Annotated in this window: 103 protein-coding genes, 1 tRNA gene, 2 pseudogenes and 1 riboswitch (1 of these 107 only partly in view); of the genes and pseudogenes, 57 read left to right on the top strand and 49 right to left on the bottom strand. The window is 72.9% G+C overall.

Features of this window, described 5'->3' with window-relative positions:
- Window positions 1-398: 398 nt before the first annotated feature.
- Window positions 399-674 carry a MoaD/ThiS family protein gene (locus ACZ56V_RS29005; protein ID WP_003974680.1) on the bottom strand — a complete coding sequence of 92 codons (276 nt, stop codon included), beginning with the start codon at window positions 672-674 and terminating at the stop codon, window positions 399-401.
- Complete coding sequence (gene thrC, locus ACZ56V_RS29000; RefSeq protein WP_398914530.1) at window positions 671-1,963, bottom strand: threonine synthase; 1,293 nt, start codon at window positions 1,961-1,963, stop codon at window positions 671-673. Before thrC ends, ACZ56V_RS29005 begins: the two co-directional genes overlap by 4 nt.
- 17 nt (window positions 1,964-1,980) lie before the next feature.
- Window positions 1,981-2,128: riboswitch (SAM riboswitch) on the bottom strand.
- 141 nt (window positions 2,129-2,269) lie between these two features.
- Here thrC and ACZ56V_RS28995 point away from each other — a divergent pair.
- Both ACZ56V_RS28995 and ACZ56V_RS28990 read left to right on the top strand, forming a co-directional pair.
- Entirely contained in the window at window positions 2,270-3,214 is a 945-nt protein-coding gene (locus tag ACZ56V_RS28995; RefSeq protein WP_398914528.1) for a glucosyl-3-phosphoglycerate synthase, read from the top strand.
- Between the two features lie 82 nt (window positions 3,215-3,296).
- A complete protein-coding gene (locus tag ACZ56V_RS28990) occupies window positions 3,297-4,685 on the top strand; it encodes a trehalose-6-phosphate synthase (RefSeq protein ID WP_398914526.1) in 1,389 nt (462 codons plus the stop codon).
- 16 nt (window positions 4,686-4,701) lie between these two features.
- Here ACZ56V_RS28990 and ACZ56V_RS28985 read toward each other — a convergent pair whose 3' ends face one another.
- The 4 genes from ACZ56V_RS28985 to ACZ56V_RS28970 all read right to left on the bottom strand — a co-directional run bounded on the left by ACZ56V_RS28985 (window position 4,702) and on the right by ACZ56V_RS28970 (window position 7,903).
- Complete coding sequence (locus ACZ56V_RS28985; protein WP_468946300.1) at window positions 4,702-5,289, bottom strand: hypothetical protein; 588 nt, start codon at window positions 5,287-5,289, stop codon at window positions 4,702-4,704.
- A 139-nt stretch (window positions 5,290-5,428) separates the two neighbouring features.
- Window positions 5,429-6,298, bottom strand: coding sequence for a trehalose-phosphatase (gene otsB, locus ACZ56V_RS28980; protein WP_468946297.1), 870 nt, complete (start codon window positions 6,296-6,298; stop codon window positions 5,429-5,431).
- Between the two features lie 67 nt (window positions 6,299-6,365).
- On the bottom strand, window positions 6,366-6,599 hold the full coding sequence (locus tag ACZ56V_RS28975; RefSeq protein ID WP_356359570.1) for a DUF3263 domain-containing protein: 234 nt from the start codon (window positions 6,597-6,599) through the stop codon (window positions 6,366-6,368).
- 38 nt (window positions 6,600-6,637) lie between these two features.
- Window positions 6,638-7,903 carry an ABC transporter substrate-binding protein gene (locus tag ACZ56V_RS28970; protein WP_468946293.1) on the bottom strand — a complete coding sequence of 422 codons (1,266 nt, stop codon included), beginning with the start codon at window positions 7,901-7,903 and terminating at the stop codon, window positions 6,638-6,640.
- Between the two features lie 147 nt (window positions 7,904-8,050).
- On the opposite strand from ACZ56V_RS28970, the gene ACZ56V_RS28965 reads away from it, so the two are divergent.
- The 3 genes from ACZ56V_RS28965 (at window position 8,051) to ACZ56V_RS28955 (ending at window position 11,233) form a co-directional block, all read left to right on the top strand.
- Window positions 8,051-9,013, top strand: a complete 963-nt coding sequence (locus ACZ56V_RS28965; RefSeq protein ID WP_468946526.1) for an ROK family protein — start codon at window positions 8,051-8,053, stop codon at window positions 9,011-9,013.
- Window positions 9,013-10,158 carry an N-acetylglucosamine-6-phosphate deacetylase gene (gene nagA, locus ACZ56V_RS28960; protein ID WP_398914520.1) on the top strand — a complete coding sequence of 382 codons (1,146 nt, stop codon included), beginning with the start codon at window positions 9,013-9,015 and terminating at the stop codon, window positions 10,156-10,158. The genes ACZ56V_RS28965 and nagA overlap by 1 nt, the downstream gene beginning before the upstream one ends.
- A gap of 142 nt (window positions 10,159-10,300) precedes the next feature.
- Window positions 10,301-11,233, top strand: a complete 933-nt coding sequence (locus ACZ56V_RS28955) for a 1-phosphofructokinase family hexose kinase (protein ID WP_467379835.1) — start codon at window positions 10,301-10,303, stop codon at window positions 11,231-11,233.
- 25 nt (window positions 11,234-11,258) lie between these two features.
- Here ACZ56V_RS28955 and ACZ56V_RS28950 read toward each other — a convergent pair whose 3' ends face one another.
- Both ACZ56V_RS28950 and cdgB read right to left on the bottom strand, forming a co-directional pair.
- Window positions 11,259-12,245 (bottom strand): carbohydrate-binding protein, encoded by a 987-nt coding sequence (locus ACZ56V_RS28950; protein ID WP_398914518.1) that lies wholly within the window; start codon window positions 12,243-12,245, stop codon window positions 11,259-11,261.
- 121 nt (window positions 12,246-12,366) lie between these two features.
- Window positions 12,367-14,031 (bottom strand): diguanylate cyclase CdgB, encoded by a 1,665-nt coding sequence (cdgB, locus tag ACZ56V_RS28945; protein ID WP_398914516.1) that lies wholly within the window; start codon window positions 14,029-14,031, stop codon window positions 12,367-12,369.
- Between the two features lie 313 nt (window positions 14,032-14,344).
- Here cdgB and ACZ56V_RS28940 point away from each other — a divergent pair, with 313 nt between their 5' ends.
- Window positions 14,345-14,953 carry a flavin reductase family protein gene (locus ACZ56V_RS28940; protein ID WP_398914514.1) on the top strand — a complete coding sequence of 203 codons (609 nt, stop codon included), beginning with the start codon at window positions 14,345-14,347 and terminating at the stop codon, window positions 14,951-14,953.
- A 49-nt stretch (window positions 14,954-15,002) separates the two neighbouring features.
- A pseudogene (locus tag ACZ56V_RS28935) lies at window positions 15,003-15,472 on the top strand (GNAT family N-acetyltransferase).
- Between the two features lie 18 nt (window positions 15,473-15,490).
- On the opposite strand, the gene arfB reads toward ACZ56V_RS28935, so the two are convergent.
- Window positions 15,491-15,928, bottom strand: a complete 438-nt coding sequence (arfB, locus tag ACZ56V_RS28930; RefSeq protein WP_467379833.1) for an alternative ribosome rescue aminoacyl-tRNA hydrolase ArfB — start codon at window positions 15,926-15,928, stop codon at window positions 15,491-15,493.
- 174 nt (window positions 15,929-16,102) lie between these two features.
- On the opposite strand from arfB, the gene ACZ56V_RS28925 reads away from it, so the two are divergent.
- Complete coding sequence (locus ACZ56V_RS28925; RefSeq protein ID WP_007450822.1) at window positions 16,103-16,678, top strand: TerD family protein; 576 nt, start codon at window positions 16,103-16,105, stop codon at window positions 16,676-16,678.
- 67 nt (window positions 16,679-16,745) lie between these two features.
- Here the strand turns inward: ACZ56V_RS28925 and ACZ56V_RS28920 are convergent, their stop codons facing one another.
- A complete protein-coding gene (locus tag ACZ56V_RS28920) occupies window positions 16,746-17,405 on the bottom strand; it encodes a response regulator (RefSeq protein WP_468946288.1) in 660 nt (219 codons plus the stop codon).
- On the bottom strand, window positions 17,402-18,673 hold the full coding sequence (locus ACZ56V_RS28915; RefSeq protein ID WP_468946285.1) for a sensor histidine kinase: 1,272 nt from the start codon (window positions 18,671-18,673) through the stop codon (window positions 17,402-17,404). The genes ACZ56V_RS28920 and ACZ56V_RS28915 overlap by 4 nt, the downstream gene beginning before the upstream one ends.
- A 251-nt stretch (window positions 18,674-18,924) precedes the next feature.
- On the opposite strand from ACZ56V_RS28915, the gene ACZ56V_RS28910 reads away from it, so the two are divergent.
- Complete coding sequence (locus ACZ56V_RS28910) at window positions 18,925-19,494, top strand: GlcG/HbpS family heme-binding protein (RefSeq protein WP_468946282.1); 570 nt, start codon at window positions 18,925-18,927, stop codon at window positions 19,492-19,494.
- Between the two features lie 94 nt (window positions 19,495-19,588).
- Window positions 19,589-21,004 carry a M1 family metallopeptidase gene (locus ACZ56V_RS28905; RefSeq protein ID WP_398914691.1) on the top strand — a complete coding sequence of 472 codons (1,416 nt, stop codon included), beginning with the start codon at window positions 19,589-19,591 and terminating at the stop codon, window positions 21,002-21,004.
- 30 nt (window positions 21,005-21,034) lie between these two features.
- On the opposite strand, the gene ACZ56V_RS28900 is transcribed toward ACZ56V_RS28905, so the two are convergent.
- On the bottom strand, window positions 21,035-21,997 hold the full coding sequence (locus ACZ56V_RS28900) for a bifunctional GNAT family N-acetyltransferase/NUDIX hydrolase (protein WP_468946279.1): 963 nt from the start codon (window positions 21,995-21,997) through the stop codon (window positions 21,035-21,037).
- A gap of 9 nt (window positions 21,998-22,006) precedes the next feature.
- On the bottom strand, window positions 22,007-23,101 hold the full coding sequence (locus ACZ56V_RS28895; RefSeq protein ID WP_468946277.1) for an NAD(P)-dependent alcohol dehydrogenase: 1,095 nt from the start codon (window positions 23,099-23,101) through the stop codon (window positions 22,007-22,009).
- A 108-nt stretch (window positions 23,102-23,209) separates the two neighbouring features.
- Between ACZ56V_RS28895 and ACZ56V_RS28890 the strand changes: the two genes are divergently transcribed.
- Genes ACZ56V_RS28890 through ACZ56V_RS28880 form a run of 3 tightly spaced genes read left to right on the top strand, consistent with a single transcriptional unit; the run spans window position 23,210 to window position 25,109 of the window.
- Window positions 23,210-23,809: a TetR/AcrR family transcriptional regulator gene (locus ACZ56V_RS28890; RefSeq protein WP_356359594.1), complete on the top strand. Its 600-nt coding sequence runs from the start codon at window positions 23,210-23,212 to the stop codon at window positions 23,807-23,809.
- Between the two features lie 60 nt (window positions 23,810-23,869).
- A complete protein-coding gene (locus ACZ56V_RS28885; RefSeq protein WP_104636183.1) occupies window positions 23,870-24,376 on the top strand; it encodes a hypothetical protein in 507 nt (168 codons plus the stop codon).
- A gap of 22 nt (window positions 24,377-24,398) precedes the next feature.
- The gene (locus tag ACZ56V_RS28880; RefSeq protein WP_468946272.1) at window positions 24,399-25,109 is read left to right on the top strand and encodes a hypothetical protein; all 711 of its coding nucleotides are present in this window, start codon (window positions 24,399-24,401) and stop codon (window positions 25,107-25,109) included.
- 15 nt (window positions 25,110-25,124) lie between these two features.
- On the opposite strand, the gene ACZ56V_RS28875 is transcribed toward ACZ56V_RS28880, so the two are convergent.
- Window positions 25,125-25,829: a pentapeptide repeat-containing protein gene (locus ACZ56V_RS28875; RefSeq protein WP_468946270.1), complete on the bottom strand. Its 705-nt coding sequence runs from the start codon at window positions 25,827-25,829 to the stop codon at window positions 25,125-25,127.
- 164 nt (window positions 25,830-25,993) lie between these two features.
- Here ACZ56V_RS28875 and ACZ56V_RS28870 point away from each other — a divergent pair, with 164 nt between their 5' ends.
- From ACZ56V_RS28870 to ACZ56V_RS28855, 4 genes are all read left to right on the top strand, one after another.
- Entirely contained in the window at window positions 25,994-27,154 is a 1,161-nt protein-coding gene (locus ACZ56V_RS28870; RefSeq protein WP_468946267.1) for an NAD(P)-binding protein, read from the top strand.
- Between the two features lie 59 nt (window positions 27,155-27,213).
- Window positions 27,214-28,194 carry a zinc-binding dehydrogenase gene (locus ACZ56V_RS28865; RefSeq protein WP_468946264.1) on the top strand — a complete coding sequence of 327 codons (981 nt, stop codon included), beginning with the start codon at window positions 27,214-27,216 and terminating at the stop codon, window positions 28,192-28,194.
- A gap of 68 nt (window positions 28,195-28,262) precedes the next feature.
- Entirely contained in the window at window positions 28,263-29,765 is a 1,503-nt protein-coding gene (locus ACZ56V_RS28860; protein WP_356359602.1) for an MFS transporter, read from the top strand.
- Between the two features lie 49 nt (window positions 29,766-29,814).
- A complete protein-coding gene (locus ACZ56V_RS28855) occupies window positions 29,815-30,696 on the top strand; it encodes an aminoglycoside phosphotransferase family protein (protein WP_468946262.1) in 882 nt (293 codons plus the stop codon).
- A 25-nt stretch (window positions 30,697-30,721) separates the two neighbouring features.
- Here the strand turns inward: ACZ56V_RS28855 and ACZ56V_RS28850 are convergent, their stop codons facing one another.
- Window positions 30,722-34,114 (bottom strand): helix-turn-helix transcriptional regulator, encoded by a 3,393-nt coding sequence (locus ACZ56V_RS28850; RefSeq protein ID WP_467379504.1) that lies wholly within the window; start codon window positions 34,112-34,114, stop codon window positions 30,722-30,724.
- 342 nt (window positions 34,115-34,456) lie between these two features.
- On the opposite strand from ACZ56V_RS28850, the gene ACZ56V_RS28845 reads away from it, so the two are divergent.
- From ACZ56V_RS28845 to ACZ56V_RS28835, 3 genes are all read left to right on the top strand, one after another.
- Window positions 34,457-35,140, top strand: coding sequence for a helix-turn-helix transcriptional regulator (locus ACZ56V_RS28845; RefSeq protein WP_398914489.1), 684 nt, complete (start codon window positions 34,457-34,459; stop codon window positions 35,138-35,140).
- 194 nt (window positions 35,141-35,334) lie between these two features.
- Window positions 35,335-36,012 carry a Pvc16 family protein gene (locus ACZ56V_RS28840; RefSeq protein ID WP_468946257.1) on the top strand — a complete coding sequence of 226 codons (678 nt, stop codon included), beginning with the start codon at window positions 35,335-35,337 and terminating at the stop codon, window positions 36,010-36,012.
- A gap of 5 nt (window positions 36,013-36,017) precedes the next feature.
- Window positions 36,018-38,111: an ATP-binding protein gene (locus ACZ56V_RS28835; protein WP_398914689.1), complete on the top strand. Its 2,094-nt coding sequence runs from the start codon at window positions 36,018-36,020 to the stop codon at window positions 38,109-38,111.
- 27 nt (window positions 38,112-38,138) lie between these two features.
- On the opposite strand, the gene ACZ56V_RS28830 is transcribed toward ACZ56V_RS28835, so the two are convergent.
- The 5 genes from ACZ56V_RS28830 to ACZ56V_RS28810 all read right to left on the bottom strand — a co-directional run bounded on the left by ACZ56V_RS28830 (window position 38,139) and on the right by ACZ56V_RS28810 (window position 46,397).
- Window positions 38,139-39,593, bottom strand: a complete 1,455-nt coding sequence (locus ACZ56V_RS28830) for an RICIN domain-containing protein (RefSeq protein WP_468946254.1) — start codon at window positions 39,591-39,593, stop codon at window positions 38,139-38,141.
- A gap of 98 nt (window positions 39,594-39,691) precedes the next feature.
- Window positions 39,692-41,128, bottom strand: a complete 1,437-nt coding sequence (locus ACZ56V_RS28825; protein WP_468946252.1) for an RICIN domain-containing protein — start codon at window positions 41,126-41,128, stop codon at window positions 39,692-39,694.
- A gap of 75 nt (window positions 41,129-41,203) precedes the next feature.
- Window positions 41,204-42,640 (bottom strand): hydrolase, encoded by a 1,437-nt coding sequence (locus tag ACZ56V_RS28820; protein WP_468946249.1) that lies wholly within the window; start codon window positions 42,638-42,640, stop codon window positions 41,204-41,206.
- Window positions 42,641-42,730: 90 nt separating this feature from the next.
- Window positions 42,731-43,459 carry an eCIS core domain-containing protein gene (locus ACZ56V_RS28815; protein ID WP_468946246.1) on the bottom strand — a complete coding sequence of 243 codons (729 nt, stop codon included), beginning with the start codon at window positions 43,457-43,459 and terminating at the stop codon, window positions 42,731-42,733.
- A gap of 130 nt (window positions 43,460-43,589) precedes the next feature.
- Window positions 43,590-46,397 (bottom strand): hypothetical protein, encoded by a 2,808-nt coding sequence (locus ACZ56V_RS28810; protein ID WP_468946244.1) that lies wholly within the window; start codon window positions 46,395-46,397, stop codon window positions 43,590-43,592.
- Between the two features lie 455 nt (window positions 46,398-46,852).
- Between ACZ56V_RS28810 and ACZ56V_RS28805 the strand changes: the two genes are divergently transcribed.
- From ACZ56V_RS28805 to ACZ56V_RS28745, 13 genes are all read left to right on the top strand, one after another.
- Window positions 46,853-48,457 carry a phage tail sheath subtilisin-like domain-containing protein gene (locus ACZ56V_RS28805; protein WP_356364963.1) on the top strand — a complete coding sequence of 535 codons (1,605 nt, stop codon included), beginning with the start codon at window positions 46,853-46,855 and terminating at the stop codon, window positions 48,455-48,457.
- 52 nt (window positions 48,458-48,509) lie between these two features.
- Window positions 48,510-48,959 carry a phage tail protein gene (locus tag ACZ56V_RS28800; RefSeq protein ID WP_007450914.1) on the top strand — a complete coding sequence of 150 codons (450 nt, stop codon included), beginning with the start codon at window positions 48,510-48,512 and terminating at the stop codon, window positions 48,957-48,959.
- Window positions 48,959-49,492 carry a hypothetical protein gene (locus tag ACZ56V_RS28795; protein ID WP_398914474.1) on the top strand — a complete coding sequence of 178 codons (534 nt, stop codon included), beginning with the start codon at window positions 48,959-48,961 and terminating at the stop codon, window positions 49,490-49,492. Before ACZ56V_RS28800 ends, ACZ56V_RS28795 begins: the two co-directional genes overlap by 1 nt.
- A complete protein-coding gene (locus ACZ56V_RS28790) occupies window positions 49,489-49,647 on the top strand; it encodes a DUF6760 family protein (RefSeq protein WP_007450918.1) in 159 nt (52 codons plus the stop codon). The genes ACZ56V_RS28795 and ACZ56V_RS28790 overlap by 4 nt, the downstream gene beginning before the upstream one ends.
- A 3-nt stretch (window positions 49,648-49,650) precedes the next feature.
- Complete coding sequence (locus ACZ56V_RS28785) at window positions 49,651-53,679, top strand: hypothetical protein (RefSeq protein WP_468946240.1); 4,029 nt, start codon at window positions 49,651-49,653, stop codon at window positions 53,677-53,679.
- An 89-nt stretch (window positions 53,680-53,768) separates the two neighbouring features.
- Window positions 53,769-54,191, top strand: a complete 423-nt coding sequence (locus ACZ56V_RS28780) for a phage tail protein (RefSeq protein ID WP_052842895.1) — start codon at window positions 53,769-53,771, stop codon at window positions 54,189-54,191.
- Between the two features lie 28 nt (window positions 54,192-54,219).
- A complete protein-coding gene (locus tag ACZ56V_RS28775; protein ID WP_398914470.1) occupies window positions 54,220-54,942 on the top strand; it encodes a CIS tube protein in 723 nt (240 codons plus the stop codon).
- A complete protein-coding gene (locus tag ACZ56V_RS28770) occupies window positions 54,942-56,876 on the top strand; it encodes a VgrG-related protein (protein WP_468946236.1) in 1,935 nt (644 codons plus the stop codon). The genes ACZ56V_RS28775 and ACZ56V_RS28770 overlap by 1 nt, the downstream gene beginning before the upstream one ends.
- Before the next feature lie 31 nt (window positions 56,877-56,907).
- Window positions 56,908-57,360: a GPW/gp25 family protein gene (locus ACZ56V_RS28765; protein WP_003974730.1), complete on the top strand. Its 453-nt coding sequence runs from the start codon at window positions 56,908-56,910 to the stop codon at window positions 57,358-57,360.
- A complete protein-coding gene (locus ACZ56V_RS28760) occupies window positions 57,360-59,318 on the top strand; it encodes a putative baseplate assembly protein (protein WP_398914466.1) in 1,959 nt (652 codons plus the stop codon). The genes ACZ56V_RS28765 and ACZ56V_RS28760 overlap by 1 nt, the downstream gene beginning before the upstream one ends.
- A gap of 59 nt (window positions 59,319-59,377) precedes the next feature.
- Window positions 59,378-59,887, top strand: coding sequence for a phage tail protein (locus ACZ56V_RS28755; protein ID WP_468946521.1), 510 nt, complete (start codon window positions 59,378-59,380; stop codon window positions 59,885-59,887).
- Window positions 59,884-61,281, top strand: a complete 1,398-nt coding sequence (locus tag ACZ56V_RS28750; protein WP_468946231.1) for an NADase-type glycan-binding domain-containing protein — start codon at window positions 59,884-59,886, stop codon at window positions 61,279-61,281. The genes ACZ56V_RS28755 and ACZ56V_RS28750 overlap by 4 nt, the downstream gene beginning before the upstream one ends.
- 106 nt (window positions 61,282-61,387) lie before the next feature.
- On the top strand, window positions 61,388-63,025 hold the full coding sequence (locus ACZ56V_RS28745; protein WP_468946228.1) for an alpha/beta hydrolase: 1,638 nt from the start codon (window positions 61,388-61,390) through the stop codon (window positions 63,023-63,025).
- Window positions 63,026-63,089: 64 nt separating this feature from the next.
- Here ACZ56V_RS28745 and ACZ56V_RS28740 read toward each other — a convergent pair.
- Window positions 63,090-63,163 (bottom strand) — tRNA-Thr (locus ACZ56V_RS28740).
- 218 nt (window positions 63,164-63,381) lie between these two features.
- Between ACZ56V_RS28740 and msiK the strand changes: the two genes are divergently transcribed.
- The 3 genes from msiK (at window position 63,382) to ACZ56V_RS28725 (ending at window position 66,020) form a co-directional block, all read left to right on the top strand.
- Window positions 63,382-64,518: a diacetylchitobiose ABC transporter ATP-binding protein MsiK gene (gene msiK, locus ACZ56V_RS28735; protein ID WP_356364950.1), complete on the top strand. Its 1,137-nt coding sequence runs from the start codon at window positions 63,382-63,384 to the stop codon at window positions 64,516-64,518.
- A gap of 265 nt (window positions 64,519-64,783) precedes the next feature.
- Complete coding sequence (locus tag ACZ56V_RS28730) at window positions 64,784-65,239, top strand: hypothetical protein (protein ID WP_356364983.1); 456 nt, start codon at window positions 64,784-64,786, stop codon at window positions 65,237-65,239.
- Window positions 65,240-65,282: 43 nt separating this feature from the next.
- The gene (locus ACZ56V_RS28725; protein ID WP_356364948.1) at window positions 65,283-66,020 is read left to right on the top strand and encodes a nucleotidyltransferase family protein; all 738 of its coding nucleotides are present in this window, start codon (window positions 65,283-65,285) and stop codon (window positions 66,018-66,020) included.
- A gap of 99 nt (window positions 66,021-66,119) precedes the next feature.
- On the opposite strand, the gene ACZ56V_RS28720 is transcribed toward ACZ56V_RS28725, so the two are convergent.
- The 6 genes from ACZ56V_RS28720 to ACZ56V_RS28695 form a co-directional block, all read right to left on the bottom strand.
- Complete coding sequence (locus ACZ56V_RS28720; protein WP_467379495.1) at window positions 66,120-67,850, bottom strand: DoxX family protein; 1,731 nt, start codon at window positions 67,848-67,850, stop codon at window positions 66,120-66,122.
- A gap of 128 nt (window positions 67,851-67,978) precedes the next feature.
- On the bottom strand, window positions 67,979-68,920 hold the full coding sequence (gene rlmB, locus ACZ56V_RS28715) for a 23S rRNA (guanosine(2251)-2'-O)-methyltransferase RlmB (RefSeq protein ID WP_467379494.1): 942 nt from the start codon (window positions 68,918-68,920) through the stop codon (window positions 67,979-67,981).
- A gap of 121 nt (window positions 68,921-69,041) precedes the next feature.
- Window positions 69,042-70,442, bottom strand: coding sequence for a cysteine--tRNA ligase (cysS, locus tag ACZ56V_RS28710; RefSeq protein ID WP_467379493.1), 1,401 nt, complete (start codon window positions 70,440-70,442; stop codon window positions 69,042-69,044).
- A gap of 190 nt (window positions 70,443-70,632) precedes the next feature.
- Complete coding sequence (ispF, locus tag ACZ56V_RS28705) at window positions 70,633-71,145, bottom strand: 2-C-methyl-D-erythritol 2,4-cyclodiphosphate synthase (protein ID WP_398914454.1); 513 nt, start codon at window positions 71,143-71,145, stop codon at window positions 70,633-70,635.
- Window positions 71,135-71,911 (bottom strand): 2-C-methyl-D-erythritol 4-phosphate cytidylyltransferase, encoded by a 777-nt coding sequence (gene ispD, locus ACZ56V_RS28700; protein WP_398914453.1) that lies wholly within the window; start codon window positions 71,909-71,911, stop codon window positions 71,135-71,137. Before ispD ends, ispF begins: the two co-directional genes overlap by 11 nt.
- Window positions 71,912-72,216: 305 nt before the next feature.
- Window positions 72,217-72,699, bottom strand: coding sequence for a CarD family transcriptional regulator (locus ACZ56V_RS28695; protein WP_003953493.1), 483 nt, complete (start codon window positions 72,697-72,699; stop codon window positions 72,217-72,219).
- A gap of 667 nt (window positions 72,700-73,366) precedes the next feature.
- Here ACZ56V_RS28695 and ACZ56V_RS28690 point away from each other — a divergent pair.
- Window positions 73,367-74,104 carry a copper chaperone PCu(A)C domain-containing protein gene (locus ACZ56V_RS28690; protein WP_468946222.1) on the top strand — a complete coding sequence of 246 codons (738 nt, stop codon included), beginning with the start codon at window positions 73,367-73,369 and terminating at the stop codon, window positions 74,102-74,104.
- A 109-nt stretch (window positions 74,105-74,213) separates the two neighbouring features.
- Here ACZ56V_RS28690 and phoP read toward each other — a convergent pair whose 3' ends face one another.
- Both phoP and phoR read right to left on the bottom strand, forming a co-directional pair.
- Entirely contained in the window at window positions 74,214-74,885 is a 672-nt protein-coding gene (phoP, locus tag ACZ56V_RS28685; RefSeq protein WP_011029519.1) for a two-component system response regulator PhoP, read from the bottom strand.
- Window positions 74,886-74,890: 5 nt separating this feature from the next.
- Window positions 74,891-76,171, bottom strand: coding sequence for a two-component system sensor histidine kinase PhoR (phoR, locus tag ACZ56V_RS28680; RefSeq protein WP_398914449.1), 1,281 nt, complete (start codon window positions 76,169-76,171; stop codon window positions 74,891-74,893).
- Between the two features lie 212 nt (window positions 76,172-76,383).
- On the opposite strand from phoR, the gene phoU reads away from it, so the two are divergent.
- From phoU to ACZ56V_RS28650, 6 genes are all read left to right on the top strand, one after another.
- Window positions 76,384-77,073, top strand: a complete 690-nt coding sequence (gene phoU / locus ACZ56V_RS28675; protein ID WP_398914447.1) for a phosphate signaling complex protein PhoU — start codon at window positions 76,384-76,386, stop codon at window positions 77,071-77,073.
- Window positions 77,074-77,332: 259 nt separating this feature from the next.
- Entirely contained in the window at window positions 77,333-77,488 is a 156-nt protein-coding gene (locus tag ACZ56V_RS28670; RefSeq protein ID WP_164883312.1) for a hypothetical protein, read from the top strand.
- Window positions 77,489-77,592: 104 nt separating this feature from the next.
- Window positions 77,593-77,841, top strand: a complete 249-nt coding sequence (locus ACZ56V_RS28665; protein WP_398914445.1) for an SCO4226 family nickel-binding protein — start codon at window positions 77,593-77,595, stop codon at window positions 77,839-77,841.
- A gap of 155 nt (window positions 77,842-77,996) precedes the next feature.
- Entirely contained in the window at window positions 77,997-78,362 is a 366-nt protein-coding gene (locus ACZ56V_RS28660; RefSeq protein WP_467379490.1) for an SCO4225 family membrane protein, read from the top strand.
- Between the two features lie 48 nt (window positions 78,363-78,410).
- Window positions 78,411-79,676, top strand: coding sequence for a lanthionine synthetase LanC family protein (locus ACZ56V_RS28655; RefSeq protein ID WP_468946216.1), 1,266 nt, complete (start codon window positions 78,411-78,413; stop codon window positions 79,674-79,676).
- Between the two features lie 71 nt (window positions 79,677-79,747).
- Window positions 79,748-80,617: an AraC family transcriptional regulator gene (locus ACZ56V_RS28650; RefSeq protein WP_468946213.1), complete on the top strand. Its 870-nt coding sequence runs from the start codon at window positions 79,748-79,750 to the stop codon at window positions 80,615-80,617.
- Between the two features lie 12 nt (window positions 80,618-80,629).
- On the opposite strand, the gene ACZ56V_RS28645 is transcribed toward ACZ56V_RS28650, so the two are convergent.
- Window positions 80,630-81,010 carry a VOC family protein gene (locus ACZ56V_RS28645; RefSeq protein WP_468946210.1) on the bottom strand — a complete coding sequence of 127 codons (381 nt, stop codon included), beginning with the start codon at window positions 81,008-81,010 and terminating at the stop codon, window positions 80,630-80,632.
- Between the two features lie 107 nt (window positions 81,011-81,117).
- Between ACZ56V_RS28645 and ACZ56V_RS28640 the strand changes: the two genes are divergently transcribed.
- Window positions 81,118-81,525: a cupin domain-containing protein gene (locus ACZ56V_RS28640; protein WP_468946207.1), complete on the top strand. Its 408-nt coding sequence runs from the start codon at window positions 81,118-81,120 to the stop codon at window positions 81,523-81,525.
- Window positions 81,526-81,792: 267 nt separating this feature from the next.
- Here ACZ56V_RS28640 and ACZ56V_RS28635 read toward each other — a convergent pair whose 3' ends face one another.
- Window positions 81,793-82,551, bottom strand: a complete 759-nt coding sequence (locus ACZ56V_RS28635; RefSeq protein WP_468946205.1) for a GntR family transcriptional regulator — start codon at window positions 82,549-82,551, stop codon at window positions 81,793-81,795.
- Between the two features lie 319 nt (window positions 82,552-82,870).
- Here ACZ56V_RS28635 and ACZ56V_RS28630 point away from each other — a divergent pair.
- The 3 genes and pseudogenes from ACZ56V_RS28630 (at window position 82,871) to ACZ56V_RS28620 (ending at window position 85,178) form a co-directional block, all read left to right on the top strand.
- Window positions 82,871-83,315, top strand: a pseudogene (locus tag ACZ56V_RS28630) (ATP-binding protein).
- A 241-nt stretch (window positions 83,316-83,556) separates the two neighbouring features.
- Window positions 83,557-84,315 (top strand): DUF6928 family protein, encoded by a 759-nt coding sequence (locus ACZ56V_RS28625; RefSeq protein ID WP_468946202.1) that lies wholly within the window; start codon window positions 83,557-83,559, stop codon window positions 84,313-84,315.
- Window positions 84,316-84,539: 224 nt separating this feature from the next.
- Window positions 84,540-85,178, top strand: a complete 639-nt coding sequence (locus tag ACZ56V_RS28620; protein WP_468946200.1) for a phosphotransferase — start codon at window positions 84,540-84,542, stop codon at window positions 85,176-85,178.
- Between the two features lie 70 nt (window positions 85,179-85,248).
- On the opposite strand, the gene ACZ56V_RS28615 is transcribed toward ACZ56V_RS28620, so the two are convergent.
- Entirely contained in the window at window positions 85,249-86,010 is a 762-nt protein-coding gene (locus ACZ56V_RS28615; protein ID WP_453830921.1) for a phosphoglyceromutase, read from the bottom strand.
- A 191-nt stretch (window positions 86,011-86,201) separates the two neighbouring features.
- On the opposite strand from ACZ56V_RS28615, the gene ACZ56V_RS28610 reads away from it, so the two are divergent.
- Entirely contained in the window at window positions 86,202-87,479 is a 1,278-nt protein-coding gene (locus tag ACZ56V_RS28610; RefSeq protein WP_467379469.1) for an MDR family MFS transporter, read from the top strand.
- Window positions 87,480-87,492: 13 nt separating this feature from the next.
- On the opposite strand, the gene ACZ56V_RS28605 is transcribed toward ACZ56V_RS28610, so the two are convergent.
- Entirely contained in the window at window positions 87,493-87,951 is a 459-nt protein-coding gene (locus tag ACZ56V_RS28605; RefSeq protein ID WP_467379468.1) for a DUF2000 family protein, read from the bottom strand.
- A 49-nt stretch (window positions 87,952-88,000) separates the two neighbouring features.
- Here ACZ56V_RS28605 and ACZ56V_RS28600 point away from each other — a divergent pair, with 49 nt between their 5' ends.
- Window positions 88,001-88,828, top strand: a complete 828-nt coding sequence (locus ACZ56V_RS28600) for an AraC family transcriptional regulator (RefSeq protein ID WP_468946195.1) — start codon at window positions 88,001-88,003, stop codon at window positions 88,826-88,828.
- 17 nt (window positions 88,829-88,845) lie between these two features.
- Here the strand turns inward: ACZ56V_RS28600 and ACZ56V_RS28595 are convergent, their stop codons facing one another.
- Both ACZ56V_RS28595 and mshA read right to left on the bottom strand, forming a co-directional pair.
- Window positions 88,846-89,358, bottom strand: coding sequence for a type III secretion system chaperone family protein (locus ACZ56V_RS28595; protein WP_356364899.1), 513 nt, complete (start codon window positions 89,356-89,358; stop codon window positions 88,846-88,848).
- The gene (mshA, locus tag ACZ56V_RS28590; RefSeq protein WP_398914409.1) at window positions 89,351-90,724 is read right to left on the bottom strand and encodes a D-inositol-3-phosphate glycosyltransferase; all 1,374 of its coding nucleotides are present in this window, start codon (window positions 90,722-90,724) and stop codon (window positions 89,351-89,353) included. Before mshA ends, ACZ56V_RS28595 begins: the two co-directional genes overlap by 8 nt.
- A 253-nt stretch (window positions 90,725-90,977) precedes the next feature.
- On the opposite strand from mshA, the gene ACZ56V_RS28585 reads away from it, so the two are divergent.
- From ACZ56V_RS28585 to ACZ56V_RS28575, 3 genes are all read left to right on the top strand, one after another.
- Entirely contained in the window at window positions 90,978-91,793 is an 816-nt protein-coding gene (locus ACZ56V_RS28585) for a class I SAM-dependent methyltransferase (protein ID WP_468946190.1), read from the top strand.
- A gap of 228 nt (window positions 91,794-92,021) precedes the next feature.
- Window positions 92,022-93,140: a C40 family peptidase gene (locus tag ACZ56V_RS28580; RefSeq protein ID WP_467379464.1), complete on the top strand. Its 1,119-nt coding sequence runs from the start codon at window positions 92,022-92,024 to the stop codon at window positions 93,138-93,140.
- A gap of 270 nt (window positions 93,141-93,410) precedes the next feature.
- On the top strand, window positions 93,411-94,925 hold the full coding sequence (locus tag ACZ56V_RS28575) for a PP2C family protein-serine/threonine phosphatase (RefSeq protein ID WP_468946188.1): 1,515 nt from the start codon (window positions 93,411-93,413) through the stop codon (window positions 94,923-94,925).
- A 39-nt stretch (window positions 94,926-94,964) separates the two neighbouring features.
- On the opposite strand, the gene ACZ56V_RS28570 is transcribed toward ACZ56V_RS28575, so the two are convergent.
- The 4 genes from ACZ56V_RS28570 to ACZ56V_RS28555 form a co-directional block, all read right to left on the bottom strand.
- Window positions 94,965-95,300: a DUF2516 family protein gene (locus tag ACZ56V_RS28570; protein ID WP_030868443.1), complete on the bottom strand. Its 336-nt coding sequence runs from the start codon at window positions 95,298-95,300 to the stop codon at window positions 94,965-94,967.
- Between the two features lie 113 nt (window positions 95,301-95,413).
- On the bottom strand, window positions 95,414-96,040 hold the full coding sequence (locus ACZ56V_RS28565; protein ID WP_398914401.1) for a hypothetical protein: 627 nt from the start codon (window positions 96,038-96,040) through the stop codon (window positions 95,414-95,416).
- A gap of 22 nt (window positions 96,041-96,062) precedes the next feature.
- Window positions 96,063-96,500 (bottom strand): helix-turn-helix domain-containing protein, encoded by a 438-nt coding sequence (locus ACZ56V_RS28560; RefSeq protein WP_468946184.1) that lies wholly within the window; start codon window positions 96,498-96,500, stop codon window positions 96,063-96,065.
- A 130-nt stretch (window positions 96,501-96,630) separates the two neighbouring features.
- Window positions 96,631-97,230, bottom strand: a complete 600-nt coding sequence (locus ACZ56V_RS28555) for a TetR/AcrR family transcriptional regulator (protein WP_468946181.1) — start codon at window positions 97,228-97,230, stop codon at window positions 96,631-96,633.
- Between the two features lie 61 nt (window positions 97,231-97,291).
- On the opposite strand from ACZ56V_RS28555, the gene ACZ56V_RS28550 reads away from it, so the two are divergent.
- Window positions 97,292-98,122, top strand: a complete 831-nt coding sequence (locus ACZ56V_RS28550; protein WP_398914395.1) for a class I SAM-dependent methyltransferase — start codon at window positions 97,292-97,294, stop codon at window positions 98,120-98,122.
- A gap of 166 nt (window positions 98,123-98,288) precedes the next feature.
- Window positions 98,289-98,744: a DUF6228 family protein gene (locus tag ACZ56V_RS28545; RefSeq protein ID WP_468946179.1), complete on the top strand. Its 456-nt coding sequence runs from the start codon at window positions 98,289-98,291 to the stop codon at window positions 98,742-98,744.
- Between the two features lie 20 nt (window positions 98,745-98,764).
- On the opposite strand, the gene ACZ56V_RS28540 is transcribed toward ACZ56V_RS28545, so the two are convergent.
- Complete coding sequence (locus tag ACZ56V_RS28540) at window positions 98,765-99,232, bottom strand: MarR family winged helix-turn-helix transcriptional regulator (RefSeq protein WP_398914391.1); 468 nt, start codon at window positions 99,230-99,232, stop codon at window positions 98,765-98,767.
- A 101-nt stretch (window positions 99,233-99,333) separates the two neighbouring features.
- On the opposite strand from ACZ56V_RS28540, the gene ACZ56V_RS28535 reads away from it, so the two are divergent.
- Entirely contained in the window at window positions 99,334-100,548 is a 1,215-nt protein-coding gene (locus ACZ56V_RS28535) for an amidohydrolase family protein (protein ID WP_468946176.1), read from the top strand.
- Between the two features lie 59 nt (window positions 100,549-100,607).
- On the opposite strand, the gene ACZ56V_RS28530 is transcribed toward ACZ56V_RS28535, so the two are convergent.
- From ACZ56V_RS28530 to ACZ56V_RS28510, 5 genes are all read right to left on the bottom strand, one after another.
- On the bottom strand, window positions 100,608-102,650 hold the full coding sequence (locus tag ACZ56V_RS28530; RefSeq protein ID WP_468946174.1) for a HelD family protein: 2,043 nt from the start codon (window positions 102,648-102,650) through the stop codon (window positions 100,608-100,610).
- Window positions 102,651-102,924: 274 nt separating this feature from the next.
- Entirely contained in the window at window positions 102,925-103,545 is a 621-nt protein-coding gene (locus ACZ56V_RS28525) for a TetR/AcrR family transcriptional regulator (RefSeq protein WP_398914385.1), read from the bottom strand.
- A gap of 9 nt (window positions 103,546-103,554) precedes the next feature.
- Window positions 103,555-104,664, bottom strand: a complete 1,110-nt coding sequence (locus ACZ56V_RS28520) for a phosphotransferase (RefSeq protein ID WP_398914383.1) — start codon at window positions 104,662-104,664, stop codon at window positions 103,555-103,557.
- Window positions 104,665-104,821: 157 nt separating this feature from the next.
- A complete protein-coding gene (locus ACZ56V_RS28515; protein ID WP_468946170.1) occupies window positions 104,822-105,661 on the bottom strand; it encodes an HAD family hydrolase in 840 nt (279 codons plus the stop codon).
- Entirely contained in the window at window positions 105,610-106,485 is an 876-nt protein-coding gene (locus ACZ56V_RS28510; RefSeq protein WP_467379456.1) for a winged helix-turn-helix domain-containing protein, read from the bottom strand. Before ACZ56V_RS28510 ends, ACZ56V_RS28515 begins: the two co-directional genes overlap by 52 nt.
- 165 nt (window positions 106,486-106,650) lie before the next feature.
- Between ACZ56V_RS28510 and ACZ56V_RS28505 the strand changes: the two genes are divergently transcribed.
- Window positions 106,651-106,839 (top strand): hypothetical protein, encoded by a 189-nt coding sequence (locus ACZ56V_RS28505; RefSeq protein ID WP_087808600.1) that lies wholly within the window; start codon window positions 106,651-106,653, stop codon window positions 106,837-106,839.
- Between the two features lie 9 nt (window positions 106,840-106,848).
- On the opposite strand, the gene ACZ56V_RS28500 is transcribed toward ACZ56V_RS28505, so the two are convergent.
- The gene (locus ACZ56V_RS28500; RefSeq protein ID WP_398914377.1) at window positions 106,849-107,760 is read right to left on the bottom strand and encodes a winged helix-turn-helix domain-containing protein; all 912 of its coding nucleotides are present in this window, start codon (window positions 107,758-107,760) and stop codon (window positions 106,849-106,851) included.
- 153 nt (window positions 107,761-107,913) lie between these two features.
- Here ACZ56V_RS28500 and ACZ56V_RS28495 point away from each other — a divergent pair, with 153 nt between their 5' ends.
- On the top strand, window positions 107,914-108,099 hold the full coding sequence (locus ACZ56V_RS28495; protein ID WP_104635636.1) for a hypothetical protein: 186 nt from the start codon (window positions 107,914-107,916) through the stop codon (window positions 108,097-108,099).
- 150 nt (window positions 108,100-108,249) lie between these two features.
- On the opposite strand, the gene ACZ56V_RS28490 is transcribed toward ACZ56V_RS28495, so the two are convergent.
- The 3 genes from ACZ56V_RS28490 to ACZ56V_RS28480 form a co-directional block, all read right to left on the bottom strand.
- The gene (locus ACZ56V_RS28490; RefSeq protein ID WP_468946164.1) at window positions 108,250-109,506 is read right to left on the bottom strand and encodes a GNAT family N-acetyltransferase; all 1,257 of its coding nucleotides are present in this window, start codon (window positions 109,504-109,506) and stop codon (window positions 108,250-108,252) included.
- A gap of 59 nt (window positions 109,507-109,565) precedes the next feature.
- Window positions 109,566-110,576 carry an asparaginase gene (locus ACZ56V_RS28485; protein ID WP_467379455.1) on the bottom strand — a complete coding sequence of 337 codons (1,011 nt, stop codon included), beginning with the start codon at window positions 110,574-110,576 and terminating at the stop codon, window positions 109,566-109,568.
- 89 nt (window positions 110,577-110,665) lie between these two features.
- Window positions 110,666-110,916: the end of an RsiG family protein gene (locus tag ACZ56V_RS28480; protein WP_356364862.1), read on the bottom strand. 403 nt of this gene lie beyond the right edge of the window; only the last 251 of its 654 coding nucleotides appear in the window; its start codon lies beyond the right edge, outside the window — the gene reads right to left on this strand; it ends in the stop codon at window positions 110,666-110,668.

Raw genomic sequence — 110,916 nt, 5'->3', positions numbered from 1 at the left:
CCCTTGCACAGATCCGCACTTCGCGAACCCGGGTCAGACCTCGCCCCCTCACGACTGGGGGCGTGCGCCGGAACGCGTCGACCGCGGCTGAATGTATCTGTCCAACTGCCGTCTGCAACAGGTCAATCGGACGAGAAATCTGGACGCGCCCGGTCCGGAATGTGGCGAGAATTCGCCTGAATTCGGGTCAAGTCGGGTCACGCAAAGGGAACAAAAGCCGCAGAATACGCTCGCACTTTGGCTGCTTCTTGTCGGGCGGGCGGCAGGAATTAACGGTTCCCGTTGTGCTGATCGGGAGCGCGTTCCCCAACTCTACCGCGCTCAACCACATGGAATTGCCCCCTCCGTTTCTCTTACGGAGAGGGCAATACGCACTACAAGGTGTATCTGCGTCCGCTTCAGCCGCCGGCGACCGCCGGGATGATCGAGACGCCCGCGCCGTCCGGCGTCGCGGTCTGGAGACCCTGCTCGAAGCGGACGTCGTCGTCGTTGACGTAGACGTTGACGAAGCGGCGCAGCTTGCCCTGGTCGTCCAGCACGCGGGCGGCGATGCCGGTGTGGTTCTTCTCCAGGTCGGAGATGACCTCCCCGAGGTTGGCGCCGTCGGCACTCACCTCGGCCTTGCCGCCGGTGTAGGTACGCAGGATGGTCGGGATACGAACGGTCACGCTCATGCGAGGCCAGCCTCTCGGAAGGAGTCCAGGTTGGGACGGATCGTGGCGGTGACGCCGGTGCCGGCCACCGCGTCGAGGGTCTTCAGGCCGTCGCCGGTGTTCAGGACGACCGTGGTGAGCGACGGGTCCAGCACGCCGTCCTCGATCAGCTTCTTCGTGACGCCGACGGTCACGCCGCCCGCCGTCTCCGCGAAGATGCCCTCCGTGCGGGCGAGCAGCTTGATCGCGTCCACGACCTGCTCGTCGGTCACGTCCTCCACGGCGCCGCCGGTGCGGCGGGCGATGTCGAGGACGTAGGGGCCGTCGGCCGGGTTGCCGATGGCCAGCGACTTGGCGATGGTGTTCGGCTTCTGCGGGCGGACCACGTCGTGCCCGGCCTTGTACGCCGTGGAGACCGGCGAGCAGCCCTCGGCCTGCGCGCCGAAGATCTTGTACGGCCTGTCCTCGACCAGGCCGAGCTCGATCAGCTCCTTCAGCCCCTTGTCGATCTTCGTCAGCTGGGAGCCGGACGCGATCGGCACCACGATCTGGTCGGGCAGCCGCCAGCCGAGCTGCTCGCAGATCTCGTACGCGAGGGTTTTGGAACCCTCGGCGTAGTACGGCCGCAGGTTGACGTTGACGAAGCCCCAGCCCTCGCCGGCCGGGTCGCCGATCAGCTCGGAGCAGAAGCGGTTCACGTCGTCGTAGTTGCCCTCGATGCCGACCAGCTCACCGCCGTAGACGGCGGCCATGACGACCTTGCCCTGCTCCAAGTCGTGCGGGATGAACACACAGGAGCGGAAACCGGCCCGCGCGGCGGCGGCGCCGACGGCGCCGGCGAGGTTGCCGGTGGAGGAGCAGGAGAGCGTGGTGAAGCCGAAGGCGCGGGCGGCCTCGATGGCCTGGGCGACGACGCGGTCCTTGAAGGAGTGCGTCGGGTTGCCGGAGTCGTCCTTGACGTACAGCCCGCCGGTGACGCCCAGCTCGCGGGCGAGGTTGTCGGCCTTGACGAGCTTGGTCCAGCCGGGATTGATGTTCGGCTTGGTGGCGACGTCGGCCGGGACGGGCAGCAGGGGGGCGTAGCGCCAGATGTTCGCGGGGCCCGCCTCGATCCGCTTGCGCAGCTCTTCGGTGTCGTAGGCGGAGAAGTCGTAGGCGATCTCGAGGGGGCCGAAACACTCCTCGCAGGCGAAGACCGGTCCGAGCGGGACCCGGTGGCCGCACTCCCGGCAGCTCAGGGCTGCGGCGGGGCCGAGGTCGACCGCGGGGTTCGTGGAGTTCGTGGGGGATTCGGCAGTCTGCACAGCCATGGAGGCGAGGCCCTTTCTCCTCATCTTCCTCACGACGCATCTCGCCGTGAGACGGATTTGGCACCTTCCCTAGCCGGGAGCCTCGCCACGTCTGTGTGACAAGAGCCGGCTGGAGGGTTGCCGGGGCTTCATCGGGCCGTATCCCTCTGCCCCTCTGGATGAGCGGTATGAAGTTGTTCTTCGCTGGTACGCGCGGCCACCCCGGCATGCGGTGGTCCCACGCGTTGTTCAAGACTGTAACCGACGGCCAGGACGGTTGAGACAGTCGTCCGTACCGCGAGATGGATCACAAAGGAGCCCCGGGACGTGCTGGAAGAAGTCGAGCGCTGGCTGGACGCACGCTCCTGGTCGGCCGCGGACCGGCCGCTCCAGCACCTTCTGTCCGCCAAGCACGCCACCGGGCAGTCGGTCAGCGTGGTGCTCCCCGCCCTGGACGAGGAGGCCACGGTCGGCGACATCGTCTCGGTGATCAGGCGGGAGCTGGTGGAGCGGGTCCCGCTCGTCGACGAGGTCGTGGTCGTGGACTCCGGTTCGAGCGACCGTACGGCGGAGGTGGCCGCGGCGGCCGGCGCGCGCGTCGTGCACCGCGACGCGATCCTCCCCCGCATCCCCGCCGTGCCGGGCAAGGGCGAGGTGCTGTGGCGCTCGCTGCTGGTCACCGGCGGGGACATCGTCTGCTTCGTCGACGCCGACCTGCGCGAGTTCTCCGCCGACTTCGTCTCCGGGATCGTGGGCCCGCTGCTCACCGACCCGGACGTGCACCTCGTCAAGGCCATGTACGACCGGCCGCTCGGTGCCGCCCCCGGCCAGGGCGGCCGGGTCACGGAGCTGATGGCCCGCCCGCTGCTCAACATGCACTGGCCGCAGCTGGCCGGTTTCGTCCAGCCGCTCGGCGGCGAGTACGCGGCCCGCCGCTCCCTGCTGGAACGGCTCCCCTTCCCGGTCGGCTACGGCGTCGAGCTGGGCATGCTGGTCGACGCCCTGCACCTGGTGGGCCTGGACGCGCTCGCGCAGGTCGACGTGGGGGTCCGCGTCCACCGCCACCAGGACGGGCGGGCCCTGGGCCGGATGGCCGCCGCGATCTACCGCACCGCCCAGCTCCGGCTGGCCCGCGGCCACCTCGTCCGCCCGGCCCTCACCCAGTTCGAACGCGGCGTCGACGGCTTCGAGCCCCGCACCTACCCCGTGGACACCGAGGAACGGCCCCCGATGAGGGAGATCGCGGAGTACACGACCCGACGGGTGGCCTGACGGCTAGCCGCGTGACCGAATCGGCGTCCGGGTGACAGCGGGGAACGTTTGAGGTTCGAGGGGTCGGGCTAGGTTGAGGCGTATGGCTTCAAGGTTCGGTGCTGCTCAGGTGCTGGTCGCCTCCAACCGGGGGCCCGTCTCGTACGAGGTGCGGGAGGACGGGTCGCTGCACGCCAAACGGGGCGGTGGCGGGCTCGTCTCGGGGCTGTCGGCCATCGGGCCCGACGCCGGTGCGCTGTGGGTGTGCTCGGCGCTGGGCGACGGCGACCGCGAGGCGGTGCGGCGCGGGGTCGGCGAGGACGGCGTACGGATGCTGGACGTACCGGCCGACGTGCACGCTGACGCGTACAACGGGATCGCCAACTCGGTGCTGTGGTTCGTGCACCACATGCTGTACCAGACGCCCCTGGAGCCGGTCTTCGACGCGGAGTTCCGGCGGCAGTGGGCCTCCTACGAGGCGTACAACCGGGCCTTCGCCGAGGCGCTGGCCGAGGAGGCGGCCGAGGGCGCGGTCGCGATCGTGCAGGACTACCACCTGACGCTGGTGCCGGGGATGCTGCGCGAGCTGCGTCCCGACCTCAGGATCGGCCACTTCTCGCACACACCCTGGGCCCCGGTCGACTACTTCCGGCTGCTGCCCGACGACATCGCCGAGCAGGTGCTGCGCGGGATGCTGGGCGCCGACCGGCTCGGGTTCCTCACCCGGCGCTGGGCCGACGCGTTCACCGCCTGCTGCGACGCGGTGGTGGGCGGGCTCGGCGGCACGGAGATCGGCGTGCACGGGCTGGGCGCCGACGGGGACTTCCTGCGCGCGCGGTCGCACGAGGCCGACGTCGAGGAGCGGATGGCGGACCTGCGCAAGGAGATCGGGGAGGGCCGCCGCACGATCGTGCGGGTGGACCGGACCGAGCTGTCCAAGAACATCGTGCGGGGGCTGCTGGCCTACCGGGAACTGCTGGCGGGCCGGCCCGAGTGGCGCGAACGGGTCGTGCACGTCGCGTTCGCCTACCCCTCGCGGCAGGACCTCGCCGTGTACCGCGACTACACGGCCGAGGTGCGGCGGGTCGCGGAGGCGGTGAACGAGGAGTTCGGCACGCCGGGGTGGACGCCGGTCGTGCTGAACCTGAAGGACGACTTCGCACGGTCGCTGGCGGCGTACCGGCTCGCGGACGTGGCGCTCGTCAACCCCGTCCGGGACGGGATGAACCTGGTCGCGAAGGAGGTGCCGGTCGTCTCCGACAGGGGGTGCGCGCTGGTGCTGTCGCGGGAGGCCGGGGCGTACGAGGAGCTGGGCGAGGACGCGGTGGTGGTGAACCCGTACGACGTCGTCGGGACGGCGGACGCCTTGCACGAGGCGCTCTCCCTGCCCGCCGGGGAGCGGGCCGAGCGGTCGAAGCGGCTCGCTGCCGCCGGCACCGCGCTGCCCCCGGCGCGGTGGTTCCTGGAGCAGCTGGACGCGCTGCGGGGCTGAGGGACCGGGGCGGGGGCTACTTGTCCTGGACCGGCGGGCAGGTGCCGGTCTCCTCGCCGATGGAGTTGATCTCGGCGTTCGACCGCGGGTCACCCGCGTAGTTCACCTGGTCCGTGCACTTCACCCCGTCCTCCTTCGGGGTGCCGGACTGCGTGCCGCCCGACTGGACCGGCGGGCAGGTGCCGGTGTCCGCGCCGATGGAGTTGATCTCGGCGTTCGACCTGGGGTCACCGGCGTAGTCCTGCTGGTCCGTGCACTTCACCCCGTCCTCCTTCGGGGTGCCGGACTGCGTGCCGCCCGACTGGACCGGCGGGCAGGTGCCGGTGTCCGCGCCGATCGAGTTGATCTCGGCGTTCGACCGCGGGTCACCGGCGTAGTCCTGCTGGTCCGTGCACTTCTCCCCCGTCCCCTGGCCGGGCTTCGCGCCCTTCGGGGTGTCCGAGGACGTGCCGGTGGCGGTGGGGGACTGTGCGGCGCTCGTCGCGGTGGCGGCGGAGGTGGCGGGGGCCGCGTCGTCGCTGCTGCCGCCGTTGCCGCAGGCGGTCAGCGTCAGGCCGAGGGCCAGGGCGGCGAGGGCGAGGATCGGAGTCTTCCGAGCGGACATGACGTGTACCTCCACGGTTCTGAGCCTCACTGAGCAGGCGTTACGCCTCCCAAGACCGTGCGGGCGGAAGATCGGGTTCCCCCGCCCTCGGCGTCAGGACACGCCTGTGACATGCGGGAGAACCGTCCGTGACGTTGTCTCAGGCCAGCCTGCGCGCGAGGGCCGCCAGCAGGGCCACCACTCCGGCCGGGCCGGCCACCTCGACGTCCGCGCGCTCGCGCAGTTCCGTCACCTCGTCGCTGCCGCTGCAGACCAGGAGGCCCGGAGTGCCCTCGGCGCGGAGGGCGTCGACGGCCGCGTAGGCCGGGAGGTCGCCGAGGTCGTCTCCGGCGAAGAGGACGGAGGCGGCGTCGAGGGAGTGGACGTACGACCGCAGGGCCGCGCCCTTGTCCATACCGGGCGGGCGCAGCTCCAGGACCATGCGGCCGGGTTCGACGATCAGGCCGTGCCGGGCGGCCAGGCCGGTGAGGGGGGCGCGCAGGGCGTCGAAGGCGGCCTGCGGGTCGGGGGCGCGGCGGGTGTGGACGGCGACCGCGTGCCCCTTGTCCTCCGTCCAGGTGCCCTCCGCGGCCCCGGACCGCTCCAGCAGCCCCGGCAGCTCGGTGCGGACGGCGGTGACGCCGGGGTGCGGTTCGGGCGTGGTGAGGGTGCCGGTGGCGGCGTCCCAGCGCTCGGCGCCGTAGTGGCCGAGGACGACGAGGCGGTCGAGGCCGGGGACGTCCGCGAAGCCGCCGTGGTGCACGGCGACCTCGGCGGGGCGGCCGGTGATCACGGCGATGGAGGCGACCTTCGGGGCCAGGGCCGCGAGCGCCGGTACGGCCTCGGGGTGGGCGCGGGCCCGGTCGGGGTCGGGCACGATCGGGGCGAGCGTGCCGTCGAAGTCGAGCGCGACCACCGCGCGGCCGGGGTGCGCGAGGATCGCGTCGAGCCCCTCGCGTCCGGCCGCCGTCGCGGGCGTCGGCAGGGGGTGTGGGGAGTCGTCTCGGGTGGAGTCCAGGTGGCTGCCCATACCGCGAACCTATCCCGCCGGCGCCGGGCCCACTCCCCCACACCCGGCCCGCCGGGCGCGGGGGCCCTCAGCGTTCCGTGCGGCGGGACTCGCGTACTCGGCGGAGGCGGTTGACCGTCACCGGGTCGGTGGCCAGGGCCCGGGGGTCGTCGAGGAGGGCGTTGAGGAGCTGGTAGTAGCGGACGGGGGCCAGGCCCAGCTCCTCGCGGATGGCGCGCTCCTTGGCGCCGGGGCCGGAGAAGCCACGGCGTTCCAGCGCGAGGATGCTCCGCTCCCGCTCGGCCAGCTCTCCCGGGTCCATGTACCGCACCGTAGCGCCCGCCACCGACAACGCGGCCGCTACTCCGCGCTGCCCGCCCGCATCGCCGTCGCCTGGATCTCGCCGAGGACCTCCTCGGGGCTGCGGCCGGGGACCACCGCCTCGCCGATGTGCTTCTTGACGTCCGCGCTGACCGAGGCCCAGGAGGTCTTGCCGACCGGGTACAGCTCGGAGAGCAGCAGCTCGTCCAGGAACGGCTTGAGGTTCTTGTCCTCGGCCGCGGTGCTCATGGTCCGGGAGGCCGAGGTGGTGACCGGCAGCAGGTCGTACTCGCGGGAGAAGCCGAGGACGTTCTCCTCGCTGTAGACGAAGTCGAGGAAGTCGCCGACCTCCTTCTGGTGGCCGTTCTTCTTGAAGGCCGTCATCCAGTCGGAGACGCCGAGGGTGTTCTTGCTCTCGCCGTCGATGCCCGGGGTGGTCACCATGCCGTACTTCACGCCCTTGTCGGACGCCATCTTCATCAGCGAGGGGTGGCCGTTGAGCATGCCCACGTCCCCGTTGGCGAACGCGGCGAAGGCGTCGGCGCGGTCGAGCTTGCCGGGGGCGGCCGGGCCGGTGAGGCCCTTGGCGACCAGTTCGTCCCGCAGCCAGGTGAAGGTGGTGACGTTCTGCGGGGAGTCGACGGAGTAGGTGCCGACGTCGTCGGTGTAGCCGCCCCCGCCGCTGAGCATCCACTGCATCGTCTCGGCCTGCGCCTCCTCGGACCCCAGCGGCAGGGCGTACGGGTACTTCACGCCCTTCTCCTTGAGCGCCTCGGCGGCCTCGGCGAGGTCGTCCCAGGACTTGGGCGGCTGGACCCCGGCCTTGTCGAAGAGGGTCTTGTTGTAGAAGAGCACCCGGGTGGAGGCCGCGAAGGGCAGGCCGTACTGCACGCCGTTGACCTGGCCCGCGCCGGCCAGCTGGGAGACGAAGTCGGCCTGGACCGGGATGGAGAGCACGTCGTCGGCGCGGTAGAGCAGGTCCTTGTCCGCGTAGTCGGAGTAGGCGCCGATCTGCGCCATGTCGGGCGCCTTGCCCGCCTCGACCAGCTCGCGGACCTTGCGGTCGACGTCGTTCCAGGAGTAGACGGTGACGTCCACCTGCACGTCGGGGTTCTTGGCCTCGTAGGACTCGACCAGTTGGTCCCAGTACTTCTGGGAGCTGTTGTCCTTGCTGTCTCCGTAGTCGGCGGCGACGAGCTTCAGGGTCACCCCGTCGGAGTCGCCGGTGAGACCGCAGCCGCCGAGGACCGCCGTCATGCCCAGTGCGGACACCACCGCGATCGTTCCTGTCCTACGCCGCTGCACCCTGTTCCCCAACCCTGACTGCTCGTTCGCGCGTTCGCTTACCGAATTAAGGTCTACACCACCACAGTGGACTAGACCTCTCCCGGGTGTACGGGCCACACTGTCCCCGTGAGACATGTCATCGCCCTCGATGTGGGCGGCACCGGGATGAAGGCCGCCCTGGCGGGGCCTGGGGGCGAACTGCTGCACCAGGCGCGCCGGGCCACCGGCCGCGAGCGGGGGCCCGAGGCGGTCGTCGCGGGCATCCTGGACTTCGCCGCCGAGCTGCGGGCCTACGGCGCCGACCGGTTCGGCGAACCGGCCCGCGCCGCCGGTGTCGCCGTCCCCGGCATCGTCGACGCCGAGCAGGGCGTGGCCGTGTACGCGGCCAACCTCGGCTGGCGCGACGTACCGCTGCGGACGCTGCTCGGCGAGCGGCTCGGCGGCATCCCGGTCGCCCTCGGCCACGACGTGCGCACCGGCGGGCTCGCCGAGGGCCGGATCGGTGCCGGTCAGGGCGCCGACCGGTTCCTGTTCGTGCCGCTGGGCACCGGCATCGCGGGCGCCATCGGCATCGACGGCCGGGTCGAGGCGGGCGCCCACGGCTTCGCGGGCGAGATCGGCCATGTCGTCGTGCGCCCCGGCGGCATCCCCTGTCCGTGCGGCCAGCGCGGCTGCCTGGAGCGGTTCGCGTCCGCCTCGGCGGTCAGCCAGGTGTGGGCCGAGGCCTCGGGCGACCCGGCGGCGGACGCCGCCGACTGCGCCAAGGCCGTCGAGTCCGGGGACGCCCGCGCGCTCGCCGTGTGGCGGGACGCCGTGGACGCGCTCGCCGACGGGCTGGTCACCGCGCTCACCCTGCTGGACCCACGCGTCCTGATCATCGGTGGCGGCCTCGCCGAGGCGGGGGAAACCTTGTTCACACCGCTGCGGGACGCCGTCCGGCGGCGCGTCACCTTCCAGAGACTGCCCGAGATCGTCCCCGCCGCACTCGGGGACACCGCCGGCTGCCTGGGTGCCGGGCTGATGGCCTGGGACCTGCTCGACACCGCCGCTTCGACCGCTACCGCTTCCCCGGCCCCTACAGCTTCCCCGGCCGCCACGGCCGCGACTCCCCCGGAGGTAACCACCTGATGGCCCCAAGCAAGGTTCTCGCCGGTGCCCGGGTGGTACTGCCCACCGGGACCGTGGACGACGGCCGCGTGATCGTCGACGGCACGCGGATCGCGGACACGGCTCCCCCGCAGGCCGAGGTCGTCGACGTGTCGGGCCACTGGGTGGTCCCCGGCTTCGTCGACATCCACAACCACGGCGGCGGCGGGGCCTCCTTCGCCGGCGGCACCGCCGAGGAGATCCTGGGCGGCGTCGAGACGCACCGCAGGCACGGCACCACCACGGTGGTCGCCTCCGCCGTCACCGGTGACCTGGACTTCCTCGCCCGGCACGCCGGGGTGCTCGCCGAGCTGGCCCAGCAGGGCGACATCGCCGGCATCCACTTCGAGGGGCCGTTCATCTCTCCGTGCCGCAAGGGCGCGCACGACGAGCAGCTGCTGCGCGACCCGGACCCGGCCGAGGTGCGCAAGCTGGTCGACGCGGCGCACGGCCACGCGAAGATGATGACGCTGGCGACCGAGCTGCCGGGCGGCCTGGACTCCGTACGGCTGCTCGTCGAGCACGGCGTGATCGCGGCCGTCGGGCACACCGACGCCACGTACGAGCAGACCGTGCAGGCCATCGACGCGGGCGCCACCGTCGCCACGCACCTGTTCAACGCGATGCCCCCGGTCGGCCACCGCGCCCCGGGGCCGATCACGGCCCTGCTGGAGGACGAGCGGATCACCGTCGAGCTGATCAACGACGGCACGCACCTGCACCCGGCCGCGCTCCAGCTGGCCTTCCACCACGCGGGTGCCGCCCGGGTCGCCTTCATCACCGACGCGATGGACGCGGCGGGCTTCGGCGACGGCCGCTATCTGCTCGGCCCGATGGAGGTCGAGGTCGCGGACGGCGTGGCCCGGCTGGTGGAGGGCGGCTCGATCGCGGGCTCCACGCTCACCCTGGACCGCGCCTTCAAGCGGGCGGTGACGGTGGACCGGCTGCCCGTCGGGGACGTCGTCGCCGCGATCTCCGCCAACCCGGCGCGACTGCTCGGCCTGGACGACCGGATCGGCTCCCTGGAGCCCGGCAAGGACGCCGACCTGGTGGTCCTGGACGACGCCTTCGACCTGGTGGGCGTGATGCGCAAGGGCGCCTGGGTGGTCGATCCCCAACTGGGCTGATCCGTCCCCCGGTCAGCTCCGGGCCGACCGGTGACGGCCGCCCCGGGGGCTGGGCCGACCGCCCTCCTTTTGGCATGATCGTGTCGTGGAGCACGGCTCCGCGGGCACAGCCAGCCGCACACGATCGGGGGAGGTCGGCACGGTGATCCTCACCGTCACTCTGAACACCGCGCTCGACATCACCTACCGCGTCCAGGGCCTCAGGCCGCACGCCTCCCACCGGGTGACGGACGTGACCGAGCGGCCCGGCGGCAAGGGGCTGAACGTGGCCCGGGTACTGGCGGCCCTCGGGCACGAGGTGACGGTCACCGGCTTCGCGGGCGGCACCACCGGGGCCGTCGTGCGCGAGGGGCTGACCGGCGTGCGCGGGGTGACCGACGCGCTCGTGCCGGTCGCGGGGGCGACACGGCGCACCATCGCCGTCGTCGACGCGCGCAGCGGCGACACCACCCAGCTCAACGAGCCGGGCCCGGCCGTCGCACCCGCCGAGTGGAACGCCTTCCAGGAGGCCTACGAGGACCTGCTGACCGGCGCCGCCGCGGTGGCCCTGTGCGGCAGCCTGCCGCCGGGCGTCCCGGTGGGCGCGTACGCCGGACTGGTGCGTGCCGCGCGCACCGCGGGTGTGCCGGTGCTGCTGGACACCAGCGGGGAGCCGCTGCGGCGGGGGCTCGCCGCCCGACCCGACCTGATCAAGCCGAACGCCGACGAGCTGGCCGAGCTGACCGGCTCGCACGAGCCGCAGCGTGCCGCGCAGGCCGCCCGGCGCCGGGGTGCCCGCTCGGTGGTCGCCTCGCTGGGCGCCGAGGGGCTGCTCGCGGTGACCCCGGAGGGCCGCTGGCGCGCCGCCCCGCCGGCCCACGTCCGGGGCAACCCGACCGGGGCGGGCGACTCGGCGGTGGCGGGCCTGCTCTCGGGCCTGGTGGAGCACCTGCCCTGGCCGGACCGGCTGGCCCGCGCGGTCGCCCTGTCGGCGGCGACGGTGCTGGCGCCGGTGGCGGGCGAGTTCGACCGGGCGGCGTACGAGGAGCTGCTCGGGCGCGGCGTCGCGGTGACCGCGGAGGCGGGCGCGGCCTGACCCCGCCGGGGCCGCCGGCCGGGCCCTAGTCCTTGACCTGGCCCTTCTTCAGGGAGAACTGGTCCAGCAGGACGTTGCACTGGTCGCCGTCGGCGCAGGACAGCGTGATCGTGTTGGTGCCCTTGTTGAGGGTGGGCCAGGCGTAGGTCTTGGTCCAGCCCTTGGCGAAGTCGCCGTCCTTGGCCTGCGCGAAGTTGCCCAGGTTCAGCTTGCTGCCGAACTCCTTGCCGTTGACCGTGAGGGTCATCGACTGGTCCTCGCCGGCCGCGCTGTACGTGGTGAAGAGGGTGTAGAGGCCGTCCTCGGGAATGCCGTTGACGGTCCAGGTGACCGAGGCGCCCGGCTGGTTCAGGTTGGCCACGTAGACACCGCCGGCCGACTGGGCGCCCTTGACCTCCGACGCGAGGGAGGCCGCGCCGCCCAGCCGCATCGCCTTCGCCTCGACGGAGGGCAGCTCGACGTCCTCGTCGTCGGCGCCCTCGCTCGCCGACGGGCTCGGCTCGCTGCTCTGGGACTGGGTGGGGGCCGGGTCGCCGCCCGCGTCGTTGCCGCCCTCGTCGTCGGAGCCGCTGCTCGTCATGGCCACAGCGATGCCGATGACCACGGCGGCGACGACCGCCACCGCGCCGATCAGCAGGCCCTTGGTGTTCGGGCCGCGGCGTCCGCCGCCCCCGCCGTGCCCCGACGGCTGCTGCGGGCCCCCGGGACCGCCGCCGCCGGGGAAGGTCTCCGGCGCGGCGTAGTGCGCGTTCGGCTGTCCGTAGGCCCCCTGCGGCTGGCCGTAGGCGCCCTGCTGGGGCGGGGCGGCCTGGCCGTAGGCGGCGGTCTGCGCGCCCTGGCCCTGCGGTGCGCCGTACTGCCGTGTGCCCACGGGACGCACCCGGTTGACCGAGTTCGGGTAGCCGTAGCCACCGGACGGCGGCTGGGCCCCGTTGGCCTGCCCGTCGGCGTAGAGGTAGCCGAAGGGGTCGTCGTCCTCGGGCGTGCTCGCGCCGTTGTTGCCGGGCGTCATCCCTAGGTCTCCTAACCAGATGCGGTGCGTGGTGCGGTACGGGTGTGTGAGAGAGCGAGCCTACCCGCTCCGGCTGACCCGAACGGGTGACCCAGACCGCATCAACGCGCTGACCTGCTGATCATCCGGCGCGGCGGTGCTGTTTGGGACGAGATCGTTTCTCGACGTACATCCGTTCGTCAGCCGACTTCAGGACTTCGTCCGCCGTCATGCCGCAGTGGGCCCAGCCGATGCCGAAGCTGGCGCCCACGCGGACGGCCCGGCCCTCGGCCCGGATGGGCTGGATGATCTCGTTGCGCAGCCGTACGGCGAGGTCCTGGGCGTCGGCCCGGCCGAGCCCGTTGGCGAGGATCACGAACTCGTCGCCGCCGAGCCGGGCCACCGTGTCGCCGTCGCGGACGCCGCCGCTGAGCCGCCGGGCGACCTCGATCAGCACGGCGTCGCCCGCGTTGTGCCCGAACCGGTCGTTGATCGACTTGAAGCCGTCCAGGTCGCAGAAGAGGACCGCGAGCCCCTTGGTGCCGTCGTCGCGCCCGTCCTGGGGGGCCACGGCGTGCACATGGTGGTCGAAGGCCCCGTACGGCTCGACGGAGCCGCCGAAGTCGAAGGTGTGGCCGCCGGAGTCGAACACGGCGGAGTGCCCGTAGGCGGCGTCCATGGCGTCGGCCACGGCCGCGTGCGAGGACTGCGGGCGCTGGCACAGCCGGGCGGCGAGCCGGGAGCGCAGCTCGGCGCTGTTCGGCAGGCCGGTGAGGGAGTCGTGGGAGGCGCGGTGGGCGAGCTGGAGCTCGCGGCGCTTGCGCTCCTCTATGTCCTCGACGTGGGTGAGCAGGAAGCGCGGCCCGTCGGCGGCGTCGGCGACGACGCTGTTGCGCAGCGAGACCCAGACGTAGGTGCCGTCGCGGCGGCACAGGCGCAGCTCGGCCCGGCCGCCCTCGGCGGAGGTGCGCAGCAGGGTGCCGATGTCCTCGGGGTGCACCAGGTCGGAGAAGGCGTAGCGGCGCATCGCGGAGGCGCGGCGGCCCAGCAGGCGGCACAGCGCGTCGTTGGTGCGCAGGATGCGGCCGTGCTGGTCGCCGCCCATCTCGGCGATGGCCATGCCGGAGGGGGCGTACTCGAAGGCCTGCCGGAAGCTCTCCTCGCTGGCCCGCAGCGCCTGCTGGTCGCGCTCCAGGCGGACCAGGGCGCGCTGCATGTTGGAGCGGAGCCGGGCGTTGCTGATCGCGATGGCGGCCTGGAACGCGTACATCTGCAAAGCCTCGCGACCCCAGGCGCCGGGGCGGCGGCCGTTGCGCGGCCGGTCCACGGACAGGACGCCGATCAGCTCGCCGCTGTTGCCGCCGCCCTGGGGGCCCGGCGCGTACATCGGGGCGAAGAGCCGGTCCGAGGGGTGCCACTCGTCCTCGAAGCGGGGCGCGGGCCCGTCGGTGTACCACTGCGGGACGTCGTCGTCGTCGAGGACCCAGCCCTCGGTGTGGGGTATGAAGATCAGGTCGCCCCACTGCTCGCCCATGTTCAGGCGCCGGTCCCAGGACTCGCGGGAGCCCGAGCGGCCGGTGATGAGCGCCTCGGCGGCCGGGTTGCCCGCGAAGGCGGCGACGACGAGGTCGCCGTCGGGGCCGACCAGGTTGACGCACGCCAGCTCGTAGTTGAGGGCCTGCACGACGCCGTCGGCGACGGCCTGCAGGGTGTCGGCCAGGCTGCGGGCCTTGTTCATGTCGGCCATGGCCTGGTGCAGCTGCCGCAGGGACGCCAGGCGGACATAGGGCTCCGAGTCGGTCTCCATGCTCGCCCTCCCCCCGAGACCTCGCAGTGAATCAAGGGTTCTCTTCGGCGCCTTTACTGATGGTGCCCTTGCAGGTTCCCCGCCACTGAATCACAGCGCGCTCCCCACTCGGTACACAGGGTCAACAATTACCGCCCCTTGTGACTCAAGTCACAGCTAAACATGAACAATTGAGTGGGGTTTCCGCGTTTTCCCTGTGCGTTTACCGAACGCAAAGTTTGTGGGTATGCGCACGTCTCCTTCCGTGGTCCTAGGACCCGGTTCGGACCGGGGTCCGATACCCCGCCCGTGCCCCGGAGATTAGCGTGGCGGGGTGCCGAACACTCCGTCTCTCACGTATCCCGGGTCTCCCGCGGCCCCCGCGTCCCCGTTGCCCTCGCCCGCCTCCGGGCATGCTGAGGGGGTGAGCAACGAGGAGTTCCGTGCCGCCATGTCCCGGCTGGCCTCGGGCGTGGTCCTGGTGACCGCGCAGGAGCCGCCGCTGGATCCCGACGACCCGCTGGCACCGCGCGGCGAGGACGTCGGAATGACGGCCACCGCCTTCATGTCGGTCTCCCTGGACCCGCCCCTGGTCCTGGTCGGCCTGCGCGAGGGCTCCCGCATGGACGACCTGCTGGCCGAGCAGCCCCTGTGGGCGGTCTCCGTCCTGACCGAGAGCCAGCGGCACATCGCGGGCCGCTTCGCGATGAAGGGCCGCGTCAGCGACCGCCTCCTGTTCGCGGACATCCCGTACGTGCGGGGCGAGGCGACCGGGGCGCCCCTGGCGGGCGGCGCCCTGGCGACCCTGGAGTGCCGCACCGAGCAGCGGGTGGCGGCCGGCGACCACACCCTGGTGATCGGCCGGGTCCTGACCGCCGCGCTGCCCAGCGCGGACGGGGGTCCGCTGACCTACTTCCGGGGCCGGTACCGGCAGCTGGGCTGAGCGGGTAATCCGCTCGTCCGGCGCGCGGATGCCGACCTGGGGTGCCCGCATGACGACCAGCCCCGCGCTCCGCCTGGAGAAGATCACCCCCGCGAACATCGAGGCCGCCCTCGCCGTACGGGTGCGCCCCGAGCAGGAGTTCGCCGTGGCCCCGGTGGTGAAGTCCCTCGCCGAGGCCTACGTCCAACCCGAGAAGCCCTGGCCCCGCCTGATCCTCGACGGCGACCGCCCCGTCGGCTTCCTCATGGGCTTCTTCGGCATCGACTGGTACGACGACGGCAGCGCGCTGCGCTCCGGTCTGTGGCGCCTCAACATCGCCGCCGGGGAGCAGGGCCGGGGGTACGGCCGCTTCGCCGTGGAGTCGGTGGCCGCCGAGGTCCGGCGCCGCGGCGGCAGGGAGTGCTTCGTCACCTGGCACCCCGCGGGGACGGTCCCGAGAAGTTCTACCTGGGCCTCGGCTTCCGTCCGAACGGGGAGAAGGCCGAGGAGGAGACGGCCGGCGTGCTGGAGCTGGACTGAGACGGGGGCGCCTGCCGGTCAGTCCCAGTCCCGCGCGGAGCGCCCCCGCTTGGTCTGCGAGCGCTGCTTCTTCTCCCGCAGCCGGCGTTCGTTGATGCCGCGCGGTATGCGGGTCGGCCTGCGGGGCCTGGGCGGCGGCGCGGTGGCCTCCGCGAGGAGGGCGGCGAGGCGTACGGCGGCGGTCTCGCGGTTGCGCCACTGGGAGCGGTGCTCGGAGGCGCGGACGGTGACGACCCCGTCGGACAGGCGCCCGGCCAGCCGCTCCAGCGCCCGCTGCTTCCACACCTCGGGCAGGGCCTCGGTCCGCGCCAGGTCGAAGCGCAGCTCCACGGCCGTGTCCGTGGTGTTGACGTGCTGTCCGCCGGGCCCCGAGGAGCGCGAGAAACGCCAGACGAGCTCGGCCTCGGGCAGGGAGACGGAGCCGCGGATGACATGGGGACCGGACATGCCCTCCATGTTCCCGTCCGCGGACGGCCCGCGTCACCCGAATATCCCGAACCCGTTCAGGTCCCGGTCCCGGCCTCGGTAAAGAAAGTAAAGAGAGATGGAACCTTGTGGACCCCTCTCGTCGTTCATGGTGGTAGCTGTAGCTTTCTTGCCGTAAGTAAACGAGGGAAGGGACTCCCAACAATGGCTGTAAGCCTGTCCAAGGGTGGCAACGTCTCGCTCACCAAGGAGGCTCCGGGCCTGACCGAAGTCACCGTGGGCCTCGGCTGGGACGTCCGCACCACCACCGGCACCGACTTCGACCTCGACGCCTCCGCGATCGCGGTCAACACGCAGGGCAAGGTCTACTCCGACGCCCACTTCGTGTTCTTCAACAACAAGCAGACGCCGGACAACACGATCGTCCACACCGGTGACAACCGCACCGGCGAGGGCGCCGGCGACGACGAGGCGATCAACGTCAACCTGGCCGGTCTGCCGGCCGACATCGAGAAGATCGTCTTCCCGGTCTCGATCTACGACGCGGAGAACCGCTCGCAGAACTTCGGCCAGGTGCGCAACGCCTACATCCGCATCCTCAACCAGGCCGGCGGCGCCGAGATCGCCCGCTACGACCTGTCCGAGGACGCGGCCACCGAGACCGCCATGGTCTTCGGCGAGCTGTACCGCAACGGCGCCGAGTGGAAGTTCCGCGCCGTCGGCCAGGGCTACGCCTCGGGCCTGGTGGGCATCGCCCAGGACTTCGGCGTGAACGTCTGACGTTCACCGCCCGTTCGTTCCGTACGAAGGCCCCCCGGACGTCCGGCCGGGGGGCCTTCGGCGTCCCTCACGGCAGCAGGCGCTGCTCCTTGGCCACCGCGACCGCGCCCGCGCGGGTGTCGACGCCGAGCTTGTCGTAGATGCGGCGCAGATGCGTCTTCACCGTGGCCTCGCTGATGAACAGGGCGCGGGCGATCTCCCGGTTGCCGAGTCCGGTGGCGAGCTGGGCCAGGATGTCGCGTTCGCGGTCGGTGAGGGCGGGGCGCGGCTTGCGCAGACTGGCCATGACCCGGCCCGCGACCGGCCCGGACAGTGCCGTACGGCCCTGGGCGGCGGCGTGGATGGCGGCGAACAGTTCCTCGGGGCGTTCGGCCTTCAGCAGGTAGCCGGTCGCGCCCGCCTCGATGGCGCGGGTGATGTCGGCGTCGGTGTCGTACGTGGTCAGGACGAGCACGTGCGGCGCGCGGCCGGTGCCCGTGGTGAGGCGGCGGGTGGTCTCCACGCCGTCGATGCCCGCACCGAGCTGAAGGTCCATCAGGACGACGTCCGGCGCCAGCCGTGCGGAGAGCGCGAGCGCCTCCTCGCCGGTGCCGGCCTCACCGACCACCTCGATGCCGGGCGCGCTGTCGAGCAGGGCGAGCAGCCCGGCGCGTACGACGACGTGGTCGTCGCAGACCAGGATGCGCACGGGAGCACGGGCGGGCCCGCCGTCTGCCGGTGCGGTCATCGGGGTGCCTCCTGCGGGTCGGCCGGTTCCGGCGGGTCCGGCGGATGTGCCGGGTCGGTTCGGGGCGGGTCCAGGGGGACGGCGGCGGACAGGGCGGTGCCCTCGCCGGGCGCGGACTCGACGGTCAGGGTGCCGCCCAGCTGGCGCAACCGGGCGTGCATGGCGGGCAGTCCGTGTCCGCGCATCCCGGCGGGGGCGTCGGAGGGCTCCGCCGGGTCGAAGCCGTGCCCGTCGTCGGTGACGTCCAGGACGGCCTCGTCGTCGAGGAGGGTGAGGCTGAGCGCGGCGGTGGACGCGCCCGCGTGCTCCCGGACGTTGGCCAGTGCGCCCTGGGCGATGCGCAGCAGCGCCGACTGGACGCGGTCGGGCAGCGGCGGGACGCGGGCGCCGTCGTCGACGTGGACGCGGACGGTGAGGTGGTCGCCGGACTCCCGCGCGGCCAGGGCCCGCAGCGCCGCCTCCAGTCCGCCGCCGCGGGCGAGGTCGGCCGGGGCCAGGTCGTGGACGAAGCGGCGGGCCTCGGCCAGGTTGTGCTCGGCGACGGAGGCGGCGCCCCGGACGTGGGTGCGGGCCTTGCCCGGGTCGGACTCCCAGACCCGCTCGGCGGCCTGGAGCAGCATCCGCTGGCTGGACAGGCCCTGGGCGAGGCTGTCGTGGATCTCCATCGAGAGGCGCTGGCGTTCGGCGAGGGTGCCCTCGCGGCGTTCGGAGGCGGCGAGTTCGCGGCGGGTGCGGATCAGGTCGTCGATCAGGGCGCGCTGCCGGGCGGCCTGCCGTTCGGTGTGCAGGAACACGGCCGCGGCGATGGCGGCGACGGCGGGCGGGGCGAGCAGCAGGTTGGGGTCGAAGCCCCCCGCGAGCCGCAGTTGCGCGGCGACGACGAACACCGTCAGGACGGTGACCAGAACGAGCGCCGCCCGGGCGGGCAGGGTGCGCAGGCCGGTGTAGAAGAGGGGCACCGCGCACCAGGCGAAGCTGGGCGCCAGCACGACCAGCACCATCCACACCACGACGACCGGCCCCAGCCAGGCCAGGCGCCGCCGGGCGGGCGGAACGGCGGGAGCGGACGGCGCGGGCCCGCTCAGGACGGGCCCGAGCAGGTGCAGCACGGCGAGGGCGAGGGACAGGGCGAGGATCCAGGGGGTGCGGGGCTCCCCGGGGTGGCGCAGCAGGAAGCGGGCCAGGGCACCGCCGAGCAGCAGGAAGAACGCCACGTGCATGACGGCCCCGAGCCACCGGGTGTCCGGGTGGTCGTACGGCTTCGGCATCCGTCACCCGCCTCCTTTTGCCCGTCTCTCCTGCCGCGCTGCTCCCCAACGTGCCGCAGAGGTCCGCTGAGCTGCGTGAACACTCCCATGGTGCCCGCTTCGGGCGCCCCGTGGGTCAACCGATCGGACGATCCCGCCGTCGCCCGTTCCGTCGCCCACGAGCAGCCGGAACGGCGACCGTGCGCCCCCGGGGCGGACCGGAGAGTGGAGAGCACGAACCCGCCCGACCTCACCCCGAGGAGCAGACCGCCATGAAGAAGACCCTCTCCCGTCGTGCCCGCCTCGCCACCGGCGGCGCCGTGCTCGCCGCCGTCGCCGCCGGCACCTTCGGCACGGTGGCCGCGAACGCCTCCGCGCCCGAGGCCGCCCAGGACTCCGCGGTGTCCGCCGCCCCCGCCGCCGCGGCCGGCAAGCACGACACCACCACCTCCACGCACCTGCCGATCGACGCCGCCACCGAGGCCGCGCAGGCAGCGCTGAAGGCCGCCGAGAAGGAGGGCCAGCGGGTCACGGTCGCGGTCGTCGACCGCAACGGCAACACGATCCTCACCCTGCGCGGTGACGGCGCCGGTCCGCAGTCCTACGAGTCGGCGGAGAAGAAGGCGTACACGGCCGTCTCCTGGAACGCCCCGACCAGCGAGCTGGAGGGCCGCCTGGAGAACGCCCCGAACCTGAAGGACATCCCGGGCACGCTGTTCCTGGGCGGCGGGGTCCCGGTCACCGCGGGCAAGGCGCCGATCGCCGGCATCGGCGTCGCGGGTGCCCCGTCCGGCACCCTGGACGAGAAGTTCGCCCAGGCGGGCGCGGCGGCGCTGAACTGACCCGAGGCCGGCGGCCACAGGCTCACAGCCGGTCCCAACAGGCGGCCCCAGCGGGCGTTTCACGTGAAACGCCCCATAGGATCACGTCGTGCGCATCCCCACCCCCCGTCTCCTCGTAGCCACCGCCACCGTCCTCGCCCTCGCGGCGTGCAGTGGCGGTGGCGCGGTCGACGGCTCCCCCGGCGGCTCGGGTGTGCGCGACCCGTACTTCCCCAAGGCGGGCAACGGCGGCTACGACATCGGCCACTACGACCTGGCCCTGGACTACGACCCCGACACCGACGCCGGGGGCGGGCACCTCAGCGGCAGCGCGACGCTCACCGCCCGCGCGACCCGGGACCTGTCCGCCTTCGACCTCGACCTCAAGGGCCTGGACGTCGAGGGGGTCACGGTCGAGGGCCGGAAGGCCCGCTTCAACCGGGCCGGACAGGAACTGACCGTCCGCCCGGCCGAGGAGCTGAACGACGGGGAGACGTTCCGGGTGACCGTCCGGTACTCGGGCGAGCCGGAGACGATCACCGACCCCGACGACTCCGAGGAGGGCTGGCTGCCCACCGCCGACGGCGCGGTCGGGCTGGGTGAGCCGACGGGCTCGATGGCCTGGTTCCCCGGCAGCCACCACCCCTCCGACAAGGCGACGTACGACCTCGCGATGACCGTGCCGGAGGGCCTGGGCGTGGTCTCCAACGGCGAGTTGCGCGACGAGCGGACCCGGGACGGCCGTACGACGTTCACCTGGCACACCGCCGAGCCGATGGCGAGCCATGTCGTCACCGTCGCCGTCGGCAAGTGGGAGACCGCCCGCTCCACCACGGACGACGGGCTGCCGGTGTACACGGCCGTCGACCCGGCCCAGGCCGACGCGAGTCGTAAGGTCCTGAAGCGGATCCCCGAGATCATGGACTGGGCGCAGGAGAACTTCGGCCCCTACCCCTTCTCCTCCACCGGCGCGATCGTCGACCGCGACGAGGACGCGGGGTACGCCCTGGAGACCCAGAACCGGCCCTACTTCCCCGGCGCCCCCGACACCGTCCTGCTCGTCCACGAACTCGCCCACCAGTGGTACGGGAACTCCGTCAGCCCGAAGACCTGGCGGGACATGTGGCTCAACGAGGGCTTCGCCACCTACGCGGAGTGGCTGTGGGAGGAGGACCACGGCGGCGACACCGCCCAGGAGACCTTCGAGGCGCTCTACGACGGGACGTACTACGACGACGAGGACGCGAACGACTCGATCTGGGCGTTCCCGCCCGCGGACCCGCCCGACGCGGCGCACATCTCGGAGAGCCCGGTCTACCAGCGGGGCGCGATGGTCCTGCACAAGATCCGCGAGACGGTCGGCGACGACGCCTTCTGGGACCTGCTGCACGGCTGGGCCGCCGCCCACCGCCACGGCAACGCGGACACCGGGGACTTCACGGCCTACGTGGAGAAGTCGGCGCCGGACGAGGACTTCTCGGAGATCTGGGCGGACTGGCTGCGCGGGGACGGCCGGCCGGACGCGCCGTGAACCACCACGCCCGCGGCCGTCTCACCCTCCTCAGCCCTCGAAGCCGTCGAGCAGCAGGGCCAGGTCCGGCGGCCAGAGCGGCTCGGGTGCCTCGGCGAGTTCGGCCCGGCTCCACCAGCGCCAGGTGAGGATGCCGTCCGCGGCGTGGGCGGCGGCGAGGTCGGGGCCGGTGGGTTCGCGGCGGGGGCCCCGGGCGACGTAGATGTGCTCGTACTGGCGGACGGGGCCGACGCTCAGGTGGGTGAAGTCGTGTTCCCAGGTGCAGAGCAGGGGGCCCGGTTCCAGGTCGGTCCAGCCGGTCTCCTCGCGCACCTCGCGCAGGGCGCCCTCGCGCGGGTTCTCGTCCGCCTCCAGGCCGCCGCCGGGCATCGCCCAGTGCACGCCGACCTCGACGTTGTCGTAGCGCAGGAGGAAGACCGCGCCCTCGGGGTCGAGCACGGCGACACGGGCGGCGCGGCGCGGGGTGCGCAGGGTGCCGCTCTCCAGTTCCCTGCGCAGCACCGTGCACGGGCGGCCGGCGCCGAGGTCCCGGCGGTGGTCCAGGACGGTGTAGCCGAGGGCGGTCCAGAAGGCGAGCCCGGCGGTGTTGCCGTCGAGGACGGCGAGCCGCACGGCGGTGCGGCCCGCGGCGCGGAACCGGTCCTCGAGGAGGGACACCAGCCGCCTGCCGTGACCCTGCCGCGCCAGGCCCGCGTCCACCATCAGCAGCCCGATCCACGGGTCTGGGTCGGTCCGGTCGGGATGCCGGGCGAGCGTCACCGCGATCCCGGCCGGCCGGCCCGCGTCCCGGGCGAGCAGCACCTCGGCGCCGGGCCGCGCCAGTTCGTCGGCGAGCGCGGCCGCCACCTGCTCCGGGCGGATGTCGTCCGGGTCGGGGAAGTCGCCGCTGAGCGCGTGGAAGGCGCGCTGGGAGGCGTAGAGGGCGGTGAGTTCGGTGAGGACGGGGCCCGGGATGTCGTGGTCGGGGGTGAGGGGCAGCGGGGTCAGGATCACGGGGGCAACCTATCCGGCCGTCGGGCCCTGCCGGCCGGACCGGTCCAGGTCGGAGAGGTCGAGGACGAAGCGGTGCCGGACGTCGCCCCGGTCCAGGCGGTCGAGGGCCTCGTTCACGCGGGCGGAGGGGAGGAGTTCGATGTCGGCGGTGATGCCGTGCGCGGCGCAGAAGGCCAGCATCTCGGCGGTGCCCTTCCGGCCGCCGCTGCCCGCGGAGCTGAGCTTCTTGCGGCCGATGAGCAGGTCGAGGGTCTCCAGGGTGACCGGTCCGAGGTGCCCGAGGTGGCTGAGGGTGCCGTCCAGGGCGACCAGGCGGAGGTAGGCGCCGAGGTCGTGCGGGGCGGAGACGGTGTCGATGACGATGTCGAACCGGTCGCGGGCGGCGGCCAGTTGCCCGGCGTCCGTCGAGACGACGAACCCGCGGGCGCCCAGGCGTCGGGCGTCCTCGGCCTTGCCCGGCGACCGGCTGATGACCGAGGTGTCGGCGCCGAGCGCGACGGCGAACTTCACGGCGAGGTGGCCGAGGCCGCCGAGACCGGCCACGGCGACGCTGGTGCCGGGCCCGGCGCCGAGGGCGCGCAGGGGCTCCCAGACGGTGATCCCCGCGCACATCAGCGGTGCCGCGGCCGCCGGGTCCAGGCCGGCGGGGAGGGCGTACGCGAACCGTTCGCCCAGCACGTACTCGCGGCTGTAGCCGCCGAGGGTGGTCGATCCGTCGACGCGGTCGGTGCCGCCGTAGGTCAGGGTGGGGAAACCGTGGCAGAAGTTCTCCTGGCCGATCCGGCACATGGCGCACGCGCCGCAGGAGTCGACGATGTTGCCGACCGCGACCGGGTCTCCGGCCCGGAAGCGGGTGACCTCGGTGCCGGTCTCGGTCACCACGCCCGTGAACTCGTGCCCCGGGACGAGGGGCTGCGGACCGCTCCCGTCGGCGCCCCCGGCCCGCAGGGCGTGCAGGTCCGTGTGGCAGACGCCGCAGTAGTCGACCCGGACGGCGACGTCGTCGGGGCGCAGGTTTCGCCGTTCCAGCGGGGCACGGCGCAGTGTCGGGGTCGTCCCGGCGCCGTTCCCGGGCTCCGCATGCCAGCCCACTGTGGTCCTCATGGCTCTTCCCCGCTCCTCAGACAGACTGTTCGGTCTGTTTGACCGTAGACCCGTTCGCCGGGTTGAGCAAACCAACTGTTCTGTTTGGCCGTGGGATACCCTGGGGCCATGCCCGACCGCATCCCCGACCAGCCCCTCACCTCCCGCGGCGCCGCCACCCACCGGCGCATCCTGGACGTCGCGACCCGGGAGTTCGCCGAACACGGGATCGCCGGGGCCCGCGTCGAACGGATCGTGGCCGCCGCGCGCACCAACAAGGCGCAGCTCTACGCGTACTTCGGCAGCAAGGACGGGCTGTTCGACGCGATCTTCTTCGGCTCGCTCGACCGCATCGTGAACGTCGTGCCGATCGACGCCGGCGACCTCGCGGACTGGGCCGTGCGCCTCTACGACGAGTATCTGCGCCGCCCCGACCTCATCCGGCTGGCCACCTGGGCGCGGCTGGAGCGGCGTCCGGCGGGGCACCTGGTCGAGGACGCCGACCGCCGCGACGACGCCAAGCTCCGGGCCATCGCCGAGGCCCAGGCGGCAGGGCGGGTGCGACCGGGCGACCCGTTCGACGTGCTGGCCCTCGTCATCGCCATGTCCATGGCCTGGTCACCGGTCAGCAACGTCTACGCGGCGACCGCCGACGAGCCCGAGGACGCGCACGAACGCCGGCGCGCCCTGCTCCGCGACGCGGTCCGTCGGGCCACGTCACCGGAGTGACCGGCTCGCGGCGGGCCCGCGGCGCATGGCCCGCTCCGGGGCCGTGACACCATCACCTGCGTGCTCGACATCGGCTACGCCCTCTCCACCCGCTTCCCGGACCCGCCGCAGACGGACTACCGGCGCGCGGACGTCCACGCCCTCCGCCACGACCTGTTCTGCGGGGACGTGTACCTCGCCGACACCAAGGCGGACCGGGAGTTGTCCACAGCCTGGGGATGGGTGCCGGTGCTCGACTTCGCCTGGGCGCTGTGCGACATCGTGGAGCACCTCGACCGGGACCCGGCGGGCTCCCGGGCCGCGCGGCCCCAGCGGGCGGAGCTGGACTTCACCGAGTCGACCGACCGCCTGCTCTTCGAGCGCCGCTTCGGCTGGGTCGACATCGAGGCGGAGTGGCTGCCCGCGGACGAACCCCCGCTGTCCTTCTCCCACACCGAACTGCGCCGCGAGGCCCGGGACTTCCTCCACGACCTGCTCGCCGACCTCACCGACCTGCACGAGGACCTGGCGGACAACCCGGCGGTCTGGACCCTCCAGTCCCGTTTCCCGCGGATGCCCTCCGACTAGACAGCAGGGAGCGTTCCTTCCGATGACCGCACAGCCCGCGCCGTTCAAGCCCTCCCTCGTCAAAGCGGTGTTCCGGGACGTGACCCCGCTGCACGTCTCCCGGCCGGCGGCGTGGGCCGCCGCGTCGGTCACACGGACCGTGCTGACGGGGATCATCGACGGTGCGAGGAGGGCGGCGGCGGAGCAGTCCCGGAAGAAGCTGGTACCCGGGGACCTGATCTCGGCGACCGACCGCGACGTCGAGCTGGAGGTGGGGGGCACGTGGTACGTCCACAGCCCGACGTTCCGATGTCGGACCGGTGACCTGTACGACGCCGACGGTGTCCTCGTCCCCCTTCGCCGGCGCAGGGGGACGCGCACACCGAGTGCCGTGACGGGTGCCCACAGGTTCGAGGCCGGGGTCAGGAAGCTGCTGCGGAGCCGGGGTGCGACGGCCGTCCCGGCGGTGGTCCGCGACCTGGACGGCATCGCGAGCGTGTTCCTGACGGACCTCGCCCGGGGCGCTGCCGTGGTCGTCCGCGAGGGCGGGGTCAAACGCTTCGGCACGGTCGTCCTGGGGGCGCCGGACGAAGCGGCCGCGCCCCCGTTCCCCAAGGATGTCCTCGGGGCCCTGTCCACCCGCACGGGGGACCGGCGGACCGTCGGCAGGGACGACGTCCTGGCCGCCACCACGACGGTGCTGTTCGGCGACCTCAGGCAGCGGGCCCTCACCGAAGCACGCGCCCACGCGTGATCCGCCGGACCCGCCCTACCCCTCCGCCAGCACCCGCACCCCCAGCTCCGCCGCGAGCACCGGGGCGAGGTCGAGGAGCTGGGCGGGGCTGATCACCGCGCCCGAGAGCCGGTCCACGCCGCGGGCCAGCTCCAGCGGGGCGGCGCCGCGCAGGTCGACGTCGACGAGGGTGGCCGCGCTGAGGTCCGCGTCCTTCAGGGCGCAGTCCACGAACTCGACCCGCTCCAGGCGGGCGCCCCCGAAGTCCGGCTCGACCAGGACGCAGCTCTCGAAGACGACGTCCTTGAGGCGGGCCCGGCGCAGGTTGAGATAGTCGATCTTGCCGCCCCGGACCAGGACCCGTTCCAGTACGGCCCCGTGCAGCTGGGTGCCGCCGAGGCGGGCGTCGAGCAGCTCGACGTCGCGCAGGGTCGCCTCCGCGAGGTTCGTGCCGACGCCCCGGACGCCGGTGAGACGGGTGTCCAGCAGCCGGGCCCGGGGCAGCGACGCCTCGTCCAGCGCGCAGCCCGTCAGCGCGCAGTCCATGAAGCGGGCACCCGCGCCGTCCTGGCCGGTCAGGTCCGCCTCCCGGAACTCCAGCGCGTCGTAGTCCCCGTCCGGCTCCAGTCCGCCGCCGTCCTCGAACGGCTCCAGCGGCGGCAGCCGCAGCTGGGGGCGCCTCGCCCCGCGCACCGTCGTCGTACCGCGCCCGCCCGCCGTGCCCGCCGCTCTCCTCGCCATGGCCCCATGCTGCACCCCGTCACTGACAACCCGCGCCGACCTGCGGAAACACCTTCTCTCCGGGCCACATGTCACATCCGGCGCCCTTTCGGCCGTCGTACGGGCAGACAGGCGCCGCGCACGGCGACCCGACCGCGACCCCGATCCGAGGGAGAACCCGAGTCATGCATCGCATCACCGTCATCGGCGGCGGCTTCGCCGGACTGACCGCGGCCATCACCGCCGCCGAGGCGGGCGCCAGGGTCACCGTCCACGAGGCCCACCACACGCTCGGCGGACGGGCTCGGACCGCCGACGGCCCCTACCGCACCAACGACGGTCCGCACGCCCTCTACAACGGCGGCCCGCACTGGGCCTGGCTGCGCCGGCGCGACCTGATCGGCCCGCTCGCGCCCATCCCGCCGCTGGAGGCGGCCCGGCTGCGGCTGCGCCACCGCGGAGCGCTGCGCCGCACCCCGCCGTTCGCCATGCTGAAGCTGCTGCGCCGGGGGGTCGGGCCGGCCCCCGTCGACACCGACTTCCTGACCTGGGCGACCGGGATCGCGGGCGAGGAGGGCGCGCGGGCCGCCGCCCACTACTGCGCCGTCGCCCTGTTCCACCACGATCCGGGGTCGCTGTCCGCCGCCTTCGTGCAGGAGCGGCTGCGCCGGGCCGCCAAGCTGCCGCCCGAGGCGCACTACCCGCGCGGCGGCTGGGGCGGGGTGGTGGACCGGATGGCCGCCCTGGCCTGGAACCTCGGGGTCCGGATGGAGACGCTCTCCCGCGTGGACGCGCTGCCCACCGACACCCCCGTCATCGTCGCCACCTCCCTCGACGCGGCCCGCCGCCTGCTGGACGACCCCTCGCTGACCTGGCCGAGCGGCCGCACCACCCTGGTCGACCTGGCCGTGAGGACCCGGCGCGGCGACGCCTTCGCCGTCTCCGACCTGGACGCGCCGGGGTGGATCGAGCGGTTCACGGCGCAGGACCGCACGCTCGCGCCCGCGGGCGAGCAGCTGATCCAGGGGCAGATCCCCCTCGCGCCGCACGAGTCGAAGGCCGACGGCACCGCACGGGCCGAGCAGTTGCTCGACCTCGGGTTCCCCGGCTGGCGCGAGCGGCTGACCTGGCGGCGCGAGGCGGTCGCGAATGGCCGTACCGGCGCCGTCGACCTGCCCGGCACCACCTGGCGCGACCGGCCCGCCGTCGACCGCGGCGACGGCGTGTACCTCGCCGGTGACCAGGTCGCCTCGCCCGGTCTGCTCTCCGAGGTCTCCTTCAACAGCGCCCTGACGGCGGTCTCCCTCGCCCTCGGCCGGCGCGAGCTTGACCTCAAGCACGCTTGAGGTCGTTGGCTGGGCCCACAGCACTCCGCAGCAGCGCACTCTTCCCCTGGGGGACCGTCATGCACGCCATTCGTCTGCACGCCTTCGGCCCGGCCGGGAACCTCGTCCTGGACGAGGTGGAGGACCCGGTTCCGGGCCCCGGCCAGGTCCGCGTCGCCGTCCGCGCGGCGGGCGTCCACCTCCTGGACACCGCCCTGCGGGAGGGCCTCCAGGGCCCGGCGCCCGCGCTTCCCGAGCTGCCCACGATCCCCGGCCGCGAGGTGGCCGGCGTCGTCGACGCCCTCGGGGCGGGCACGCCGGACGGCTGGCTGGGCAGGCGCGTGGTCGCCCACCTCGGCTTCGTCCCCGGCGGCTACGCCGAACTCGCCGTCACCGACCTCGCCCGCGTCCACGAGATCCCCGCGAACCTGGACTTCGCCGAGGCCGTCGCCATGATCGGCACCGGGCGTACGGCGATGGGGATTCTGCAGTTCGCCGACCTCGGTCCCGGCGCGGTGGCCGTCGTCCCGGCCGCCGCGGGCGGCATCGGCACGCTGCTGGTGCAGTACGCGAAGAACTCCGGCGCCACGGTGGTCGGGCTCGCCGGCGGCCCGGAGAAGACCGCGCTCGTCGCCGCGAACGGCGCCGATCTCGCCGTCGACTACCGGGACCCCGGGTGGCCGGCGAAGGTCCGCGCCCATCTGGGCGGCAGGGAGGCCACCGTCGTCTTCGACGGCGTCGGCGGGGAGGTGGCGCGCGAGGCCGTCGCCCTGCTCGGACCCGGCGGCCTGCACCTGGTCTTCGGCTGGTCGGGCGAGGGCCTGCACGACGGCGCCCCCTACCTCGTCGACGGCGTCTCCCAGCAGGTGCTGGGCCCGGTGATGATGGAGAAGGCCGGCGGCGCCGACCCCGTACGCACCCTCGAACTGCGCGCCCTCGCCGAGGCCGCCGCGGGGCGGCTCGTCCCGGCCGTGCGACGCTTCCCGCTCGCCGACGCCGCCGCCGCGCACCGCGCCCTGGAGAACCGGGGGACGACCGGAAAGGTGGTCCTGGAGCCATGAACGGCGACGAGCGGCGCGGTCCGCGCGACGGGGATGCGATACGTCCCGATCCATGGTCTTCTGGCCAGATGAGTGGCTCCCGGACAGGTGGACCCGCCGCGCCCGCGGAGGCCGACCCCCGCCGCTGGTGGGGGTTGGTGGTGATCGCCCTGGCCCAGCTGATGGTCGTCCTCGACGCGACGATCGTGAACATCGCGCTGCCTTCGGCCCAGCGCGACCTGGGCATGTCGGACGCCAACCGGCAGTGGGTGATCACCGCGTACACCCTCGCGTTCGGCGGCCTGCTGCTGCTCGGCGGGCGGATCGCGGACCTGGTGGGACGCAAACGCACCTTCGTCATCGGGCTGATCGGCTTCGCCGCCGCCTCCGCGATCGGCGGCGCCGCCACGACCTCGGCGATGCTCTTCGGCGCCCGCGCCCTCCAGGGTGTCTTCGCCGCCGTCCTCGCGCCGTCCGCGCTGTCCCTGCTGACGACGACCTTCACCGACCCCAGGGAACGCGGGAAGGCCTTCGGCATCTACGGCGCGCTGGCCGGCAGCGGCTCGGCGATCGGCTTCATCGTCGGCGGCGTGCTCACCGAGTACCTGAACTGGCGCTGGTGCCTGTACGTCAACATCCCCATCGCCGTCGTCGCGGTGATCGGCGCGTTCGCCCTGCTGCACGACCGGCCCGGCCACGCCGACGCCCGGCTCGACGTGCCCGGTGTGGTCCTCGGCTGCGGTGGTCTGGTCGCCCTCGTCTACGGCTTCAGCGAGGCCCAGCCGCGCGGCTGGACCGACCCGCTGGTGCTGGCCCTGTTCGGCCTGGCCGTGGTCCTGCTGGCCGTCTTCGTGTGGTGGCAGACCCGGGCGAAGACGCCCCTGCTGCCGCTGCACGTCATCCGGGAGCGCAACCGCGCCGGGTGCTTCCTGACGATGATGCTGGCGGTCATCGGCATGTTCGGGCTGTTCCTGTTCATGACCTACTACCTCCAGGTCATCCTCGGCTACTCCCCCGTGCGGACCGGCCTGGCGTTCCTGCCGCTGACCGCCGCGATCGTGGTGGGCTCCACCCAGATCTCGGCCCGGCTGCTGCCGCACGTGGGCCCGCGCATGCTGATGGTCCCCGGCATGCTCCTCGCCTCCGGCGGCATGGTGATCCTCACCCGGATCACCGTGCACTCGGAGTACGTCTCCGAGATCCTCCCGGCGCTGCTCCTGATGGGCCTCGGCATGGGCCTGACCTTCATGCCGGTGTTCTCCACGGCCACCGCGGGGGTCGCCCCGAAGGACTCCGGCGTGACCTCCGCGACGGTCAACACCTCGCAGCAGGTGGGCGGCTCGATCGGCACGGCGCTGCTCAACACCATCGCGACCAGCACGAGCGCGTCGTGGATCACCGCCCACCTCACCGATCCCTCCCAGCGGGAACTGATCGTCCGGGAGGGCATCGTCCACGGGTACACGGTCGCCATCTGGGTGGCCGCCGGCGTCATGCTCCTCGCGGGGCTGGTCGCGGGGGTGATGGTGACGGCGAAGGCGCCGAAGCACGGGCTGCCGGCGGAGCGGGCGGTGCGGGAGCCGGTGGGCTGAGGGATATCCGCGTGACCGCGGGCCCCGCTCGCCGGTAGCGTCCGGCGGTGTGATCGACGTACCCGAAGGGCTCGTGGCCGCGCAGGCGAAGTACAACGGGGAGGCCGGGCGGGCCTTCGTCGAAGGGCTGCCCGCGCTGGCGGCCGGGTTCCTGCGGCGGTGGGAGCTGCGGCTGGACGGACCCTCGATGCACGGGTGGGCGGCGCTGGTGCTGCCGGTCGTGTGCCGGGACGGTACCGAGGCCGTGCTGAAGCTCCAGATCCTCGACGCGGAGACCGAGGGCGAGCCCCTCGCGCTGCGGGTGTGGGACGGGGACGGCGCGGTGCGGCTGCTCGACCACGACGCGGCCACCGGGACCATGCTCCTGGAACGCCTGGACTCCGGCCGGATGCTCAGCCACGTCGAGGACTCCCGCGAGGCCGTCCTGGTCATCGCCCGGCTGCTGGCCCACCTCACCGCGACGCCCGCGCCGCCCGGTGTGCGCCGCCTCGGGGACATCGCGAAGCACATGCTGGAGCGGACGCCCGAAACCCTGGAGCGCATCCCGGACCCGGCGGACCGGCGGCTGGTCGCCGACTGCGCCGCGGCCGTGCGCGAGGTCGCCGACGAGCCGGGCGACCGGCTGCTGCACTGGGACCTGCACTACGAGAACGTCCTCGCCGCGGACCGCGCCCCCTGGCTGGCCATCGACCCCAAGCCGCTGGCCGGCGACCCCGGGTTCGACCTGCTGCCCGCCCTGGACAACCGCTACGACCCGGACGAGACCCGGTGGCGTTTCGACGCCATGACCGACGTCCTCGGCCTCGACCGGGAGCGGGCCCGCGCCTGGTCCCTCGGCCGCGTGCTGCAGAACAGCCTGTGGAACGTCGAGGACGGCGACCCGCTGGAGACGGAGCAGATGGAGATCGGGCGGCTGCTGCGCTCCTGGTGAGGGCCGCGCGTGTCACCGGCGGTCCTCAGCCGCGGGTGTCGGGGTGCGGCTCCCGTTCCCGGCGGGCCCCGCGCTCCAGCGCGCCCGCCAGTTCCGTCCTGCGCCGTATCCGCAGCTTGCGGTAGGTGCTGGTCAGGTGGGTCTCCACGGTACGCCGGGCGAGGTGCAGCAGGTCGGCGATCTCGGTGTTGGTGCGGCCGTCGGCGGCCAGTTCGGCGATCCGCCGCTCGCTGCCGGTCAGCGCCCCGGCGCCGGTGCGGGACGCCACGGAGCCGCGGGCGCCCCCCTCGCGCAGGGCCTGCCCGGCCAGGGCGAGCCAGCGCAGGGCGCCCTTGCGCTCGGCCAGTTCCGCCGCCTCGCGCAGCCGGGCCCGGGCGCGTCCGCGTTCGCCCGCGTCGAGGAGCTGGCGGCCCTGGGCGAGCAGCGCGGGGATCAGCTCCATGTCGGTGTCGGCGGGCGCGTCCCGCAGGGTCCGTACGGCCTCCTCGGCCAGCTCGAGGCCGCGGCGCCCGCCGGTCGCGGTGCCCAGCACGCGCAGGGCGCGGCCCACGGTGCGCGGGGTGTTCCACACCCGGGCCAGCCGCAGTTCCTCCGTCGCCAGGGCCAGCGCCTCGGGGCCGCCGCCCAGCGCCAGCCGGCACTCCGCGACGGCGGTCCGCCACGGAGTCACGACGGGGCTGATCACCTCGCGGGCCGCCTGGCGGCGTCCGCACTCCAGGAAGTCGTGCAGCGCGCCCGCCGGGTCGCCGGTGGCGGCACGCAGTACGCCCCGCGCGTACAGGTAGCGGTTCAGCTCCCAGTTCTCCGGCACCTCGCGCAGGTCGAAGCGGTCGGCGTGGCGCAGTGCCTCGTCGGTGCGGCCGGTGTGGACCAGGGCCATCAGGGCGTGGGCGTCCCGGTTGGTCGGGCCGGGGCCGGGCCCGGGGTCGGCGGCGAGGGCCAGCAGCCGGGCGTGGTCGCCGCGGGAGGCAACGATGTCGGCGCGGGTGTTGAGCAACGCGTGCTGCATCGGGTGCAGCAGGGCGGGGTGCTGTCCGGCCAGGCCGCGTTCCACGAGCCGCTCGGCCTCGTCGAGTTCGTCGGCCCACTGGGCGACCGCGGCGGCCGTGCCGAGCAGGAAGGGCTCGGCGAGCGGGTCGGTGGGCTGCGCGAGCAGGTCCCGCACCCGGGCCATCGCCTCGTCGGCGGAGATCAGCGCGGCCGTCGCCGCGTACCGCACCAGCAGGGCCTGTCCGGCGGTGCCGACCAGTTCCGGGGAGTGCCGGCCGGTCTCGGACAGCCACCGGTACACCTCCTGCCGGGTCGCCAGGTCCTCGTCGGACAGCAGCGCGGTGGCGGTCTGCACGGTGCGGGCCAGGCCCGGATGGCCGGACAGCCGGCCCTCGGTGCGGCGCAGCACCTCCATCGCGGTACGGATCTCACCGCGCCCGGCCAGGGCGGTGCCGAGGGCGACGGCGGTACGCACCCGGTTGCGGGGGTCGGCCGGCAGGTGCTGGGCCTCGGCGAGCCGCGCGATGGCGGCCGGGGTGTCGGCCGACGCGTATTCCAGGGAGCCCAGTTCGGTCAGCAGCCGTTGCCGCAGGTCGTCGGTCAGCGGCTCGTCCAGGGCACGGCGCAGGTATCCGACGGCGTCGGCGGGCCGCGCGTCGTGCACGGCGACGGTCACGGCGTCGCGCAGCACGCGCAGCGCCCAGGACCGGCCGACGGCCGGGGTGCGCAGCAGGTGCCGGGCGACCGCCTCGACCCGGTCGCCGCGGCGCAGCATCGCCTCCGCCGCCGCCCGGTGCACGGCCTCGCGGCGCGGCCGGGGCCAGCCGCTCAGCACGGCGTCGCGCAGCAGGGGGTGGGCGTAGCGGGGGCGGCCGCCCGCGTCGGGGCGCAGCAGCCCTAGCCGGGTCATGGCGGCGAGCCAGCCCTCGATCCGCGCGGGGTCGGCCCCGGCCGCCTCGGCGAGCACGTCGACCGGGTCACCGGCCGACTCCCGCGCCGGGGGCGGGGAGGGGGTACGCCACTGCGTCGTCCGGTGCGGCGCGTGCGCGGGCGGATCGGTACGGCCGTAGGCGGCGCCGGGTGCGGACGGGTGCCGTCCGTCGTACGGGCCGTACGGGTCGTGGACCGGGTACGCGGGGTACGGCGTCCCGTCGGCGGGTCCGGCGGGCTCGTCGGGGTGCGGATAGGGGCCGTGCTCCGGAAGCTCCGCGCCGACGCCGGGGCGTGTGGCGCGCGGGTCCGCGCCGACGACGCCCGGCTCCGCGCTCCACACGTCCCGGCAGCCCGGCGCGATGTCCCGGGGCCGACGCGTCCGCGCCGTCGGTGCGTCGTGGGGGTGCCGAGGCGCGGTGTCGAACGGCGGGGCGGGGCGGTACACGCCGTCCGACGCCGACGCCTGCCGGTACGCGCCCTCCAACGGCGACGCCTGCTGGTACACGCCGTCCGACGGCGGTGCCTGCCGGAACACGGCATCCGACTGCGACGCCTGCCGGTACCCGGTGCCGAACGCCGACGCCTGCCGGTACACCCCGTCAGGCAACGGTGTCCGCGGGTGCGGGAGGGCATGCCGAAGCGCGCCCCGGCCGTCCGGCGGGCCCGCGGGCCAGGCCTGCTCCAGGGCGGCGAGGCAGCGGGCCACGTCGGCCGTCGCGGGGCCCGCGCTCCTCAGCCACCAGGAGACGGCGGCCGGGTAGGACCCGGGGTACAGCGCGGCGCAACTGTCCGGCACGGGCGGCACGCCGTCGGGGTGCGGGGTGCCGCCGAGGTCGTCCAGCAGGGCGTGCAGGAGCAGCGGGCTGCCCGCGCCGGCCCGCACCAACTCCTCGGTCCACCGCGCCGGCGCGTCCGGGAAGGCGTCCCGGACCAGCCCGGCCGCCGCCGCGTCGCTGAGCGGGGCGAGGGTGTGGGTGCGCACCAGGGACGGCGACAGCGCCTGGGTGAGTCCGGCGGGGCGCGGTTCGACGTCGTACTGGCTGCGTTCGGTGGCGACCAGCAGTACTGGTAATCGGTCGACGTGCCGGGCGGCCTCCGTCAGCCAGCGGCGCGAGGAGTCGTCGGCGAGGTGGACGTCGTCGACGGCCACCAGCACCGGGCCCTCGGCCGCGTACGAGCGCAGCAGCCGCCACAGCCGGGCCGCGCTGCCCCGGTCGTCGCCGCCCGGCGTCATGTCCGTGAACTCCGGTACCGGGCCGAGCAGGTGGAAGACCATGGCGAAGGGAACCGTGGTGTCCTCGGGCGAGCAGCGCACGCGCAGCACCCGCAGACCGCGGTCCTCCGCGTGCCGGGCGGCGGTCTCCAGCACGGCGGTGCGTCCGGTGCCGGTGGCGCCGCGCAGCAGGACGAGGCGACCGGTGCCGGCCCGTGCGCGCTCGATCTCGGCGGCCAGCAGCGCGTGGGCGTCGTCGCGTTCACGGAGCGGTCCGGTCATCGGTGCCTCCTGTGGTGGATGGTGCTCCCCCGGTGTGTGAGACGAACGACTGCGGTCAACGGTGGTGCGAAGTGGCAGGGGTCACGGTGGCCCGCGGCCGTCTCCAAGGGCCCCCGCCTCCTCGCGGTACCCGGCTGACCTGCCGGGACGCCCGCTCGGCGGCCGCTCGTGGCGGTCGGCGCGCTGGTTTCGTGGTGTGCCTCGTGGTGCTCCACGATTGCGCAGTCCCAGCAGTCCCATAAGTGTGGAACCCGCACATCCGCCACCGGCCTGTGCTGGACGGCGGGCACGTGAACAGGGGGGAAACGGTTGCTCAACTCACCCCGGAACACCACCACACCCATGACTTCCACCACGTCCACCTCCGCAGTCGCGGCCCACGGGCCCGGCAAGGCGGTCGGCGGCATCGACCGGCGCGTCCCGGTGGCGGTGTCCGCTCCGGACCCGATCAGCCGCGAGGGCGCGGTCAGCCAGTTGCGCCGGCACCCGGAGATCGACCTGCGCGAGGAGTCGGGGCCGGGCACGGTGGCCCTGCTCATCGAGGACGCGCTCGACGACGCGGCGCTCACCCGGCTGCGCCGGATCGTGCGCAGCGAGGGCGCGCGTGCGGTGCTGGTGGTCGGCGCGATCCGCGAGAGCGAACTGCTCGACGTCGTCGAGTGCGGCGTCGGCGCCATCGTCTGGCGGCACGAGGCCACCGCCCACCGGCTGGTGCAGGCCGTCCTGGCCGCCTCGCGCGGCGACGGCGACCTGCCCGCGGACCTGCTGGGCCGGCTCATCAGCCAGGTGGGCACCCTGCACCGCGGCGCGGCGGGTCGCCCCGGCGCCCCTTCGCTGGGCCTCGCACCCCGAGAGGTGGACGTCCTGCGGCTGGTCGCCGAGGGTCTCGACACCGGAGAGATCGCCGGCAAGTTGTCCTACTCCGAACGCACGGTCAAGAACGTCATGCACGGACTCACCACGCGGCTCCATCTGCGCAACCGCGCCCACGCCGTGGCCTATGCCCTGCGGGAAGGCTACATCTGACCGAACGGGCAATCGAAGGCGGACCCTTCGGTCCGTACGGGCAGGGCTTCCTGCCCGTACGTCGTCCCCGGTGCGCGTGCGGCCGGACGGACCCGGAGGAACGATCGGTGACAGGCATCGGTGGCGGCCATCGGTGACCGGCGGCAGCGGGCGGGCCGTGCGGACCCGAGTGCGGCCAGGGCAGGAGCGCGAGCGTGATCCACGAGGTGGACGAGGTCCTCAAGGCCCTCCTCAAGGGCGGGGCCTTGACGGACTCGGGCATCGACGTGGCCTTCGAGGCACCCACCCGTGACTGGGCGGCCCGGCGCAACGCCCCCGTCGTCAACGCCTACTTGTACGACATCCGCGAAGACGTGAGCCGGCGGCACCGCGGCCATGTAGCGGTGCGCGACCAGGACGAAATCGTCGTCAAGCGCCGTCAGCCGCCCCGCTGGTTCCGGCTGTCATACCTGGTGACCGCCTGGACGAAGACCCCGCAGGACGAACACCGGCTGCTGTCCGCCGTACTGGCGACCCTGCTGCCCCGCGAGCAACTTCCCCCCTACGAACTACCCGGCGCACTCGGCGCGATGGGGCTGCCGATGCCGATGACGGTGGCTGGCGCCCAGACCGAGTCCCGTTCCCTCGCCGAGATCTGGTCCGCCCTGGGCGGCGAGCTGAAGCCGTCCCTCGACCTGGTGCTCACCGTGCCCTTCCCGGCCTTCCCCGAGTACGACGCCGGGCCCCCGGTCACCGAGGGCGCGACGGTCCGGGTCGGCGGCATCGACGGCGACCCGCCGATGTCCGAGGGCCGCTCGCACCGGCCGCACCAGGTGGCGGCGGTCCGCGCCGCCCGCAAGGCCGTGATGGACGGCCGCAAGAAACGGCAGTGACGACAGTGACGACCGCGAACACCCAGGCCCCCGCCCACGGTCCCGCCACCGCCTCCTCCACGGACACACCGGCCGCCGCCCCACCGGGCGGCTCCGGCGATGCCGGCCGGGCGCTGCTCGCCCGGCTCGAAGTCCTGCGGGACCGGGTGACCGCACTGGTCGAGCACCGCACCGCCGACGACCCGACGGCCGACGACCCGCTGCGCGGCCTGTACCTGCCCGACGAGGCCGTCCACCACCTGCTGCGCACCTGGCCGTCCGCCGACGCCCAGCCCGTGCCCCCGGCCGTGCCCGTGCCCGCGGAGCCCGTCTCGGCGGGCACTCCGGCCGGCCCCGGGGACCGGCTGGCCCGGCTGGCCGGGACGGCGCGGCTGACCGAGCTGGACACGGCCGCCCTGCTCGTCGCCCTCGCCCCCGACGTCGACCGCACCTTCGAGCCGCTCTACGGCTACCTCAACAACGACGTGAGCCGCCGCCGCGCCACCGTGGGCCTCGCCCTCGACCTGTGCGGGATGCCCGCGCACGTGGCGACGGCCCGGGCCCGGTTCCACGCCTCGGCCCCGCTGCGCGCCCTCGGCCTGCTGGAGGTCGAGGAACCCGAGCGCCCCTTCCTGACCCGTTCGCTGCGCGTCCCGGACCGGCTCATCGGCCACCTCCTCGGCGACGACACCCCGGACGCCGCGCTCCTCGGCCTGCTGCTCCCGATGCCGGACCCGCTGCCCGCCGCGGGGGGCGACGCCGACGTCTTCGTCCGGCGCCTGGCCGCCCGGTTGCAGGACGGCCCGCTCACCGCCTATCTGCGGGAACCGCGCGAGGGTGACGGGCTGGCCGCCCTCTCCACCGTCCTGGACGCCGCGGGTGTCGACGCGCTGCGCTGCGCCGACCCCGAGGACCACGTCCCCGAGCTGCTGCGCGAGGCCCGCCTCGGCGGCCGGGCGATCGTGGTGTCGGGCCTGCCCGAGAAGCCGGGCCCGTTGGTGCGGGCGCTGACCGCCGCGACCGGCGTGACCGTCCTCATGACGGACCCGCGCCCCTACGACCCGCACTGGGCCCCGGCCGACCCGCTCGTCCTGGACGCCCCGGGCCGCCGGGCCGGTGGCGTGGCCGCCTGGCGGGCCGCGCTGGGCGCCGACGCCGACGGGTTCGACCTGGCCACGGCCGTCGCCCCGTACCGGCTCGGCGGCGACCGCATCCAGCGGGCCGCGCAGACCGCCCGCGCCCTCGCCTCCTTCGACGGCACCCCGGTCGACGCCGAGCACGTCCGGCTCGCCGCCCGGCGGCAGTCGGCCTCCGGGCTGGAGAGCCACGCCCGCCGCATCCGGCCGGACGTGGACTGGCAGGACCTGGTACTGCCCCACAAGCCGCTGGTCCAGCTCCGCGAGCTGGCCCTGCGCGCCCGCCACCGCGACCGGGTCCTGGGCGACTGGCGGCTCAGCGCGGGCGGCGGCCGGGGCCGGGGCGTCCTCGGCCTGTTCGCGGGCGAGTCCGGCACCGGCAAGACCCTGTCGGCCGAGGTGGTCGCCGCCGACCTGGGCCTCGACCTGTACGTGGTCCAGCTGTCGTCGGTCGTCGACAAGTACGTCGGCGAGACCGAGAAGAACCTGGAGCGGATCTTCACGGAGGCCGACCGCACGGACGCCGTACTCCTCTTCGACGAGGCCGACGCCGTCTTCGGCAAGCGCTCCGAGGTCAAGGACGCCCACGACAAGTACGCCAACATGGAGAGTGCCTACCTGCTCCAGCGGCTGGAGTCCTTCGACGGCATCGCCCTGCTCACCACCAACCTGCGCGCCAACATCGACGAGGCGTTCACCCGGCGCCTGGACCTGGTCGTCGACTTCCCGTTCCCGGACGTCGAGCAGCGCCTGGCGCTGTGGCGGCACAGCCTGTCGCGGGTCCCGTCCTCCGAGGGCATCGACCCGGGGGCGCTGGCCCGGGACTTCGAGCTGGCCGGCGGTTCGATCCGCAGCGCGGTCGTCACGGCCGCGTACCTCGCCGCCGGACGCGACGACATGGTGACGGCGGACGACCTCCTGGAGGGCGCCCGCCGCGAGTACCGCAAGGCCGGGAGACTGGTCCCGGGCGAAGGCGGCTGGTGACCGCCGGGTCCGCCCAGGGCCTGTCCGTCAGTCCTTCTTCGGGTGGATGATCTCCCACTCCTGGTCGTCGACGTTGCTGCAGTTGTCCAGCACCAACTTGGAGAAGAGGGCGCCGCCGTTCGCACCCTCCACCCCGAGGCACTTCTGGTTGCTGGCGAAGTTGCGGATCCAATAGTCGCCGCTCTCCTGCTTGTCGACCCACCAGAGCTGGTTGTCGGTCGAGGTGGTGCTGTCGCAGTGGAACTCGGTGACGGGCGTCCCCACGGCGGCGGAGCCGTGGTTCGGCAGGTCCATGCAGAACCTGTCCTTGATGTTCCGGATCTGGAAGAGCGGTGCCCCGCCGGGGCCGCCCTTCTCGTACTTCACCTCGAGGTCCCAGATCTGGTTGTCCCCGTCGGTGTCGTCGCAGACCGCCTGCTGGACGGGTCCGTCGGCCACACCCTTCTCCCGCCCGGGGAGTTCGGCGCACATGTGGCTGGTGGTGTTCCGCAGCAGGATGTTCTTGGCGGGAACCACCGGCTTCGCGGCCGGCTTCGTCGCGGGCTTCCCGCCACCGCCACCGCCGCCTCCGCCCTTGTCCCCGCCGCCGCTCTTCTCCGACTCCTGCGGGGCCGACGGCTGCTGCACCTGCGGCTGCTCGACGGGCGCGGACTCGGCACTGCTGGGCAGCGACTCCGGTGTGGCGCTCGGGCTGGGCGCGAGGGCGGCACCGGCCTGTTCCGTCTGCTCGGTCGCACTGGTGCGGACCTGGGGCTTGTACGCGATCCAGATCATCACGAACGCGATCGCCAACGCCAGGAAGATCCCGAAGAACGTGGCGAGCCAGCGGGGCAGGAACCCGCGCTGGACATACGTCCCCTCGATCTCGGTGGGATCGACCCCGGACCGGCGTACCGCCAGCGTGTACGGCCGCTCCTCCTTCGCACCGAACCAGATGATCCGCTTCGGCTTCAGCGTCGTCTCCACGAACGCCGCACGACCCGGCTCGATCTGCACATTCCCCGGACGCACCTCGTACGACAGATGATCGCCGTGATCACTGCCCGCGATCGACGCGGTCACCTTCGTATTACCGAGGTTGTCCACCGCGAGCCGCGGCCGGCCGCGGAACCGGCCCTTCACCGTCGGCGGCACCAGCTCGGCCCGCACCTCGGTGAAGGCGGTGATCGTGAGGTTTCCCTCCGGGACCGTCACCGCGTCCGGATGCTCGGTCGGCAGGATCCGCACGGCATAGGGATTCGGTCCCGCCACCGCGTCGGGAGTCCGGGGCGGAGCGAACGTCAGCTCCACGGTGCCGGTCGTCCCCGGATAGAGGCGCAGGGTCTGCGGCTCCACCGTCGTCCAGGGAGCCACATCCCCGACCGGTTCGAACCGGTACTCGTCGACGACGTCACCGGTATTACGCACCCTCAGGCGCACACGCGTACTGCTGCCGGGGTCCACAGTCGCGGACGCGGGCTCCAGCGAAGTCCACAGGCTCACACGCCGACGCTACGGGCCAACTCCGCGTACGTCAGCGGCACTCGGGGCAGCACTCGCTGCCCCAAGGTGCCTGATCGTACGACTTTTCGGACCCTCCGTCAGTCCTTGGACGGGCGGATGATCTGCCACTCCTGGTCGTCGGTGTTGGTGCAGGTGGCGATGTTCAGCGGAGTCTCGGTGCCGCCGTTCTGGCCCTTCACGTTCAGGCACCTGTGGGCGCTGGCGAAGTTGCGGATCCAGTAGTTCCCGCTCGCCTGCTTGTCGATCCACCACAGCTGGTTGTCCGCCTTGGTGCCGTCGCAGTGGAACTCGGCGACCCCGGTCCCCTCCGGGCGAGCGCCGTACTCACCCAGGTCCATGCACAGCTGGTCCGTGACGTTCCGGATCTGGAAGAGCTTGACTCCGTTGGGACCGCCGTGCTCGTACTTGACCTCAAGGTTCCAGTACTCGTTGTCGCCCTCTTCGTGGCAGTTGGCCTGCTGGACGACCCCGTTGATCTTGCCCTTCTCCCGTCCGGGGATGTCGGCGCACATGTGGGTGGTGGCGTTGCGCAGCATGACGTTCATGGCGGGGACCACGTCCGGCTTCGCCGCGGGCTTCTTGGACGGCCCGCCTCCGCCGCCGCCGTCACCGCCACCGCCACCGGCGCCGTCGTTCTCGGGCTTCTCGGAGGCCCCCTGCCCGGGCTCCGCCTCGGGCGCGGACTCGGCACTGCTGGGCAGCGACTCCGGTGTGGCACTCGGGCTGGGCGCGAGGGCGGCACCGGCCTGTTCCGTCTGCTCGGTCGCACTGGTGCGGACCTGGGGCTTGTACGCGATCCAGATCATCACGAACGCGATCGCCAACGCCAGGAAGATCCCGAAGAACGTGGCGAGCCAGCGGGGCAGGAACCCGCGCTGGACGTAAGTGCCCTCGATCTCCGTGGGGTCCACCCCGGACCGGCGTACCGCCAGCGTGTAGGGCCGCTCCTCCTTCGCACCGAACCAGATGATCCGCTTCGGCTTCAGCGTCGTCTCCACGAACGCCGCACGCCCCGGCTCGATCTGCACATTCCCCGGACGCACCTCGTACGACAGATGATCGCCGTGATCACTGCCCGCGACCGAAGCCGTCACCTTGGTGTTGCCCAGGTTGTCCACCGCGAGCCGCGGCCGCCCCCGGAACCGGCCCTTCACCGTCGGCGGCACCAACTCGGCCCGCACCTCGGAAAACGCCGTGATCGTCAGGTTCCCCTCCGGAACCGTCACCGCATCCGGATGCTCCGTCGGCACAATCCGCACCGCATACGGATTCGGCCCCGCCACCGCGTCCGGCGTACGCGGTGGAGCGAACGTCAGCTCCACCGTCCCCGTCGTCCCGGGATACAGGCGCAGGGTCGGCGGCTCCACCGTCGTCCAGGGAGCCACATCCCCGACGGGCTCGAACCGGTACTCGTCGACGACATCACCGGTGTTGCGGACCCGCAGGCGCACACGCGTGCTGCTGCCGGGGTCGACGGTGGCGGACGCGGGCTCCAGGGAGGTCCAAAGGCTCACACGCCGACGCTACGCGGAGCCTTACCGAGTCGTCAGGAGTCGCAAGGGCAAAGGCGGTTGCCCTCGCACACGCCGTCACACCGTGATGCGAACCGCTTCCAGCTGGAGCCGGTCGTTCTCCATGTTGCTGCCGAAGTACCGCCAGTCGCCGGGCTCGGTGCAGCCCTGCTTCTGCCACCCCTTGTCCTTGACGTGCGTGTTCGGGCAGACGGTGCCTTCGACGGTCTTGAGGGTGAACCCCTCCATCGGAGAGACCGCCTCCTTGGTGCTGCCCAGGTACATGTCGGTCTTGTCGGGGGCGCTCTTCCAGTTGCCGCCCGTCAGCCAACCCTCGACGACGTGCGCCCCGTTGCCCGTCACCCCCTTGGTCCCGGACACGGCGATGTTCAGGGCCTTGATCGGGAGGTTCTTGCCGACCGTGCCGGCCTCGGCACCGTCGCAGACCGGAGCCTGCCAGCCCCGGTCGGCCACGTAGGCGCGGTAGCAGATGTGCCGGCCCTCGCTGCGGGCGGCGACCTCCTTCACGGCCGTGGCCGCGGTGCGTACGGGCGGCTTGGGCTTCTTGGACTCGCCGCCGCCACCGCCGCCTCCGCCCTTGTCCCCGCCGCCTCCGCCGTCGCTCTTCTCCGACTCCTGCGGGGCCGACGGCTGCTGCACCTGCGGCTGCTCGACGGGCGCGGACTCGGCACTGCTGGGCAGCGACTCCGGTGTGGCGCTCGGGCTGGGCGCGAGGGCGGCACCGGCCTGTTCCGTCTGCTCGGTCGCACTGGTGCGGACCTGGGGCTTGTACGCGATCCAGATCATCACGAACGCGATCGCCAACGCCAGGAAGATCCCGAAGAACGTGGCGAGCCAGCGGGGCAGGAACCCGCGCTGGACATACGTCCCCTCGATCTCGGTGGGATCGACCCCGGACCGGCGTACCGCCAGCGTGTAGGGCCGCTCCTCCTTCGCACCGAACCAGATGATCCGCTTCGGCTTCAGCGTCGTCTCCACGAACGCCGCACGACCCGGCTCGATCTGCACATTCCCCGGACGCACCTCGTACGACAGATGATCGCCGTGATCACTGCCCGCGATCGACGCGGTCACCTTCGTATTACCGAGGTTGTCCACCGCGAGCCGCGGCCGGCCACGGAACCGGCCCTTCACCGTCGGCGGCACCAGCTCGGCCCGCACCTCGGAGAACGCCGTGATCGTGAGGTTTCCCTCCGGGACCGTCACCGCGTCCGGATGCTCCGTCGGCACAATCCGCACCGCATACGGATTCGGCCCCGCCACCGCGTCCGGCGTACGCGGCGGAGCGAACGTCAGCTCCACCGTCCCCGTCGTCCCCGGATACAACCGCAACGTCTGCGGCTCCACCGTCGTCCAGGGAGCCACATCCCCGACGGGCTCGAACCGGTACTCGTCCACCACGTCACCGGTATTACGCACCCTCAGGCGCACACGCGTACTACTGCCGGGGTCCACAGTCGCGGACGCGGGCTCCAGCGAAGTCCACAGGCTCACACGCCGACGCTACGAGTCGCCCGGCACAGCGTCAGGTCCCCTCGGGGCACATCACGTTGCCCCAAAGGGCCGTTCGTGGGGCGTCCGGGACTACTGCCCGTCCTCCACGTCGTCCGCGACCGCTCGCTGGGCCACGAGGGACGGGGCGATGGAGTCCCCGGCCTTGAAGGCCGCTCCGTCGTTCACCGCCGCGACCTCGGAACCCTGCCCCGGGTCCGTGACGGCGGGGCTGCCGCCGCTCGCGCTGCCCGTCTCCGTGATGCCCTTGCTGTTCTTGTCGAGGTGGCTGGCCTCGTGGGCGAGGATCTCCTCGTTGCCGATGGCGGACGGGCCGAGGAACACGTCCATACCGATCGTCATGGCCTCGGCCCCCATGGCCGCCGTCGCGCGCTGGGCGATCGGGCCCGTGTGCACGCGAGCGGCGGCGAGGGCGGGGTTCTGGTAGAAGGGCACCGCCTTGTCGAGGAAGGACCCGGGGAGCGACGAACTGGACGACTCCTTGGCCTCGGCCAGGAGCTGGTGCTGCCCCTCCGGGCTCCGGTCGTCGATCCCGTCGTGCCCGCAGCCCGCGCCGTGCTGGTGCGCGCCCGGGTCGACGCGACGCTGGACGGTGTGCCCGCAGCCGGGGCCGTGCTGGTGCGCGTCCCGGGCGACGACCCGCTGGACGGCGGCGTTGCCGGCGGAGCTCTGCAGCGCCGAGATCGTCGCCGGGGTCATCGGCGCTCCGCTCACCGCGGTGGCGGGCGCGGGCGTGGCCCGGTGTGGAACGCGGCCACCCCGGGCGGCCAGCTGGTCAGCGGCTTCCTCGTGCGCGCGCACCTTGCGCTCCCTTCGACACCGGACGTGTGATCCTCAGCCTTACCGGAGCCTCCCCGCCGCCGACAGGTCTACGCGGGCAACGCCGGGGGCAACGGCCCCCGGTGCCGGGCCCGGTCAGGGCGCGGGGCGCTCAGAGCGAGGCCAACTGTTTGGCTATCGCCTCTTCCCATTCCTTCTGCTGCTCGGGGTCGTTGAGCGACGCCTCCCACTCCTCCGGCTTCTGGTTGTGGTGGTCCGGGCCGCACTTGAGGGCCTTGAGGAAGTCACGCGCTTCCCTGCGGATGTCGTCGGGGACGTCCTTGCCCACGGGGACGGCCGGTCCGGCTGCGACCGCGTAGATCTCCTGCGCCCTGAGCTGCCGCTTTCCCTGCTTGATGGGGTGCGACACCATGAACGCCTCCTTCCACGCGTCACGCCTCCTGCCCCGCCTGCTCGTGCCGTCCTTGGACATCCTCGATGCCTCGGACGTCTCGGCCGTCTCGGTCTCCTTGGGCTCCTCGGTTCCCTCCTGCGCCAGCGTGGTGCGGGCGTAGCGGTCCGGCTGCCGTACCGAGATGTACCGCTTGTTGGCCTTCTTCACGCCCTTCTTGACGGCGAGGCCGCCCAGGGCCGCCGCGGTCGCGCCGCCTGCGACGCCGGGTGCGATCCCGCCGGTGACCGCACCCGAGGCGGCCGCGATCGCCACGGCACCGGCTGCCATGCGTGCGACGTTGCCCGTCAGGTTGACGAAGCGGTGCCCCAGCTTCCACTTCTTCTTGTGCACCACGTACTCCCGTGCGCTGGCCATGTGCTCCAGCACCTCGGTCCTGAGGCTCTCGATGCGGGCCCGCCGGTTCTCGAGCTCCTCCAGGGCCTTCGGGTCCGGGCCGTCCGCCGAGTTCCCCAGGCTGGACGACGCCTGCGCCAGTCCGGTGGTCTCCGCCCCCAGGTCGCTCAATACCTCCTGGAGTTTCCGGTCGCGCTTCGCGGCCACGCCGCGGAAGTGCTCCTTCAGTTCCTTGCGCTGGGCGTGGGTGTTCTTGATGACCGCGGTGTCGCGGGCGGCGACCAACGCGGAGAACGAGATGGTGAGGGCACCGCCGGCATCCCCGAGTGCGGCCACCCCCGCGACGTCCCCGGCGGTCTTCGTGCCGGTGTTGGAGATCTTCAGGACGTCGTTGGCGGCCATCTGGGAGTTCGTCGCCAGGCCGAGGGGCTTGCCCACCCAGTTCTTCCGGTGCGCGTGGGAAGCCGGGCCCGAGTCATGGCGCTTGCCGGCCGCTTCCTTGATCGTCGCGATGTCGTTCACGGTCCCGGTCGCGTCACTGATGAGGTTGATCGGGTTCTCGACGTTCTGCTGGATCGCATTGCCGCGGACCGTCCCGGTGTCCCCGTGCTTCGACGCTTCCGCCGAGTACACCCCTCCGGGCGGCGCGGTGGCGCGGAGCGCCACGGTGTCGGGGACGTCGACCCACGGCTTGGTCTTGGCGGAGGCCTTCTTGACGGCGTGCCCGGCGCCGTCGGCCGCGCGCGTGGCGACGTTGCGCGAGGACCCGTCCGTCTTCGCCGCCGCCTTCTCCTCGGCCGCCTTCTCCTCCGCCGCCTTCTCCTCGGCCGCCTTCTCGGCCGCCTTCTTCTTGGTCTCCTTCGCCGCGGCCAGCGCTGTCCTCGCCGTGCTTTCGGTCGCCCCCTGGCCCAGTTGCCCCTGTGCCGCAACCGCCGCTCGCTGCCGGGCTTCGGCCGCCTCCTGGCCGTGCTCCGTCGCCTGGGCGAGGGCGGCGTCCCGCTCCGTCTGCTTGTCCCCCGCGGTCTTCGCGTACCCGGCCGCCTCGGCTCGGGCCTCCTCGGCCTTGCCGTGTGCGTCCTTCGCGTCCCTCTCGTGCGCGGCCGCCGCCTGCTCGGCGGCTTCGCGTGCCTCCGTCGCGGCCCTGGCCTCGCGGTCCAGCTTCTCCGCCAGGTCGGCGGATTCCCTCGCGCTCTGGTCCGCCTCGTCCCGGAGCCGGGCGGCCTCCTCCTGGTCCTCCTCGGCCCTCGCCCGCGACGCACCGGCGCCCTCGGCCTCTTCGCCCTTCTCCTGCGCCTCTTCCCTGGCGCCCTTCGCCCCCTTCAGCGCCTGGGCCAGTTCAACGGTCCGCTTCCGCATGCTCTGCGCGAACTGCTCCTCGGACTCCGCCTCGACCTCGGCCTCGGCCGCCTGCTCCTGGGCCTTGTCCTCGGCTGCCCCCGCCTTCCGCGCCGCTTCGTCGGCGGTCTTCAGCTGCGCCGCGGCTTCCTCGGCCTGGCGTGTGAACCGACGTACCCTCTCTTCGGCCTCCGCCTGGCTCCTCCGGGCGTCCGCGATCGTGGTCGAGAGCACGGCCACCAGGTCCTCGGCGGCCTTCCGCTTCCGCTCGGCGGCCTCGGCCTCCTTCGTGAACCCAGCCGCCTGCTCGCGAGCTTCCCTGGCCGCCGCGCCCTTCCGGTCCTCGGTCTCGCCGTGCCTCGTGGCCGCCTCGGCGGAGCCGCGCTGCCGCTCCGTCGCCGCGTTCGCCCGGCCGGTGAAGTCCTGCGCCCTCTCGAGCGATTCCCTCTTTCCCCGCTCCGCGGCCCCGACTTCCCCTTCGAGTTCCTCCGCCCTGCCCCGGGCGGCCGTCTCCTTCTTGCGTGCCTCGACCGCCGTCCCGGACCAGGTCCACACGTCGGCCGCGGCGTCGGCCCGTGCCCGTGAGGCGTCCGAGACCTTCCTCTTCGCCTCCGCCACGTCGTCCACGGCCGCCTGCCGCCCGGCCGTCGCGTCCTGCACCCGGCGCGTCTCACCGCTCGACCGCTCGGGCTCCGTCACCGGCGTGATCTCCAGATCGTGCGCCGCGGTCCCGGGAAGCTCCGCCGTACCGGCCGCGCGCTGGACCGGCGTACCGCGCTGGACCGGCGTACCGCGCTGGACCGGCGTACCGGTCGCGCGCTGGATCGCCGTGGTCACGGCCCGGTTTCCCGCCGCGGCCTGCAACGAGGCCAGCGGAGGCTGCTGACGTGCCTGCGGCCGGGGCCGCGCCGGAGCGGCTCCGGCCGGGCGGTGTCTCTGCGTCTGGTTCAAGCGGTCCGACACGTACGGTCCCCTCCTGACACGCCGTCACCGTCCCCGCCTCGCGGGGCAGCGCCCCGGTGCGGCGGGACGGGGCGCCCCGGAACGGGGCTTGATCGCAGGATGACATTCTGGCGAACTGACAGTCGACACAAGATGTTGAATCAGAAACGCCGGATGTACGCCAGGGGTCTTCGGGGGGAAAGACCGGGAAGGTCCGGGAGTCTGCCCCAATGGGCACGACCAGGGGCAAGGAACATGCCCCCGTCCCGGCACCCGGGGACGTTTCGGGGACGGCAACGCGCGCGTGAGGCTGAGGGGCGTCCTGTCTCGTACCCCGAGGAGAGCAGAGCATGCCGTCCTACCTGTCGCCCGGCGTCTACGTCGAGGAGGTGGCCAGCGGCTCGCGCCCGATCGAGGGAGTGGGCACCTCGGTGGCGGCCTTCGTCGGTCTCGCCCCGACCGGCCCGCTGAACGAGCCCACGCTGGTGACCAACTGGACGCAGTACGTCGCGGCCTTCGGTGACTTCACCGGCGGGTACTACCTCGCGCACTCCGTCTACGGGTTCTTCAACAACGGCGGCTCCGCCGCCTACGTCGTCCGGGTCGGCGGTTCGGCCGAGGACGCCGCCGCCGACGGCTCGGTGAACGGCGCGGCCGCTCCCGCCGCCGTCACCGGCAGCACCGCCAAGGCGCTGCCCGCCGCGGAGCCCAAGCAGCTCGGCACGTTCGCCGTGACGGCCAACGCCGCCGGCCAGAGCGGCCCGCTGACCGTCGAGGTCGCCGACCCCGAGGGCGAGGGCCCCGCCGAGCGCTTCAAGCTGATCGTCAAGGACGGCGACAAGCCGGTCGAGACCTTCGACGTCAGCGCCAAGAAGGGCAACCGCTCCTACGTCGTCACGCAGGTCAAGGAGCGCTCCAAGCTCATCACCGTGACCGAGGCCGCGCCGTCCGCGCAGCTGGTCCGGCCGGAGAACCAGACCCTGACGCTGCCCGCGCCGCCGTCCGCCGCCCCCGCCGTTCCGGCCGGGCAGGCCGAGACCGCGCACCCCGGGCCGGCCCAGTACCTCGGTGACTCCGCGGACCGCACCGGCTTCGGCGGCCTGGAGGCGATCGACGAGATCTCCATGGTCGCGGTGCCCGACCTGATGGCCGCCTACCAGCGCGGCGCGATCGACCTGGAGGCCGTCAAGGCCGTCCAGCTCGGTCTCATAGCCCACTGCGAGCTGATGGGCGACCGCGTCGCCATCATCGACCCGCCGCCCAGCCAGAACGCCCGCCAGATCCGCGTCTGGCGCCAGGAGACGGCCGGTTACGACTCCAAGTACGCGGCCCTGTACTACCCCTGGATCAAGTCGTTCGACCCGGCCACCGGCCAGTCCCGCCTGGTCCCGCCGAGCGGCCACGTCGCCGGCATCTGGGCCCGCAACGACTCCGAGCGCGGCGTGCACAAGGCCCCCGCCAACGAGGTCGTCCGCGGCGCCGTCGACCTGGAGCTGCAGATCACCCGCGGCGAGCAGGACCTGCTCAACCCGATCGGCGTCAACTGCATCCGCTCCTTCCCCGGCCGCGGCATCCGCGTCTGGGGTGCGCGCACCCTCTCCTCCGACCCGGCGTGGCGCTACCTGAACATCCGCCGGTACTTCAACTACCTGGAGGAGTCGATCCTGATCGGCACCCAGTGGGTGGTGTTCGAGCCGAACGACCACAACCTCTGGGCCCGCATCCGCCGCAACGTCTCCGCGTTCCTGGTCAACGAGTGGCGCAACGGCGCCCTCTTCGGCCAGAGCCCCGACCAGGCCTACTACGTCAAGTGCGACGAGGAGACCAACCCGCCGGAGTCCGTCGACCTCGGCCGGGTCGTCTGCGAGATCGGCATCGCGCCGGTCAAGCCCGCCGAGTTCGTCATCTTCCGGCTCGCCCAGTTCTCCAGCGGCGGCGGCGAACTGGACGAGTAGGCGGATCGCGCCCCCGCCCTTGTCCCACATCCTCTAGAAGGACAGCGAACTCATGTCTCTCCCCAAACCAGAAGACGTACTCGTCGCACCGAACTTCGGTATCCAGATCGACGGTGTGATGGTCGAGTACCTCAACTCGGTGTCGAACCTGCAGATCGAGCAGGACGTCATCAAGTACCAGCAGAACCAGGGCACCACCGGACGCAACAACGTCACCCTGATGCCGGGCGTGGCCAAGGACGGCTCGGTCCAGGTCGAACGCGGTATGAGCCAGTCGTCGGTGTTCACCCAGTGGATCAACGACTCCATGGCGGGCCGGATGGCCACCGCCCGCAAGAACGCCACGATCATCGTGATGGACTACGAGGACAACCCGGTCAAGCGCTGGAACCTGCGCAACGCCTGGTGCAGCAAGGTCGTGGCGGGCACCCTGAAGGCGGGTGACACCAACGCCCTCACCGAGACCATCACCATCGTGTTCGAAGAACTGGTCGTCGAGTAATGCGCCGTTCGACTGCCAAGGCACCCGCCGCGGCACCCCAGTCCGCGACGGCGGGAGCGGACTTCCCCCGTTCGGCTCCCGCCGCCGCGCCCACGGAGGCGCCGGCCGGTTCTCCGGCCGGCCCTCCCGCCGGGCCCCCCGTCGACACCACCCCGAGGCAGCAGTTGCAGACCGAGTTCCCCTTCGAGCTGCCGCGCGGGTACGTCGACGAGTCGGGCACGGTGCACCGGGACGGTGTGATGCGCCTGTCGACGGCACGGGACGAGCTGATCCCGCTGCGCGACGTGCGGGTGCAGGAGAACCCGGCGTACCTGTCGGTGGTGCTGCTCGGCCGGGTCATCACCCGGCTGGGCACGCTGGCGATGGTGCACGACGGCGTCGTGGAGAACATGTTCGCCTCCGACCTGGCGTTCCTCCAGGACTTCTACCGCCAGATCAACGCGGAGGGGCACACCCGCGCGGCCGTCGAGTGCCCGCACTGCTCGGAGCCCTTCGAGGTGGAACTCGGCGGGAGCCGCCTGGGGGAATCGTGACGTACGCGACCGACCGGCTGCACGAGGAGATCGCGTACGTCGCCTACCACTTCCACTGGAGCCTGGAGGCGATCCTGGACCTGGAACACCAGGACCGCCGCCGGTACACGGACCAGATCGCGTCCCTCGTGACGCGAGGCACGGCGGAGGGCTGATCGGTGGGACTCCTGGACCGGCTGCGGGGTCGTCGGGACGACGACGGCGGAGGAAACGGGAACGGGGGCGGGACCGCGGCATCGGCGGCGGGTGCGCCCGCGGACACCGGCGCGCGTCCGGACCCGGGCGCGGGCGGAAGCGCGGCACCCGCGCCCGGCCCCGCGCCCGTGGCCGTCGCCGCCTGGACGGGCCTGCCGCCGATCCAGCGCGCCACGGGCGCGGACCGTACGGGGGTGGCGGACGCCGCTTTCGGCGGCCGCCTTCCGACGTGGCAGGACCCGTCGTTCACCCGGGCGCCGTCCCCGGCGGTACTCAACCCGGCGGCCGGCGACAGCCTGCTGTCCGGCGCCTTCGGCACCCCGGCCCGGCAGGCTCCCTCCACGCCCCTGGCCCGCCCGGCCGGCACACCGCCGGTGCAGCGGATGCCGGTCGCGCCGCTGCGCGCGATACCGGCCGACGCCCCGGCCACGGCCACGGCTCCGACCGCGCCCACGGGTTCCGCCCCGAGGGCGCGCGGTGGTGCGTCGGGTACGCAGGGCCCCACGTCTCCGGGTCCCACGCCGGCGGCGACCACGTCGTCGGCCGCGCCCGCGGCCGCGCCGGTCCAGCGGGCGCGTTCCGCCGGGACGGCGTCGGCCGCCGCGCCCGCGAGCCCACCGGCCCAGGCCCCCCGCGGGGTCCGGGTGACCCCGGCGCCGCCCGCCGCCCCGCACCCGCGGCAGTCGCTGACCAAGGCCCCGTCCGGATCGTCGGCGGTGCAGCGCCGGGCGTTGCCGGCGAGCCGCCGGACCACCGGAGCCGCCCCGGCGCCCTCCGGCCCGGCGCCCTCGTCGCCGGACGCCGACCGAGCGGACCCCGGCTCGGCACCGGCCGGGGACGCCTCCCCGGCCCTCGGTCCCGTCACCCCGGCGCCCGCACCGACCGGTGCACCCGTCCAGCGGGCGGTTCCGGCGCCCGGGACCACACCGGCCCCGGGCGCGTCGGGCGACACCACGGCACCGGCTGCCCCGGTACGGCGGCCCGGCGCCGGCAACCCGTCGTCGCCCGCACCGGCCAACAGCGGCACCGCGGCGGACACCCCGCCCGTCCAACGGACCACCGCACGACCGTCCGACGCGAGCAACCCGGCGTCCCCGGCACCGGCCCACAGCGGCCCCGCGTCCGGCACACCGCCGGTCCAGCGCGCCGCCGCACGGCCCTCCAGCCCCGCGACGGACGCCCCGGCACGACGCGCCACCCCGCGGCCCGGCGGCGACAACCCGGCAACCACCGCACCGGACACCAGCACCACGCCCACCGCGCCACCCGTCCAGCGCGCCGCCGCACGGCCGTCCGGCGCCGGCAACCGGCCGACCCCCGCACCGGCCAACAGCGGCACCGCGGCGGACACCCCGCCCGTCCAACGGACCACCGCACGACCGTCCGACGCGAGCACCCCGCCGACCCCCGCGCCGGCCAACAGCGGCACCGGGTCCAGCACGCCGCCGGTCCAGCGCGCCGCCGTCCGACCGTCCAGCCCGGCAACGGACACCCCGGCACGACGCGCCACCCCGCGGCCCGGCAGCGACAACCCGGCAACCACCGGACCGGACACCAGCACCACGCCCACCGCGCCACCCGTCCAGCGCGCCGCCGCATGGCCCGGCAGCGGCGCCGCACCGGACACCCCGGTACGGCAGACCCCCGCACCGGCCGACAGCGGCAACGTGTCCAGCACACCGCCGGTCCAACGCGCCGCCGCACCACCGTCCGACGACAGCAACCCGGCCTCCGCTCCGGCCAACAGCGGCTCCGCGTCCGGCACACCGCCGGTCCAGCGCGCCGCCGCACAGCCGTCCAGCCCCGCGTCGGCCGACGCTCCGGGCAACGGCCCCGCGCCCGCCGCCCCGGCACGGCGGCCCGCCGTACGTCCCGGCGGCGGCCCGGCGTCCACCCCTGCGGGCAGCGGCGCCACGGCCTCGACGCCGCCGGTGCAGCGTGCCGTACGCCGCACCGACGGCGGCACGACTCCCCCGGCGGGCAACGACACACCCGCCACCCGGCGAGCCGCCGCGCGGCCGGACCGCCCCGCCTCCACCGGTGACCGCCGGACCGGTTCGCCGGGGACCCCGACGACCGGCGCCCCGGTACAACGGGCCGTCCCGCAGCCCGAGTCGGGGTCCAGCACCCCCGCGCGACCGGTCACGCCCGCGTCCGGTACCACCGCGGACCCGACGCGGGGCGAGTCCCCGGTGCGCCGGGCGGAGTCCCGGCCCGCCGCCAACCCGGCGTCCGGCACCAGCACCCCGCCCACCGGCGACACAGCGGCACCCGCACCCTCGCCCTCGCCCTCGGCAGGGGCCGCCCCCGCCGGTCCTCCCGTCCAGCGAGCCGTGTCCCCGGCCGACGGCCCCGCCGCCGAGACCCCGGCCCGGCGGGCGGCCACCCCGATCACGCCGGCCCCGGGGCCCGGCGGCGCCGCGGCAACGCCGTCCACCGCACGCCCCACCGGCACCGGCACCGGCACCGGGGACTCCACCGGAGGCCGTCGCCCCTCGGCGACCGCACCCGGCGTTCCCGCCACCCCGGTCGGCCAGCCCCCCGTCCAGCGCCGCACGTCGGCCGCCCAGCCGGCGCGACCCGCGCAGCCGTCCCCGGCTCGACCCGGCGACGCACCACAACCGCCGGTGCAGCGGGCGCCGGAGCGGCGGACCGACGGCCCGATCGCGCCCTCCGCCACACCGGCGGCACCGGCGGAGCCGTCGGCACCGGCCGAACCGAGCCTCGCGACCACGGCCACCGCGCCCGCCTCGCCCACCACCGCCGGCACCCGTACCGCGCCCACCCCCGCCGTACCGCTGCCCCGGCCGGACACCGGCAGGACGGCCACCCCCGCGGCCCCCGTGCAGCGCAGCGCGACCGCGCGGCGTCCGGGGCTCGGCGCGCCCACCTCGTCCGGCCCGGTCAACGCCGTACGTCCGACGGTGACGCCGACACCGGCACCGACGGCGGCGCAGTCACCGGCACCGAGGTCCACCGCCGCCCCGGCGGGACCGGCCGGGGCGCCCGCGCGTCGTTCTCCGCTCGGCGCGCCCCTCTCCGCGCCGCCGTCCGACACCACGTCGCTCACCACCCGTTCCCCGGCGCTGGTGCCCTCCGCGACCGAGGGCCGTACGTCCCCGCCCGTCCAGCGGGCCACCGCCCAGGCCGTCCCGCCCGCGGCACCGCCCTTCACGACCACGACCACCCCCCTGCCCGCGGCGCCGCCCTTCGCGGCCCTGAGCACGCCCGCGGCACCCCCGTTCGCGGACACGGCCCTGCCCGCCGCACCGCCCTTCGCGGACACGGCCATGCTCTCCGCACCGCCCTTCGCGGCCACGGCAACGCCCCCGGCGGCGCCGCACCTCACGCCTGGGCCGCTGCCCGGTGGCGGCGGGTCCAGGCCACCCGTCGTCCAGCGGGCGCCCGCCAAGGCCGTACCCCTGCGCAAGCCCGTGTCCCCCGGCGGCGCCGCCACCGGAGCCCCGCTCCCGGTGGCCCCGCTCACCCCGCCCCGGCCGTCGGCGGCCCGGCCCGAGCTGCCCGTCGCCACACCGGCGGCGCCCGCGCCGACGCCCGCGGACACCGCGCCGCAGGCCCTCGCCCCCGCGAGCGCCGCGTCCGCCGGCCTGCCGCCGGTCCAGCGGTTCTCCTTCCGCCGTTCCCGCCGCGCCGGGCGCACCACCGCGGCTCTGGCCTCCCACACGGCCGCCACCGTGGTGGACAACCTGACCCGGCTGGACCCCCCGCCGTCCCGGCCCGGCCCGAACGACCCGCCGCCCCCGTACAGCGACCCGCCGCCCCCCTACGAGGCGGGTGGGGGCGCGCGGCCCTCCGAGGACCCCCCGCCCGCGTACACGGCGGTCCCCGAAGGCGGGTTCGACCCGCGGGAACTCACCGACTTCCAGCTCGACGAACTGGTGCACCGGATCATCGGCCGCGTCACCCGTCTCGTCCGCACCGAACTGCGTATGGACCGCGAACGGATCGGCAGACTGCGCGACCCGCGCTGACCGGACCGCACCGGCCCCGCCGGACGGCCGGACCGCCCCGAGGGCACGCCCGCCCGCCACCGTTCCCCGACAAGAAAGGTCGACCCCCGATGACCCGTGAGGACCCGGGCTCTTCCATCTGGTTCAGCCTCGCCATCGACGGCGAGAGCCTCGGCTACTTCAACGGGTGCGAGGGCCTGTCGACCCAGGTGGAGGTGGAACAGCGCCAGGAGGGCGGCAACAACGGCTTCGTCTGGCAGCTGCCCACCCGCGTCACCTACTCCAACATCCGGCTGACCCGTCCCCTCACCCCGGACACGGCGAAGGTCGCCAAGTGGATCTCGTCCGTGCAGACCGGCATCAAACGCCCCACCGCGCAGATCTCCGCCCTGCGCGCGGACGGGTCGCTGGTCGCCCGCTGGGGACTGATCGACGTCCTGCCCGTCAGCTGGCAGGGCCCCAGCCTCGACCCCGGCAGCGCGTCGGTGGCCAACGAGGTCCTGGAGATCGCTCACCACGGGTTCACGGACTGACGGCGCCGCGGAGCAGAGAGGAAGAACCATGGCCAAGAGCAGCAAGGGCGCCGGCAAGAGCCTCGTACGCGCCAACCTCGCCATCCACGAGCCGCCCACCGGCGACTCCACGTCGCCCGGTGCGCTGATCAAGCGGTTTCCCTTCGAGTTCAACCCGGCGCAGCTGTCGATCAGCCAGCGCTCCCAGTGGAAGGCGACCCCGACGGCAGCCGTGCGGAAGGCCGCGAAGCCGCAGTTCATGGGTGCCGAGCCCCGGGAGATGACCCTGGAAATCTTCCTGGACTCCTCGATGAAGCCCGACGGCAACACCGTGATGAAGAAGGTCGACTCGTTGCTGATCTGCTGCGAGGTCACCGCCAAGAGCCTGGCCGCCAAGCAGCCGTCCCCACCCTGGGTGATCTTCGAGTGGGGGTCGTTCTCCACGGCCCGGTTCAGCGCCTACGTCGCGTCCATCGAGACCCAGTACACGCTCTTCGGCACCACCGGCGTCCCGATCCGCGCCACCTGCCAGATGGCCCTGGTGGAGATTCCCGGCCCGACCCCGAACCAGAACCCGACTTCCGGCGCCCTCACCGCCCAGCGCGTGCACCGGGTCGTCGCGGGGGACTCGCTCCAGTCGCTGGCCTGGAACGAGTACGGCAGCGCCAACGCGTGGCGGGTGATCGCCGAGGCCAACGGCATCGACGACCCGTCCCACCTGCCGACCGGTACCGAACTCATCCTGCCGGCCACCGAGGAGGTGCCTCGCTGATGGTGCGTCCCTCCTTCTCCAGCATCGTCGAGGTGCAGATCGGCGGAGCGAAGCTGCCCGACACCATCGCCCCGATGCTCACCGACGGCTGGGTCGACCAGGGTGTCAACGTGCCGGCGGCGTTCCGGCTCACCTTCCGCGACCCCTACCACCGGCTCCTCGGCAAGCTGAACGTGCAGTTCGGCACCAAGGTCGTCATCACGCCGATCGCCGACGGGCACGGCAAGGGCAACCCCCTGCTGACCGGTGAGGTCACCGGCCTGGAGACCGACTACGACGGCACCGGCAGCTTCACCGTCATCCGCGGCTACGACTACGGGCACCGGCTGATGCGCCAGCGCCGGGTGGCCGCGTACCGCAACCAGAAGGCCTCCGACATCGCCCGCAAGCTCGTGGCCATGGACGGCGTCTCCATCGGCCGCATCCAGGCGACCAAGGGCACCTACGGGTTCATCTCCCAGTCCAACGTCACCGACTGGGACTTCCTCGCCCGGCTCGCCGACGAGAACAAGATGATCATGTACCTGGACTCCAAGGGGAAGTTCCGGTTCGTCACGCCGAAGCCGTCGGCCGGTGCGCCCTCGCCGAGCACGGACGGCGACAAGAGCACCTTCGTCCTCCAGGCCGGCCACGACATCCTGCGGCTGCGGGCCGCCGTCACCGCCGCCGACCAGATCGGCAAGGTCGAGTCGCGCGGCTGGAACGTCACCACCAAGAAGAAGATCACCGAGACCGCGCCGGCCACCACGGACCCCGGCATCAACATCAAGTGGACGCCCGGCACGGCCGCCGGCAAGTTCAAGCCCGGCAAGCTCGTCGAGACCGCCAACCCCTACGACAAGCAGGACGAGGTCCAGAACGCCGCGAAGGCCCTCGCCTCCGACGTCACCGGCGCCTTCGCCGAGCTGGAAGTCGCCGCCAACGGCCACCCCGACCTGCGGCCCGGCGTCCCCGTCGCCCTCGCCGGCGTCGGCACGCCCTTCGAGGGCAAGTACACCGTCACCGCGGTACGCCACCACTTCGGCGACGGCGTCGCCTACGAGTCCTGGATCACGGTCAGCGGACGCCAGTGGCGTTCCCTGTACGGGCTCGCCTCGGGCGGGGGCGGCGGCGCGGACCCGGCGAGCGCCGCCCGGCTGCCCAGCGTCGCCAACGCCATCGTCACCGACGTGCAGGACCCCCTCAAGCAGGGCAGGGTCAAGCTGCAGTTCCCGTGGCTGGACGACACCTACGTCAGCGACTGGACGCGCAGCGTCCAGATGGGCGGCGTGGCGGGCGGCGGCATCTTCCCCATGGACGTCGGCGACGAGGTACTGGTCGCCTTCGACCGGGGGGCGCTGGACCACCCGTTCGTGATCGGCGGCCTCTACAACGGCCGGGACGTGCCGACCAAGAGCGACGTGCCCCTGCACGACGGCCTGAAGAAGAAGGCCGTACGGCACACCCTGTCCGACCGCCAGGGCAACCGCGTCGACCTGCTCAGCCAGCGCACCGGCGGGCGCAAGCAGGGCGTGCGGATCGCCAGCGGCAACGACAGGCTGACCATCAACCTCGACCGCACCAAGACCGAGATCACCGTCGACAGCAAGGGCTCCGTCAGCATCACCGGCAGCCGCTCGGTGTCGGTGAAGGCGGGCGGGAGCCTGTCGCTCACCGCCGGACGCACCCTGACCATCAAGAGCGGCGGCCCACTCAGCATCCAGGGCGGCAGCTCGGTCAACATCGGGAGCCCGGGCGCGGTCGGAGTGAACGCGGGAGCCGCCCTGAACCTGTCGGGGACCGCCGCCATGAACCTGGTCAGCGCCGTCACCAACATCACCGGCGGCGTCAGCCTCACACTCAACTCGCCCATGACGAAGGTCACGGGAGCGAGCTTCGCGGTCCTGGCCCCCTCGTTCAAGGTCAACACGATCCCCACGCCCGGCGCGGCATGAGCCGCCCCCGAGGAAGCCAGGAGGTCCTCTGATGGCCGAACAGTTCGTCGGCTCCGGCTGGTCGTTCCCCCTGCGGATCGGGCCCACCGGCGGGATCGCCCTCGTCAGCGGCGAGCAGGAGGTGGAGGAGGCCATGCGGCTCATCCTCGCCACCGCGCCCGGAGAGCGGCCGATGCGCCCCGAGTTCGGCTGCGCCATCCACGACCTCGTCTTCGCGCCCGTCAACGAGCAGACGGCCGGCCGCATCCAGCACGAGGTGTATGTCACCCTGGACCGCTGGGAACCACGCATCGAGGTCCACGACGTCGACGTCACCACCGGCGAGGAACAGAACGTCCTCTTCATCGACGTCCGTTACTCGATCCGCGGCACCAACAACCCGCGCAGCCTCGTCTTCCCGTTCTACGTCATTCCCTCCCACGACGAGCCCGACCTCCCCGACGCTCCGGCCGGTCTCCCGGGCTCTCCCGAAAGCGACCGCTGATGCCCCTGCCCTCTCCCAACCTCGACGACCGCCGCTTCCAGCAGTTCGTCGACGATGCCAAGCGCTACATCCAGCAGCGCGCCCCGGAGTGGACCGACCACAACGTCTCGGACCCCGGCGTCACGCTCGTCGAGACGGTGGCCCACATGGCCGACCAGATCGTCTACCGGCTCAACCGGGTCCCGGACAAGAACCACCTCGCCTTCCTGGACCTGGTCGGCATCACGCTGTTCCCGCCGTCGGCCGCGCGCACGGACGTCACCTTCTGGCTCTCCGCACCGCAGGAGGACACGATCCTCGTCCCGGTCGGCACCGAGATCGCCACCCTGCGCACCGAACGCGACGAGGCCGTCGTGTTCGCCACCGAGCAGGACCTGCGCATCGTCCCGTGCGCGCTGGACCGCCTGGTGACGCAGGTCCGCGGCGAAGCCGTCAGCGACCGCACCACGGACCTCGCCGAGAGCAAGGACGTGCTGTGCTTCGCCGAGGCGCCCAACCCCGGCGACTGCATGCTCATCGGCCTCAGCGCCGCCGTCCCGGACTGCGCGCTCGCTCTCGAACTCGACAGCCGCGTCGACGGTGTCGGTGTCGACCCGCGCCAGCCGCCGCTGGTCTGGGAGGCGTGGACCGAGGACGGCTGGCAGTCCTGCGAGGTCGACCGCGACGGCACCGGTGGTCTCAACCGCCCCGGCGACGTCGTGCTCCACATACCCGGCGGGCACGTCCTGTCCCGCAACGGCGGCCACGAGGCCGGCTGGATCCGCTGCCGGGTCACCGAACCGCTGACCGGCCAGCCCTTCTACACCACCTCGCCGACCATCCGTTCCGCCGAGGCCTACACCATCGGCGGCACCACCGGCTCCATCCACGCCGAGACCATCCTCGACGAGCCCCTCGGCGAGTCCACCGGCCTGCCCGGCCAGCGGCTCCGGCTCGAACACGCCCCCGTCGTCGCCGGCGAACCGTCCGTCCTCCTCCAGACCGCCGCCGACGACGGCTGGCAGGACTGGCAGGTCGTCCCGCACTTCGCCGGCTCCCACCCCGACGACCACCACATCACCGTGGACGCCACCACCGGCGAGATCGCCTTCGGCCCCGCCGTCCGCGAGGCCGACGGCACCCTGCGCCAGTACGGTGCCGTCCCGCCCAAGGGCGCCGTCATCCGCGCCCGCCGCTACCGCACCGGCGGGGGCAGGGCGGGCAACGTGGCCCGCGGCGCCGTACAGGTGCTGCGCACTTCCATCCCGTACGTCTCCGAGGTCGTCAACCGCGAGGCCGCCCTCGGCGGCGTCGACGGCGAGACCATCGAGGAGGCAAAGCTCCGGGCCCCCATCACCCTGCGCGCCCAGGAACGCGCCGTCACGCTGCGCGACTACGAGGAACTCGCCCGCCGCGCCGCCCCCGAGACCGCCCGCATCACCTGCCTGGAGGGCGCGGAGAACGAGTACGGCGCCCACGCCGTCCGCGTCCTCGTCGTCCCCCAGGCCGTCCCGGACCCCGGCGGACGCCTCCGCTTCGAGCAACTCGTGCCGGGTGACGCCCTCTTGAACCGCATCACCCGCCACCTCGACGAACGCCGCCTGATCGGCACCCGGCTCGCCGTCGGCCCGCCCTACTACCAGGGCGTCACCGTCGTCGCCACCGTCCACGCCTTCCGCGACGTGGACGCCGACCGTGTGCGCCGGCAGACCCACGACGCCCTCTACCGCCACCTCGACCCGCTCACCGGCGGCTCCGACGGCAAGGGCTGGCCCTTCGGACGCCCCGTGCAGACCGGTGAGCTGTTCGCCGTCCTCCAGCGCGTCCCCGGCGTCGAACTCGTCGACGAGGTCGTCCTGCACCCGGCCGACCCCCTCACCGGCAAGCGCGGCGACCCCACCAACCGCATCGACCTCGACCCACCCGCCCTGGTCTTCTCCTACGACCACCGGGTCCGCGTGATCGGGGACGGCGCGTGAAGTCCGCCTCGCACCGGGGCTCCGTCGACGGACTCGGCTCCTCGCTGCCCATCGCGTCGATGCTGCCGGCCGTCTTCGCCGACGACGACCTCGCCCTGCGTTTCGTCGGCGGCCTCGACGACGTCCTCGCACCGATCCTGAACGTCCTGGACTGCCTGGACACCTATTTCGACCCCGCGCTCACCCCGGCGGACTTCGCGCAGTGGCTCGGCACCTGGGTCGGCGCGGAGACCGACGGCACCGAGGCCGAACCGATGCTGCGCGCCGCCGTCGCCGCCGCCGCCCGGCTGCACCGCGTACGCGGCACCCTGCAGGGCCTGGCCGAGACCGTCCGGCTCTCCTTCGGTGTCGCGCCGGAGATCACCGAGAGCGGCGGCGCCGTGTGGAACGCCCGGCCGCTCGGCCCGTTCCCCGGCCGGCCCCGCCCGCAGCTGCACGTCGCCCTCCGGCTGCCCGACCCGAGGCCCGTCGACGTCCACCGGCTGGACGCCCTCGTCGCCGCCGCCCGCCCCGCCCACATGCCCTACACGGTCGAAGTGACCGCCTCCGAAAGGACCCCGGAGAGATGACCACGCAGAACTGCGCCGAGTGCGGAACCCGCGCGGAACCGGGCCAGTCCTTCTGCGACGCGTGCGGCGCCGTACTCAGCTGGGACCAGGCCGGCGCCGCCGCCCGCACCCCGCAGCCCGCGGCCGCCACGTCCGACCAGGGCCCCGGCTTCGACGCCTTCGCCGGCGCCGGCGTCCCTCCGGCCCGCACCGGTCGCCCGGCCGCGGCATCCGCCCCGGCACCCGCCCAGGGCGCCGACGAACCGGCCGGCGCCCTCGGGGACAACCCGACGCTGCCCCAGCCGCGCCGCCCGGCGGGCACCGCGGACACCCCGGCCGCCACCGGGGACTCGGGGAACACCACGGGCGCCGCGGGCCGCGCGGGCGGTGCCGGGAGCCCGGACGACGCCCAGGGCGCCGCCGCACCCGCGCCCGGCACCGACGAGACCGCACCCACCGCCCCGGTGCCCTCCGCCTCGGCACCCGCCCCGAACGCGCTCACCGACACCATGTCCGACCGGGCCCGTTCCCTCCTCGTCCCCGTCGCCGACCCCGAGGCCCCCGCCCCGGCGGCGCCGCCCACCGTCGCCCCCGTCCTGCCCGGCCGCCCCGACGCGGACCGGCCGCAGGTCCGCGCCCCCGGACACCAGCCGGACATCGCCAACGGCCCGCCCTGCCCGTGGTGCTCCACGCCCAACCGCCCCGACCGCCACTACTGCGCCCGCTGCGCCATGCCCCTGGTCGCGAGCGGCGACCAGGCCGCCGTGCGGGCCCCCTGGTGGCGCCGGCTCTTCGGCGGACGGCGCCAGGAGACCCCGTGGGCGGGCGACCGCCCCCGCCTGCGCCGCGTCTTCGACCGCATCGGCACCTGGATCACCGTCGTCGTCGTGGCCACCCTGGTCGTCCTCGGCTTCATGTACATCCCCGACGGCGTCCAGAACACCCGCGACCACTTCGCCAAGCGCGCCCCCGTCTCCCCGGACGCCATCAAGGCCTCGCACTCCTTCCCCGGCCACAAGCCGGAGCTCCTCATCGACAAGCTCAGCAACACCTGGTGGGGGCCGGGCATCTCGCAGTCCGGCCAGGGCGAGTGGGTCGAGGTCAGCTTCACCGAGCCGACCCGGCTGCTCGACGTGATCATCACCCCCGGTGTCTCCACCCGCGCCGACAAGCTGCGGGAGTCGGCCCTGCCGCACCGCGTCAAGGCGACGATCACCATGAAGGACGGGTCGATCAAGACCCGCGACCTCACCCTGGACCAGGGCGCCGGCGGCCAGCGACGCCCGTTCCGCGTCGGCGAGGTCACCAAGGTCCGCTTCACCATCGAATCCGCCCACGCGGCGTCCGCCAAGAAGCAGGTCGCCATCTCCGAGATCGAGTTCTTCGGCCCCTCCAGCGCCAACCGCTCCTCCTGACCCGGCCCGGGGCCCCGCCGCCGCACACCGTCGCGGACCGGCGGGGCCCCCACCCGAACGGACGCCACACCATGCGCCGCCCTCCGGGCCACCGGAGGCTGAGGCCATGCCCACAGCACGAGCGATATCCACCGCCGTCCTGCTGTCCACGGCCACCCTGCTCGCCTCCTCCCTCGCGGCCTGCGCGCCCCCGGCCCGGGACGGGGAACGGCACGGCGACACCGGTGGCACCACGACCGACGCCCAGGCCCTGAACGACCTCCGCGAGCAGTCCCCGACCTGGCGGGACTGCCCCGCCCCCGCCCCCATCCAGGGCGGCGGCGAGGCCCCCGGCGCGCTCCCCGACGGCACCCGGTGGCAATGCGCCACCCTGCGCACGCCGTTGGACTGGAAGAACCCCTCCGGCGAGGCCATCGGCCTCGCGCTGATCCGCGCCCGCGCGAGCGGTGCCCCGGACGACCGGATCGGCTCCCTGCTCTTCAACTTCGGCGGCCCCGGCGGCTCCGGCGTCGCCACCCTCCCCGGTCTCGCCCCCGACTACGAGAAGCTCCGCACCCGCTACGACCTCGTCAGCTTCGACCCGCGCGGCGTCGGCAACAGCGAGGGCGTGCGCTGCCTGGACGCCGGCCTCCCCGACGAGGACGACATCGACAACACCCCCGACGACGGCGGCGACGAGACCAACGCGCTCGTCCGGTTCAACCGGGCGACGGCGGCCGCCTGCGAGAAGAACTCCGGCGACGTCCTCCCCTACGTCGGCACCACCCAGGCCGCCCAGGACATGGACCTGATGCGCCAGGTCCTCGGCGACGAGAAGCTCCACTACTTCGGCATCTCCTACGGCACCGAACTCGGCGGCGTCTACGCCCACTTGTTCCCCGAGCGCGTCGGCCGCGCCGTACTCGACGGGGTCGTCGACCCCACCCACGACCAGATGGCGGAGGCCCTCGCCCAGGCCGGCGGATTCCAGCTCGCCTTCGAGCACTTCGCCGCCTGGTGCGCCCGGCAGGGCTGCGCACTCGGCGACGACGCCGAGGACATCGTGGACCTCACCGTCGGCCTCGAAGAGGCCCTCGACGACACCCCCCTCACCACCTCCGGCGGCGGCGAACTCGACGGCGACGAACTGGTCGACGCCATCAGCGGCGCGCTCTACCGGCAGGAGTACTGGCCCGCTCTCCGCGCCGGCCTGGAAGCCGCGGCCGACGACAACGGCGAAGTCCTCCACGACCTCGCCGAAGCCCTCGGCCAGCACGGCGCGGGCGGTGACACCGACGACGACACGACCGACGAGGAGAGCAACGAGGACGACGCCTTCCGGGCCATCACCTGCGACGACTCCAGCAGCCGCTACACCGTCGCGGACGTCCGGTCCCGCCTGGCGGACTTCCTCGAGGCCTCCCCCCTCTTCGGCCCCGGCCTCGCCTGGAGCGCCCTGTCCTGCGACGGCTGGCCGGTCCCCGGAGCCGCCCGGCACCCCGAGGTCAGCGCCCCCGGTGCAGCCCCCGTCCTGCTCGTCGGCAACACCGGCGACCCCGCGACCCCCTACGAGGGCGCCGCCCGCATGGCGGAGCGCCTCGGCGAGAAGGTGGGCGTCGAGCTGACGTACGAGGGCGAGGGCCACGGCGCCTACGACAGCGGCAACACCTGCGTCCAGGGCACCGTCGACGCCTACCTGCTGAACGGCACGCTTCCCAAGCCCGGCACGGTCTGCGAGGCGGAGCCCCTGCCGCAGGGCAAGTAACCGGCACCGAACGCCGACGCCCCCGCGATCCATGATCGCGGGGGCGTCGGCGTACCGGGTGCGGAGCCCCCTGTCGGATTCGAACCGACGACCTTCGCTTTACAAGAGCGGCGCTCTGACCAGCTGAGCTAAGGAGGCACGCGCGCGGCGGGCGCGCGCAGGCTGCTCCACTGTACACAGAGCCGGTGAACGATGGGATTCGAAAGTTTCGGCGAAATTCACCGACCTCCAGCTACTGACAGATCAGGTGAACGCCGGGTACCGTCCTGCTCAGCTTCACCCGTGTGGACTACACCACCACCTTCCTACAACGGATCGTCCGGCACGTTCCTGCCGGTAGAAGGGGGCCCTTCACCATGGCCACTGTTACGTTCGACAAGGCGACCCGCGTGTACCCGGGTTCCACGAAGCCCGCCGTCGACGGTCTCGACATCGACATCGCGGACGGCGAGTTCCTCGTCCTGGTCGGCCCGTCCGGTTGTGGCAAGTCCACCTCGCTCCGGATGCTCGCGGGGCTCGAGGACGTGAACGGCGGCGCCATCCGCATCGGCGACCGCGACGTGACGCACCTGCCGCCGAAGGACCGGGACATCGCCATGGTGTTCCAGAACTACGCGCTGTACCCGCACATGTCGGTCGCCGACAACATGGGCTTCGCCCTGAAGATCGCCGGCGTCAACAAGGCGGAGATCCGGCAGAAGGTCGAGGAGGCCGCGAAGATCCTCGACCTCACCGAGTACCTGGACCGCAAGCCGAAGGCGCTCTCCGGCGGTCAGCGCCAGCGTGTGGCGATGGGCCGCGCGATCGTGCGTGAGCCGCAGGTGTTCCTCATGGACGAGCCGCTGTCCAACCTGGACGCCAAGCTCCGTGTCTCCACCCGTACGCAGATCGCCTCACTCCAGCGCCGCCTGGGCATCACCACCGTCTACGTCACCCACGACCAGGTCGAGGCCATGACGATGGGCGACCGCGTGGCGGTCCTCAAGGACGGTCTGCTCCAGCAGGTCGACACCCCGCGGAACATGTACGACAAGCCCGCCAACCTCTTCGTCGCCGGCTTCATCGGCTCCCCGGCCATGAACCTGGTCGAGGTCCCGATCACCGACGGCGGCGTGAAGTTCGGCAACAGCGTCGTCCCGGTCAACCGCGACGCCCTGAAGGCCGCCTCCGACAAGGGCGACCGCACGGTCACCGTCGGCGTCCGCCCGGAGCACTTCGACGTGGTGGAGCTGAACGGCGGCGCCGCCAAGACCCTGTCGAAGGACTCGGCCGACGCCCCGGCCGGTCTCGCGGTCTCGGTGAACGTCGTGGAGGAGACCGGCGCCGACGGCTACGTCTACGGCACGGTCGAGGTCGGCGGCGAGACGAGGGACCTGGTGGTCCGCGTCAGCAGCCGCGCGGTGCCGGAGAAGGGCGCGACCGTCCACGTCGTGCCGCGTCCGGGCGAGACGCACGTCTTCTCGTCCTCCACGGGGGAGCGCCTCACCGACTGAGGGCGGTGACGCGGGTCGTCCCCCCGCGAAACCCCTCGCCGAGAAACCACGCGACCGGGTGATTTTCACCCGCGTTGACGAAAAGAGCCCCGCGGCCTGCTGCGGGGCTCTTTTCGTTGTCGACAAATACCCCGGCACAACGGACGTTTCGACCGGTGTTCGTCAACCCCCTACCCCGCAGAAGACCACTCTTCATCCCCCGAAGGGGTGACTAAATGTCGCCAAATCATTACCGGGCGCTACCCTCACTCGCGTGAAGCACTCCGTGAAGCACTCCACCACCCGACAGACGCGACGCGGCCGGGGCCCCGCCCGCCGGATCGGCCGCTCTCTCGCCTTCGTCCTGCCCGTCGTCCTGGTGCTCTCCGGGACTCTCGCGGTCACCCGCGTCAACTGGTCCGGGGATCCCTCGGACTCGGTGCTCGCCGCGTCCGAGGCGTCCTCCGCCAAGGCCTCCTCCGCCCGCGCCGCCCGCGCCCCGCACGAGGTACTGCGCGACCGGCTGCTGACCGAGCTGCAGGAGGAGGACCCGGGCGTCGCCCTCACCCACCTCCAGCAGGCGGTGAACGAACGCCCGTCGCTGGCCGACCACTGCGCGACCATCGCCCGCGCCCTCGGCCGGGCCGCGGTGAAGGTCTACGGCCCGACGCGCGCCCAGTCGTACGCCCGCCCGGTCTGCGACACCGCCTTCGCCTCGGGCGTCCTGGCCGCGCACAGCTGAGCACCCTTCGGGGGCGGGCGGAGGCGCCGCGTACAGTTCGGGCATGACCGATCCGAACGCCGCGTCCCGCCGCCCCGTTCAAGCCGTCGTCCTGGCCGGCGGACAGGGTTCCCGGCTGCGCCCCTACACCGACGACCGGCCCAAGCCGATGGTCGAGATCCCGGGCACCGGGACTCCGATCATCGGCCATCAGCTCGCCTGGCTCGCCGAGGAGGGCGTCACCGACGTCGTGGTCTCCTGCGGTCATCTGGCCGAGGTGCTGCAGGACTGGCTGAAGAGCGCCGACCTGCCGCTCTCCGTCTCCACCGTCGTGGAGACCGAGCCGCTGGGCCGCGGCGGCGGCCTCAGGCACGCCGCCGCCCACCTCCCGCACCCGGACCGGCCCTGGTACGCCACCAACGGCGACATCTGGACCCGTTTCTCGCTGCGCGACATGGCCGACTTCCACGCCGAGCGGGACGCCGTCGCGACCCTCGCCCTGGCCCGCCCGCGGCTGCCGTGGGGCGCCGTCCAGACGGACGGCTTCGGCCACATCACCGACTTCATCGAGGCGCCGCCGTCGACCTTCGAGATCAACGCGGGCGTGTACGTCTTCTCGCCGGAGTTCGCCGCGATGCTCCCGGAGCGCGGTGACCACGAGCGCACCACCTTCCCCCGACTGGCCCGCGAGCGCCGGCTGGCCGGCTTCCCGATCCCCCAGGGCTCCTACTGGCGGGCGATCGACACCGCGAAGGACCTGACCGAGGCGGCCCGGGAACTGGCGGCCCTGGCAGGCCGCTGAGCGCGCCGCCGAGGCCCCGCAGGTAGGCGGTACGGCAGCAGGGCCCCGCACACGAGGTGCGGGGCCCTGCCGCCGTACTGCGTCGGGGGCGTGCTGCCGCTAGCCGAGGAGGCCGCCCACCAGACGGCCGCCGGGCTCTCCGGTGGAGGAGGAGCCGCCGCCGTCACCGCTGCCGGTGCCGGTGCCGCCGCCGGTGGAGCCGCCGTTGCCGCCGGTCGTGGTGCCGCCCGCGGTCGGTCCTGCCGTGGTGCTCGGCGCCTGGCCGGCCGGGGCGGACTGCCGCGGCGGGGCCTGGCCCGTGGTGCCCTGGGTCTGGCTCGGCGTACCGCCGCCGGTGGAGGTGCCGTCGCTGCGGCGGGTCGCGCCCGGGGTGGTCGCGGAGTCCTCCGCGGGGGCGGACGCGCCGTTGGTGGCGCCCTGGGTGGGGGATGCGGAGGCCTCCGGGGAGGAGGTCTTCGGCTCGCGGGTGCCGGGGTCCCGCGGGAGCGGGGAGCCGGGCAGCTCGTTGCGCGGGGCCTCGCCGGGCCCGGGGACCACCACGCGGTCGGCGTCCCGGACGGCACCGCCGAGGACGGAGCCGACGAGGAGGGTGACACCGGCGACCAGGAAGGTGATGACGGCGCCGCGACGCAGGACGTAGCGGCGCAGGTCCCAGATGTCGGAGCGGGGCCCGAGCCGGCGCCAGGCACTGCCCGCGAGCCTGCCGTCCACGGAGTAGACGGGCGCTCCGGCGATGATCAGCGGGGACCAGGCGGCGAGGTAGATGATGTCGGGCGCGTCGTAGACCGGGACGCTCTTCCAGCTGACGGTGACGAGGAGCGCGGCGGACAGGCCGGCGCCGATGACGGCTGCCACGCGCTGCCAGCACCCGAGGACGGTCAGGACGCCCACCAGCACCTGGAGGAAGGCGATGACCAGCCCGGCGCCCACGGGGTGGGCGAGGGCGAACTGGCGCAGGGGCTCGGCGATGTCCCAGGGGTGCAGGGTGTTGAGCCACTTGACCATGGAGCCGCGTTCGCCGCCGTCGAAGTAGACGGGGTCGCAGAGCTTGCCCATGCCGGCGTAGATGGAGATGAAGCCGAGGAAGACGCGCAGGGGCAGCAGGACGACGCCGAGGTTCATCCGGCGGCCGGGGAAGTAGGCGTGCCGCGCCGGATCGTCGCCGCGGCGCCTGCGGCGCCGCTCGCCCTGGTCCGGGTCGTCGTCGGGGCCGTAGCCGTCGTCGTAGCCGTCGCTCCCGGTCCCGAAGTCCTCCGGGCCGTAGGCGGCTCCGTCGTAGGCCGGCTCGTCGTAGGCGCTGCCCACGGTGCGCATCGCGGGCAGCAGCCGGGTGCCGTCGGGGACCGGGCCGCGCTGGGCGCCGACGAGGGGGGTCTCGAGCGTCTGGGTGGCGGGGCCTTCGTCGTAGTCCAGGGGGCCGCCGTCGAAATCCACCCGGGGGATGACCTGCGTGGCTCCGGCGTCGCCCGAGCGGTCGGCGGCCGGGTCGTCGGCGTGGTGACCGGCTCCCGCCCGCACCGCCTGGAGCAGCCGGTGCGCGCCGGTGTCGTCCGGGTCGGACCGCCCGCTCCACACGACGGCGCGGCGACGGCCCGCGGCCGGGGCGGCGGGCATGCGGGCGGTGTCCTGGGTGGCGCTCAGGTGCCGCGCGATCCGCGGGGACTGGGTCCGCCGCGCGGAGGCACCGAACTGCACGCGGAAACTCGCGTGGTTGACGATGACCTGCGCCGGATCGCTCGGCACCTTCACCATGCTCAGCGCGGGAGCGTCGTCGTATCCCGACGAGCGGTCCCCCGTGGGAGTGCGGGGTGTTCTGGTGTCCACACTCATCTAACCGAGTGATGTGTCGTTAGGACACTGCCTTGACCGCCCCGATCTGTCCGGACCGCGTCAAGCATGTCCGGACAGCCTCGAACACCCCGTTCGGGCTATACGACGAACACCCGTTCCAGCCGGAGTCAGCCCCGCCTGCGCGCCGCCTCGTACAGCACGATCCCCGCCGCCACACCGGCATTCAGCGACTCGGCGCCACCCGGCATCGGGATGCGGACCCGGAAGTCGCAGGTTTCGCCGACGAGTCGCGACAGGCCCTTGCCCTCGCTGCCGACGACGATGACCACGGGACCGTCGAGGGCCGCCAGGTCGCCGAGTTCGGCCTCGCCGTCGGCGGCGAGGCCGACGACCGTGATGCCGGCCTTCTGGTACGACTCCAGCGCCCGCGTGAGGTTGGTGGCGCGCGCCACCGGCGTACGGGCTGCCGTACCGGCGGACGTCTTCCAGGCGCCCGCCGTCATGCCGGCCGCGCGCCGCTCGGGCACGACGACGCCGTGGCCGCCGAAGGCGGAGACCGAGCGGACGACGGCGCCGAGGTTGCGCGGGTCGGTCACCCCGTCGAGGGCGACGATCAGCGGGTCCACGCCCTCGTCGTGGGCGGCGGCGACCAGGTCCTCGGGGTGCGCGTACTCGTACGGCGGCACCTGGAGCACGAGCCCCTGGTGGTTGAGCCCGTTGGTCATCCGGTCCAGCTCGGGGCGCGGCGCCTCCATGAGGTTGATGCCACCACGCTCGGCGGCGAGCTGAAGGGCCTCGCGCACCCGCTCGTCGTTGTCGATGAACTGCTGGACGTAGAGCGTGGAGGCGGGCACGCCCTCGCGCAGCGCCTCGTAGACCGGGTTGCGTCCGACGACCAGCTCGGACGCCGACCGGCCGCCACCGCGCCGCTGCTGCGGGCGTCCGGTGGTGCGGCGCGCCTTGGCGTTGGCGGCGCGCTGCTTGGCGTGCCCCTTGCGCATCTCGGCGGGGGGCGTCGGCCCCTTGCCTTCCAGGCCCCGGCGTCGCTTGCCGCCGCTGCCGACCTGCGCGCCCTTCTTGCCGGACATGCGGCGGTTGTTCGCGGCCATGAGTTACCTGTCTCCGCTCTCTACGGGAGTGTGCGTCGTACGTGCGTCTTATGCAGTGTGCCGCCCGGAGGGCCGGGCGGCACAATCGATCTACGGGTCCGGGTCCCGCCGGCCCGCCGGGTCAGCGGGGGCCGAGGCTCCAGCGGGGTCCCTGCGGGCTGTCCTCGATGGCCAGTCCGGACTGTCCGAGCTGGTCGCGGATGGCGTCGGCGGTGGCCCAGTCCTTCCGGGCCCGCGCGGCCTCGCGCTGGTCGAGGACGAGCCGTACGAGGCTGTCGACGACGTGCCGCAGGTCCTCGCCCTGTTCCTGCTCGCCCGCCCACCGCGCGTCCAGCGGGTCCAGGCCGAGGACGCCGAGCATGGCCCGCACCTCGGCGAGCCGGGCGACGGCCGCGTCCTTGTCGTCGGCGGCCAGCGCGCTGTTGCCCTGCCGGACGGTGGTGTGCACGATCGCCAGCGCCTGCGGGACGCCCAGGTCGTCGTCCATCGCCTCGGCGAAGGCGGGCGGCACCTCGGCGGCGGGCTCGACGGTGTGGCCGGCCAGCTCGGTGACGCGCTGCACGAAGCCCTCGATCCGCGCGTACGCCGACTCGGCCTCGCGCAGGGACTCCTCGCTGTACTCGATGGTCGAGCGGTAGTGCGGGGTGCCGAGGTAGTAGCGCAGCACGACCGGCCGCCACTGCTTGACCATCTCGCTCACGAGCACGCTGTTGCCGAGCGACTTGGACATCTTCTCGCCGCTCATGGTGACCCAGGCGTTGTGCACCCAGTACCGGGCGAAGGCGTCGCCGAAGCCGCGGGCCTGGGCGATCTCGTTCTCGTGGTGCGGGAAGATCAGGTCGATCCCGCCGCCGTGGATGTCGAACTCCTCGCCCAGGTACTTGTGGGCCATGGCGGAGCACTCCAGGTGCCAGCCGGGCCGTCCCCGCCCCCACGGCGTCTCCCAGCTGGGCTCCCCGGGCTTGGCCGCCTTCCACATGGCGAAGTCCCGCGGGTCCCGCTTGCCGGTCTCGCCGTCCTCGGAGGGCTGACGCAGGTCGTCGAGGTCCTGGTTGGACAGCGACAGGTAGCCCGGCAGGGACCGTACGTCGAAGTAGACGTTGCCCTCGGCCTCGTAGGCGTGCCCGCGCTCGATGAGGCCGCGCATCATCTCGACCATCTCGGTGATGTGGCCGGTGGCGCGCGGCTCGTAGGTGGGCGGCAGGCAGCCGAGGGCGGCGTAGGCGTCGTTGAACGCCCGCTCGTTCTCGTACCCGATGGACCACCAGGGGCGGTTCTGCTCGGCCGACTTCTTGATGATCTTGTCGTCGACGTCGGTGACGTTGCGGATGAACGTGACGTCGTAGCCGCGGTAGGCGAACCAGCGGCGCATGATGTCGAAGTTCAGCCCCGACCGGATGTGCCCGATGTGCGGGGCGGCCTGCACGGTGGCGCCACACAGGTAGATCGAGACGCAGCCCGGCGTGAGGGGGGCGAAGTCACGGATCTGCCGGGCGCTGGTGTCGTACAGGCGAATAGTCACGGGTCCAGGGTAGTAGGCGCCGAGCAGTGCCAAGGGCACAGAGTCGACGTTGGTGCCCACCTCTTGCCCAACCGAGTCGGGTGGCGGGTGGGCACAGGCGGGGTCCAGGGGCGGAGCCCCTGGCGGGGCGCGGGGCGGAGCCCCGCACGGCGCGTCCCCCGACGGCACCGCTCACACCGCCCCCGCCCGGCTAGGGCACCCGCACGACCAACGCCGTGGCCACCGCCATCAGCCCTTCCCCCCGCCCGGGGAACCCGAGCCCGTCCGTCGTCGCCCCCGACACCGACACCGGCGCCCCCACCGCCCCGGAGAGCACCGCCTCCGCCTCGTCCCGCCGCTTGCCGATCTTCGGGCGCGCCCCGACCACCTGCACCGCGACGTTCCCGATCCGGAACCCGGCCGCCCGCACGATCCGCGCCGCCTCCGTCAGCAGCGTCACCCCGGACGCCCCGGACCACTCCGGCCGCCCGGTACCGAAGTGCTGCCCCAGGTCCCCGACCCCCGCCGCCGAGAACAGCGCGTTGCACGCCGCGTGGGCGACGACGTCCGCGTCGGAGTGCCCGGCCAGCCCGGTCCCCTCGCCCTCCCACTTCAGCCCGGCGCACCACAGTTCACGCCCGTCCTCGAAGGCGTGGATGTCCGTACCGATCCCGACCCGCGGCAGCAGGGGGAGCCCGTCCGTCCCGGAACCCTCAGAACCCATCGTTCAGCCTCCTGCGCGCCAGCACCGCCTCGGCGAGCACCAGGTCGAGCGGGCGCGTCACCTTGAACGCCTCCTCGTGCCCCGGCACCACCACCACCGCGAGCCCGAGCTGCTCGACCATGCTCGCGTCGTCGGTGACGTCGTCGGTCACCGTCCCGTGGGCCCGCACCAGCGTCGCCCGGTCGAATCCCTGCGGGGTCTGCACCGCGCGCAGCCGCGCCCGCTCCGGCGTCGCCACCACGGGCTCCGGCTCGCCCGGCACCGCGGCGGGCTCGACCTGCTTGACGGTGTCGGCGAGCGGCACCGCCGGCACCACGGCGGGCGCGCCCTCCCGTACGGCGTCGATCACCGCGTCCACCGTGTCCACCGGCACCAGCGGCCGGGCGGCGTCGTGCACCAGGACGATGTCGTACTCGGGCGGCAGTGCGTCCAGGCCGAGCCGTACGGACTCCTGCCGCGTCTCGCCGCCGGGCACCACGAGGAAGTCCGTCCTCTCGGGCAGCGCGTGCGCGTCCAGAAGGCTCTTGACCTCACCCGCGCCGTCGGGCGGGGCGACGACCACCACGAGGGAGACCCCGCGGGAGGCTGCCATCGCCCGGACCGCGTGGATGAGCATGGGCGTGCCACCCAGCGCGCGCAGGGCCTTGGGGGCGCCCGGACCGAGCCGTACGCCCCGGCCCGCGGCCGGAATCACGGCGGCGGTCCTGGGGTGCGGACGGTCCGCGGCAGGCGTCTCGATGGGTGAGGGACGCGATTCGTCAGACATCGGTTCCTGTCAGGTTTGTGTGCTCGACCTAGTTGGGTATGGCCTCACCGTGCCGGGCGCGATGCCTTGACCGGACCCTTCCGTGACCCTGGTCGAGCCAGCAGCCCGGGCCCGGCACGCCAGGGCCCGGGGAAACCTCCCGGGATGAGCGTACGAGGATCACCGGCATCCGGACGTCAGGATGCCGGAAACCGTGTGCGGGTACGAACATGCCGCAGCGCCCGGCGACAGCAAGGATGTCATCGGGCACCGCGGCATTTCAGTGCGCTGAACCGAGTGGCTGACGGTCTGCGCCTCGCCTCAGGTCAGGAGGCGAGCACCTCGTCGAGCAGGGCCTCCGCCTTGTCCTCGTTGGTGTTCTCCGCGAGAGCGAGCTCGCTCACCAGGATCTGGCGGGCCTTGGCGAGCATGCGCTTCTCACCTGCGGAGAGTCCGCGCTCGCGCTCCCGGCGCCACAGATCGCGTACGACTTCCGCGACCTTGATGACGTCGCCGGAGGCGAGCTTCTCCAGGTTTGCCTTGTAACGACGCGACCAGTTCGTGGGCTCTTCGGCGTACGGCGCGCGCAGTACTTCGAAGACCCGGTCCAGCCCGTCCTGACCGACCACATCACGCACGCCGACGAACTCCGCATTGTCCGCTGGCACACGTACCGTCAGGTCGCCCTGGGCGACCTTCAGCACCAAGTAGGTCTTGTCCACGCCTTTGATCTGGCGAGTTTCGATAGCCTCGATCAGCGCGGCCCCGTGATGGGGATAGACCACGGTGTCGCCAACCTTGAACGTCATGTGACAGGTACCCCTTCCGTGGCTATCCAGGGTAACACGGAAACGGCGTCTTCTGAATGGCGTTTTCGCAGGTCAGGGCATATCTCGGGGCTTGACAACAGCGACAGGAACGTGCTGCGCCGGGCCGCCGGAAGAAAGTATTCGCAGGTCGGAGCGGCTCTTCAGGCCGGGCGAAACACGCACGTCACACACATCCGGAGCCCCCGCCACCTGCCCGAAGATCCCGATATGTCCGGTTCCGCGTGTGCGACTTCCGCTACTCCGTTCGGTGGCCGCGTCGGGGTTCCGGCCGAATCCGGAATTGATCACGAGGCACCCCGGCCGGCCCGCCGGTGATCAATTCCCGGCCACCCCACGCATTCCTTCACGGAAATTTCGCCTGCCGATCCGCGACCTGTATGGCGGAGGGCTTCATAGCTGAATGTCGGACGAGTACGAGCCGCTAAACGGCCCTCCGGAACAACACGGACCGGCGCCCGGACCCCGCCGGGACGGCACTCCGACCGCGCCCGGGGCCTACCGCCTGCCGAGCGAAGCGGGAGGTCTTCGGGGAGGGTCGGGTGCGGCGGCCCGAGAACGGCTCGGTAGCCTAAGGCCGCTGACAGCCACTTAGGGCGGCTTTATCCGTTGCCGCCACCCCGCTCGAGTCCAAGGAGTTGCCGCCGCCGTGAGCAGCAGCCTTCGACGCGGTGCCCTCGCCGCCGCCGCCATCGCGTTCTCGATCGCCTCGCTCGCCGCGTGCGGCGCCGGTCACAACGCCCAGACGCTGGAGATCAAGCCGGACAACGCCGCGACGTCCGTGGGCCACATCAAGATCCAGAACGCGGTCGTCATCACCCAGCCCGACCTGGAGTCGACCGGCCCGGCCGTGGTCTCCGCCACCCTCTTCAACGGCGGCGACAAGGACCAGACCCTCGAGTCGGTCACCGTGGCCGGCACCGACAAGTCCGCCGAGCTGAAGCCCGCCAAGGGCCGGAAGGGCGGCCTGACCGTCCCGGCCGGCGGCTCCCTGATCCTCGGCGGCAAGGACAACGCCGCCGCCGTCCTGCCCAGCAGCCGTGAGGCGATCAAGGACGGCAACGCGCAGAAGATCACCTTCAACTTCAGCGAGACCGGCGCCGTGAGCCTGCGCGCGTTCGTCGTCCCCGCCAAGAGCTACTTCTCCGACTGGGGCCCGAGCGAGACCCCGGCGGCCCCGGGCGCCTCCGCGCAGCCGTCCGGGGAAGCCTCCGCGCAGACCTCGGGCGAGCCGGCCGACGGGGAGTCCTCGGGCGCCCCGGCGGACGGCGGGACGGCCGGGGCGGGCGGGTCCACCGGCGAGCCCTCCGGTGAGGCGAACGGGACCGGAACGGAGACCGACGGCACCTCCCAGGAGTCCAGCACCGGCACCGAAGCCGGCCACTGAGCACCGTACGGACGCACTGGCGTACGACCGAAGGGCGGGACCTCTCCGTGAGGTCCCGCCCTTCGCCGTGTCCGGCGGACCGGCCCGGCCACCCGGCCGGTGGGCCGGCCTACGGCTCGAACTTGTAGCCCAGCCCGCGCACCGTCACCAGGTACCGCGGCGCGCCCGGGTCGGGCTCGATCTTGGCGCGCAGCCGCTTGACGTGGACGTCGAGGGTCTTGGTGTCACCGACGTAGTCGGCGCCCCACACCCGGTCGATCAGCTGCATGCGGGTCAGCACGCGGCCGGCGTTGCGCAGCAGCATCTCCAGCAGGTCGAACTCCTTCAGCGGCAGGTCGACCTTGGTGCCGCCGACGGTCACCACGTGCCGGTCCACGTCCATGCGGACGGGCCCGGCCTCCAGGGCGGCGGGGGCGACCTCCTCCGGCTCGCCGCGCCGGCGCAGTACGGCACGGATGCGGGCGACCAGCTCGCGGGAGGAGAAGGGCTTGGTGACGTAGTCGTCGGCCCCTATCTCCAGGCCGACGACCTTGTCGATCTCGCTGTCCTTGGCGGTCACCATGATCACGGGAACGTTCGAGCGGCCGCGCAGCTGGCGGCAGACCTCGGTGCCCGGCAGGCCGGGCAGCATCAGGTCGAGGAGCACGAGGTCGGCGCCATTGCGCTCGAACTCGTCGAGTCCGTCGGGGCCGGTGGTCGCGATGGCGACCTCGAAGCCCTCCTTGCGGAGCATGTACGACAGGGCGTCGGAGAAGGACTCCTCGTCCTCGACGACGAGCACACGGGTCACGGAAGGACCTCCGGGGCGGGAAACGTTTCGTACGGGGATGTATGGGGGGATTGGGGGGTTGCGGACGACCGCTCGGTCTCGTCGCTGAGCCCGGCGCGGTCGGACCCCCGCTGCACGCGGTCGCGGGCCAGGCCCGCCTCCGGCAGTCGCAGGGTGAAGGTGGAGCCCTGGCCTTCGGCGCTCCACACCGTGACCTCCCCGCCGTGCGAGGCGACCACGTGCTTGACGATCGCGAGACCCAGACCGGTGCCTCCGGTGGCCCGTGAGCGGGCCGGATCGACGCGGTAGAAGCGCTCGAAGACGCGCTCCTTGTCCTTCTCCGAGATGCCGATGCCCTGGTCGGTCACGGCGATCTCGATCAGGTCGCCGCCGGGGGCGGCGACACGGCGGGCGGCTATGCCGACGCGGGTGCGGGCCGGCGAGTAGTTGACGGCGTTCTCCACGAGGTTGCCGAGGGCGGCGGCGAGCTGGCCGCGGTTGCCGCGTACGTGCAGATCCGCCGTTCCTCCGGCGGCCATGGTGATCTGCTTGGTGCCGGCCGCGTGCCGGCAGCGGTCGATGGCCTCGGCGACCAGCTCGTCCACCCGGACGGGCTCGGCGTCGTCGAGGGGGTCGTCGTTCTGGACCCGGGAGAGGTCGATGAGCTCCTGCACGAGGTTGGTGAGCCGGGTCGCCTCGATCTGCATCCGCCCGGCGAACCGCTCGACGGCCTCCGGGTCGTCCGCCGCGTCCATCACGGCCTCGGACAGCAGCGAGAGCGCCCCCACCGGTGTCTTCAGCTCGTGGCTCACATTGGCGACGAAGTCGCGCCGTACGGCCTCGATGCGGCGGGCCTCGGTGAGGTCCTCGACCAGCAGCAGCACCAGCCGCGACCCGAGGGGCGCGACGCGTGCGGAGACGGCGAGGGCCTCCCCCCGCCCGTTCCCGCGCCGGGGCAGGTCCAGCTCGACCTGCCGTATCTCGCCGTCCCGCCGGGTGTCCCTGGCCATCTGCAGCATCGGCTCGACGGCGAGCTTGCCGCCCCGGACCAGGCCGAGGGCGTACGCCGCCGAGCTGGCCTTCACCACCGCGTCGGCCTCGTCGAGGACGACCGCGGAGGAGCGCAGTACGGACAGGACGGTGTCGACACCGGGCGGCAGCACGGGGTCCGTGTGGAGCGAGGTGCGGGTGGGGCGCTTCTGCTCCCGCTCGCTCCAGCGGAACGCCAGCACGGCGATGACGCCGGTGAGTACTCCGGCGATCGCTGCCACTGCGGCGACCGCCGCGTTCACGTCCATGGCTCCAGGTTAGGCACGCCGAACCGTCCCGCCCCAGCCATCGGGGTGCGACCTCGAACACTCGTCGCCCAGAGTTCACCTTGGAGCCAGGGACGGTTCATTTGGGGTGCCGGAAACGGACGCGTACAGGCCGGAACGTGTAAGCGTGGGGCACGGCGGGGGCGCGAGCCGGTCTGCGAGCCCCCGAACAACACGTACGAGAGGGAATCCTGATGCGGGACGCGTACCACGAGGAACTTGATTCGATCGGTGACGGTCTGGTGGAGATGGCCCGGCTGGTCGGGTCGGCCATCGGACGCGCCACGACCGCGATCCTCGACTCCGACCTGAAGCTGGCGGAGGCCGTCATCGAGGCGGACCGGAAGGTCGACGCCCTCCAGCACGAGCTGGAGGCCCGGGCGATAACCCTGCTGGCCCGGCAGCAGCCGGTGGCGACGGACCTGCGCATCGTCGTCACGTCGCTGCGGATGTCGGCCGACCTGGAGCGTTCGGGCGACCTGGCCCAGCACGTGGCCAAGCTGGCCCGGCTGCGCTACCCGGAGCGCGCGGTGCCGCACGACCTGCACGCCACCATCCTGGAGATGGGCCAGCTCGCGCAGCGCCTGATGGCGAAGGCCGCCGAGGTGATCATCACCAAGGACGTCGACCTGGCCCTCCAGCTGGAGCAGGACGACGACGCGATGGACCTCCTGCACCGCACCCTCTTCCAGCACCTGATGGACGACCGCTGGAAGCACGGCATCGAGACGGCGGTCGACGTCACCCTCCTGGGCCGCTACTACGAGCGCTACGCCGACCACGCGGTGGCGGTCGCCAAGAGGGTGGTCTACCTGGTCACCGGCGAGCACGCGGACGACCTCCAGTCGGACATCCAGCCGGCGACACAGGTCGAGGGGGCCTGAAGGGCTGAGGTCCTGAGGGTCGGAGGGGCCTGAGGGGCCGAGGTCCTGAGGGTCGGAGGGGCCTGAAGGGCTGAGGTCCTGAGGGTCGGAGGGGCCTGAGGGGCCGAGGTCCTGAGGGTCCGAGGGGCCTGAGGCCCGCGCGCGTCAACGGCGCAATGGAGCGCACGTTCGCTTCCGTGCGCCGTTGATGCGACGGCCGTTGGGGGCGTGCAATGGACCCACACGCCCGGGTCCCCGGCACCCGCTTCCAGGAGGAACCATGGCCGATTCCCCCAGCACGAAGCCCGACCCCGCACAGGAACGCCCCACCGAGCAGCCCACCGAGATCCGCAGCCTCCCGCTGATCGCCGCCTGCGGCTGCGGCTCGGGCTGCGGCTGCGGCTGCCAGTCGGGCAGCCCCTGCCAGTGCGGCTGACGCGGTAGCGGCAGGCTGTGAACGGTGGTGTGACGGCCGGGTTCGCCCCGGCCGTCACACGGGCGCACCCTGTAAGAAAGACCCTGAAGGGGGTGCGAGGCACCATGACTCATTTCATGGACGTACACCGTGGGATGCACGGCATCACCTCGGACCAGCTGCACCAGGCCCACCAGGCCGACCTCTCTCTGGAGAAGGACGAGAACGTCCACTTCGAACAGGCGTGGGCGGACCCGGTCTCCGGCACGATCTACTGCCTCTCCGAGGGGCCGTCGGCCGAGGCGGTCCAGCGTGTGCACGAACGGGCGGGCCACAAGGCGGACGAGATCCACGAAGTCCCCCTGTCGGTATAAGCCGGGCAGGGCTCCCTCAGGGGCGGGCCGGGCTTCCCGGCAGGTATCGCGTCCCGCGACTTGAGTACGGGTACTCAGGTCCCGGCCCCGCTCCCGCCCGACCCTGGAGACAGGAAGCCGGACGAAGACGACGAGCACGGGGAGCCCGAGACCCGATGACGAAGACCACCCGCACCACCCGGATACGCACCCTGACCCGCCTGACCGTCGCCAACCGCGTCTCGGCGGCCTACCTCGCCCTGGTCGGCGGCGCGATGGCCGTCGCCGCGGCGGGGCCTCTCTTCGCGACCGGCCCCGACGCCTCCTTCATCTGGGTCTGGCCGGCCCTGTTCACCTTCCCGGCCTTCGGCTTCGTGGCCTGGCTCGGCGAGGCGGGCTGGGGCGGCGACGCCCCGACGTGGTTCTTCGTCGGCGGCATCGCGCTCTCGGCGCTGGTCCAGTCGCTGGCCCTGGGGGCGGTGTGGCGGACGCTGCGGGGACGCCGGGGAGATCGCACGCATCACCTGACGACGGCGAACTGACCCCGACGCACACTGGGGCCCGGAGAGCCCGGGTGCGAGAGTGACCCCATGACGGCACCAGGAACCACGGTCGTGGCGGTCGACGAGGTCGAGGACATCGCGGTGGACGGGCTGCGGTGGCTGACGGGGGTGGCGCGGGAGACCCCCGACGGCGGCCTCGCCTGGCCGACCAGGCCCTCGGAGGACGCCGTCGAACCGATGCTCTACAACGGCACGGCGGGCACCATCCCCGTACTCCTGGAGGCATGGCGGCACTTCGGCGACGACGCGTACGCCGACACCGCCCTGCGCGCGGCCCGCGACCTGGCCGCCCGCGTCGACGACCTGGACGACGACTCCCTGTACTTCGGCCGCACCGGACTGGCCCTGGTCCTTCGATCCGTCCACGACTCCCTGGGCGACACGGCCTCGGCGGAGGCGGCGGACCGCGCCCTGCGCCTCGTCCGCTCCCGCTTCGACGGCACCCGCTGGGGCGAGCTGTTCGAGCTGATGGGCGGCAACGCGGGCATCGGCCTGGGCGCCCTCCTGTGCGGCGACCCCGACCTGGCCGTCCTGGCAGTGGAGCCGTACCTGCGTACGGCGGAGCGGACCGCGAACGGCGTCCACTGGCCCCACCGCCCGGACACCGACTCCCGCCTGCACCACGTCTCGCACGGCACCCTCGGCATCGCCCTGGCCCTCGCCCGGGTCGGCGGGGCCACCGGCCGCGGGGACCTGCTCGACCTGGCGCTGTCCGCCGCGGCCGACGTCGTGGCCCGGGACTCCGCGGGCCCCGACGGATTCCTGGCCCCGCACTCCACCCCCCAGTTCCTCCCGGACCTGATCGACCCGGTCAGCTACGGCTGGTGCCACGGCCCCTCCGGCGACGCCCAGCTCTTCCGCACCCTGCGGGACATCACCGCCGACCCCGCCTGGACCGCCCTGGCCGACCGCTGCTGGCACACGGTCACCCACTCCGGCCTCCCCCGGCGGCTGCGCCCCGGCTTCTGGGACAACAACGGCCGCTGCTGCGGCACCGCGGGCGTCCTGGCCCTGGCCTGCGACCGGATCGCCGAGCAGCGCGACGCCTTCGACTTCGCCGACGTCCTGGTCACGGACCTGACCGCCCGCGCGATCCGGGACGGCGCGGGCACCCGCTGGTCCAACGTGGACTTCCGGTCCACCCCGACCGGCCTCGAACCGCGGGCCGGCTGGGCGATGGGCAACGCGGGCATCGTCCGCGAACTGCTCCGCTACGTACGCCTGGCCCGCGGGGGCGACCCCGGGTACGCGTTCACGTGGCCGGACCAGCCCCCGGTGTCGCCGCCCGCCTGACCGAACCGGACCGGAGCGATCGGGCGCCGCCGGTGCGCCCCCTGCCACGGTGGATGCCGAAGGGAGGCCCCATGATCTCGGCACTGAACCGGCTGGTCGACCTGGTCGAGGACCACCTCGGCGAGGAACCGGACGTCCCCGCGCTGGCCGCGGGGCTCGGCACGACCGAGTACCACCTGCGCCGGATGTTCTCGTCGCTGGCGGGCATGCCGCTGTCGGAGTACGTCCGCCGGCGCCGTATGACCGTCGCCGCCGCCGACGTCGTACGGGGCGGGGACGACCTGCTGGGCATCGCCGTCCGGTACGGATACGGCTCCACGGAGGCGTTCGGACGCGCGTTCCGGTCGGTTCACGGCGCCGCGCCGCGCGACGTGCGCCGCGCGGGAGGCCCCCTTCGGTCACAACCGCAGCTCAGGTTCCGCCTGACCGTCGAGGGGAGCACCTCCATGGACACCCGTTTCACCGACCGCCCCGCCTTCCGCCTGATCGGACACGCGACCCGCGTCCCGCTCATCCACGAGGGCGTCAACCCGCACATCCAGCGGCACATCGCCGCGCTCCCCCAGGAGGCCCACGCCCGCCTGAAGTCCCTCAGCGACACGGAACCGGCCGGCCTGCTCCAGGTCAGCGACGACGTGGCCCAGGACAGTGCGGAGGGCACCGAGCTGACCTACCTGCACGGCGTCGCGGTCTCCGCCGGCACTCCGGCCCCCGACGACCTCGACGCCATCGAGGTACCGGCCGGCACGTGGGCGGTCTTCCGCAGCTCGGGCCCCTACCCGGACGCCCTCCAGACCACCTGGGCGGCCACCGCGTCCGAGTGGTTCCCCTCCAACCCGTGGCGCCTGCGCCCCGGCCCGTCGATCGTCTCGGTCCTGGACCGCGCGGACGACTTCACGACGGCGACGACGGAACTGTGGCTCCCGGTGGAACCGGCCTGAGTTTCCGGACGCTCAGAGGGGGTTGAGCCGTGTCCTGAGCAGGCAGAACTCATTACCCTCGGGATCGGCGAGGACGTGCCACGACTCCTCGCCGGTCTGCCCGATGTCGGCCCGGCGCGCCCCGAGCTTCAGGAGGCGCTCCAGCTCGGCGTCCTGGTCCCGGTCGGTGGCGTTGACGTCGATGTGCAGCCGGGTCTTGCCGGGCTCCGGCTCGTCCCGGCGACTGAGGATGATCGTCGGCTGCGGTCCGCCGAACCCCTCACGCGGCCCGATCTCGAAGAACTCGTTCCCCTCGCGGTCCAGCACGACGAAGTCCAGCACCTCGCACCAGAACCGCGCCAGCGCCTCGGGATCGCGACAACCGAGCACCAGCTCACTGATCCGACACGCCATGAACGAAACCTGCTCTCAGCCTGGGAAGCACGGGTACGAACGCGCTGGCGACCGTATCTGGAGAGGCGGACCGGGGCTACGGATTTTCCCTGCTAGCTTCCGGGACCATGACGGACAGCGTGTACGTGGGCAACGCGGGCAAGGACGCGGCACTGGACCGGGGCTGGCTGCTGGGGCACTTCAAGGACGCCTCCGACCCCCGGCACAGCGAGGACGTGGAGATCAAGTGGGGCGTCCACCCGAAGGGGGACGAGCGCGCCCACTGGGTCACCGGCGAAGACCGCACCGCCTTGCAGGTCCTCATCAGCGGCCGCTTCCGGGTGGACTTCCCCGGCCGCAGCGTCGTCCTCGCCGAGCAGGGCGACTACGTCGTGTGGGGCAGGGGCGTCGACCACTCCTGGTACGCGGAGGAGGAGTCCGTGGTGCTGACGGTGCGGTGGCCGTCAGTGCCCGGGTACGCGGTCGCCAACGAGGCCGATCCCGGCACCCAGGACGCCGGGACCTGCAACGGGTAGCAGCCACACACACGTTGTCAGTGGCGGCCCTTAATCTCTCAAGCGCGCGGTCGGCTTCCGAGGGTTCCTGCTCTGTGAGGAATGGTTGCATCCCCGGCCTGTCTGGGGGCGGCCCGGAGATACGTCCGGGACCTAACCGACGGTCGGGCTTCGTCGATGGCCAATGGATGACCTGCCAGAGCCGACCGCGCACCGGGGGGCCACGGACACCGTGACCGTGGCTACGGTCGACTGAGGCGCTCTCTTCCGGTCGCGAGCACCCAGGGCTCAGGCGTCGAAGCCGTACTCCAGGATGTACGAGGCGGCGTCCAGCGTCATCTCGTTGATCTCGACCGGGCGGTCTTCGTCCGTGAACGCGGTGCGGCAGATGAGCATGACCGGGGTGCCCGCGGACATGGCCAGCTGGGCCGCCTCGTCCTGCGACGGCATGCGGGAGCGGACCTCTTCGCGGAAGTGCACCGGCTTGCAGCCGAGTTCGGCGAGCCTGGCGTACGTCCCACCAGGCCCGGTGTCCTCCTGCGTGATCGCAGACCCAGTGACCAATGACGTGGGCAGGTAGCTCGTCGCGAGCAGCACGGGCTTGCCGTCCAGGACGAAGCGTCGGCGCCGCACGCACACCGTCTCCTCGTCGGCCAGGTCCAGGACCGCACCGACGCCGTCGGGCGCGGCTTCCTCGGACACCGTGACCTGGTCCACCTGGAGTGAGCGGTTCTCGATATCGGTCGACCAGATGGACCGGCCGTTGCCCCACTCCTGGTGAGCCAGACGCTGGATGCCCCGACGACGGAGCGGCCGGAACTCCCTGACGAACACGCCGGCGCCCTTACGGGCCTCGGCGACGCCTTCGTCCCTGAGGACGCTCAAGGCCTGGCGGGCCGTCATGCGGGCCACACCATGCGTGGCCATGAGGTCGTTCTCCCCCGGGAGTCGATCACCGGGACCGTACTCGCCCGACCGGATCGCTTCGCGCAGGGTGTCGGCGATCCGCTGGTACTTGGGCCGTCGGTCGTCTCCGGCGTTGGCCATCCCGTGGGCCTCCTCTCCTTCTCTAGACACCTTAGGCCACAGGTTGGGGCCTCGCTCGCTGCGAGTAGCGCCGGGGCCCCCAAGGGCGCTTCGGGTAAGGCAACTTGACGTCTCTAGAGATGTTGGCCACAGTACCTGTCTAGAGATGTCGCGAGACTTTCTGGATGAGGGGTGCTGTATGCCGTCGTACGGGATCAGTCCTTCGGCTGCCGTGGTGTCAGCGGAGAAGGAGAAGGTGCCAATTCGGAAGCTCGCCAGCACGGACAGAGGGAAGCGGCATCACCCACTTTGCGGCCTGAGCGGCGGGGAGTGAGTACGGGTGTCCTACGCGATCGACCGTTGTCCGTCTGAGGAGCCGCCGCGCATCGGCGCGATGACGCTGCACCCCGTCGCCGAGTCCGTGCCCCGGGCCCGCCGCTGGTTCCGGAAGTTCCTCGCTCCCTACCAACCGATCTGTTCGGTCGACGACTGTGTCCTGCTGCTCTCGGAGCTGGTGACCAACGCCCGTCGTACACGGCAAGTCGGACGCACCCTGGCTCGTCCGGGTGGAGTGGTTCCGCCTGGGGGCCTCGCTCCGGGTCGAGGTGCACAATTCGGGACTCCCGGAGAGCGTGCGGCTGAGGTGTCCCGACGCCAGCGACGCACACGGGCGTGGACTCCTGCTGGTCGACTCCATCGCCGACTCGTGGCACTCCGGTCCCAGCACCTTCGGCGGAACGGTCGTCGCCTTCACGATGACCGATGCCTGGCCGCCGTCGTCCTGATACGGCACACCAGTAGGCCCTGTCCCCGCGATGCACCGCATGGACGGGGACGAGGGCTTACCGACTCGGATTTCCCGCTCGTACGCGGTGGGCCCTGTGCGCCTGGTGGTCGTCGTTGGTCGTTACTGGCCACTGCCGAGCAGCGTCAGACAGCCCAGCCGGGTAGGCAGGTTGAGCCGCCTTGTCAGCGCGCGCGGCTAAGGTGCGCCCACTATTAGGCGTAACGCTCTGGGGAGGGATTTTGGGAGCCAAGACGGGGCTGCTGGTGTATGCGGACGGCGACGTGCCGGGGTTGTTGCGGCGCGTGGGGGCCGCGGACCTCGACCGGACGGTCGCCATGATGCAGCGGCTCTACCCGGGCCGGGAGATCGAGCAGTGCGAGGGCACGAATCTCTGGGACGGCGTGTACCCGCCGGAGGGAACGGCGTGCGCAGCGAGCTGGCCGGGCGTGGAGGTCATCGGGGATCAGAAAGTGATGATCGACGCCCCTTCCCGGCTTCCGGAACACGTCGTGGCGGCGAGCGCCGGCCGACGGCTCGTCCTCCACGCCATGCACAGCGTCGTGGACTGGCTGGCGTTCGCCGTGTGGGAGGACGGTCACCTCGTCCGCTCCCTGAGCCTGTCGCCGGACAGCGGCATCATCGAGAGCATCGGCGAACCGCTCCCCTTCGAACTGCCCTACTGGGCCGGCGACCGCCCGGCCGACATCGTTCCCTGGCCCGGGAAGGAGGAAGAGCCCTATTCCCTGCCCTTCCACCCCTTGGAGCTGGGCGAGGACGCGCTGCGAGCGCTCTGCGGGTTCGTACACGAAGGCCGTCCCGAGCCCGACGACATCGACGCGGACGCCATCGAGCTGTACGGATTTCACGTGCGAGAGCCGCACGGGCCCGATCCCGCCGAGGAGGAAGCGAACCTGCGCGAAGTTGCGAAGGACATGGATCCACCGCACTTCTACACACTGAGCCCTGACGGCTCACTGGTCGAGCGCGACGGCCTTTAGCCCATGACCTCTTCGTCCCGAAGCAACTTGGGTGGGGTTGCCTGGGGGGCTCCTACCTGGATGGATGCTCCGCAGGCGTCCACGTTTGTTCGCGGGTGTGCGTCGGCGTTGTCACGCAGCTAGACACTCAGGAGGGCCAAGGTTCGCCTCAGCCGGTTGCGTGAGGGCGCCGGCGATCGGCGACCGGCAGATTGTGGACGGGGCCGGAAGACGCCGAACGGCTGGTGCCCCGGCAGGTGCCGCGCCCTGGTCTACGTCTCGTACGGCAGTGGGTGGAGGGTGGAAACGCGTACAAGGCGGAGTTGTACGACCACGCCGTCGGCGAAACCATCTCGCCCACCCCTGCGCTCCTCACTGCCGACCCTCCCCTGGCGGCACCCTGGTGGAGCGACCTGCGCACAGCCCTAGCCAGTCTCTCGACCGTCCACACTGACCGTACGGCCGTACGTCAGGCATACCTGGACCGTGCCATGCCGCACTACCTCGCCTTCCTCGACGGGCCCGTCCCCACTGCGCCTTCCTCATGGTCCACCGCACACGGCGACCTGCACTGGGCCAATCTGACCGGACCTGAACTCGGCATCCTTGACTGGGAGGGCTGGGGCACCGCCCCGGCCGGGTACGACGCCGCACTGCTGCACGCTTACAGCATCGGCATGCCGGAGACCGCCGAACGTGTCCGCCGGGAACTCTCCGCCGTCCTCGACAGTGAGGACGGGCGCTTCGCGGAGCTGGCAGTCATCACCGAACTCCTGCAGAGCGCCCAACGCGGAGACAACGTGGAACTCCTCCCCGCTCTGCGGCAGCGGGCGGAAGAGGTCTGGCACCTCATGATCGCCGACGGGGCGGCCCGGGCCCGGTGAGGCCCCAAGGACAGCAAGAAACCCCCTGTCCGGCGGAGAACCCGCAGGCAGGGGGCCTACTCGCGGGCGCTTACTTCTTCTTGCCCTGGTTCTTCACGGCCTCGATCGCGGCCGCGGCCGCGTCCGGGTCCAGGTACGTGCCGCCCGGGTTCAGCGGCTTGAACTCGGCGTCGAGTTCGTAGGACAGCGGGATGCCCGTCGGGATGTTCAGGCCCGCGATGTCGGCGTCGGAGATGCCGTCGAGGTGCTTGACCAGGGCGCGCAGCGAGTTGCCGTGGGCCGCGACCAGGACCGTGCGGCCGGTGAGAAGGTCGGGGACGATGCTGTCGAACCAGTACGGCAGCATGCGGCCGACGACGTCCTTGAGGCACTCCGTCTGCGGGCGCAGCTCGGGCGGGAGCGTCGCGTAGCGGGCGTCGTTGAACTGGGAGTACTCGGCGTCGCGGTCCAGGGGCGGCGGCGGGGTGTCGTAGGAGCGGCGCCACAGCATGAACTGCTCCTCGCCGAACTCGGCCAGGGTCTGGGCCTTGTCCTTGCCCTGGAGGGCGCCGTAGTGGCGCTCGTTCAGGCGCCAGTGGCGGTGGACCGGGATCCAGTGGCGGTCGGCGGCCTCCAGCGCGAGCTGGGCCGTGCGGATCGCGCGCTTCTGGACGGACGTGTGGACCACGTCGGGCAGCAGGCCGGCGTCCTTGAGCAGCTCGCCGCCGCGCGTCGCCTCCTTCTCGCCCTTCGGGGTGAGGTTGACGTCCACCCAGCCGGTGAACAGGTTCTTCTCGTTCCACTCGCTCTCGCCGTGGCGGAGGAGGATCAGCTTGTACGGTGCGTCGGCCATGCTTCCGAGCCTAATCGACGCCCCTCACCGGCCGCGCGGGGCGCCCGAAGCGCGGACGGTTGACGGAAAGTGTTAATCGAGTAGCCCCGCATCGGTGGCGTTTGTAAGTTGTGATCGCCGCGTCAGCCGCTTACATCCACAGCCTCGGCCTCAGCCACAGACACAGACACAGACACCTCGGGGGGAAACCTATGTCAGTCGCCGGACTCAGACGTGCCGCACGCGAATCCGTCTCCGGGCTCCCCCGCGAGTTCTGGTGGCTGTGGACCAGCACCCTGGTCAACCGGCTCGGTGCCTTCGTCGCCACCTTCATGGCGCTGTACCTCACCATCGACCGCGGCTACTCCGCCTCGTACGCCGGTCTGGTCGCCGCCCTGCACGGGCTCGGCGGGGTCGTGTCGTCGCTGGGCGCCGGGGTGATGACCGACCGGCTGGGGCGGCGGCCGACGCTGCTCGTCGCGCAGGCCTCCACGGCCGTGTCCGTCGCGCTGCTCGGCTTCATGCGGGACCCGGTGGCCATCGCCGCCGTCGCCTTCCTGGTCGGCATGGCGAGCAACGCCTCCCGGCCTGCGGTGCAGGCGATGATGGCGGACATCGTGCGGCCCGAGGACCGTATCCGGGCGTTCTCGCTCAACTACTGGGCGATCAACCTCGGCTTCGCGATCTCCTCCATGGCGGCCGGGTTCATCGCCGAGGTCAGCTATCTCGCCGGGTTCCTGATCGAGGCCGGGATGACGCTCGTCTGCGCCGTCCTCGTCTTCGTGAAGCTGCCCGAGTCACGGCCCTCGCAGGAGAAGACCGCCGACGTCCCGGGCGGCAAGGAACCGGCCGTCTCCCTGTTCACCGTGCTGCGCGACGGGCGGTACATGAGCGTCGTCGGGCTGTCCTTCCTCGTCGCCGTGATCTTCCAGCAGGGGTATCTGGGGCTGCCCGTCGCCATGGGCGAGGCCGGGTTCACGCCCGCGGACTTCGGGATCGCGATCGCTGTCAACGGTTTCCTGATCGTCGTCCTGCAGATCCCCGTCACGCGGTTCATCGAGCACCGCGATCCACGGCTGCTGCTCGTCGGCTCGTCGCTGCTGGCCGGGTACGGCTTCGGGCTCACCGCCTTCGCCGGGTCGGTCGGCGTCTTCGCCCTCACCGTGTGCGTGTGGACGCTGGCCGAGATCGTCAACGCGCCGACCCAGACCGGGCTCGTCGTCCGCCTCTCCCCCGTGCACGGGCGCGGGCGCTACCAGGGCATGTACACCATGTCCTGGTCGGTCGCCGCCCTCGTCGCCCCGCTGATGTCCGGGTTCGTCATCGACCACTGGGGCGCCGAGTGGCTGTGGGGCATCTGCGCCGTGGTCGGCACGGTGGCGGCGGCCGGGTACGGGTGGCTCATGCGGGGCCTGCCGGACGACGAGACACCGGTCGCCCGGGAGACGTCCGCCGCCCCCGCGCCCCGGGTCGACGCCGGCGCCGTCTGATCCCGCCGCGCGCTCACGGGTGCATCCGCGCCCCCTTCAGCACCTTGTCCACCGCGTTCTTCGGGCCGTACACCGCGAGGCCCACCAGGTCCAGGTCCGCCGTCGCCACGGCCCGTACCGCCGCCCGGTTGTCGCGGTCGTTGCCCGTGGTGAAGAGGTCGGACGTGAAGAGGGCGCGGGGCAGGGCGCGCGACAGCGCACGCGCGTGGGCAGTGGTCAGGGTCTCCTTGGTGCCCTCGAAGACCAGCACCGGCTGGCGGAACATCGGCAGGTAGCCGACGGCGTCCGCGTCCTCGTAGGGCTCCCCGATCACCTCGGGGAACTGCCGGCCCAGGCCGCTGACCAGGAAGGCCGTGACGTTGAGGCGCTGCCAGGTCTCCAGGTCCTCGCGCAGCAGTACGGCGATCTTGGTGTCGAAGCGGACGGGGGTCTCGGCCTCGGGAGCCTCGGGGGCTGCTTCGTGCGTGCTCATACGGTGAGACTGCCGACCCGCACCCCGCCCGGTCTTGTACGTTTTTTGCATGGCCCGCCAGCGCGACGACCAGGGGAAGGACCGGCGGAACGTCTCCGCCTGGCGCCCCCGTGTCCCGGGCGTCGTCGAGGTCTTCCACGCCCACTACACCGAGTACGCCTATCCGATGCACGTCCACGATGCCTGGACGCTGCTCATCGTCGACGACGGCGCCGTACGGTACGACCTGGACCGGCACGAGCACGGCACCCCGCACGACACGGTGTCGCTGCTGCCGCCGCACGTGCCGCACAACGGCTCCCCGGCGACACCGGACGGCTTCCGCAAGCGCGTCCTGTACCTGGACGCCTCCCGGCTGGGCGACGAGCTGATCGGACCGGCCGTGGACGCGCCCGACCTGCGTGATCCGGTGCTGCGGCGGCGGGTCGGGCAGCTGCACGCCGCGCTCGCGCTGCCCGGCGACGAGCTGGAGGCGGAGAGCCGGCTGACACTGATCGGCGAGCGGCTGCGCACCCATCTGCGCCCCGGGGGCGACCGGGACCCCGCGCGCCGGGACCCCGTACTCGCCCGGCGACTGCGGGAGTTGCTCGACGAGCGGGTCGTCCCGGGGATCGGGCTGGAGGAGGCGGCCGCGCTCGTGCCCGCCCATCCGGCGCATCTGGTACGGGCGTTCAGCGGCGCCTACGGCATCGCGCCGCACCAGTACCTGATGTCCCGCCGGGTCGACCGGGCCCGGCGGCTGCTGCTCGCCGGACGGTCCCCGGCGGATGTGGCCGCTGCCACCGGTTTCTACGACCAGGCCCATCTGACCCGGCACTTCAAGCGGTTGGTGGGGGTCACTCCGGGGCGGTACCGGGCGAGCGGCGCCCGCGGCTGATCCGGTCCGGGGCGGGATCAGTCGCCGGAGCGGGGGCGCTCGATCAGGTGCTGGAACGCCTCCAGGTTCCGCGTCGACTCCCCGCGCGAGGTCCGCCACGCGTGCTCCTTGCGGATGGCGGAGGCGAAGCCCAGCTCCAGCAGGGTGTTGAAGGCGCCGTCGGCGGCTTCGAGGACCTGGCCGAGGAGGCGGTCGATCTCGTCGGGGGTGACGGCGGCCAGGGGGAGTTTCGCGGTGAGGTAGATGTCGCCGAGGCGGTCGACGGCGTACCCGATGCCGTAGAGCTTGAGGTTGCGTTCCAGCAGCCAGCGGTGGACGGCCGGTTCGTTCTCGTCGGGGTGGCGGATGACGAAGGCGTTGAGGGAGAGCGAGTGCCGGCCGAGGAGGAGGGAGACGGTCGTCGACAGCTTGCGGGTGCCGGGGAGCTTGACGACGTAGTTGCCGGGTTCGGGACTCTCCCACTCCAGGTCGGCGTCCTTCAGCGCCCCCTCCAGGACCTGAGCTGCCTTCTGCTGCGGTGCCTCAGCCATGGTGCGAGCGTACGCGACGGCGGTGCGACTGGATCGCGGCCGTGTAGACGTCGGCGGTGGTGGCGGCGGCGCTGTCCCAGCCGAAGGACTGGGCGTGCCGGGCCGCGGCGTCGCCCATGCGGGGCGTCAGCTCGGGGTTGTCGGCGAAATCGCGCAGTACGCGCGCGTACGCGGCCGGGTCGTGGCCGTCGACGAGGCGGCCGGTGACCCCGTCGCGCACCGCGACCGGGAGGCCGCCCACCGCGGCGGCGAGCACCGGCGTACCGGCCGCCTGGGCCTCGATGGCGACCAGGCCGAAGGACTCGCTGTAGGACGGCATGACCAGCACGGACGCGGCCCGGAACCAGTCGGCGAGCTGTTCCTGGTCGACGGGCGGGCGGAAGCGCACGACGTCGGCGATGCCGAGCCGCGCGGCGAGCTTCTGCAGCCCCTCCGGCTTGGCGAGGCCGCTGCCGCTGGGGCCGCCGACGACGGGCACGACGATGCGGGAGCGCAGCTCGGGGCGCTCGTCGAGGAGCACGGCGACGGCGCGCAGCAGGATGTCCGGCGCCTTCAGGGGCTGTATGCGGCCCGCGAAGAGCGGGATCAGCGCGTCCTGGGGCAGGCCGAGACGGGCCCGGGCGGCGGCGCGGGCGTTCCCGTGCTGTCCCGGGCCGGGTACGGAGCCCTTGGGGAAGGGGCGGAACCGTTCGAGGTTCACCCCGGGGTGGACGACGGCGACCTTGTCGGGGTCGGCGGCGTAGTGGCGGACGAGTTCGTCGGCCTCCTCGGCCGTGTTGGCGATCAGCCGGTCGGAGGCGGCGACGATCTGGGTCTCGCCGATGACGCGGGCGGCCGGTTCGGGTGTGTCGCCCTCGGCCAGGTTGGCGTTCTTGACCTTGGCCATGGTGTGCATGGCGTGCACCAGGGGCGCGCCCCAGCGCTGGGCGGCGAGCCAGCCGACGTGGCCGGAGAGCCAGTAGTGGGAGTGCACCAGGTCGTAGTGGCCGGGGCGGTGGCCGGCCCAGGCCTGCATCACGCCGTGGGTGAAGGCGCAGAGCTGGGCGGGCAGGTCCTCCTTGGCCAGTCCCTCGTACGGGCCCGCGTCGACGTGCCGGACGAGGACGCCGGGGGCCAGCTCGACGGCGGGCGGGAGGGCGGCGGTGGTCGCCCGGGTGAAGATCTCGACCTCGATGTTGATCGCCGCGAGGCGCTGCGCCAGCTCGACGATGTAGACGTTCATGCCTCCGGCGTCGCCGGTGCCGGGCTGGTGGAGCGGTGAGGTGTGCACGGAGAGCATGGCGACGCGGCGGGGCCTGCGCAGCAGCCGGAGCCGCGGGGAGGCCGCCGGTGAGCGACGCCCGAGCCTGCTGACGTACTGGCTCACGAGCCGTTCCTCCTCGCTGCGGGCATGCCGGTCGGAGGACCTGGGTTGCCCTCCAAGGGGTGGGAACACCGGACGGGCGGTGCTCCATTCCGGTTTTCCGGCCTTTGCCGAATCATTACCGCGTATCGCTCAACCGTTCGAGCCCTGGTCGGGTCCCGGCCGAGGCCGGTGGCGACGGGCGCCCTGCCGTGGTGCGCGGGTACCACCATGCCGCGGACGAATGCCGCACGGCCGACCGCATACCCTCGTAGTCATGCCGCCCCGCGCCACCGCTCCCCGCCCCGTGGGCACGGTCACGCGCGGGACGACGAATCCCAACCGGCTGCGCCGCATGGACCGCTGGATCGCGGCCGTGCACGGCGCCGAACTGCGTCGCGCCGCCGAGCCCGTCGCCGTCGACCTCGGTTACGGCGCGGCCCCCTGGACCGCCGTCGAGCTGCTGCACCGCCTGCGCACGGTCGCGCCCCACGCGCGCGTGGTCGGTGTCGAGATCGACCCGGCACGGGTGGCGGCGGCCCGGCCGTACGCGCGCGCGGGGCTCGATTTCCGGCACGGCGGCTTCGAGGTCCCCGTCTCCCGGCCGCCGCTGCTGATCCGCGCGGCGAACGTGCTGCGCCAGTACGACGAGGACGAGGTGGCCGCCGTCTGGCGGCGGCTGTGCGCGCGGCTCGCGCCGGCGTCGGAGCACTCGCGCGGCGGGCTCCTGGTCGAGGGGACGTGCGACGAGATCGGGCGCCGGCACGTGTGGGTGGCGCTCGGGTCCGAGGGGCCGCGCACGGTCACCTTCGCGACCCGGCTCGGCTCGCTGGCCCTCCCCTCCGACCTGGCCGAACGGCTGCCTAAGGCGCTCATCCACCGCAATGTCCCCGGCGAGCCCGTGCACGCCTTCCTGCGCGACTTCGACCGCGCCTGGGCCGCCGCCGCGCCCTACGCCTCCTACGGCGCCCGGCAGCGCTGGATGCGGGCCGTGCGGGACCTGACGGCCGACTGGCCGGTGACGGACGGGCCGGTGCGGTGGCGGCAGGGCGAAGTGACGGTGCGGTGGGAGGCGTTGGCGCCCCGCGCGTGAACCGGCGGCGCCGGCACGGACGCGGACGGACGCGGAACGATCTCCGTGCGGCGTTCGTCACACATCACGGGGAGCAGTCGACGGGAAGCAACCGAAGAGAAGCAATCGACGAGAAGCAATCGCGAGGAAGCGGGAGGAAAGCACGACCTCTGTCGCTTTCCGCGCCGACGTGGCACGATCCCCCGAGCGACCTATGTTACTGACGGTTAATCAGTTTGGGGGCGAGGTATGCGTACGGGGACACGCGGCTTGACGACCGCTGCCGTGACCGTGGTCTGCGCGATCACCGTGCTGGCGGCACCGGGCACGGCGTTCGCGGACCCGGGCCCCTCGTCGTCGCCCGCACCGTCGGCGTCGGCCGGCGCCCCGGCCGCCACGCCCGACAGGGACCTGGAAGCCGTACGCAAGAAGCTCGACAAGCTCTACCGCGCGGCGGCCTCGGCCACGGAGGAGTACAACGCCGCCGAGGAGAAGGCCGAGCAGCAGAACGCCGAGATCGTCGAGCTGGCCAAGAAGATCGTCAAGGGCCAGGAGAAGCTGGACGGGCTGAAGGACCGCGCCGGGGCCGCGGCCCGCGCCCAGTACCGCACCGGCGGCCTGCCCGACGGGGCCAAGCTGGTCCTGAGCGACGACCCCGAGGACTTCCTCGACGGCACCGGCCGGGTGATCCAGGGCCACCGGGCCACCAAGGGCCTGCTCGGCGAGCTGGCCCGCGCCCAGGAGGACCTGAAGACCTACGCGGCGGACGCCTCCGCCCGCATGACGGAGCTGGAGGCGAACCGCAAGGCCAAGGCCACCGCCCAGAAGAAGATCGAGAAGCAGATCGCGGCGGCCGAGAAGCTGGAGTCCGAGCTGGAGAAGGAGGAGAAGGAGCGCCTCGCCCGGCTGGAGCGGGAGGCCCAGGCCAAGGCCCAGACCGCCTGGCTCGACTCCGGCATCCTCAAGGACCTCGGCACCGAGGCGACCGAGCGGGGCCGCAAGGCGGTCGAGTACGCCACCGCCCAGATCGGCAAGCCGTACCAGTGGGGCGCCGAGGGCCCGAAGTCCTACGACTGCTCCGGCCTGACCTCGCAGGCCTGGGTGTCGGCCGGGCGGGCGATCCCCCGCACCTCGCAGCAGCAGTGGAAGCAGCTCAGGCACGTCGACATCGAGGACATGCGCCCCGGCGACCTGATCATCTACTTCGACGACGCCAGCCACGTCGGCATGTACGTCGGTGACGGCTCCGTAGTGCACGCTCCGCGCCCCGGGCGCTCCATCACCATCGCCGGCGCGGGCTCGATGCCGATCCTCGGCGTGGTCCGGCCGGACACGGCCCCGGAGCAGACGCCCGCGCCCAAGGGGTGACGCGGGCCACGCGCCCCGCGCCGGGCGCGTGAGGCGCACCACGTGACCCAGTCCACGCCCGGCCCCCGCCCCGCGTGACGTTCGTCATCCCGGGTCCCCGGGCGAGGTGTCCAACTGCGGGGGGTTACGCGGCATATGACAGTGGCCGATGGCCGCCCGACGTGTTCTGGACCATTCCGCAGCGGCGCCGTCACCCGCTATGGTCCCCGTCGGTGGGTCGAGGTCCCTCGCCCCGCCATGCCCTCGGGGGGAGGGAAGGAAAACAAGACGATGCCCGTACCCGTACCGCGGCAGAGGGCGATCCCGGCCGTGGAGTGTGGTCAGGCGCCCGCCGCGTCCCCGGACAGCGGCCCTTCCACGGAACAGGCCCCGCCCGGGACGCACCCGGCCGAGAACCCCGCCGGCCGGCGAGAGAACCCCACGGAGAAGCGCGAGAAGCCCACGGACACCAGCCCCGACACCAGCACCGGCCCCGGCACGAGCACCAGCCCCGGGCCCGGCACCGGCACCGGCACCGGCACCGGCACCGGCCGGACGCACAGCGGCCGGACGGAGAGCACGGTTCCCACGAACCTGACCGTGCTGCTGATCGAGGACGATCCGGCCGGTTCGCCGATCGTGCCCGACCTGCTCGACCAGGCCGGCAAGCCGATCCGCGTCCGCACCGCGCGCAACCTCACCGAGGCCGGGCGGCTGCTGACCGACGACGTCCACTGCATCCTGCTGGACCTCGCCCTGTCGGCCCCCGCCCCGGCCCGCACCGGCACCGCCACCGACGCCGGTGGCAACGGCAACGGGGCCGCCGAGGGCGAGGACGAGCTGGCGGTGCTCCGGCACGTCCTGGAACTGGCGCCCCGGCACGCCGTGCTCGCGCTCACCTCCTCCAGCGACGCCGAGCGCGGCGCCGAGGCGGTGGCGGTCGGCGCGCAGGACTACCTGTTCCGCGACGAGCTGGACGGCCGCCTGCTGAGCCGGGCGATCCGCTACGCCGTCGAGCGCAAGCGGTCCGACTCGGCGGAGCGGCGACTGGCCGAGGGCCGGCTGCGGGCGCAGGAGAACCGCCGCCTGGAGCGCGGCCTGCTGCCGACCCCCCTGCTGGCCGGGTCCCCGCTGCGCTTCGCCGCCCGCTACCGTCCGGGCCGCTCGCGCGCGCTGCTGGGCGGCGACTTCTACGACGTCGTCCGCACCCCGGACGGCACCGTGCACGCCATGATCGGTGACGTCTGCGGGCACGGCCCGGACGAGGCGGCGCTCGGCGTGGAGCTGCGGATCGCCTGGCGGGCGCTGACCCTGGCGGGGCTCTGCGGCGACCAGCTGCTTGGCACACTCCAGCAGGTGCTGGAGCACGAGCGCTCGGACGACGAGATCTTCGCGACGCTGTGCGCCGTGGACATCTCCCCGGACGGCCGCCGCGCGGGCCTGTGCCTGGCCGGGCACCCGTCCCCGCTGCTCAGCCGCCCGGGCATGCCCGCGCGGCTGCTGCCCTACGACAACAACGGCCCGGCGCTGGGGCTGCTGCCGGGCGCCCGCTGGCCGCGGATGCAGGTGGAGCTGGGCGCCGAGTGGAGCCTGATGCTGTACACCGACGGCCTGATCGAGGGCCACGTCGGCGGGGGCCGGGAGCGGCTCGGCCAGGACGGCATGGTGGAGATGGTCCGCCGCCAGCTCGCCGAGGGTCTGACCGGCGAGGAGCTGCTGCGGGCGACCGTCAACGAGGTCCGCGAACTCAACGGCGGCGAGCTGGCGGACGACCTGGCCGTGGTACTGCTGGACCGGACGGCCTGAGCCGCCCGGTCCCGGAGACCACTCGCGCGGGGACTCCCGTCAGCGTCCGCCGTTGTACGGGCCGTAGGGTCCGTCGCTGCTGGAGCCGCGGCGGCTGCTGCGGCCGCCGCCGGACAGGCCGCGCAGCGCGGGCCGTACGTCGACCATGTACACGATCGTCGCGATGAGGCCGATGATCGGCAGGAACGACAGGATGTTGAAGATCAGGTTCACCACGAAGGCGAGCCCGAGGATGATCAGCCAGAAGGGCTTGGTCTTCTTGTCGGCCGCGCGGTAGGCGTCCTCACGGCGCGTGGCGGCGTCGATCAAAGCGAAGCCGCTGAAAAGGATCAGGGCGATGCTCAGCAGCCACATGAAGCCTGCGAACCCCTGCATCAGCACAACGTCCACCACCAGAATCGGATCGTCATTTAGCGGTCACCGTACCCGCAGAACGAGCCGGACACCCCAAGGGTGCCCGGCCCGCTCCCCGCTCGTCGCGCCCTGCCCTACTTGGCGGGCGGCGTCGTCTTCTTGGCGGTGGTGCTCTTCTTGGCCGGAGCCTTGCGCGGGGCGGGGGTCTTCCTCGCCGCGGCGGACTTGTCCTCGGTGACCCGGACCGGCTCCGGCTTGGCCGTCGCGGGCTTGGCCGGGGCGGGCTTGGGCGGCTCGACGGCCACCGCGAGGTCCTCCACGTCCTCGGCGAGGTCCTCGATGCCGTCGGCGGCCTGGCCGCGCCAGGTGCGGACCGCCTGCTCGCCGCGCTCGGCGACCTTCTCGTAGGTCTCCCGGGCCTTGACGGCGTACTCGGCGGCGACGCCGACGGAGCGCAGCGCGAGGTCCTGGGCGGTCTCGCCGAGCTTCTTGAAGTCGGCGTCGAGGGAGCCGAACAGCTCGTTGGCCTTGGCCTGGAGGCTTCCCTGGGTCTCCTTGACGCGGGCCGTCGCCTTCTCCTGGACGGCCTTCGGGTCGGTGTTGCGTACGGCGTCGATCCGCGCCGGTGCCTCCGCGCGCAGCTGCTCCACCAGCACCGGCACCTTCTTGGCCTGCTGGAAGGCGAGGTCGGCGGTGCCCGCGGCGAAGTAGAGCGGGGTGGGGTCGCTGAAGGTCTTGCGCAGGTCGTCGGTGATGGCCATGGTGATGGTCCTCCGGAATTGCTTACGAATGAGGGTTTTGTGTTGCTTCCGCCCCGTCGACAACGGCATCAGCGTCGGCGTCGGCCTCCGGTCCGGCATCCGCGTCGACCCCGAACCCGTTCTCCTTGCGGAAGGACTCGTAGACCTGGAGCAGCACCTGCTTCTGCCGCTCGTTCAGAGAGGGATCGGCAAGGATGACCGCACGCGTCTCCACGTCGTCCCGGTCCCGCTCCGCGTCGAGGATCCCCGCGCGGACGTACAGCGTCTCGGCGGAGATCCGCAGCGCCTTGGCGACCTGCTGGAGCACCTCCGCGCTCGGCTTGCGCAGCCCGCGCTCGATCTGGCTCAGGTACGGGTTGGACACGCCCGCGGCATCGGCGAGCTGCCGCAACGACAGCTGCGCGTTGCGCCGCTGCTCGCGCAGGTACTCACCGAGATTGCCGACGTTGAGCGATGCCATGCCTCCACCATGCAGCACCCTGCTAACTATTGCAAGCACCTCGCTTGCAAGAGTGCACCCGCGCCCCCGCGGAGGTGGTGACGGTTTGCGGACTTCGTCGTGGACACGGGCCCGGACCCGGGCACTCAGGTCACGACCGGGGTGGTCGCACGGCTCCGGCGATGACGGTGGTCACCATCTTGCGGACGGCGGCGCTCTGCGGTGGGGCGCTTGTCCGGTCGGCGAACAGCAGGTGCCCGGCCCCGACGAGGGTGGGGGCGAGCGTGTCGATGTCGGCGTCACCGGCCAGACGCCCCGACTCCCGCTCTGCGGTGAGGTATGCGGCGATCATGGCGGTGCCCTGCACGAGCAGCGGGATGCCGGTCAGACCGGCCTGGCGCAGCCGGGTGCGGAGGCCGTCGCGGAAGGTGATGAGCGCGACGATCGCCACCGTGACCGGCCTGAACAGGTCATGCAGCGCGGCGGCGAGGTGGTCCACCACGCTCCCGGTGCCGGCGGCCGCGCGCAGGGTCGCGGTCCCGTCCTCGATGCCGCGGACGCGGTCGAGGACCAGTTCCGCCAGGAAGGCGTCGAAGTCGGTGAAGTGCCGGTGCAGCACACCCTTGGCGCAGTTCGCCTCCTCCGTGACGGCCCGGCTGGTCAGCGCTTCGGGCCCGTCCCGAAGCAGGACGCGCTCGGCGGCTTCGAACAACTGGCCGCGCACGTTGTGGATGTGCACCCCTGACGGCATCGTCTCCCTTTCCGCGCCGCCCCGCCTTAACAAGTGGGCGTCCGCCCATTAGTGTGGGCGCATGCCCACTTTAGCGCAGGGACAGCCTGACAAGTCCGGCCCCGAGCCCCACCGCCACCGGCAGACGGCCGAGTCGTTCGGTGTGGATGCCGAACGCTACGACCGCGCCCGACCCGCGTATCCCGAGGCCCTGGTGGACAGGATCGTCGCGGCAAGCCCCGGTCGGCACGTCCTCGATGTCGGAGCCGGGACCGGCATCGAGGCCCGGCAATTCCAGGCGGCCGGCTGCACGGTGCTCGGTGTCGAGCCCGACGAGCGGATGGCCGCCTTCGCGCGACGCAGCCGTGTCGAGGTCGAGGTCGCCAGGTTCGAGGACTGGCAGCCGGCCGGGCGGCAGTTCGACGCGGTCATCGCCGGCACCGCCTGGCACTGGGTGGACCCCGTCGCCGGCGCGGCCAAGGCGGCCCGGGTGCTCCGGCCCGGCGGCCGACTCGCCCCCTTCCACCACGTCCCCCAGCTCCCGGCCGAGGTGGCCGACGCCCTCGCCGAAACACTCCAACGCGTCGCCCCCGATTCCCCGTTCAACCCCGGCCTGCTGAGAGGACCGGCCGTGGACGCCTACCAGCCGCTGTTCGCGAAGATCGCCGACGGCATCCGGCAGACCGGCAGGTTCGGCGAGCCGGAACAGTGGCGCTTCGCCTGGGAGCGCACCTACTCCCGAGAGGAGTGGCTCGACCAGCTCCCCACCTTCGGCGGCCTCACCCAACTCCCCGCAGACAAACTGGCGGAGGTCCTGGACAGCGCCGGGTCCGCGATCGACAGGCTCGGCGGCCACGCCACCATGCCCTACACATCCGTCGTGATCACCGCTACCCGCTCCCTCACGGCCTGACCGCCGCAAACGTCGGGCGTCGCCGGGCCTCGGCGGGCCCGGCACCTCCGCGCCGACCGTTCGAGCTCCTCGACGAGTTCGCCGCCGCGTGCGGAGCAGCCCGGGGCGCACGACCCCCGGAGAATCCCGGTGACGTCGAACACGACGCCGGCCTAGCGTTCCGCCCATGACTTCCCCGGACGACGACACCGACGGCAAACCCCGCGTGACCATCCGCTGCCTGGACAACTCCTCCGTCGGCGTGGCCTTCTGCGACCGGTTCAGCTTCGACGCGGACTCCGTGCACTATGCCGTCGAGCTGCGGGCCCCGGGCCTGACCGCCCGCGTCGACGAGGTCGTCGCCTGGATCTGGGACCGCGATCTCACCACCTTCCTGGAAGCGCTCGCCGCGGACTACCGGGGATGGGACGGCGAACGCGGCTGGCAGACCAACGACCGGGACCTGACCGTGTCGGCCGTCTTCCGTTCCGGCGGCCACGTCGGACTGACCTGGGCCTTACGGCCCTGGCCACAGGCCGCCGGCGGCTGGGCAGCCTCGGTGACCACCTGGCTGGAGGCGGGCGAGCAGATGACTTCCCTGGCGGCCCAGGTCCGGCAATTCCTCACCGGGGAGTTGCCGTGACACTGCCGAGGCGGGACCGCTCAGTCGCGCTCCCCCGCCCGGCTTCTGGACCAGGCCGCGGCGTCGGCGCCGTAGCGGACCAGGAGGCGGGCGAACTGAATGCGTTCCTGGGGTGTCCAGGCGGCGGTGATCTGCTGGAACGCCTCCCGCTGTTCGGCGGCGAACCGGTGGCGTTCGGCCTCGCCGTGCTCGGTGAGTTCGAGGACGGTACGGCGTCCGTCGGACTGGGACGCCGCCCGGCGCAGCAACCCGTCCTCGATGCAGGCGGCGACGGTGCGGCTGGCCACCGGCTGGGCGACGCCCATCTCGGCCGCGAGGCCGCCGACGGTCGTCTCGCCCGGCGCGTCGGCGATCACGTTGAGGACCAGGTTGCGGGAGAGGTCCTTGCTCGAAGCAGGTGTGCGCCGTCGCAGGCGTGACAGCGCCGGGCCGATCTGGTCCAGCGTCAGGTCGTCGGCGGACCGGCCGGAGGAAGACGCACTGCTCATGCCCCGAGTCTAGGCCGCTCCCGCACGTTTGCATACCAGTCAGCAACTACATAGCATCCGGTATGTAAATGCTTACGAGCCAGGAAACGAGGCGGACTGCCATGGCACTCACCGCGATCACCGACGCGCAGGTATTCGACGGGGAGAAGACCGTAGGCGTACGGACCGTGGTCATCGACGGCACGAGGATCGCCCGCGTCGGCGGCGAGGTCCCCCCGGACTGCGAGGTCGTCGACGGCGGCGGCGCCACCCTGCTCCCGGGGCTCATCGACGCCCACGTCCACTCCGCCCCGGGTTCCCTGGCGCTCGCCCTGCGGTTCGGGGTGACGACCGAGCTGGAGATGCAGGGGATGAACACACGGGAGAACCGCGGGTCCATCACCGACGACGACACCGTGGCCGACGTGCGCTCCTCCGGGTTCGCCATCACCCCGCCCGGCGGTCACCCGAGCGAGCTGATGCCCGAGGGGTTCCGGCCGAAGTGGGACCTGCCGCCGGTGATGCCGCTGATGCCGTTCTCCACGACCCCGGAGGAAGCCGCCGCCTACGTGCCGCAACTCCTCGCCCGGGGTTCGGACTTCATCAAGTTCATGATCGATGACGGCACCGTGGAGGGTCATCCCGGACTGCCGTCGCTCGACCGGGCCACCCTGAACGCCGGAGTGGCCGAGGCCAGGAAGTACGGCGCCCTCACCGTGGCCCACGCGCTGACCGTGGAGGCCACCAGGATGGCCGCGGAGGCGGGCGTCGACGGCGTCACCCACGTGTTCATGGACCAGCCGCACACCGCCGAGATCATCGGCCTCATCCGGGACGCGGGCATGTTCGTCATTCCCTGCATCACCCTCAACGCCTCGATGATGGGCATCACCGGCAGCGAACTCGCCGACGACCCCCGGGTCGCCGCCCGCCTCGACGACAGCTGGGACCGGACCCTGCGGTCCAGCTACGACCGCTACCCGCAGGGCAGCCTCGAGGACGTCTACGCCACCGTCCGCGCCCTGGACGCCGCCGGCGTCGACGTGCTGGCCGGGACCGACGTCTCCATGCCCGAGACGTTCTTCGGGGGCCTGGCCCACGGCGCGAGCCTGCACCACGAACTGCAGTACCTCGTGGCGGCCGGCCTCACTCCCTCGCGGGCCCTGCGCGCGGCCACGGCGACCACGGCCCGGCGCTTCCGCCTCAGCGACCGGGGCCGCGTCGCCGAGGGGCTGCGCGCCGACCTGCTGCTGGTCGACGGCGACCCGACCCGCGACATCGGCGACACCCTCAACACGCGCGCCGTCTGGCGCCGCGGCACCCGCCTGGCGGCCTGACCGCGGCCGCGTGCCGCCCCGGGCGCGGTGCCGGCGGCGAGCGGGACGCCCACCGCGCCTCAGAACGGCAGCGGCCACCCGTGCACCACGTCCAGCCGGGACACCGCGCGGGTGAGCACCACGTACAGCCGGTGCAGGCCCCGCCCGCCGGGTCCCTCCGCCGCCGCGATCGCCGCCGGTTCGACGGCGACGACGTGGTCGTACTCCAGGCCCTTGACCACGCTCGCCGGTACGACGGCCACCCGGGCGCCCAGCGCCTCGGGCCCCGCCGCCGGGATGCCGGCCGCGTCGAGGGCCGCCCGCAGTCCGGGCACGTCCGGGTCGGCGGCGACGACGCCGACCGAGCCCTCCCGGGTGAGCGCGTGCCGTACGGCGTCCACGACCGTCTCCGGCACGGCGCCCGGCGCGCACTCGCGCAGCCTCAGCTCGCCGTCGCCGCGCAGCGAACGGGCCGGGGGCACGTCCACGCCGAGCCGCTCCAGCAGCCGGTTGGTGAGGCCCACGACCTTCTTCGGCACCCGGAATCCGGTGGTCAGCGGCACCACGGCCGCGTCCGGGCGGCCCAGGTGGACGAGGACGGTCCGCCAGGAGCGCGCGGCCCACGGCGTGGTCCCCTGGGCGAGGTCGCCGAGGACGGTGAGCGAACCGAAGGCGGAGCGGCGGGCGATGGCCCGGCACTCCATCGGGGAGAGGTCCTGGGCCTCGTCGACGACGATGTGGCCGTAGCCCTCGGGGTGTTCGAGGAGACCGGCGACCTCGTCGAGCAGGACCAGGTCGGCGGCGGACCAGCGCGCCGACTTCCACGACCGCGGCGCCCGCCCCGTCCACAGCAGCGCCCGCTGCTCGTCGTCGTCCAGCACACCGTCGGCCGCCCTCGCCAGCTCGCCCGGGTCGCCGAGCAGTGGCGCGAGGACCTCCTCCGGGCGCACCCGGGGCCATACGGCGTCCAGGGCCGCGCCGACCGGCCGGGCCCGTTCGACGCGGCGCAGCCAGGCGTTGGTCCGCGGTCCGGCGCGCCGCTCGGCCCGCTCCTGGAGGTACCGCACGATCCGGGCCCTGACCCGCTCGCGTCCGACGGTGTACGGCGGCTGCTCCCGGCGCACGTCCGCGACGATGCGGGCCAGCGCCTCGGCCGGGACGCGCCAGCGGTAGGAGCCGTCCGGTACGGCGAGGTCGCCCGCGGCGCCCGGGTCCACGCGCGCGTACAGGGCGCGGCGCAGCACCTCGGCCGCCCGGGCGTCGTGCTTGAGCGCGGCGGCCCGCACGTCGTCGGTACGGGTGACGGGGTGCCGGGCGATCTCCCGCGCGAGCGTGGACTGCCGTACGCCGCTCTCGCCGAGGGCGGGGAGCACCTCGGCGATGTAGGAGAGGAAGGTCGGGTTGGGGCCGAGGATCAGCAGTCCGCCCCGCTGGACGCGCCGCGGGTGGGTGTAGAGCAGGTAGGCGGCGCGGTGCAGGCCGACGGCGGTCTTGCCGGTGCCCGGGGCGCCCTGGACGCAGACGGTGGTGCCCAGGCCGGCGCGGACCAGGTCGTCCTGGTCGGGCTGGATGGTGGCGGCGATGTCCCGCATGGGCCCGACGCGGGGCCGTTCGATCTCCCGCGCGACGATGGCGCTGGCCCGGGACTCGCCCCGGCCGAGGTGCTCGTCCTCCATGCCGGTGAGGTCCGCCCGGTCGCCGCGGCTGCCCGGCGCCCATCCGAAGCGGCGACGGACGGCCACGCCTCGGGGGTCGCCCGCGGTGGCCTGGTAGAAGGCGCGGGAGACGGGGGCGCGCCAGTCGACGACGAGGGGCGGGGCGGCCGGGTGCTCGGTGATCCGCAGCCGCCCGATGTGCAGCGCCCGCCCGCTCTCCTCCCCCTCGGCGAAGTCGAGCCGTCCGAAGAACAGCGGGCCCTCGGGCAGTTCGCGCATCTCCTTGGCCCGGCTGCGCAGCCGGTACCCGAGGACCTCGGCGTCGGCACCGGAGGCGGAGACGTCCTCGCCGGTGACGACGTGTTCCTGGGCACCCTCGACCATCGCGGCGAGGACGGTCCGGCAGCGGTCGTGGTGGGCGCGCTCGCGGTCGAGGGCGCGCTGGAGGGCGGTGTCGGTCGACGTCATTCCGGCAAGCCTACCCGAACAGCGTTACCGAGTTACATTATTTACCCAGTCAGCGAAGAGTGTCCGTGCGGTCGCTCACGGCGTCACGGCCGCGGCGACCGTTCCCGGCGCACCCGGTACCGGTAGCGCAGCGGCGACTCCCCCACTCCGTCGTCCCGGCAGCCGCCGCGCGAACCCCGCCCTCCCCGCGTACCGCGCCATGAAGCGCGCGGTGCCGGTCGACGGCGCCTGAGCGGGACGGCGGGACCGAACCGGTCGGACCGACGGGAGCCGGTCACCCCGTCGACGGCCCGGCCGCCCCTCGCAGCCCGGCCGCCAGCCCGGCGAACGCCCGCTCCGCCGCCGCCACCGCGTCGCCCCGCACGTCCTCCACCCGTTCCCCGCCGGCGATCCGCCGCCAGTTCTCCAGCGCGAGGATCCGCTGTACGGCGATGATCTGCCCGGCCGCCAGCCTGGCCTCCAGGTCACCGCCGAGGGCCTCGGCGAGCGCGGCCTCGGACCGCTCCAGCTGGGTGTGCATCCGGGCGACCAGGGCGGGGGTGCCGTAGAGCAGCCGGTGGAAGGCGAGGACGGCGGGGTGGTCGTTGAGCCCGGTCACCGGGTCGCACCGCTCAAGGCCCGCCAGGAAGTGCCGCCGCAGCGCGTCGATCGGCTCGGGCCCCTGCCCGGCCACCCGGGCGGCCTCGTCCTCGTGGTCGGCGATGCGGTAGAGGACCAGATCCTCCTTGGCGGGGAAGTACCGGAAGAGCGTCGGCTTGGAGACCTCGGCCGCGGCCGCCACCTCCGCGACGGACACCGCGTCGAAGCCCTTCTCCAGGAAGAGTGCGACGGCGGTGTCCGAGAGGGTCCGGAACATCCGCTGCTTCTTGCGCTCGCGCAGACCGGGGGCGTTCATGGGGCGAGCCTAGGCGGTTTCCGGCGGGGGCCCCTCGTCCGCGTGGGCGCGGCCCCACCGCACGAGGGCGGCGCCGATCGTCGCCGCGTCGGGCACCGGCTCGAGCCCGAGGGGCGGTGCGGCGTCGGCCAGGATGCCGTGCAGCCTGGCGGCCGCGAGCCGGACGCCGGGACCGGGCGACCGGGCCTGCCGCCCCAGCGAGACGGCTTCGCGGATGACGTCGGTGAAGACGGACTGGGCCCGCTTGTAGCCGACGATCCGTTCCAGGTCCTGCCGCCAGCCGTACGAGCCGCCGGGGCGCACGGCCTCGACCGTGCGGCGCCACGCCTCCGCCATCCGGCGGCGCTGCGGGGACGGGTAGCGCATCAGGTGCAGGTGGGTGGCCAGGTCGTAGAGCGGGTCGCCGACCATCGCCAGTTCCCAGTCGATGGTCCACAGCCGCCGGTCCGCGTCCACGACGAGGTTCTCGCGGTGCAGGTCGGCGTGGAGCAGGCAGAACGGCCGCTCCCGGAGCCCGGCGACGTGCTTGCGCAGCCGCTTGAAGGCGTCGTCGTCCAGCCCGAGCGCCGCGAAGAGGGAGCCGAAGCGCGGCAGGTTCTCCGCGTAGACGCGCTGCTCGGTGAAGCAGACGAGCCGTTCCATGAAGCCGTCCGTGTCGCCGTCCGGCGGCCGGTCCTCGGTCCGGCACCGCCGGGCCACCGGGAGGGTCCGCGACGTCACGGCCGCCATCTCTCCGAAGAGCCGCAGGATCTGCCGCGTGAACCGGTCGGGCACCGTCCGGCCGGCCCCGTACAGCGATCCGAGGGTCCGGCCCTCGACGAACCGCTGGAGGGGCGGCAGCCCGTCGAGCTCGAAGACGTCGGGTACGTCGGTGATCCGGCCCTGGAGGGCACACAGCAGCTGCTCCTCCGACACGAAGCACCGCCGGTCGAACCAGAGCAGGTTGCTCCGCGGCTCCCGGCACTTCCAGCGGGCCGTGCCCGCGGCACCCGCCGCGCCGGGCAGCGGTACCACGTACGTCTCGTGGTGGTAGCCGCGCAGCGGACCCTCGACCGTGCTTTCGTCACCGCTCACCTGGACGGCACGGAGCCGGGCGGGGGAGGCCGATTCAGGCGACATCTACCGTTTTCTCTCGCCTTGGACCCTTGCGGAGGTGCAGGAGTGGGAAAACGGTACTCCTGTTGCCCCCGCCGTCCCCGCCGAACCCCGTCGAACGCCGCCGCGCCGTCCCACCACCCGGCGAAGGCGGGAGCACGTGTGCGACGCCGGGGCCCGGTCAGGTGCGGGTCGGTCCCGCCGCCTCCCACAGCAGCCGCAGCACCGGCTCCAGGGAGTGCACGACCGTTTCCGCGCCCGCGTCCTGGAGGATCTTCGCCTTCCGCTCGTTGTGGCCGTAGCCCAGGAAGGGCACGCCGGCCCGGCGGGCGGCGGTCAGGTCGGAGGTGGTGTCACCGACCATCAGGGCCTGCGCGGGGGCGACGCCCATCACGTTGAGGGCGCGGTTGAGGCAGTACGGGTCGGGCTTGAGCAGATGCAATTCCTGGGTGCGGCCGTAGATGTGGGGGGCGAAGCAGTCCAGCAGCCCGCGGGTGGCCAGGTACTCGCTCACCACGCGCGGCGAGTTGTTGGTCGTGATCGCGAGGCCCACGTCCAGCGCCGACCAGGTGCGGATCAGCGGGTCCGCGTACGCGGTGGGCCACGCGGTGGCCACGGCGCGCAGCTCCTCCCGGGTCAGCCGTTCCTCGAAGTCGGCGACCAGGTCGCTGCGGTGGCGCCTGCGGTTGACCGCGCCCAGCAGGACGTGCGGGTCCGGGTGGACCTGCTCCTCCTGGGTGAGCAGCTCCTTGAGGCCCAGCCCCTCCAGCCAGTCCACCAGTTCACCCGCCACCCGGTCGGCCGAGTAGCCCGCGAACAGTCTGCAGATGGGGCCGTCGAAGTCCCACAGGACGACGCGGGCGCCCACGACCAGGTCCCGCAGACTCTCGGACCGCTCGGTCTGTCCGGACTGCTCGGCCCGCCCGGTCCGCCCGCTCACCGGTTCCGTCTGATCCGTATCGGAAGTCACTAGGAGAGTGTCATGTCCGTGGTGATGGTTTCCCAGAGGGCGTCGAACCACTTCTGGGATTCCTCCACGAACACCGACTCCCGGTGACCGCTCCGCTTCAGGAAGGAGAACAGCAGCGACTGCGAGCCGAGCGCGTCGTACATCTCCAGCGTCCGGCTCTCGTACTCCTCCTCGCGCCGGGTCACCATGTAGTAACCGAACAGGGCTTCCTCGCCGTTGAGCAGGTAGAGCTTGGTCGTCGGGGTGAACGGCAGGGCGCGGAAGGCGATGCGCACGTCGACGCGGTGGGTGGAGCGCACGGCGTGCAGGTTGTGCCGCAGGACCCGGGCCTGGGCGTTGCGCATCTGGAGCCAGCGCTGGTGGACCGGGTCGTCCTCCTCGTCCTCGATCAGGACGGGGAAGGCGAGTGCGATGTCCCGGGAGGGCATCAGCACCCGGAAGTCGATCGACTCGGGGTGGATGCGGCCCTCGTGGATCAGGCGGAGCGGCTCGCTGAGGGCCAGCATCAGCGTCTCCGAGGTGTGGCAGACGACGTCGACCCGCACGCGCGGTGCCGCGAACGCCTCCGCCAGGCGCGGCCCCAGGGCCACCATCGTCGGCTGCGGCTCGGTCCGCGGCGTGGCGGGCTCGGCGATGCGGGGCGGGCTGCCCTTGCTGACGTTGGTGAGCAGGCCGTCCTCCTGGAGCGCGCGCAGGGCCTGGCGGACGGTGCCGCGCTCCACGCCGAACTCCTCGGCCAGCTCGGCCTGGGTGGGCAGGCGGTCGCCCGCCTTGAGGTCTCCCCCGCGGATCCGCTCCCGCAGGACCTCGGCGATCTCCTGGGACGAGAGCCTTCTGCTGCCGTTCACGGACACGTTCTCCTGAGTCACGACCAAACGCTACAACTTCGACCTACCTACAGGGAGTTGTTTGAAACTTGTTTATAGGTAGTAGCCAAGTGGGGACAACATAGGCAGAGTTGGTTGCCAACTTCGCATGGTTGGCGAAAGTTCACCTTCCCGAACGTCGTGCTCATCGAACTTCCCGAAGGGGGGAAGGCCATGCCCGTCCTCACCCTGGTCTCCGCGGTCTTCGTCATCGCCTTCGAGCAGATCGTCCAGTGGAAGTACGGTGCCACCGGCATCGTCGGCCTGCTCCTGCTCACCATAGGCATCAAGGCCAAGAGCCCCTCCGTCAGCTCCGCCGGAGCGGTGCTGCTGGCCCTCCTGGTCGCGGGTCCCGCACTGTGACCGGGGCGGTCAGGGCGTGAGCTGAAGCTCCGAACTGATCGTCCCCCACAGCGCGTCGAACCACAGCCGGGACTGCTTCACGAACACGCCGTCGCGCAGGCCACCGCCCTGTTCGAAGGCGAACAGCGTCGAGCGGATGCCCTCCGCGTCGTACATCTCCAGCCGCTCGTGGTCGATCTCCTGCTCGCGCCGGCTGAGGGTGTAGTACGCGAAGAGGGCCTCGCTGCCGTTGAGCACGTACAGCTTCATCGGCGGCGTGAAGGGCAGCGCGCGGAAGGAGACGCGCACGTCGATGCCGTGCGTGGCGCGCAGGCTCAGCAGGTTGTGCTGGAGCACCTGCCCCTGGGCGTTGCGCATCGCCAGCCACCGCCGGTGCACCGGCCCGCCCGCCGCGCCGCCGGAGACCGCCACCGGGAAGGCGAGGTCGATGTCGCTGCTCGGCAGCAGGACCCGGACGTCGACCTTGGCCGGTTTCAATCGCCCCGCGTGGATCTGGCTCAGCGGCTCGCCGAGGGCGAGGGTGAGGGAGACGGAGGTCAGGCACAGCGCGTCGATCTCGACGTGTTCGGCGGCGAAGGCCGCCGCGATCCGGGAGGCGAGCGCCACGGTGGTGGGCATCGGCCGCGCCTCCGGGCCGGCCTGGGGGCCGTACAGGTCGGGCGCGACGGTCGCGGGGCTCCCCTTGGACACATTGGTGAGCAGACGTTCCGACTGGAGGATGCGCAGGGCCTGGCGGACGGCGCCGCGTTCCACACCGAACTCCTCGGCCAACTGGGCCTGCGTGGGCATGCGCTGGCCCGGCCGCAGCCGACCGGACCTGATCCGGGCGCGCAGCTCGTCGGCCACCTCACGATGGGTTGGCTGTGGCCGCTGCGGTCTCTTCCGCCCGTTGACGGGGGCGCGTTCCGGCTCCACGACCAAACCCTACAACTTCTCGCCATCTTTTGGCAGTTCGCGGAAAGGTGGTTATGAGACGCTTCCAAGCGGAGATAAGTACAGTGAAGTTGGCAGCCAACTTGAGCAACGTGGTCGAGCCTCACGGGGGTTGGCCACCACGGTGACAGGGGGACCACCATGCCGCTCATCGCCATCGTCGTCGCGGCTCTGGCCATCGGGTTCGAGCAGCTCGTGCAATGGAGGTACGGGCCGATGGGCATCATCGCGTTCGTCGCGCTCTCCATCGGCATCAAGGCGAAGAACACCATGATCGGCGGTGTGGGCGCGGTGATCCTCGTGATGCTGCTCGCCCAGTCCGGCTGAACCGACGTACTGACGGCCGGGCCCCCTTCCGGAGGGGAGCCGGGAGCCCGGCCGGTCGGTAGGCACCACGCACAACAACCACAACCACAACTGAAGAGCACACGCGCTACGGATGCGCAGGTCCACCGTCACCGGCGGAAGGGAGTCACCTCAGAACATGTCCGGGCACCAAGGCCGCCTGGACGTACGCAGCAGGGCGTCGACCACACGGGCGGCGCCCGCTCGTTCTTCCCGCACCCGGCCGAGCGCCGCCAGCCGTACGGCCGAGGCGTCACCCAGCCACAGCGCCCCCAGCTCCGCCACGTCGAGCACGAGGTGGGCGCTCTCGGTGGTCGGCGCGCAGGACGCCCCGTCCGGGCCCGCCTCCAGCCGCCACCGCCCTCCGGTGAGTCCTCCCCGGTCCACCACGTCGAGCACCACCGACCCCCGGCCCTCGTACGTCCGCGCCGTGAGCGCCTCGGCGACGTCCAGGATCCGCACCCACAGCCAGTCGGCCTGCGTGGTGATGCGGGCCGCGCGCGGGTCCGGCAGGAGGCCGGGGAGCAGGTCGTCCGGGGAGCGCCAGCCGCTCTTCACCGTCTGGACCCAGTCGATCGAGCACAGGTAGTGCCACAGCGCGCGCTCGGCGGCCGGGGTCACGGCGAGCAGCCAGTCGACGGTCGCCGTGTTCAGCGGCTGCTTGGCGTCGCCCCAGCGGTCGTCGGTGCGGTACGAGGCCATGCCCTCGACCGCGCCGTCCGCCGCGCGGTACACGGCGTAGCAGGGCTCGGTCCACGGTGAGCCGTTCCAGTCGACGACGCCGGTCCGGTACTGCCACCACAGGTCGGTCCGGCTGACCGCGCCCGGCTGGGCCCGGCGCAGCCGCTCGTGCAGCTCGGGCCCGAGCTTGCGCACCTCCTCGCCCTCCACCAGGTCGATCCGCCCGCCGTCCTCCGGGGCGGCCCAGCGCGGGTCGAGACCGGCGCGCGGGACATCCACCGTCCACTCGGTCATGGTGGTGGCAGGACCGAAGCCGTACCGGCCGTAGATCCGGTACTCGGCCGCGATGAGCGTCGCGACGACGTCCCCGCGTTCCTTCGCCGCGGCCAGGTCCTGCGCCATCATCCGGGTGAGCAGGCCGCGGCGGCGGTGGGTCGCGGTGACGGTGACGTTGGAGATCGCGTCGGCCCGCACGGGGGCGCCTCCGACCGCGGTGACCTCCTGGTCGAAGGACCGGAAGGTGGCGACACAGCGCCCCCCGTCGAAGGCGCCCAGCGACCGGCCCGGCACGAACTCGTCGCGGCGGGCCTCCAGCTGCTCCGCGGCCACGGCGGGCGGCCGCAGGAAACCCGTGTTCAGGGCCCGGTTCCAGTCGGGGAACTCGGCCTCGGTGATGGGACGTACGTCTGTCTCGGTACGGCGGCTCATACGCTCACGGTAGGCCGACGCCCCCACCTGCGTCGCGGGGATTAACGGGGCCGTGGACGTCAGAAGGACGCCCGGATCTCCCCCACCTCCCGGCCGCCGCCCAGCAGGGGCGAGTGGCCGATGCGGTCGACGACGGGGCCCTGGACGCCCAGCAGCGACAGGGCGCGGGACAGCACCGGGCCCAGGGCCCGGGTCGCGCCGTCCTCGATCTTGAAGGCGAGGGCACGGCCGTCGGGCAGGGCCACCGCCTGGACGGCCTCCGCCCCCATCTTGGAGAGCGTGCCGGGCACCTCGCGCATCAGCCAGGTGTCCGCGCGGCGGCTGCCGGCGACGTACTCGGGGTGGGCGCGCATCGCGTCGGCGACCCGGCGCTCGGCCGAACCGGGCTCGGCGCCGACGAAGGAGCGGAAGGCGCGGGCCAGCCCGACCAGGCTGATCGCCATCAGCGGCGCCCCGCACCCATCGGTGCCGACCGCGGCGACCGGCTCGCCCGCCGCGTCCTCCACCACCTTGTGGATGATCCGCTGGAGCGGGTGCTCCGGGTCGAGGTAGGTCTCCAGCGGCCAGCCCTGCTGCGCGCAGACCGCCAGCATCGCGGTGTGCTTGCCGGAGCAGTTCATGGTGACGCGGTCCGGCACGGCGCCCGACGCCAGGTATGTGTCCCGCTCCTCGGCGTCCAGCGGCAGGTCGGGCGGGCACTGGAGCAGCGCCGGGTCCAGGCCGTACTCGTCCAGCATCTTGCGGACCAGATCCCGGTGAAACGGTTCTCCGGAGTGGCTCGCGGCGGCCAGCGCCAGCCGCTCCCCCGCGAGGTCGAGACCGGCCCGCAGGACGCCCGCCGCCTGCATCGGCTTGTTGGAGGAGCGGGGGAAGACCGGCGCCGTCACCTCGCCCAGCGCCAGCTCCACCGCCCCGTCGGCGCCCAGCACCACCAGGCTGCCCCGGTGCCGCCCCTCGACGAAGCCGGACCGCACGACCTCGGCGAGGACGGGCGGCACGACGGGCGACAGGGCGGACGTGGGCGCGGACTGGTTCGTGTGCGACGGGTGCGTCGGCTGGGGCGCGGGCATCGGCGGTGGCCTTCCGGAACGGGCGACCCCCCGCGGCGACGGCCCGGGATCACCGGGCCCGGAGGCGGCGCGGATGGCCGCCCCCCGTGTCACACGAGCAGGTCGTCGACTTGTGCTTCCCCCTCACGGTACCGGCGTGCGATCTCCGCGCCGCAGCCGTCCGCCGTGCGCTGGAGCCGCTGCCGCCGCCGGGAGACCTGCTGCTCGTAGCGCACGAGCCGCCCCATGCCCGCGGTCAGCTCGACGTCGGTGCGGGCCGTCAGGTCGGACAGCTCCACCTCGCCCAGCATCTCCGCGGCCAGCCGCCGGCACTCCTCGCTGCGCGGGGTGCCCAGCGTCA

This window comes from Streptomyces sp. NPDC034099, from assembly GCF_055575415.1.
Note: the sequence above shows the minus strand (reverse complement) of the source record. Positions and strands in the feature narration are given on the sequence as shown.

What these genes read in the sequence shown, in the direction of transcription:
- ACZ56V_RS29005 (WP_003974680.1), bottom strand. Translation starts at nt 674, where the DNA reads ATGAGCGTGACCGTTCGTATCCCGACCATCCTGCGTACCTACACCGGC.
- thrC (WP_398914530.1), bottom strand. Translation starts at nt 1,963, where the DNA reads ATGGCTGTGCAGACTGCCGAATCCCCCACGAACTCCACGAACCCCGCG.
- ACZ56V_RS28990 (WP_398914526.1), top strand. Translation starts at nt 3,297, where the DNA reads ATGGCTTCAAGGTTCGGTGCTGCTCAGGTGCTGGTCGCCTCCAACCGG.
- ACZ56V_RS28985 (WP_468946300.1), bottom strand. Translation starts at nt 5,289, where the DNA reads ATGTCCGCTCGGAAGACTCCGATCCTCGCCCTCGCCGCCCTGGCCCTC.
- otsB (WP_468946297.1), bottom strand. Translation starts at nt 6,298, where the DNA reads ATGGGCAGCCACCTGGACTCCACCCGAGACGACTCCCCACACCCCCTG.
- ACZ56V_RS28975 (WP_356359570.1), bottom strand. Translation starts at nt 6,599, where the DNA reads ATGGACCCGGGAGAGCTGGCCGAGCGGGAGCGGAGCATCCTCGCGCTG.
- ACZ56V_RS28965 (WP_468946526.1), top strand. Translation starts at nt 8,051, where the DNA reads ATGAAGGCCGCCCTGGCGGGGCCTGGGGGCGAACTGCTGCACCAGGCG.
- nagA (WP_398914520.1), top strand. Translation starts at nt 9,013, where the DNA reads ATGGCCCCAAGCAAGGTTCTCGCCGGTGCCCGGGTGGTACTGCCCACC.
- ACZ56V_RS28950 (WP_398914518.1), bottom strand. Translation starts at nt 12,245, where the DNA reads ATGACGCCCGGCAACAACGGCGCGAGCACGCCCGAGGACGACGACCCC.
- cdgB (WP_398914516.1), bottom strand. Translation starts at nt 14,031, where the DNA reads ATGGAGACCGACTCGGAGCCCTATGTCCGCCTGGCGTCCCTGCGGCAG.
- arfB (WP_467379833.1), bottom strand. Translation starts at nt 15,928, where the DNA reads ATGGAGGGCATGTCCGGTCCCCATGTCATCCGCGGCTCCGTCTCCCTG.
- ACZ56V_RS28925 (WP_007450822.1), top strand. Translation starts at nt 16,103, where the DNA reads ATGGCTGTAAGCCTGTCCAAGGGTGGCAACGTCTCGCTCACCAAGGAG.
- ACZ56V_RS28920 (WP_468946288.1), bottom strand. Translation starts at nt 17,405, where the DNA reads ATGACCGCACCGGCAGACGGCGGGCCCGCCCGTGCTCCCGTGCGCATC.
- ACZ56V_RS28915 (WP_468946285.1), bottom strand. Translation starts at nt 18,673, where the DNA reads ATGCCGAAGCCGTACGACCACCCGGACACCCGGTGGCTCGGGGCCGTC.
- ACZ56V_RS28910 (WP_468946282.1), top strand. Translation starts at nt 18,925, where the DNA reads ATGAAGAAGACCCTCTCCCGTCGTGCCCGCCTCGCCACCGGCGGCGCC.
- ACZ56V_RS28895 (WP_468946277.1), bottom strand. Translation starts at nt 23,101, where the DNA reads ATGAGGACCACAGTGGGCTGGCATGCGGAGCCCGGGAACGGCGCCGGG.
- ACZ56V_RS28890 (WP_356359594.1), top strand. Translation starts at nt 23,210, where the DNA reads ATGCCCGACCGCATCCCCGACCAGCCCCTCACCTCCCGCGGCGCCGCC.
- ACZ56V_RS28880 (WP_468946272.1), top strand. Translation starts at nt 24,399, where the DNA reads ATGACCGCACAGCCCGCGCCGTTCAAGCCCTCCCTCGTCAAAGCGGTG.
- ACZ56V_RS28875 (WP_468946270.1), bottom strand. Translation starts at nt 25,829, where the DNA reads ATGGCGAGGAGAGCGGCGGGCACGGCGGGCGGGCGCGGTACGACGACG.
- ACZ56V_RS28870 (WP_468946267.1), top strand. Translation starts at nt 25,994, where the DNA reads ATGCATCGCATCACCGTCATCGGCGGCGGCTTCGCCGGACTGACCGCG.
- ACZ56V_RS28865 (WP_468946264.1), top strand. Translation starts at nt 27,214, where the DNA reads ATGCACGCCATTCGTCTGCACGCCTTCGGCCCGGCCGGGAACCTCGTC.
- ACZ56V_RS28860 (WP_356359602.1), top strand. Translation starts at nt 28,263, where the DNA reads ATGAGTGGCTCCCGGACAGGTGGACCCGCCGCGCCCGCGGAGGCCGAC.
- ACZ56V_RS28850 (WP_467379504.1), bottom strand. Translation starts at nt 34,114, where the DNA reads ATGACCGGACCGCTCCGTGAACGCGACGACGCCCACGCGCTGCTGGCC.
- ACZ56V_RS28845 (WP_398914489.1), top strand. Translation starts at nt 34,457, where the DNA reads ATGACTTCCACCACGTCCACCTCCGCAGTCGCGGCCCACGGGCCCGGC.
- ACZ56V_RS28805 (WP_356364963.1), top strand. Translation starts at nt 46,853, where the DNA reads ATGCCGTCCTACCTGTCGCCCGGCGTCTACGTCGAGGAGGTGGCCAGC.
- ACZ56V_RS28800 (WP_007450914.1), top strand. Translation starts at nt 48,510, where the DNA reads ATGTCTCTCCCCAAACCAGAAGACGTACTCGTCGCACCGAACTTCGGT.
- ACZ56V_RS28795 (WP_398914474.1), top strand. Translation starts at nt 48,959, where the DNA reads ATGCGCCGTTCGACTGCCAAGGCACCCGCCGCGGCACCCCAGTCCGCG.
- ACZ56V_RS28780 (WP_052842895.1), top strand. Translation starts at nt 53,769, where the DNA reads ATGACCCGTGAGGACCCGGGCTCTTCCATCTGGTTCAGCCTCGCCATC.
- ACZ56V_RS28775 (WP_398914470.1), top strand. Translation starts at nt 54,220, where the DNA reads ATGGCCAAGAGCAGCAAGGGCGCCGGCAAGAGCCTCGTACGCGCCAAC.
- ACZ56V_RS28770 (WP_468946236.1), top strand. Translation starts at nt 54,942, where the DNA reads ATGGTGCGTCCCTCCTTCTCCAGCATCGTCGAGGTGCAGATCGGCGGA.
- ACZ56V_RS28765 (WP_003974730.1), top strand. Translation starts at nt 56,908, where the DNA reads ATGGCCGAACAGTTCGTCGGCTCCGGCTGGTCGTTCCCCCTGCGGATC.
- ACZ56V_RS28760 (WP_398914466.1), top strand. Translation starts at nt 57,360, where the DNA reads ATGCCCCTGCCCTCTCCCAACCTCGACGACCGCCGCTTCCAGCAGTTC.
- ACZ56V_RS28755 (WP_468946521.1), top strand. Translation starts at nt 59,378, where the DNA reads ATGCTGCCGGCCGTCTTCGCCGACGACGACCTCGCCCTGCGTTTCGTC.
- ACZ56V_RS28750 (WP_468946231.1), top strand. Translation starts at nt 59,884, where the DNA reads ATGACCACGCAGAACTGCGCCGAGTGCGGAACCCGCGCGGAACCGGGC.
- ACZ56V_RS28745 (WP_468946228.1), top strand. Translation starts at nt 61,388, where the DNA reads ATGCCCACAGCACGAGCGATATCCACCGCCGTCCTGCTGTCCACGGCC.
- msiK (WP_356364950.1), top strand. Translation starts at nt 63,382, where the DNA reads ATGGCCACTGTTACGTTCGACAAGGCGACCCGCGTGTACCCGGGTTCC.
- ACZ56V_RS28725 (WP_356364948.1), top strand. Translation starts at nt 65,283, where the DNA reads ATGACCGATCCGAACGCCGCGTCCCGCCGCCCCGTTCAAGCCGTCGTC.
- ACZ56V_RS28720 (WP_467379495.1), bottom strand. Translation starts at nt 67,850, where the DNA reads ATGAGTGTGGACACCAGAACACCCCGCACTCCCACGGGGGACCGCTCG.
- rlmB (WP_467379494.1), bottom strand. Translation starts at nt 68,920, where the DNA reads ATGGCCGCGAACAACCGCCGCATGTCCGGCAAGAAGGGCGCGCAGGTC.
- ispF (WP_398914454.1), bottom strand. Translation starts at nt 71,145, where the DNA reads ATGGGTTCTGAGGGTTCCGGGACGGACGGGCTCCCCCTGCTGCCGCGG.
- ispD (WP_398914453.1), bottom strand. Translation starts at nt 71,911, where the DNA reads ATGTCTGACGAATCGCGTCCCTCACCCATCGAGACGCCTGCCGCGGAC.
- ACZ56V_RS28695 (WP_003953493.1), bottom strand. Translation starts at nt 72,699, where the DNA reads ATGACGTTCAAGGTTGGCGACACCGTGGTCTATCCCCATCACGGGGCC.
- phoR (WP_398914449.1), bottom strand. Translation starts at nt 76,171, where the DNA reads ATGGACGTGAACGCGGCGGTCGCCGCAGTGGCAGCGATCGCCGGAGTA.
- phoU (WP_398914447.1), top strand. Translation starts at nt 76,384, where the DNA reads ATGCGGGACGCGTACCACGAGGAACTTGATTCGATCGGTGACGGTCTG.
- ACZ56V_RS28670 (WP_164883312.1), top strand. Translation starts at nt 77,333, where the DNA reads ATGGCCGATTCCCCCAGCACGAAGCCCGACCCCGCACAGGAACGCCCC.
- ACZ56V_RS28665 (WP_398914445.1), top strand. Translation starts at nt 77,593, where the DNA reads ATGACTCATTTCATGGACGTACACCGTGGGATGCACGGCATCACCTCG.
- ACZ56V_RS28660 (WP_467379490.1), top strand. Translation starts at nt 77,997, where the DNA reads ATGACGAAGACCACCCGCACCACCCGGATACGCACCCTGACCCGCCTG.
- ACZ56V_RS28655 (WP_468946216.1), top strand. Translation starts at nt 78,411, where the DNA reads ATGACGGCACCAGGAACCACGGTCGTGGCGGTCGACGAGGTCGAGGAC.
- ACZ56V_RS28650 (WP_468946213.1), top strand. Translation starts at nt 79,748, where the DNA reads ATGATCTCGGCACTGAACCGGCTGGTCGACCTGGTCGAGGACCACCTC.
- ACZ56V_RS28645 (WP_468946210.1), bottom strand. Translation starts at nt 81,010, where the DNA reads ATGGCGTGTCGGATCAGTGAGCTGGTGCTCGGTTGTCGCGATCCCGAG.
- ACZ56V_RS28640 (WP_468946207.1), top strand. Translation starts at nt 81,118, where the DNA reads ATGACGGACAGCGTGTACGTGGGCAACGCGGGCAAGGACGCGGCACTG.
- ACZ56V_RS28635 (WP_468946205.1), bottom strand. Translation starts at nt 82,551, where the DNA reads ATGGCCAACGCCGGAGACGACCGACGGCCCAAGTACCAGCGGATCGCC.
- ACZ56V_RS28615 (WP_453830921.1), bottom strand. Translation starts at nt 86,010, where the DNA reads ATGGCCGACGCACCGTACAAGCTGATCCTCCTCCGCCACGGCGAGAGC.
- ACZ56V_RS28610 (WP_467379469.1), top strand. Translation starts at nt 86,202, where the DNA reads ATGTCAGTCGCCGGACTCAGACGTGCCGCACGCGAATCCGTCTCCGGG.
- ACZ56V_RS28605 (WP_467379468.1), bottom strand. Translation starts at nt 87,951, where the DNA reads ATGAGCACGCACGAAGCAGCCCCCGAGGCTCCCGAGGCCGAGACCCCC.
- ACZ56V_RS28600 (WP_468946195.1), top strand. Translation starts at nt 88,001, where the DNA reads ATGGCCCGCCAGCGCGACGACCAGGGGAAGGACCGGCGGAACGTCTCC.
- ACZ56V_RS28595 (WP_356364899.1), bottom strand. Translation starts at nt 89,358, where the DNA reads ATGGCTGAGGCACCGCAGCAGAAGGCAGCTCAGGTCCTGGAGGGGGCG.
- ACZ56V_RS28585 (WP_468946190.1), top strand. Translation starts at nt 90,978, where the DNA reads ATGCCGCCCCGCGCCACCGCTCCCCGCCCCGTGGGCACGGTCACGCGC.
- ACZ56V_RS28580 (WP_467379464.1), top strand. Translation starts at nt 92,022, where the DNA reads ATGCGTACGGGGACACGCGGCTTGACGACCGCTGCCGTGACCGTGGTC.
- ACZ56V_RS28575 (WP_468946188.1), top strand. Translation starts at nt 93,411, where the DNA reads ATGCCCGTACCCGTACCGCGGCAGAGGGCGATCCCGGCCGTGGAGTGT.
- ACZ56V_RS28570 (WP_030868443.1), bottom strand. Translation starts at nt 95,300, where the DNA reads ATGCAGGGGTTCGCAGGCTTCATGTGGCTGCTGAGCATCGCCCTGATC.
- ACZ56V_RS28565 (WP_398914401.1), bottom strand. Translation starts at nt 96,040, where the DNA reads ATGGCCATCACCGACGACCTGCGCAAGACCTTCAGCGACCCCACCCCG.
- ACZ56V_RS28560 (WP_468946184.1), bottom strand. Translation starts at nt 96,500, where the DNA reads ATGGCATCGCTCAACGTCGGCAATCTCGGTGAGTACCTGCGCGAGCAG.
- ACZ56V_RS28555 (WP_468946181.1), bottom strand. Translation starts at nt 97,230, where the DNA reads ATGCCGTCAGGGGTGCACATCCACAACGTGCGCGGCCAGTTGTTCGAA.
- ACZ56V_RS28550 (WP_398914395.1), top strand. Translation starts at nt 97,292, where the DNA reads ATGCCCACTTTAGCGCAGGGACAGCCTGACAAGTCCGGCCCCGAGCCC.
- ACZ56V_RS28545 (WP_468946179.1), top strand. Translation starts at nt 98,289, where the DNA reads ATGACTTCCCCGGACGACGACACCGACGGCAAACCCCGCGTGACCATC.
- ACZ56V_RS28540 (WP_398914391.1), bottom strand. Translation starts at nt 99,232, where the DNA reads ATGAGCAGTGCGTCTTCCTCCGGCCGGTCCGCCGACGACCTGACGCTG.
- ACZ56V_RS28535 (WP_468946176.1), top strand. Translation starts at nt 99,334, where the DNA reads ATGGCACTCACCGCGATCACCGACGCGCAGGTATTCGACGGGGAGAAG.
- ACZ56V_RS28530 (WP_468946174.1), bottom strand. Translation starts at nt 102,650, where the DNA reads ATGACGTCGACCGACACCGCCCTCCAGCGCGCCCTCGACCGCGAGCGC.
- ACZ56V_RS28525 (WP_398914385.1), bottom strand. Translation starts at nt 103,545, where the DNA reads ATGAACGCCCCCGGTCTGCGCGAGCGCAAGAAGCAGCGGATGTTCCGG.
- ACZ56V_RS28520 (WP_398914383.1), bottom strand. Translation starts at nt 104,664, where the DNA reads ATGTCGCCTGAATCGGCCTCCCCCGCCCGGCTCCGTGCCGTCCAGGTG.
- ACZ56V_RS28505 (WP_087808600.1), top strand. Translation starts at nt 106,651, where the DNA reads ATGCCCGTCCTCACCCTGGTCTCCGCGGTCTTCGTCATCGCCTTCGAG.
- ACZ56V_RS28495 (WP_104635636.1), top strand. Translation starts at nt 107,914, where the DNA reads ATGCCGCTCATCGCCATCGTCGTCGCGGCTCTGGCCATCGGGTTCGAG.
- ACZ56V_RS28490 (WP_468946164.1), bottom strand. Translation starts at nt 109,506, where the DNA reads ATGAGCCGCCGTACCGAGACAGACGTACGTCCCATCACCGAGGCCGAG.
- ACZ56V_RS28485 (WP_467379455.1), bottom strand. Translation starts at nt 110,576, where the DNA reads ATGCCCGCGCCCCAGCCGACGCACCCGTCGCACACGAACCAGTCCGCG.